This is a genomic window from Bradyrhizobium sp. BR 1433 (genome assembly GCF_051547665.1).
GTDB classification, from domain to species: domain Bacteria; phylum Pseudomonadota; class Alphaproteobacteria; order Rhizobiales; family Xanthobacteraceae; genus Bradyrhizobium; species Bradyrhizobium australafricanum.
The window spans coordinates 8,270,131-8,385,473 of the sequence record NZ_JBPUGG010000001.1 but is presented as its reverse complement, the minus strand read 5'-3'; the positions used below and the strand labels follow the sequence as shown (position 1 = coordinate 8,385,473).

The window sequence follows — 115,343 nt, the reverse complement described above, 5'->3', positions numbered from 1 at the left end:
CTCAGCGGCCGCCGGAAGGTATCCCTTAGGATCGGGGCGGCGCTCACGGATTAGCGGCAGCAGAACGTTGTCGATCTCCTTTTTCAAAGCGACAATCCAGTGTTCTGTTTTATCGAAGCTGTCTTCACGGACGTTCGCATCGAGATGGTCGCGGAATTCGGTTGGCAGAAAGGATACTCCCAGCCTCAAAAGCACCACATCAAACTCGCGGTGGAGGTTCGAACTGAAGTGGAGCAAGCGCTCGTAATCGTCGCGGGAGGACTGTGCTTCTCTGCGAGAGAATATTTTATGACCTCGAGCTCATTCTCCAGGAGCATTTGCGGCGGCCTTTCCTGGAACACTCGATTCTCCACCCGGTCGAGAGCAAGGGCTGTCTCGAACTTCCGTATTGCGCGGACGCGCAACTTGCGCCATTGGCAAAGAAGGATCGTTTCCACGCAATCAATTTCGGATGGCCCCTCCGGACTCCACTCCTGCCAGATCTCGCGGCGAAGCCTCTCGAATGCGTCGGGATCCTCCCACGGTAACAGCTCGACGGAAGAGTAAGCCCCGTGCTTGAGCGCATTTGACTTGCGCAAGCGCCTCGCCGGCACGCTCCTCTTATTGTTCCTTTCGGGCAACATGCTCAGTATCCTCGGTCGACATAAGAACATCGGGTGCCCACTGCAATTCAATTTTCGGAAGCGAAGGAACGCAGGACGAGAATGGAGCGCGAAGAGACCCAAATCCGTAAGACACTCGAGATTCGATGCGCCAGTGGCAAGGACGGACCTATCCACAGCAATTTGCAATTCGCAGATGCCGTCGCGGCATACTTAATCCCAAACTCGCCTGCAACCACAGGACCTAACCGAAAATCGGTTTCGATCAACTGCGAGATGTCGGAAGCTATTGCCCAGGGCTGTACTCCCCGCTGGACACAGCCCGCCTGGAGCAAAATCCGCCGTGGCCCGTGGCCCTCCTTGCTCCAGCTGTATGCCCTAAGCGCTGTCGTCGAGCAGCATGTGGGCTTTGACTTTAAGACCACGAGCAATCCGAGCAATATTGTCGATCGAGACGTTTCGCTCGGATCGCTCAACACCACTGAGGTAGGTGCGGTTGATGCCGCACTCGTGTGCCAACGTCTCCTGACTGAGCCCCTGAGCAGCGCGAAGCCGGCGCATGTTTCTCGCCAAAACGTCCCGAAGCGGCCCTTACTACCGCTTTTAAGTTACATTCGTTTAGAACGTCCGGGCGATGACAGGCAAATTGGACGGCCATGCCACGAGGGACTTTGATGATCTTGAACTCTGTCTTCGCTGCAGTTGGCCTGATCGCTCTCGCGATGTCCTTCCCTGTTAAAGCACAGCCAAGTCCGTCCGCCGCAGTTGACCAATTGCTGCAATGGACAATCGAGGACATCGCCCGCCAGAGGGCTCTATCCAAAGAGCAGAACGAAGAGGAACAAGCGCGGCGCAAGCTCCCAGATTTCTCGCAGTTTGGTGTTCCGGTGGAGGCACCAACTAGTGGTAACAATCGCGCCTCTCACGGACTCCACTGCACAACGATTGATTTAGGTGGCGGCGATAGCGCCACGGATTGCTTCTAAGAATACAAGCGCATCGTGGCTCCAACGAATGACCAGCTCGTTGGTTGCCGATCTTGCGGCACGAAGAATAGGGTGCCCGCTTATTCTGTTAAGCGGCTACCTTGGTGCGGGAACTGCGGTGCGGCACTTCCAGAGCCGCACCTGACGACGATCGCTCGACGCCTGTACAGATTCCGGTATCCGATGATTGTCGTCGCTGGCGCCGCGCTAGTTCTGATCTGGCAACCGACGATGCTGCCGGTCAAGCTCTCAAGCGTGATGAGCGCCACAACTGCGGCGCCCTCACCGAGCTCCAAGGACGCTTGCGCCGGTCATGCGCAACCCTATGAGGGGCTTTACGCGCGGTATGCCGCCTACCCGGACGTCGCCCCTTTGATCCTTAAGACAGCAAGCGGATCCAACTACTTTGTGAAGATCAATGATGTGACGAGCGGCAGACCGATCCTCGCGCTTTATCTCCACGGTGGATCGACATTCGAAACGAAGGTACCCCGCGGAAAATTCACGTTGAGATACGCCACTGGTCGAACGTGGTGCAGTGAGAACGAATTGTTCGGCTCATCGACCGAAGCTCGGAAGGCTGACCGCGTTTTTCAGTTCGACGATGAACATGAATATACAATCGAGCTCATCGCACAAAGAAACGGAAATCTTCCGACCAAGCGGATTAGCCGAGAGGCTTTCAATACCGACCGCTGAACGTCCTTTCCTCGAGCGAAATCCGATGCTGTTGACCGAGCATGCTGAAACAATGGTTCAGCTAATCTGTTCGGTCGGCGACAACTGACACAATAGCACGCGCTGGCTTCAACGGAGGTGCGCTGCATTCCGAGCGCTGTCGCTATCGACATTTGTTAGTTGTGCCATGGCACTTTCCTGTGACGTGAGTGTTGATTCGTCAGTACATCCGTTCATTATGGATGGCGATGCGGGCGCACGTGCCTCGCGTGCTCCGAGCATGCTTGGAGTGCTGTCTTGAGCACCAGGAGCCGGGCGTCCGCCGCGTCGATTGCGATGCCGACCTCGGCCGCTTGCGTGCTTCGAGATTATCCATCACGACGATATCGCCGGTCTGATTGGCCGACGCGCTCGCCCGCCAAGCTTAGAAGGGCCACGCTCAGGCGGTATCGAGACGCACCACCATTGGACCAGTCGCGCCTTTGCACCGGACGCCTTGCATGGCCTGTGGCTCGTTTTCCTTCCCGGGTTAGCAACGAGGGCCCTAGCCTCTTTGCATCGGATCCGCCCGGGCCGAGACAGTAGCTTTCCGAAATAAACATCAGGAAGCTAACTATTTCGGCAGGGTTGACAGGACACCCCTGCTCCGCGCCGACAGCCACGTACCCCAAAGTCTAGACTTCCCGCTCCTCGGGCTTTGGCTTTCGAAGGCGCACGCCTGGTCCTCCGCCGTTCTCGTCGATGAACTCCACGCCAGCTGCTCGCATCGAATTCAAGATTTTGGTCGCAGTCTCCTCACGGCCGCCGAGCGGTCCATCCTGCGCTTCCAAACGTTTGATCGTCGGAATCGAAATTCCCGCGGCTATCGCCAATTGCTCTTGAGACCAATTGAGGAGGGCCCGCGCAGCTTTTATCTGCCGAATTGATACTTTTAGTATTGACATTGGAGCAACCATTGATACTTTTAGCATCATAAAGAGTTGAATCTATTAAGGAAAGTCGCAATGTCGAGAGTGTTTGCCAAGTCGGACGCTACAACTGGCCGCCGCAATTTCATTGGTGGATCTGACGCACGCGTTATCATGGGCGATGATGAAGCCGGTCTGCTTCGTCTCTGGCGCGAGAAGCGGGGCGAAGCCGAGCCGGCGGATTTGTCAGCCAACTTGATCGTACAACTCGGCACCGCAACCGAGCAGCTTAACCGACACTGGTACGAGAAGAATACCGGTTACGTCGTAACTGACGTTCAGCGGCGGGCATTTCATCCGGTCAAGCACTGGATGGCGGCAACTCTCGACGGCATGGTGAAGGACACCGGCGCGGTATTCGAAGCGAAGTTCATGCTCCCATGGTCGTTCTCGGAAGAGAGCGCGGCGGAAAAGCACATGGCGCAATTGCAGCACAACATGTGGGTCACGGCGTCACGAACTTCGGCACTATCGATCATAACCGGCGGCGGAAAATGGGTCGAGATGACCATTCCCGCCGATCCCCTGTACCAACACTTGCTGCTAACGGCAGAAAAGAAATTCTGGCGCTGCGTCGAGAACGGCGAAGCCCCTCGGCTATTCGGCATTGAGCCGCCCCGACCTCGGATTGAAGCGGTCCGAACGGTCGACATGAGCACCTCCAATGCTTGGGCGGAGTTTGCCAGCATCTTCATCGGACGCGCTCAGCCTATCTTGAGCACGATGCCGCAAAGTCCGAGCTGAAGAAGTTGATCCCAGAAGATGCCAAGGAGGCGAGCGGTCATGGACTAAGGGCCACACGCTCAAAATCTGGTTCAATCAGCTTTCATGTTATGGACTGAGGGGACAACCGTGCAACAGTCTAGCGAAACCATCGGCGCAATTGCCAGTGCATTGGCCAAGGCTCAGCTGGAGCTTTCCAATCCCGAGAAGGCACTTACTGCTCAGATCCCTGCAGTCTTTCCGCGAGAAGAGGCTCGTAGCTTCCGGTACGCCTCGTTGGCAAGCGGATTGGACTTGGTGCGTAAGTGCTTAGGGAGCCATGAGATTGCGACGGTGCAAACGACAGGTATCGACCAAGCGACGGGCCTGGTTCGTTTGACGACGCTCCTCGCGCATTCCTCCGGAGAATGGATGTCTTCGGAGTGGCCGGTGTGTGCTGTCAGTGAAATCAATGCTCCACACCGGATGGGAACCGCCCTCACATATGCCCGGCGATACGCTCTCTTCGCCCTTGTCGGCATCGCGGGCGAGGACGACTTGGATGCGCCGGATGCCACAGCGCCCCCTCCGCCCCTCGAGTTTCGAGCCGGCAATCGGCCCGACGTCAAAGGAAACAAAAGCGCTACGCAGCGGCCTCCGATACTCAGCTTGGATCAATCGGTCCAGCTAATGGAGCAGATGCTGGCGGAACTCGGTTGCTTAACGAGTGAGAACGACCTCCTCGCCTGGGCTCAAGCCGGACTACCCAGAAAGAACACCCTCCTAGTGGCAGATGCACGCACCCTTCGAGTCTGCCTACCTTGAGAAGTTGGCAGCCCTATCGAAGGCGCTTCCTGACATAAGCGATAGCTTGAAGCCGGCTGCTTCCGTCCAGGACACCCCAAGCGATGCGCCGGCTGAGCTTGCATTTCCCAAAGAACCCGTGCGCAAGCGCAGTAAAGCCCACTTGCTGTTTGTCCGCGACCAGTCTTGTCTCGTTTGCCGGCAGAGCCCGTGCGATGCCCACCATTTGAAGTTCGCTCAACCCAAGGCTCTCGGCCGCAAGGTCAGCGACGAGTACACCGTGCCATTGTGCCGCGCCCATCACCACGAGCTGCATCGGCAGGGTAATGAAAGGGCCTGGTGGGCGAACCTGAAGATCGAGCCATTGCAAGTGGCGCAAGACTTGTGGGCGACAAGTTCGATCCACAGTCCGCTCACCGCCGCCGTCGTCAGCGCGGCCCCTCCCTCACGCCTGAGGTCGGACGCTACAACACGATGAACGGGCCATTCCAAACCCGCAAGATCTGACCCCAACAACGTTGCCGGTCGAGTTTTGAGGTGTTGGCGCCGTTCCCTGCTGCTTCCCAGTGAATGTCTTGACCAGTCACGCGCTACGGCGGGTGATCTCCGAAGCCTGGTCCGTGGGCGCCGCCTGCGTCGTCGGGCGCCGTGTGGCCGATGCCGGCTCCTGCCGGAGTTTCTCCACCCAGCGCCGCAATACCGAGTCGCGCAAACCGAGTTCCTTGCCGACCGCCGTGATCGACCAGCCGCTTGATACCACCAGCTCAGCGGCCTGCCGCTTGTACTCCTCAGTAAACGACCGACGTTGACGCTCTTGCATCCGACACCTCCGGGCTCTTAGAGCTTACTACAGGTGTCCACTCATTCGGAGGAGGTTCAGTCACCTAAGGGGCATGGATCGAGACCTCGTCTGAGAGACTTAGACGACCCTGCCCGCCGGTGGGATGCAAGCCGGGTTTTTACGGGGCTCCGAGCATTTAATGCTACGGGCGGGCATTCAGATTGGGGCTTGTCAGGAAGACGATTGGCCGGTTTATTGAAGGAATTGCAGTTAGTTGATTTTTTTGTCCAGAGCACCGTTTGATGAAAGCAATTGCCGGTTACGTTTCGCTGAAGGATCGCGAAGAGCTGAACAATCTTAAATACCATCGCCAACAATTGTTGGATTACGTTCGAGTATATAGCGTCCCTGGTTTTCAAATCATCGGTCGTGAGCGAGACCGTCGGCGAAGAGATTGAACTCATCGAAACAAGCATTGGCGCGGTTCGATGCGGAGACCGAACCTTGTCATCAGCGAGGAGCTCGAGGCCATAGGGACATTGAGACTGATTCGAGCGTTCTCGAAAGTCAAAGGTCTCGAGTTTATCGCGGAGCTTGTCGAAGCTGCATTGCTAGCCGCCGCGCTAGTATCGCAAGCCTCCCTTTTGGGAAGTCATTAAGGGATCAATCGATGTTTCGTGACATGTCCTGGCTCTCCGGTCGGCGAGCCGGGTTGTACGGAAGTGGCATCGCAATTGCATTGGTCGTCATCTTTGCAAGACATATTCTGATCTACTACCGCGGCGGCGGTTACGACGAGGGCGGCAACCTATTCGGCGCCGATTTCACGACGTTCTGGGCGGCTTCGCTTCAGATCCTCTCCGGCCACACCGCTGAGGTCTACGTGCCTGAGCTACATCAGGCTATCGAACAACAGTATTTGCGAAACGGATACGAGGCCTTCTTCTATCCGCCGACAATGCTGATCTTGTGCATTCCTCTTGCAATTGTACCGTATTTCGCTTCTTACCTTGCATTTCTGGGCGCTACGTCGGCGCTTTTCGTCGCAAGTATCTGGCGCATCCTGCGGTCACCATGGACCCTGATTGCGATCCTCGCTTATCCGCCGGTCTATTTTAACATCGTGGCTGGTCAGAACGCCTTTCTGACGACGGCAATTCTCGGATGCGGTCTCGGCCTCATGAACCGGCGACCCGGCTTGGCGGGCGCAGTTCTTGGGCTGATGGTGATCAAGCCACATCTGGCGCTAGCCGTGCCGATCGCGCTTATCGCGACAGCCCGCTGGCGGACCTTGGCGTGGGGCGGGATCTCGTCGGTTTTGCTCGTCGTTCTGTCGTACCTCCTGTTTGGGTTAGATACGTGGCTCAATTTCCTCGACGTCTCACGCTCGGCGCGCCAGACGCTCGAGAACGGTGATGTCGGGTTCTGGCGGCTGCAGAGCATCTTCGCAACTATGCGATTGCTCGGAGCCGACGTCAGCACAGCCTTCCTCACCCATGGCCTTGCTTCACTTGGTGTGATCGGCGCGCTTGTCTGGAGGTTGCGCCAGAAGACTAGCGCCGCGGCCGAACGTTCGATCATCGCGCTTGCGTGCCTTCTGATCACTCCGTTCTCGCTGTTTTACGACATGCTCATCATGGCGCTCCCATTGGCCTGGATGTTGCGCGAGTGGCAGAAGACCGGCTTTCCAGCCTGGTCGAAAGCGGTGATTAGCTTGACGTTCCTTGCTCCGATGGTCTTCTATCTGCCGGTCATCTATGGATTCTCCATCGGAACGTCACTGCCCTATGGTGCGCCTATCGCGGCTCTGTTCGGATGGTTTCTGGTCAGAGAGACGATAATGGCTCCAGACCACGCGAGTGCGCCCCCCAGCTGTATCAAGGCACAACTCTAATTGGCGCCGATCCTCGCGCCACCGGCCAGCCAGCTCGCCAATTGTGCGGCGATCGGCGAAGCGACCGGTTCAGTTCGCGCCGGCGACGATGAGGACGAGGTTGTTCAGTACGGGCGTGGAGCAGAAGGCCACCACAAGGGCCACGTTGTAGACGTTCTTGCTGCGCCAAAGCAGCCACGTCACGAGAAGCGTCAAACCGAGCTTGGGAATGAGCCACCAGACGCCGAGCCAGGTCTGCGCCAAACTCATGAATGGATTCAGTTCGCCCATCCCGAGATCCAGGATCACATTCGTTGTCACGAGGTCGGCGCACCCCAGCAGCAAGCAGAACAGTAACAAGAGTGCCTTAGCACAGTTCCTCTTGTTGAGGCCCTCGATGCTGAAAATGCCCGGCTTGGTCATGTCAAAGGATCCTGAGCGACGGCAGTGTTAAACGGATCAAAACGATGCAATGAGGAGGGTCTACGAGAAGAATCTTTATATTCCCTCAAGCCTTGAGACGTTCACCCGAGGCCGGCACTAAAATGGTGCCTCTCCGGATTTGCTCCGAACGACCGGCTTGATCACCGATCGCAGCGGGCGAACCACATCCTGCTGCGGACTTCCTGGGCTGGCAGCCACTTCGATGATTGTCCCTGGCGTCGTTGACGTGGCGGGGTTGACATGGCGGGCGAGCGGCGCCGCTTTAGAATCTTGACCGCGTCTCACCGCGGTATGCCACAAGCACGGATCGGCCAACGCGCCGGCATAGACAGACCGTTGTCTGACGCGAGGCGCCCGCCTTGAACAAATCAAGAACATTGCACAGTGTCTGCGACCCTCAAGTTGACCTTCATGCCGGCTCCTCTCGGCGAAGCCGCCTCAAACACGTATGGTTAAAATGAGCTCTCTCTCCATAAGGTCCACAAGGAGAGGGTGCTCGTCGAACGGCCTACTTCAAAGGACCTTGGCGTCCCAAAGCAGGGCCAATTCCCGCAAAAGTCGCAGTTGCGCTCACTGAACGTTTAAGGAAAAATAGCCTTCAATATCTATTGGAAATGATTTTCTCGAACATTGCCAGTTCCTCTATTTGAATTTTCATTTTCTGCTGGCGAAGTCAGATTGCCCCGCCAGAGACTCAGATTGAATCGGCAAGTCGTTCATCATGTCGAGTGAGATCGCAAATGTCGCGTTTCTCGCGGCGGTGTTTGTAGGCGTCATCTACGGCAGTCGCATCTTGGAAAAAAGGTGGCCCATTGCGGACGTCCCCTACTCCGAATTCCGTGATGATTGGCTCGCCGTTATTGTGAGCATCGGACTGGCGAAACTGCTCGCTCCGATCGCAGCAATGATTGCGGGTAAGATAGCTAGCTTTACCGGGATTGGCTGGGTTCGGTTACCAACCGAAGGCTACTGGTGGTACGCCTCTCTTGGATTCGTTGTAGTCGCGATGGATCTCTACAAATACACATTCCATCGCCTCCAGCATGCGATCCCGTTCCTTTGGTCGATGCATTCGTTCCATCACAGCGCAAACGCCATTACCTTCATTACCGGTGCCCGACACTTTTGGCTCGAGCGCGTGCTGTCGGACGCCTTCTTCCAATTCTGGCGATCCTGCTTCAGGTCCCTCCAGATATGGCAATCGTCTCGGCATTCATCTTTTTTCTTCCTGACGCTTGTGCTCACCTGAACGTGCGGGTCCCGCTCGGTCGGCTTGTAACCTGGATCAACAACCCGCAATGGCATCGCATCCATCACTCGAACCTAATGGAGCATCGGGACAAGAACTTTGCCTCCTTCTTGCCGCTCTGGGACATTCTGTTTGGCACGGCACATGTGCCGAAACCAGACGAGTATCCTGCAACGGGACTAGTGCCAGCTGAGCGAGTGGACATCGTCAATAGCGTGATCTGGCCAATCCGACATCTCCGGCATCGAGAGTCCAAGAATGAATTGGGTTAAAGTTCTTCTGGTGCCCTTCTGCGTGTTCCAGGGCACGAGAGCCTTGTCTCCGCAAGGAGATCTCGGACGAGTTGAACCCCTTCACGCGGCCGGCCTAGACATGGTTGAGCATATGGTGGCCTATCTCCAAGCTCAATTTGACGTTTTTCGTGACGTAGCAATTTTTCAAACGGGCTGATTTCAATGAATTATTCGGAATGCGTTGAGCAGAAAGCACCAAGTTTGGTACGAGCTCATGGCCAAGAATTTGCCGAAGCGGTGCACTTTTGGCTGATCATCGGAGCGATGACGGCGGTCGCCGCACTAGGCCTCTATCTGTCGAATACGCAGATCTCGCTCGGCTTCCCAATTAGCTTCGGCTTCCTCGGGCTTGTTGGCCTCAACCTGTTTTACACCAGGATAAGGAAGAACCCGCTCTTTGCTTCAATTGCCCTGACGTGCGCGCAGCTGGTTGCATTCACTAACGTAGCCATCGTTCTGAGCTACCTTGCTGCCGCTCGACGCCTTCCCTTGGTCGACAATGCATTGGCCGCCATGGATGACGCGGTCGGATTCGATTGGGTATCGCTATTTACATGGTCGAAGATCGAGCATCCGACAATCGGCTGGATGCTCGATCTGATCTACGACACCATGATCATTCAGGTTTTCATCCTGCTTATTGTGCTGTACTCGAGCAAAAGGCTCTTTCAAGCCCGAACATTCAGTTGGCTGTTTGCCGTAACTCTGCTCATCGTCATCCCGATATCGATGGTGCTCCCTGCGGAAGGCGCTTGGGCGCACTACGGTGTGGCACATCTGACAAGCGCCTACTACCTGCCTGACTTCTACGCCATCCGTTCCGGATCGATGCATGTCATCGATATGGCCAAGGTTACTGGCATCATCCAGTTTCCCTCGTTTCACGCCGCTCTTGCCTTGATCTTGATTCTCTCGAGCAGGGGAACGTTCCTGTTTCCCGTTTATCTTCCTCTGAACGTCCTGATGATCTTCTCGGCGCTCACTGCCGGTGGTCACTACCTGACGGATATCGCCTTTGGACTTGCGACCGTGCCAGTCGCCGTTCTCGTGCTGCGACTAACAGGTCGCACAGCCGGCCCTCGCCTTCCGATGCCATGAAATCCCTGCCAGCAGCAAGCGATCGCAGGCTGGCATTGTCATCGATGTACAATGGACGCTCTCCGGGATGGCGTTTGACGACCCGCGGCAACGGGTCGAGTCGCCTGTTAGTTAACAGAGAGTCCTGCGGACCTTTAAGTGGGATCCAGTAGCGCCCCGTTAATTCACTGCCCCTCTCAGTCAATGCCGATCGGATAGCGCCACTCCGTTCCCATATTATCGTCGGTGATCGGCCTCTTGCCTTCCGTCCGGGCGAGCAGCTGCGGACATTCTTCAATGACCTGTCGGGCATAGTCCGGCGACGTGATCGCATCAAGCAGCACACGATCCTCAAAGCTTTCGGGTCTAAATTGTCGCTCTCCGTCGATAGCGTAGGGCTCAAGTGCACGGCGCCAACGCCCGAAGTTCCAATCAATCGGCGCATCCGATACAATCATATGGTTGGTGAATTGTGCGCCATAGGAAAAGGCCAGACAAGCTGTCCGCTGGACCCGATCGGAGTCGGTGCTGTTGTAAAACAGGATACCACCGGAATTGAGATGGCGCTTCGCAAGCTCAAGAAATTCCGTTGACAGCAGATTGGTCACGTTGGCGCGAAAATGCCACGTCGTGTTGGAGACGATCGCGTCAAAGCGCTGATCCGGATGATGGGTCAACCAGCGCCGCCCGTCGTCGGTAACGATCTTGACTTTGGCATTTTTCAACACCGAAGCCACCTCTCGCTGCCGTTCGATGAGTCTTAAATAACCAGAATTGATCTCTACGATCGTGAGCGAGCGCACCGCGGGATTGTTCGCTATGACCTGCGCCCACGAGCCCGACGCGAGGCCGATCATCAGGACATCGCGCGGCGCGTCACGAAACAGGCTGAGCGCGTAGGGACGGATAATGCCGTTCGGGTCTCCGGCGAGGCGAGTGTTGAAGCGGCCGTCATACATGCCATTTCCAAATACGGTGCCATCCTTGTCGACGGTGATAATACCGCTGCGATTTTCGACGACGTCGGTGAAATCGTAGGAGGTTTGGCCCTTGCCAAGCAGGTTTTCGAATACGCGATGCGACATTGCCGGGATGGCGACGCACGCCAGCGCCAGCACGGCGACAGCCCTCAGCAAGCGTTGTCGGTGCTCGCCGCGCGGGCCCTTCGATCGTGCCAGAAGAATGAGGGCACAGAGCGTGCCCGCGAAAACCAGAGCGACGGCCAATTGCACGGAGGTCAAATAATCCGTCAAGACGAAACCGGTGAGGATCGCGCCCGTCGCGGACCCTAGAATGTTAGCAAAGTACAAGAGCGACATCCCCATCCCCGCCTCCTCATCGGCCGGGATTCCGACTTGAGCGAGATAGGGCAGTAGCGCCCCCACCGGCGGGCGATGAAATAGACCAGAAGCAAGGCTATCCCGATCGCGCCGCGACCAAACAACGCCGACTGTGCCAAGACTGGCAGAAACATCAGCCCGATTAGATTGCCGATGATGATTTCGTCGATGGCCTTGCGTATGACACCGGGAGGCGAGCTTCCTTCGCAACTTTCGCCGGCCTTGCGTGATCCACCGGCGATCCCGAAGAGAAAGCACGCAAGCGTCAGCGCAAAGGCGGTTGCACTCGATCCCGACGCGTAGGAGACGATCCGGAATAGGTAGATCTCATAAGATAGAGATATAAAGCCGCCCAGTGCAGCGATGAGAATGATCGCAGTCGGGATGGTGACGGCTTCAGACGCAGGTCTGATAGCAGCAGCGTCTCTCGATGGTGCCTGACTGCCGCGGAACAGATGAACGACGACGGCGCACAGTGCAACAGCGACATTGAGCGCGACGGCCACCAGCACCGCGCGATGCGCGCCGAGGAACGGAAACAGCAAGAAGCTGCACAACACGCAGGCCGCCCCCGCTCCCAGGGTATTGACGTAGTAAAGCAGGCCAACGGTGCGGCCTACCTCTCCCGAGGAGCGAACGAGATGCGCTACCAGGATTGGCAGCGTAGCGCCCATCAACAAGGTCGGAATGAGCACCAACAGCAGATTGACCGCGGCGACCGCCGGCAAAGACCAATCGACGACAAGTGCTCCGACCCGTTCGAATGCGCCAAGCGAGACGATTCCAAACATCGCCGTGACGCTCTCGATGATCGCCAGCAGTGGCAGCAAGCTTATGCTCCGGCGCTTCGAAATCCATCCGCCGGCAAGGCTCCCGAGCCCAAGGCCGAGCATGAAGGCGGAGATCACGATGGTCACCGACTCGGAATTCACGCCAAAAATACGGAACAGTGCCCTCTGCCAGGTCAACTGATAGATCAGCGCCGGAAAGCCGGAAAAGAAGAACAGAATGCAGAGGGTCTTTGTCCTTGCTGACAGGCCCGCCCGCGCGGCAGCCGGGGAAAGTCCAGGGCCGTCATGAAGCGCGTCCCCCTAAGAACTTCGCCGTCGAGCTCGTGTCCCGGCGGACGCCCTACGCCTTGGACCCCTGAAATCCCCAGCACACGAAGCACCAGCAATCATCGTGCCGTGCATTCGTGCGTTTGTGAACCCATTCACGACCCCGTAGTACCACGGCCCGGCAAGACGATCATCCCCGTTAACTAGTGGATGCCGGCTCCGTTGCCCGACCAAGAACTGCGGTGGTAGATTGCACTATTTAGGACTTGGAACCGATTTTTGTGAGCAATTTGACAGCCACCAATTCATGGCCCGTTCGCACGTCGATCGCGATACCGACATTTGCAGCTACCTTGTTCGTCAGCGCCAGCCTGATGTTCTTCGTCGAACCGATGGTAGCCAAAATGGTGTTGCCAAAGCTGGGCGGCGCGGCATCCGTCTGGACCACATGCCTTGTTTTCTTTCAAGCCACGCTGCTTCTCGGCTACGCTTACGCCCATCTGTTGACGAGGCTTTCGCGCTCCGCCCAGATCATTGTTCACATTTGCGTTCTACTGCCGCTCGCGGCCACCGTATTGCCCTTGTCGCTCGGCGCCGACGCCCCGTCGGCAGAGCAATCCCCCGTCCTGTGGCTCTTACTACGTCTCACCTTGACCTGCGGAATCCCGGTGTTCGTGATTTCGACGACCGCGCCGCTCCTCCAGCACTGGTTTGCGGATGGAAGTCATAAGCAAGCGCGCGATCCCTATTTCCTCTATGCTTTGAGCAACGCTGGCAGCCTACTGGCGCTGCTGGCATACCCCTTGTTGATCGAGCCTGAGCTCACGCTCGATCGGCAGTCTTGGCTCTGGTCGGGTGGGTTTGCCGCACTGGCTTTCGGCCTCGTCGCGTGCGCGGCGATCATGCTGTCGCAGAGGCGCACTGCGGACGCGCCGAAGCCAATCGCTGAAGCAGCCGCAACGGCGGGCACGCGGGATCGCCTGAGGTGGACGGCGCTCGCTTTCATTCCCTCATCCCTGCTTCTCGGCGTCACCCAGTACATCACGACCGACGTGGTGTCGGCGCCGCTGCTGTGGGTGATTCCGCTGACGCTCTACCTTCTGACATTCATTCTGGCCTTCGCGCGCCGGCCGCCATTGCCACATGCAGCGATGCTGCGCGCGCTTCCGATCATGTTGATCCTGGTCGCAATGACCAGTGGCACCAGCGGCAATTTGCTCCCGCTTCCGATTGCGCTGGCCTTCCACCTCGGATGCTTTTTCGTCGTTGGCACCGTCTGCCATGGTGAGCTTGCGAAACGACGGCCGCCCGCCGCTCAACTGACCGAGTTCTATTTCTTTCTCTCGCTAGGCGGCGTCCTGGGCGGCGTCTTCAACGCTCTGATCGCACCACTGATCTTCAATGGTGTATGGGAATATCCGCTGGTGTTGGTTGCGGCCTGCCTGATGCGGCCTCGGATGGTCTCCGAAGCGCGGCGCGGCCTGCCAATGGACCTCGCGCTGCCATTGCTGCTGTCGGCAACCCTGATGATCGGCCAGCACGCCCTCACGTCGCTCGGTTCCGGGCCAGCGGCGGTTACCTTGCTCTACGCGCTATATGTCCTGCCGGCATTGGCACTCGTGAATTTCTCAAAACGACGCCTGCGTTTCGCGCTGGCGGTCGCAGTTCTGCTGTTTATGCCGGTCATGCCACAGAGCACTGGGCAGCAGATCGTCGCCAAGCGGAGCTTCTTCGGCGTCTACCGGGTCGAGCAGCTTTCTGATGCGGGCACGCCGACTCTCGTCCTCATGAGTGGCACCACGATGCACGGCGCAAAGAGCATGCAGCCGAACGAATCCACGCTGCCGATGACTTATTACAGCCCGGAAGGCCCGTTCGGGCGCTTCATCCGCGCACTGCCTCAGGGCGCGACACGCCGCCTTGCGGTGATCGGGTTGGGTAGCGGCGCCCTCGCCTGCTACGCCAAAGCCGGACAGAGCTGGACCTTTTACGAGATCGATCCCATCGTCGAGCGGCTGGCAAGAGAGCATTTCGAGTTCCTGGAAAAGTGCGCTCCAGGCTCGCAGGTCGTTCTGGGCGACGCACGCATGACCATCGCCAATGCGCCTGACGGTAGCTATGACGTGCTTATCGTCGACGCGTTCAGCTCGGATAGCATCCCGATGCATCTGCTAACCCGCGAAGCCCTGACGCTTTACCAGCGAAAGCTGACGCCGGGCGGCCGCCTCCTGTTCCACATCAGCAGCAGAAAACTCGATCTTGCGCTGGTTGTCGGAGCTCTGGCAGCAGATGCGGGCCTGCCAGCGCGAACCCTCTTTGACCTTCCACCGCCAGGGACATCCACGTTCCGGCGCTCTGCAACGCAAGTGGCCGTCATCGCCAAGCGCGAGGCTGACCTTGACTTCCTGTCAAAGGAAGATGGTTGGGAAGCGCTGCCGACTGCACCCTCCCAATATCTATGGACTGATCAGCGAGCAGATCTGTTGCGGGTGATCAGATTTTGATGTTTCGAAGCGCGCGATCAATGATCGATTCCAAGGTTGAGCGGGACGCTCGTTCAGAGCCGCTTGATGCGCTCCGCGGCTTGGCCATTTCGATGGTCATCGCCTACCACTACTTCGGGTTCAAGTTCGGGATATTCGGCGTCAATCTGTTCTTCGTCCTGAGCGGTTTCCTGATCGGCGGCATTCTCCTGGATGGCCGCGAACGGCCCGGCTATTTTCCATCGTTCTATGGACGGCGCGCGTTTCGCATACTGCCGTTGTATTGGCTCCTGCTGATGATCGCGCCGCCTGATCACTGGGGCTATTATCTGCTCTTCATCCAGCAAGCGGCGTGGCTGCAGTTCGGCTTTCCGGTGCATGAGCCGATCTTCGTCACCTGGTCGCTTGCCCTCGAAGAGCAGTTCTACCTGATCCTTCCGATTTTGATTTTCTGGCTGCCGCGACCATGGTTGATCCGTGTGCTGTGGGGCGGCGTCCTGCTAGCCCCCGCCTGGCGCTGGCTCTTTGATGCTTATCTGCCTCACCCGTCGTGGCTGTGCCTGCTGCCAGGTCGCCTGGATGAGCTGTTCGGCGGCGTGTTGATTGCGTGTCTGACGCGCGGCTATTGCCGCTCCCGTACCACATGGGCAATCCTGGCCTTGATTGCACCGGTTTGCGACGTTGTTCATTTCGCGCTGGTTGGCTCCATCGCCGCTCTCTCGGTCGTGGGATTTACCTGCTGCGTTGCGGTCTGGTCGGCCGCCATCACGGAACGACCGGTGATGCTTCGTCCGCTGATCTGGATGGGGCGCCGCTGCTATGCGCTCTATCTATTCCATATGCTCGTGTACGCAGCGGTCCTTAAACTTGATGCTCCGTTCTCCGCATTCATCGCCCTTTTGGCAACGTGCGCCCTTGCGGAGACGAGCTGGCGCGTGATCGAGGCCCCGCTCATCGGCTATGCAAAAAGACGATTCGCAAGAATGGACTCTGGGCCAAATCGGATCATCGGCGCGGCTGTGATGCCGGACCGCTGAATTGACGGCCCGCTCCGGCTCGCCGTTGCTGGTCGCACGCAGCCCGTTGCAGTCGGCACTCGCCCGGCGCTCCGGGCTGCCCGGGTTGGGAAGCGTCATGAAAACCAGGCGACGGTCGCGGGGCGATCAGCCTAGGGCTGATTGTTCGGCGGCCTTTCGATGAACTTCCGACTGCCGTTGAGAAGCTCGAGGTTGTTGGCGATGACCGGATTGCCCGGATCGAGCGAATACGCCTTCTCAAACTTCCGCCGCGCGCCACCCAGATTGCCGCGCAGCATGAGGGAATAGCCCTGGTCGTTGAGGATCTGGACGGTCTCGCCGCCAAGCCGGATCGCCTGCGCATAGGCCTGATCGGCAAGATCGAACCTGCGTATCCGATCATAGCTCGCCGCAAGCCCGACCCAGGCTGTGACATCCTTCGGCGACTTCTCGACGGCATCCTTGAAGTAACGCTGCGCTATTCCGTAATTGCCGCGATTGTATTGCTCCAAGCCCATCCGCACCGGCTCGTCGGAGGGATAGTATTTGACGTCGGTCGGCTCCTGCACCGGGTCTCCGCCCGGAGGATCCACGGGCGCGACGATCGCGGCCTCCCGCGTCGTGTAGTCGCAGGCCCCAAGGCCGCTCGCCAAGCAGCAACAGATCAACGCTGGCGCAAGACGATGCAATCCTCGCCCCGTTCCCCAAGTCCAGCGCATCTCTTGCACCATTCGAAACATCATCGCGAAACTACCTACGAAAAACGGACGGCACGACCGAAACACTGAGGTCAGCGCCAGGAACTAACGTCGCATTCCCCTTCCGAGCCCCTGCCCGACGCGGGATTGATCGACAAGTCGACATCCCAACGGCGAATGCCCAAGAGGCCGAGCCCTTCAGCTCATTACCTGTTGCCCCCCACACCGACGGCGACCGATCCCCCGGTCCCTGCTCCCAATCCGGTCGTGTTGACATTCTGAATTGTGGTGACGGGCGGCGCCTGGCCCATCATCTTGGTCGGATCGCCCATGTCGGGAAGCTGATCGACCGGCTGCTTCGTGGTGCCGTAGCGTTTCACGGCCTCGCTCGTACGCCGCGCGTCATACGCGATCCTGCGATCGCCGACATAGGCCGGCCATGGATGGATCGTGTGGGTGGCGGCGTTGACTTCCTTGGCGTTGCCGGCGCTCATCGTGATGGTGTCGGAGCGCTGGACGTAGCGGTCCATCTCGTCATGCCCGTATACGCCGTAGCAGCCGCCGAGCAGGACGGGGGCGAGCAGAGCGAGGTATCTGATGGTCATTTCTCGCCTCCTCTAATTCAGGGTTTTCACGACTGGCTGGTTCGCACCAACGGCAGCCGGTGGTGGAACAGGTACGACCGCATTGGGCGCGATGATGTGGCCATAGGGACCCTTCACCTCGCCGCCGGAGTTGACGTAGTCGTCGTAGCGCTTGCGAACTTCCATCTGGCCGTTGAGGAAGAAGTCGACGTCGTTGGCCGGCAGGCGCGAGTCGAGCGGCGATGCCAGTTGCTGGCCGGGTGCCGCCGGCGCGACCAGGCGCGGCGTCACGATGATGACCAGGTCGGTTTCCTGCTGCTGGTAGGACTTGCTGCTGAACAAGGCCCCAAGCACCGGCACCGAGCCGATCCAGGGCAATTGCGAAACGTCCTGCTGGTTGCGGGTCTGCAGCAGGCCGGCGATGGCAAAGCTCTGGCCGTCACGCAACTCGACCGTGGTGCGCGCGTCGCGGCGGGTCAATGACGGAACAGTGGTGCCCTGGATCGTCACCGCATTGGAGAAGTCGAGTTCGCTGACCGAGGGCTCGACACGGAGGTTGATCAAGCCGCGCGAGAGCACGGTTGGAACGAAGGCGAGCTCGACGCCGAACTTCTTGTAGTCGATCGACACGGTCGGAAAGCCGGATGTCGACTGGCTCGGGACCGGCACCGGGAATTCGCCGCCGGCCAGGAAGCGCGCGGCGTCACCGGAGAGCGTGGTCAGATTCGGCTCCGCCAGCCGGCGCGCGAGACCTTTGGTTTCCAGCGCGGTAATCAGCAGGTCCACCGAACTGCCATTGCTGGTCCTGAGAATGCTGGTCAGCAGGCTTCCGAACGGCGCCGGAGACACGCCGCCGGCCGAGCCGACAAGCGTGCCGATCGTTCCAAGCACAGGAAGGCTCCCTGTGGGAGCGGCACCGACCGCATCGCCGCCGGCACCCAAGGGGCCATTGGCAGTATTGATACCGCCGATGGGAGTTCGGCCAGCGGCTACGACGCTGCCCCGCCCCGAAATGCCAATATTGGTACCATTGGCGTTGGCCACCCCAAGGTTCACGCCGAGGTCGCGTCCCGCCGACCGGTTGACCTCGAGGAAACGCACCTCGAGCATTACCTGCTGCGGCGCAGCAACGCTCATCGCATTGACGACGATGCCGCCCTGGGGAACGCTGCCCTGGGCAATCGTCATCGCTCGCTCGGCGGCGACCGCATCGGCGGCCATTCCGCTCAGCACCACCTGGCCTTCGGATGCAGACACGCGAATGCCCCGGGTACCGGTGCCGTTCTGGATGTTCTGCTGCAGATTGCCGATATCGACCGTCACCTCGACATCGAGAATGCCGATCTGCTTCATCGAGTTGTCGAACAGGATGACGTTGGTGGTGCCGGTCTTCTTGCCCTGGACGTAGATCAGGTGGTCGCTCAGCGACTTCACGTCGGCGATATCGGGCGAGCCTGCCACGATCGACGCAAACGCCGTATCGACCCTGAAGGTGCGTGACTTGTTGATGGTCACCCTGACACGCTGGACGTCGCTCATCTCGCTGACGAAGACGCCGCCGGACGACGAAGCGCGCCGCTCCGCGGCCGCCGCAAGATCGGTGGAATGAAACAGGGCGATAGCAGCGCCAAACACCATCGCGCTCAAGGCGACCAGCCCAAGTCCCGCATCACCCGAAACGCGACTTCCCATCATGCCAATCCCCTTCGCCGCTTCTCCGCGACGATCCCCCGTAAACCTACGGCCTCGGCGTCCCGATCACTCCAGTTCGTCCACCACGCCGTAGAGCTTACAGTCTGTCCGACTACAAATCGTTACTCACGAAATTCGCATTCCCCGGCGCGCTGAGCTGTCGCATCCCCACTCGCCAGACCGCTAATGGCGGCTCCAGATAATCCCCCGCCGCGCGCCCTGATTGCAAGGAAAGAGCCCTGCCGGGCCGTGCCGCCCCCTGAGAAAACTCCCGGATGTTGCCAGCGCGCACCACTTCCGTAGCCCGCCTAGGCTATTCCTTGTCCCCCGACGGCGAGGCTGTCCGGGCAGCTGCCCGCCCCGGACAAACCAGCTCGAATCAGCCCAGCGAATCGGACTTTTCAGAACGGAATTTTGGTGGTCACGCTGGGCGCGTTGAGCGTGGTGCCCCAGATCGGCATCAGCATCTTGAAGCTGGGTGAAGATGCCGTCACGACAATCGGACTGGTTGCCGTCGCCGGGGCGTTCAGTGTCGGTGTGTAACCATTAGCATACAGGAACGGGGCCACGGCCTGTTTCGCCGCATCCGTCGGCAGCGGATCACCACCGCAACTGGATGGAGTATTCTTGCTGATAACGGCGGTGCTATAACAACCAATCATGATCGTCCGGGCGCCCGCATTCGCGAGCGAACGCAACGATTGCAGGGTGATCGCATAGCGCGCCAGATCGAAGATTGCGAAGATCGCGAGACACAGCGGCACGAAGACGAGACAAAACTCCAACGCTGCCACACCGCGCTGATCGAGCCGCCTCATCACTGCACCAACTGCACGTATTGCGGCGGACTCTTGACCTGCACTTGGGTCGGGCAACCAGAGCTGTCGAGAGTAGCATTGCCGTTGAACGCGACCGACGCGGCGATCAACTGGCCGCAGCTTGTTCCATTGCCCATGCTGATCGTCGGATTACCCTGAAATGTCACGGCCGCGTTTGGTGCGTAAATGGTTCCTGTCAGGTTGATGTTGCTATTTCCGCCAAATTGCACGGCCGCCGCCGAAGCGTCGTACATGGACATGTACTGGAATAGGCTGGCAGAAGACTGAAGGGCCGCAGGAAGCGACGAAGCACTCGGCGCAGCCGACGGCCCTGCAATGGTAATCACCGCATTCCCCTGGTTGTTGATTGTCGCCCCTGGCAGGAGAATGAAGATAGCCGTACCCGAGATCGTGGGAGTACCTGTGATTTTCAGAGTACCCGAGATGAAGTAAACGCAGACGGATGCGGACGCCGGGCAGCCCGTGTTCCCGCCGGGGACAGATTCTCGGCCGTGTTGCCTGTGATGTGGAGATTATTGTTCGTGCATGGGGCGGCGGCCGTGTAAGCGACGAGCATGCTTGCGTTGCAAACCCCATTTGTTTGAAGACCGCATGTTGCGGGGAGGGTCGGATTCGCTCCACACAACGTGGTGAGGGCGGCATCAAGGGCGGTGTAGGGGTTTTGAACCGGCTGCTGATAAAGGAAAGCCTTATTGCAGAACGTTGTGCTCCCCGTGCAACCGCCCGCAGCAGACAATGGACCGGTGAGGGTCATGCCGCCGCCAGTGAAGTCCAATGCGTTGTTGGCCACGCTGTCCGAAAACATGCCGCAATTCTGCGCATTGATGTTGGGGCTCCCCTGGAAGCTCAGAGAGCCCGACAAGGCCAGGACGCATGGTGGATTTGGCGCCACCAGATTGATCTTGGCAACGGCGACCGCACGGATCGGGATGGTGGAAAGCCCGAGCACCTTCGCCAGATAGGCCGGCTGCGTCTGGGTAATCGTGGCTTGCACGAAACAGTTGGCACCGCCAGTGCAATTGACGCCATTCCAGGCCGTGAGCTGGGCGATCGTGACGCTCTGCGAGATTCCGCTCGGAAGGCTCGTCGAGCATCTGGAGCCAACATAGGAGGTATCGCCCGAATTGCAGAACGTGTTCTGCGCAGCAGACTGCTTGCCACGAGAGTCGACCGTACCCGTCGTGGTGCAGGTGGATCCGCAGGCGGCTTGCAAGCCGCCGGAATAGGCAGCCGCATCGGCCGCATTCTGCGCGCGCTGCCGGGTGACATACCAAGACCCCGCCTCGCCCCCAAGCGCGAGCGCGCCGATCAAAGGAATCATCGCGATCACGGTTGCGAATGCAGCCGATCCTCGACGGCAACGGAGCACGTTACTCATGGGACACTCCTATTGAAACCGTTCGGTATAAGGCAACGTGAATGTACAGGAATTGGTATTGCCACTGGTGCACAACACCGACCTCAGCACCATCGGCGCCAGCGTGATGTTCGTGCTGTAGGAATAGAATTTTGGCGACCCGGTGTTGCCGGCGGCGCACAGCGTCACGGTGTCGCCACACATCACCTGGACGACTGAAATGGGGTAACGGGAATCGGCCTTGTTGCGCGCGGTTGTCGACCAGCTCGAGGTGCTCGTCACATCCGTCGGTGGTGAGTACTGGATGGACTGCCCGAACGCGCGCAGCGCCTCCCAGGCGGATGCATACTGGTAGTATGCAATCCCGAGATCAGCGAGCGGCACAAGAACAACCAGGATCAGGAAAAGGTAGACGCTCGGCATCTCGAACGCGACGGCGCCGCGCTGATCCGCGATCAGCGAGCGCTTGAGGCTCATACGTTTTTCCCTGCAAGGCATGGTCACTCACCAAACGTATGGAATCGATCTCCAGCGCGATGCTTCGTAGCTGGAATATTCAGGAAGAGTGCGCCGAAGCACGTCCTCCTCGTAGAGGATCCGGCTAACCTGGATGCCGATGTGCAGGAACAGCCAGGCCACGGTCATCCAGCTCAGGTGCTGCAGCACGACTCCAAGGAACACGATCTCTTCCGATAGGTAGAGAGGGTGCTTGATCCACCGGTAAGGACCGGACTGCACCACCGAGCGTGCCTGCGGCACCAAACTGAACGAACGCCCCAGATGCCGGACGGTGGCGAGGATCATGATCATGCCGATCAGCACGCAAACCGTGGACGCCAGGTTCAGCAATGCCCCATCGGTCCTGTCGAAGAACGTGATGGTCCATGGCCAATAGGTGCCGGCGAATGCCGCGATCCGCGGCAGCAGGCCTTCCGCCTGCGCCTTGGCCGGTCCCCGGGTGAGGATCAGCAGCGCCAGCATCAGGTAGAACACCGCCACGCAGAGGCTCGACACCAGCGACGTCCAGGGCTCGCCGGTCATCGTTCCGAGCTTGAGCGTTACGACGAGTCCCAGAAGAAGAAACCATGCGCTGCCCAGGAACCGGGTTACCCGATCGTAAGCCAGGCTTGCCGGCAATGTCATTGTACTTGCACTCATGGCTTAGTGACCGAGGTTGGAGAACGTACGTGTGAGGTGGAGGAACGGGCTTCCGCCCAAAATGACGAACATCGCGGGGAGTAGGAACAGCACCATCGGAACGGTGAGCTTGGCGCCCAATTTGTGCGCCCTCTCCTCCAGCTTGGTGATGCGCTCCCGACGCAGATCGACGGCGATGCTGCGCAGGGCCTGGCTCAGCGGCGTGCCGTATTGCAGGCTTTGGCTGACCATGGTGCCGAAGCGACGCAGACCTTCCGAGGTCGAAGCAAGCTTCTCGAACGCGTCAGCGCGGCTCGGCAGGACCCGGAGATCATCAAGCAGAGCGTGCAACACATGAGCGATTGATGGATTAGTCTCCCGCATCTCGTCCGCCACGCGTTCCAGCGCGCTTTCCAAACCCATGCCCGCTTCGCTGCAGACGACAAGCAGGTCGATCATATCGGGCGTGCCCACTCGAATCGCCGAATCGAAGCGCCGCTTGAGGATCATTAAAATCACGCGTGGGCCCACAATTCCGAACGCCAGGCCGAGGAACGTGAAGATCATCACGTCACTGAACGGCCTTCCCAGAATTTGCGCGACAGAGAACCCTACGATCGGAAGCGCAAAACTGCTGACCGTCTTGAAGCCGATCCAGATAGGCAGCGTCCGATAATGATTGAATCCTGCCGATTGCAGGACCACCCGCAATTGGCCCAGATTTTCCTGACCGTAAAAGCGCCTGTAGCGCATGCCGACCGATGAAAGCCAGCTGATCAGGTCCTTCGGCGAGGCCGATCGGTCGGGGATGCCCAGCACCGCATTCGACACCCGCGTGTCCAAGGCGCGGAGATGGACCTCACGGATGATCAACAGGAAGGTCGCAGCCGCGACTGCGACGGCGAGAACCGCCAAAGCGACACCGGCCGTCATAGCGAGGTTTCCCTTCTGACCATCCAGCGGATCACGAAATGCCCCATCAGGACCGAACACGCCGCGTATGCGAGCAGCACGTTTCCTTCCGGATCGAACAACAGCAGATCGATCGACTGCGGATTGATCCAGTAGAGCAGCCCGCCGATAATCACCGGGGCAAACGTCAGCGCACGCGAGGAAAAAATGACCTCTCCCGCCAGCGCTTTCGCGCGGGCCGCCAGAGCAACCCGCTGACTCACCGTCTCGCCCAGTGTCTGCAGCGTTTCCGCCAGACTGCCTCCGGTCTTCAATTGCACTGCTAGCGTGACAGCAAACATCGCGTATTCCGGTACTTGCGTTCGCCGATAGACGTCTTCCACGGCTTCCTCGGGCGACCTGCCCAGATTCAATTCGCTACAGACGATTGCAAACTGCCCGGATGTCGGTTGCGGCATTTCGCGGGCGATGGTGCGGAACGCTTCGTTAACGGGCAGCCCCGATCGGACGGTACTCGTCACCAACTGGATCGCGTCGGGAAGTTGCTGGAAGAGTTGATTTGCAAGGCGCCGTTGTTGCCAACCAAACAGACCACGCACGACCAGGATGGCGACGACCCCAGCCGCAATACCCGCCTTCAGGCCAGAGAACTTGAGCAGCTCGTTGAGATAGAGGACTCCCATCGCTGCGAATGCGGCCGCAAGCAGCACATAGACCGGGCGCACAGGGTACACCATCTCAGCGCGGTAATTGGCAAGGCGATCCAGCATATTCCAACGTGAGGCCTTGGCCGCGCGACGGATAGACACCAAGGTTGCCGCTTCAGCTCTCGGCAGAGCAATCTCGAGCTGGCGGTCCATACGCCGCTCTCGCGAATCGAGCCACAGCGTATTTGCCGTGGCGCACAGCAGAAGCACAGAACGATGACCAAGGGTATCGACATCAGATCTGCCTCATCGCCTCGGCCCAGGCTCGATCAAGCCCATAATAGACAAGGCGGCTCTTGAATTTCGGGATCGCGTTGGTGGACCTGTAAGTGCCCGATATCCGCCCGTGAACGTCCTCGTCCTTGTACTCGAAGAGTGCAATGTCATTGGTGGTGATCACTTCGCCCTCCAGGCCGATCACCTCGCTGACCTGGACGATGCGCCGTTGCCCGTCTCGCATGCGCTCGACCTGCACGATGAGGTCCAGGGCGGCGACGATCTGAGCGCGGATTGCACGCGACGGCAGATTGACTTGTCCCATCTGCACCATGTTTTCCACGCGGGTCAAAGCATCGCGCGCACTGTTCGCGTGCACGGTGGAGATTGATCCATCATGGCCGGTGTTCATCGCCTGCAGCATGTCGAATGCCTCGGCGCCGCGCACTTCGCCCACGACGATGCGGTCTGGCCGCATACGCAGCGCGTTCCACAAGAGGTCGCGCTGTGTCACCTGCCCCGTACCTTCAAGGCTAGGCGGGCGTGTCTCCAGGCTAATCACATGCGGCTGCTGAAGCTGGAGCTCCGCAGCGTCCTCGATCGTGACGATGCGCTCGCTGTGGTCGATGAACTGACTCAAGGCGTTCAGTAGCGTCGTCTTGCCCGAACCGGTGCCGCCAGAGACCAGAACGTTGAGCCTGCAGCGTGAGGCGATCTCAAGCAACTGCCCAAGCGCCGCGTTCATCGTTCCGTTTTCGATCATCGCGGCGATGTTGTAACGCCGGCTCGGGAACTTTCGGATAGAGATGCAGGGGCTATGAAGTGCCAGCGGCGGCAGGATGATGTTGACGCGGCTGCCATCAGGCAGACGGCAGTCTACCATCGGGCTGGATTCGTCGACGCGGCGGCCGACCTGCGAGGCGATTTTCTGCGCGACTGCGGCGATGTGGTCATTGTCGCGAAATCGAACCGCGACCCGCTCGAGCTTGCCGGCCCGCTCGACGTAGACGTTGCTCGGTCCGTTGATCATGATGTCGTTAATCGTCTCGTCGAGCAGAAGCGGACGAAGCGGTCCGTAGCCGGTCATGTCGTCGGCGATTTCCTCTGCGAGGAACAGCTGCTCGCGGCCCGACAGCTCCAACCGCTCCTGGTTGGCGATACCGTGGATGATTTCCTCGATCTGCCGCCGCAAGACGTCGCGGGAGACGGTGGTGGCAATCGCGGGCTCGATCTGCTCGATCACCCGTTCGCGCAGCGACGCCGGCATCACCGGATGGTGCGAAGGCTCTTCATGCTTCGGCGCCGGCGCAAACAGGCTGGGTGCCGGTGACGCCGCGCTCGGCTCCGCCGGCGGCAAGGACGGCGGGACCGGATGCACACTTGGCTCCGGTGGCGGCGCGACCAGCACCGCTCCAGGCATCCGCACCGGCATTTCGTCTGCTCGCCTGCCGAACTTTTTCATAGCCCGAGCCACCTCTTCCACCCAGACCTTTTCATGGAGCCGACGCCTGTGATCTCTCGTACGATCGGGGCGAGGTGACGCCGCAGCCTGGATACGTGTTTCAGCGCCGGAACGCCGAGATTGACCGCCTGGGTCATTCCCTTGCCGAGATCGGGGATGATCATGTCCGGCTCGGCGCCCAGCGCCTTGACGATCGTCGCCCTGGGAAGACCGCCGGCGCGGTCGGCCCGATTGAGCAACGTAAACACGCGATCCTTGCCCGCGATGTTGGTGACGGCGTTGCGAAGCGCGTGGGCATTGCGCAGACCGGTCACCTCGGCTTCCAGCAGCACCAATACATGACGCGACATCTGTATGACCGGATAGATCGATGCCGGGAACGGCACCGGCACGTCGACAACAACGTAGTTGAACCGCTGGCGGAGCAGGCCCAGCACGTGCCGCACGCCCGCTTCGGTGATATCGAGCTTGGCATCGAGCTCCTCATCGCCGGAAATCAAGCAGACTCGATCATTCACCTCGATCGCCGCACGCTCGAGAAACAGCGTGTCGGCCCGCATCGGGTTTTCAAGGGCGATGCGGAGGCCGGGTCCAGGACGAACACCCAGCATCACCGCGGTCTCGCCGCCCTGCAGGTGCAGGTCGAGCAGTGCGACCTTGGCCTTGGTGGTTTCGGCCAGCTGCAGTGCGAGATTGATCGCGACGCTCGTGGCTCCAGCACCGCCCTGCGCCCCACAGATCGAGACCACGTGTCCGCCGCGATCGTTCTGGGCGGGCGCGACGTCGCCGACTAGCTTCGGACGCAGCTGGTCGAGCACGATGTCCCTGGTGATCGGCGTTGGAAGGTATTCGGTAAGGCCGATCTCCATTAGCTCGCGGTAGAAGGTGATCTCCCGGTTGTCGCCGATCAGGGCAACCTTCACATCGGGCGGACAGACACTGGCCAGACGTTCCAGTTCAGTAAAGGGATCATCCATCCCGCTGATGTCGGTCACCAGCGCGTACAGATCGGTGTCGGTCTCGAGCATTCGTGTCGCATGGCGGATGGTGCCACGCCGGATCACCAGATTGCTGCCGTCGAGACCCTTGCGAAGAGCCGCAGCGCTCAACTCGTCGTTCACGAAGCAGACGATACGGTTGCGCGCAACAAGGGACGTCGTCTCTTCGGGTAAGTCCACCACTGCCATGTTCACACTCATCAACGTTTCTCCGGCGTCTTGCCAACGTCACTTGCCGCCGCTGTCGTCTGGCGGTCAAAGTCGGATGGCCCATCGCAACCAGCACGGTCATCATCTGCATCCTGTTTCCTCACCGAATACTGCTTGACCCCGCTACCGGAATAGATCGCCACTGTCGTGCTCTGGCCGGCGACAGCACTCTGGCGCGCCAGCTCGGGCGACACATCGCAGCTGGATGTCGCACCCGTGTCGGCCTTGTCCCACTGCTCGGCCGCAGCTCGGACGACGAGCGAGAGCGTTCCAAGCTGCTTTGCAACGGCAACCTTCTTGACCTGCTCCGGCTTGAGCTCCAACGAAACGGTTTGCGCCGTCTTGCCTACGACAGCATTGCTGACGGGGCGCCCACCTTGTGCAATCTCCTGATCGATCGCGATGACGCGCACATTGGACAGAACGGTTTCGCTGACTGCTCGCCGCACCGGATCCGCCTTCTCGAACACCTGGGTCAACACTACGTCGACATTGTCGCCCGGCCTGATCAGACCCGAGACGCCAGTCTCCTCGTCGACCTTGATGCTGATCGCGCGGCTGTCAGGCGCCAGAACGCTGGCGAGGAAGCCACGATCCTTCGGACGCAGGATGTCCTCCAGAGTAATGGCGCTGCCAGCGTCGACGAACCTGCGAACCAGAGAACCGGGAAGTCCGGCTTTGGAATCAGGCGTTTCGAGGATCGCCCCTCCGGGGACACGGTTCGGCGCCGCCTGGCGCACGGCGAAATCTTCGTCCCGCGCCAACGTCCCCTTCGACAGCGGACGCGTCGCAACGAAGTAGCCGACGGTCGCCGGCGCGGCCGCCGGCTTTTCCGCGACCACCTCCGCGACAACCGGATCTTTCGGCTGGTTGACGTTGTAGGCAATGATCCCGAGTGCCGTAGCCGCAAGCAACAGCACCATGATGATCGAGACGCGCAAAGCGGACGACATGTCAAAATCCTTTGCTTAAAATAGCCCAGATACCGCCGCATGCGATGGCGACCCCGTAGGGTAGCGGTGCATGCCTCAAATGACGCCAGCGCTCGACCGCATAGACCCTTCGCGCAAGCGACGATCTGGCGGGCGCCAGCCGCGGGTATGGCAGGCGGCGCATCATCAAATGCACTGCGGCCAGAGCGCCACCGGCCAATGCAGTTACGGTCAACAATTCAATCACGCCGGCCAGCGGGAGGCCGAGCGCCAGGGCAACCAGCAATTTGACGTCGCCGCCGCCAATCATTCCGCGCTGGTAGATCACGAACAGCACCAGAAACAGGATTGCAGCAACGATCAGCGACTGGCCAATCTGCATTGGGCCGGCCAGTTGACCAACGATCCCAAGGAACGCCAGCGCCAGACAGATTTCGTTTCGGATCAATCGTGTCGCGATATCGATCGTTGCGACGTAGAACAACAATGCGATTGCCAGACACGAGGTCGTGGTCGCAATCCAATTCATAAAATATAGCCTCGAGAGTGGTGGGGGCATAAACTGGTGCCCCCCTCCCGTGGCGCGGTCTTCGCCGGTTAAGCAGAGACCGCGTTAGTGACCGAGGTAGTGATGGTGGTAATCGCACTGGTCAGCGCAGCACCAATACCACTCGCAGTGCTTGTACCGAACGCGGCAGCGACTGCAGCCACGATGCAAGCGGCCACGATCACGTACTCGAACGACACGACGCCGTCCTTGTCCGCGCGCAGACGCAGCAACGCTTCACTGGCCCTGATATAACAACGCAACATGGAGAGAACCTCCTCTACCTTGCCGACATCGCAATCCGGTTGAAGACTGTTGGCAGAAGACTCTGCCAACGCCGTCAACGTTCGGATTAGGCCGAGACCGCGTTGGTGACGGAGGTGGTGATCGTGGTGATCGCGGAGTTCAGCGCCTTGCCGATACCGGACCCGGTGCCGGTTCCGAATGCCGCAGCGACGGCGGCGACGACGCAAGCGGCGACGATCACGTACTCGAACGACACAACGCCGTCCTTGTCCGAGGCGAGACGCTTGAAGGCTTCGGTGGTCTGGATGTAAAGCTTCAACATACGGAAAATATCCCTTTTACGATGAATTTACGCAATAGGTTGGCGGGCAAAATCCAGTGCCAACTAATTTTTCTTATAATCTGTCGCGAGAAAGCTGTCGATTGGTAATCGTTTATTAACCCTACCGGCGTAGCGGCTGGCACCCTCTTTAGGCTGGATGCTCCGAAGAAACGCACGAAAACCCCTTAAATTATAGGGTTTTTGCATTTCGCGACATTTCAGTTTGGCTGCTCCGTGCGAATACGGTGATAGCGCCCAAGCGACACTGACGAAGCTGTCGCGAGACCGAGGTCGAGGGCGACAGCGTCATAATTCGGCTCCACAAGGTACCCGTCGATCGCCATTTGCAGGATCACCCGTCTCAGTAACAGGTCCCGGAGTCCCTCCCGAGCCGGCCGCAGCTCTCTGGGTTGGATTGTCGCCATTGCGCAACTGCCAGCGGCGGCTTGCCTGCGTCCGCCGGCGGGGCCGGTAGCCTGCCGCGCTCTTCGTCTAGGAGCTGCGAATGAACCTTCTGGATCTGAACGTTCCGCTCGAGCAGGGAAATTGCCTTTGCTTGAACCTGCTCTGCCAACGCTTTGCGCAGGGCGTTCTCCCGATCGAGCAGCTCTGGAAACGGCAATAGCGGCCGTACGAGCTCGGTCGCCTTGATCACGCCTGACGCCTTTCCCCGCGTCTGCGCGACGGCGCCGGTTGGCGTCTAACAAACGCACGCTCCCGCTTGTAGGCACATCGCATCCGTGCGAGGCCGGGCTTGCTCGCCTAAGCGGCGCCGGATGATCTTCCCTCCGCGGGCCTAATCTGGATCGCTCCGAATCCTCCCAATACAATAGCACGACAGGCTAGAGGTGGCGCCTGTGTTCACGCAGCGTCGTTTCAAATACGAAATGAGTGCCTGATCTGCCTCAGCATGGCCAGCGTCGCGTCGGTGTACCGACCATACGTGAGATACTGATCTACTTGCGATGCTCCAAGCACCACGAGTGCGGCTATCGCGAAGCCCTTGATCATAGTGGGCCTCTCCTACGAAAGAGACCGCCAACCTGGCTGTCCAGAGTTTCAGTTGTGTTGAAACTTTGCTGCCGCTGCTTGCGACCTATCTGCAATAAGTGAATGCTGGCCGAAAACGGTAACCAGAGCCTTAAGCGAGCGCGGAGTCGGTCTAAGTTCCAGGAAAAAGCTCTACGGGCACGACCGGTATGCCAGCTAAGGGCGAGCTCGCCGGACATTGCTCTCCCGCTTTTTTTGGTTGCGTGGCGAAAACGGACCCAGCGCTCTCCGCTGCGTTCGGTCTCATAGGCTGCTATGGCAATCGATGGTTCGCGTTCCGAAGTAGAGCAGCCTTAACCAAGGTTGGGCCGAAGGCGTAAGCAGAACCTGCTCTTCACTTACCTGTCTCACCGGATCTGGCTGGCCAGCTTGCGCCAGTGGTAGCCACGCTTTTCGACGTCCTCCCGGATTTCTTCGCTCACCGATCGCACGGTGCGCTTCCTTTTGCGCCAATTTCCGCCCAAGTTCGAAGGAATGGGAAGTCCGCGTCGGATAACCAGCAGATCGTTCTTCCCACTCAAGTATACATCGTACATGAGAGCGCCCTGTTGCGGGGAGCAACATAAACCTATGCAGGGCATCGTTGGTGGCACGGGTGCCACAGCAATTTCAAAACTAATGTGTCGGGGCCAGTTAACTAGAACTTCGAGGGATGCGTCCAAGGCTCACTTCTGCCGGAACGCGTGATTGAACGACATCACCAGCGGCCCCACGATGTAGTCAAACGCCGTTCGCTGAACCGTCGGGATCATGACCGTTGCCGGCATACCCGGGTAAAGGCGAACGTTGGGCATGGTCGCCAGCTCGCCCTGGTCGATCCGAACGAAGGCCGTGTAATAGGGATTGTTGGTCTTGGGATCCGTCAAGCGGTCCGCCGAGACCTGAATGACGTCACCATGAATGATCGGAACGATCCGCTGTTTGTAAGCGGTCAGGTGAACTTCCGCGCGCGTGTTTGGATGCACGTCGCTGATATCCTCGACCGCCACCTGCGCTTCGATTGTGAGCGGATCCTCGTCGGGCACGATGTCCAGGATCTTGTCGCCGCGTTGGATCACGCCTCCTACCGAAAACACGCTAGCCCAACCACGCGTCCGGTATAGGGAGCACGAATTTCCATCCGGCCGAGCACGGCTTTGGCGTTCGTCGCCTTCGGGATGACCTCCAGGAGCTTGGCTTGCGTATCGCGCAAATCCTTCGTGACGTCTGTCATCCGATCGTTGTCGAACTGGGCGATCTGCTGCTCCTGCTCGGCGATCGCCTGGCGAGCTTTGGCGATGTTGGCGTTCGCATCGGCGATCTGGCCTTCGAGACCGTACGCCGTCCGCTCCAGCTGCAGGATGCGGGGACGCGCGATCAACCCGCGTTCGACCAGCGGGGCGATGTCCCTGGCTTCCTTGCGCACTGAGTCGATCTGGTTGGTGAACGATTTCACCTGCGCTTCCCCGCCAACGATCTGGGACCCCAGCTGGTTGATCTTTTCACGGACGACGCTTCTTTGTCCTTCGAGCGACGCCCGGCGGCTGTCAAACTGACTGAGCTGCCCGTTCCAGACGCTTTTGAAATAGGAATCGTCAGAGCGTGCCATCAGATCCGGCGGCATGACCAGCGCGGATCCATGGTCGAGCTCGGTCAGAAGCCGGACTTCCGTTGCGCGCAGCACGGCATATTGCTGGGTCAGCACCTCGAATTCGGCGCGAGCCTGGGTCTCGTCCAGAACGATCAGCAGATCGCCTGCGAGGACCCTGTCGCCTTCCCTGACATGCAATTCCTTGACGATGCCGCCATCAAGGTGCTGGAGGCTCTTGCGGTTGCCGTCGATCTTCACGACCGCGTTGGCAACTACCGCACCGTTGAGCGGCGCAGTCACGGCCCAAGTACCGATCCCGCCGAAAAAGACGGCGATGATCAGCCAACCCGCTATTGCGACCTTACGAATGGAGTCGTTTGGTGATCCATCCTCGTTGGCGCGTTTTGTTCCGCGTGGGGCAGCGGCGGGACGCATCGACAGCTCTGTGACATCAAGCAATGTCATGATTTCTCCTAACCGGTCGCTTCCCGAACTGCAGGAACCGGCACAGGCCGCGTGAGGCGCGCCAGGATTTCGCTCCGCGGTCCGAACATCTCGGCCACGCCTTCGCGCAACACCAATATCTTGTCGACCACGCCGATCGTGGCCGGCCGATGCGAAATGATCACCACCGTGGTCCCGCGCTTCTTCAGCTGCGTGATGCAGTCGGCGAGCGCCGCATCGCCCTCGGCATCAAGGTTCGAGCTCGGCTCATCGAGCACGACCAGGCTTGGATTGCCGTAGACCGCGCGTGCGAGGCCGATGCGCTGGCGGTAGCCTCCGGACAGGATCGCGCCGCCTTCCCCGACCTGGGTATCGTAGCCATCGACGAGCCGCAGGATCATCTCGTGCACGTCGGCCATTCGCGCCGCCAGAATGATGTCCTTGTCGTCACCGTCCTTGAACCGACAAATGTTGGCTGCCACCGTATCGGCAAACAGCTCGATATCCTGGGGCAGATAGCCAAGATGCTCGCCGAGCGACGACCTGATCCAGCTCGAAACGTCGGATCCGTCGAGGCGAACGGCCCCTGCGGATGGCGCCTGAACGCCGACAATATGACGCGCGAGCGTGGATTTGCCGGCGCCAGAGGGGCCAATGATCCCCAGGACTTCACCCGGTTCGATCTGGAAGGTGACCCCGCGCAGAATGGGCTTCGACGTTCCAGGCGCAGCAAAGGACAGCGCTTCGACGGAAATACGGCCTTCGGGCCGCGGCAGCGTCAGTCCTGTTTCGCGCGGCGGGTTGGCCGCCAACAGCTCGCGCACCCGCAGGAATGCGCCGCGGGCCGAAACGAGACCACGCCAGGATCCAACGATCTGTTCGATCGGCTGCAACGCGCGGCCAAGCAGGATGCTGGCGGCAACATGGCACCAGCGGTGGTGAGCCGCTCGATCACCAGATAGGCGCCGAGACCGAGAATCAAGGATTGCATCGACAGCCGCAGGAAGCGGATCAGGCTCTGCATCGTGGCCGCGCGATCGCTTGCGGCGACTTGGCGCTCAAGCATTCGGTCGCGGTCCCGGCCCCATCGCTTCAGGAGGCCGGCGGTCATCCCCATTGCGCGCACCACTTCCGTATTGCGCAGACTCATCTCGGTGAAACTGTAATTTCGATTTGCCGCCTCGCTGGATTCGGAAAGCGGAGGCTTTACGATCCATTCGTTGAGAAGGGCCATCAGGACCAGGATGATCGTGCACCCAAGCGCAAAAGCGCCCAGCAACGGGTGCAGAGCGAAAATCACCGCGATGTATATCGGCGACCACGGCAGATCGAAGATAGCGTGAATTCCGGATCCGGTGATAAACTGGCGGAACGTATCAAAATCACGCAAGAGCTGGCTGCGCGCGCCGCCGATTTTTGCCGAATGGTCGATGATTGCGGTCATCACCCGCGGCGCGATCTTGCGATCGAGGCGAATGCTGGTGCGCGTCAGTACGCGTGCGCGTACCGCATCGAGCCCCGCGAGCGCCATGAACGCCAGCAATAGCGCCAGCGTCAGCATCAACAGCGTGACCTCGCTGGCGCTCGAGATCACGCGGTCATACACCTGCAGCATGTACAGCGGACCGGCCAGGTAGAGCAGGTTAATAGCCAGGCTGAATATGGCTGCAGTGACAAAATAACCTTGGCAGGCTTGCAGCGCCTGCCGCATTTCGTCCGCTCTTTTCCGAAGGGTACTCACGCGGAACCTGGCCGGAGCCATCCCTTAAAAATGATGACTGACAGCCAATAGGCGGCAGTCAAAAGGTCCAAGTAAATCAATTATCCAATCTATCCTGCTTAGCATGGCCGGCGGCTGCGCCAAAGCCGCTGCCGACCCAAAAACGGCAGGAGGGTAAACTTCCGGGGTTCGCTTCTCCCCCATCATTTTCCTCCCCCGTGAAGTTCACGCCCCTCAGGCGATGTGGTGCGGATCATAGGTGATCACCGTACCGTTCGTTGTGTCGGCCTTCTCGGCAAAGCCGGCCGGATCGTATTGACCGAGCAGGACGATGTTCGCCGTGTGAGCGCCGTCTGACACCGTCAGGGTGCCGCCGGTCCCCGCCTGGTTTTCCGCGAAGCTCACCGCGGTGTTGGCGCCGAAGCTGATGCCCTTGAGATTGATGTCGTCATTGCCATCGAGGCCGCTCACCGTTCCGGAGAAGTGGAAGGCGTCATCCAGGATCAGGTGGCCAGCGGCAGTCACATCGAAGGTAACGCCTGCCGCCGAGGCTGCCCCGAACTCGATGGTGCCGGCCCCACTGATCAGAGCGCCGCCGCTGCCGGTAACCTCGCCCTCAGCTGTGACGTTACCGCCATTGGCCCAGATCAGGCCGCTGTTGGCCACCGCACTGGCGAGCACCAGCCCACCCGTACCGGTTGCCTCTAGCGTGCCGGCGTTGGCAATCACGTTGGCGCCCGTGTCGATCACCAGGGCGTGGGTCCCGGTGGCATTGATGGTGCCTTCGTTGCTCAGGGTCAGGCTCCCCTGCCCGATCTGCCCGGCACCGGAGATCACGTTGTCGACGTTGTCGAGCGTGACGTTCGAGGCCGTGCCGGCGATGATGTTGTGGTCATCGTCAGACAGGGTCACATGGCCGCCGCCGTTGAGCGTGAGCCCGGTCTGGATCAGCTGCAGCAGCGTGTCGTCGCCGGAAGCCTGCAGGTCGATCTCGCCAGTGTTGTGGATGGCGCCCGACAGCGGCAGCATCGCCCCATCGCCGATGGTCATCAGGCCTGGATTTTCGACGGTCGGCGTGACGTCGAATTCGAAGTTTGCTGCGGTCAGGTCCGCCGCATGCACGTGGTCGAGCGTGATGGTCTGGCCGTCAGCCAGCGTGATCACAGCATTGCCATTTCCGTCGTCCGCCGTGTGGGCCTGAACTTCCGCGAAACTCTGCCAGCCGTAGCTGATCAGGTCGATGACGTCGGATGACACCTCGAAGCTGTGGACGACGTCGTTGCCGATCGGCCGCGAGAACACGAACGTGTCGTGACCGGCAGATCCGGTCAGCGCGTCGTCGCCTGACCATGCGAAGATCGGGGTACCGGGGCAAACGCCTCGATGTTGTCCGCGATCATCGAAAGGCCAGTACCGCCGGCAGAATCGAACCAGGTTTGCGATATGTGCAACGAGATCGCGCCGGTATAACTATCAAGCGTGTTGATAGAGAGTCCGGTGACATCGCCTGTCTGGATCGACCAGGTCCCGTCACCGTTATCGGTGCCCTCGCTTAGCGTCCAGCCCAAGGGAATGCCACTAATGCTGACGTTAACCGTACCAACATGATCCACCGGGTTTGTCAGGCCGAGGCTGATGGGTTGGCCGGCAATGCCTGCGGGAGCGAGATGTGCCTGACTGATATTGGTCAGGGTGACACCAACGAGATCCACCAGGATGTCGGCGTTGACGTTCGGAGTGGCCCCGACCTGCTCGAAGACGTAGCTATGGGCAGTTCCGCCGATATTTGCCACGAACGCAACCGCCGCGCCGGTGCCTGTGGCTATGTCGTTATTGTGGAGATACTGGACAACGGCGGCGACGTTAGAGGTGGACGATAAGGTTAGGGCCGACGCGAAGGTATTAGCATCGTCGAATGTAATTATCCCATTCGTAATTGAGTGGGATTTCACGGTCGCCCCCCCGATCGTCAGTGTGGAGTTGTTGGTCGTGGCCGAGCTACCCGTCGTTGTGACTGGCAAATCGAGGATATCGTTAGTTCCTGTCGTGGCGAAGTCCGTGATCACATCATAGCCGGAAATCGTGCCGGCATCTCCGGAACCCCCAACAATGCCGAGAGATTGTCCGCTATTGATGACGAATGTGTCGGCACCGCCTCCGCCGGTCATCGTATCAGCGCCGGCACCACCGGTAATGCTATCGGCACCGGAGCCGCCGGTGATCGTGTCGTCGCCTGAGCCGGTCTTGAGAATGTCGTTACTATCTCCACCAACGACAATAAAAGCTCCCGAAGTAACCGCGCTAGCATCCAAATTAAGTTTGCCATTGCCCACGATTCCAGACGCGTCAATAGTCAGCGTTCCATTGTTCTGGAACGAGGACAGGAAAGTTACGTTGTCGGTATGATTTCCGCTGTTGGTGTCGACGATTTTGAAGACTTCAAAGTTTGTGAGAAAGATGTTTCCATCACCAAATGTGAATGGTCCGGGGGAGCCACCAGTCACGATCAGCGTGTCTGTGCCGGTCCCGCCAGTTATGTGATCTGTTCCATTTAAGGTGGTGTTTGTTCCGTTTAGCGTGTTCGTGCCGCTAGCGTAGAAGATGACGTCGGTCGGACTAGCCGTCAGCGTACCTGGGTTGGGGCTGTCCTCATTGATAGTAACGGTATCGCTATCGCTCAGTCCTCCCTGATCCGTCGTTGTGATCGTCAAAGTATCAGCGCCGACGAAAGTATCAGCTGGATTGTAGAGAAGACCGTTCAAGGCGTTATTGATGTTGGTCACCGAGCCGGAGAAGGTCATAGTGGTGTCGGTCGTACCGTCACCGGTGGTGAACGAGAGGCCGGTGGTACCTGATAGCGTCAGCGTGCCGTGCGCAACCGACAACGTCACCGTCTCGGTGCCAGCGCCCACGTCAACGTCGGAGATTGAGACGAGTTTGGCGCCGTTGAATGTCACGTTAGTGTTTTGCACGACCTCCTGCACACCGGGCACCGTATTCACGGGAGCGTCGTTCGCGCCGTTAATTGTGACTGTCAGCACCGCCGTGTCGGTCAGGTTGCCATCGGTGACGGTGTAGTTGAAGGTATCGGTCGTCGTCTGGCCGACGTTGAGCGCCTGCACCGTGCTGTCGTTCTGGTTCACCACATAGGTGTAGCTGCCATCGACATTCATCGTCAGCGTGCCGTGCGCTCCCAATAGATCGGCACCCAGCGTGCCGGCCGTGCCGACTTCCTCGACGCCGCCGACGCGGATCGCACTGACCGTCAAGCTGCCGCCATGGACGTCGCTATCGTTGGTCAGCACATTGCCGCTGCCGTTGATGCCGCCAGAGCCGTTGCTTGTACCCCCCTTCTCGGTTGCCGCTGTGGCGCTGGCACTGGTATCGTCCACACCCGTCGGCGCCACGTCGGTGACGGCAATGCTGAAGGTCTGGGTGGTGAACGCGCCGCTGGCGTCGGCCGCCTTGACGGTGATGTTGTGGCTGGTCGCGGTCTCGAAGTCGAGCAGCGAGGCATTGGCCACGGTCACGACGCCGGTCGAGGCATCGATCGCGAAGCGGCCGCCGGCGTCGTCGCTCAGCGAGAACGTGACGGTGCCGCCGTTGACGTCGCTCGAGGTCGCGGTGATCCCGACCAGGTCGCCGTTGGCGGCGCCTTCCGAAACCGTGTTGGTGGCATTGTCGCCGTCGACCGGCTGGGTCGGCGCCACGTCGGTGACGGCAATGCTGAAGGTCTGGGTGGTGAACGCGCCGCTGGCGTCGGCCGCCTTGACGGTGATGTTGTGGCTGGTCGCGGTCTCGAAGTCGAGCAGCGAGGCATTGGCCACGGTCACGACGCCGGTCGAGGCATCGATCGCGAAGCGGCCGCCGGCGTCGTCGCTCAGCGAGAACGTGACGGTGCCGCCGTTGACGTCGCTCGAGGTCGCGGTGATCCCGACCAGGTCGCCGTTGGCGGCGCCTTCCGAAACCGTGTTGGTGGCATTGTTGCCGTCGACCGGCTGGGTCGGCGCCACGTCGGTGACGGCAATGCTGAAGGTCTGGGTGGTGAACGCGCCGCTGGCGTCGGCCGCCTTGACGGTGATGTTGTGGCTGGTCGCGGTCTCGAAGTCGAGCAGCGAGGCATTGGCCACGGTCACGACGCCGGTCGAGGCATCGATCGCGAAGCGGCCGCCGGCGTCGTCGCTCAGCGAGAACGTGACGGTGCCGCCGTTGACGTCGCTCGAGGTCGCGGTGATCCCGACCAGGTCGCCGTTGGCGGCGCCTTCCGAAACCGTGTTGGTGGCATTGTTGCCGTCGACCGGCTGGGTCGGCGCCACGTCGGTGACGGCAATGCTGAAGGTCTGGGTGGTGAACGCGCCGCTGGCGTCGGCCGCCTTGACGGTGATGTTGTGGCTGGTCGCGGTCTCGAAGTCGAGCAGCGAGGCATTGGCCACGGTCACGACGCCGGTCGAGGCATCGATCGCGAAGCGGCCGCCGGCGTCGTCGCTCAGCGAGAACGTGACGGTGCCGCCGTTGACGTCGCTCGAGGTCGCGGTGATCCCGACCAGGTCGCCGTTGGCGGCGCCTTCCGAAACCGTGTTGGTGGCATCGTTGCCGTCGACCGGCTGGGTCGGCGCCACGTCGGTGACGGCAATGCTGAAGGTCTGGGTGGTGAACGCGCCGCTGGCGTCGGCCGCCTTGACGGTGATGTTGTGGCTGGTCGCGGTCTCGAAGTCGAGCAGCGAGGCATTGGCCACGGTCACGACGCCGGTCGAGGCATCGATCGCGAAGCGGCCGCCGGCGTCGTCGCTCAGCGAGAACGTGACGGTGCCGCCGTTGACGTCGCTCGAGGTCGCGGTGATCCCGACCAGGTCGCCGTTGGCGGCGCCTTCCGAAACCGTGTTGGTGGCATTGTTGCCGTCGACCGGCTGGGTCGGCGCCACGTCGGTGACGGCAATGCTGAAGGTCTGGGTGGTGAACGCGCCGCTGGCGTCGGCCGCCTTGACGGTGATGTTGTGGCTGGTCGCGGTCTCGAAGTCGAGCAGCGAGGCATTGGCCACGGTCACGACGCCGGTCGAGGCATCGATCGCGAAGCGGCCGCCGGCGTCGTCGCTCAGCGAGAACGTGACGGTGCCGCCGTTGACGTCGCTCGAGGTCGCGGTGATCCCGACCAGGTCGCCGTTGGCGGCGCCTTCCGAAACCGTGTTGGTGGCATCGTTGCCGTCGACCGGCTGGGTCGGCGCCACGTCGGTGACGGCAATGCTGAAGGTCTGGGTGGTGAACGCGCCGCTGGCGTCGGCCGCCTTGACGGTGATGTTGTGGCTGGTCGCGGTCTCGAAGTCGAGCAGCGAGGCATTGGCCACGGTCACGACGCCGGTCGAGGCATCGATCGCGAAGCGGCCGCCGGCGTCGTCGCTCAGCGAGAACGTGACGGTGCCGCCGTTGACGTCGCTCGAGGTCGCGGTGATCCCGACCAGGTCGCCGTTGGCGGCGCCTTCCGAAACCGTGTTGGTGGCATTGTTGCCGTCGACCGGCTGGGTCGGCGCCACGTCGGTGACGGCAATGCTGAAGGTCTGGGTGGTGAACGCGCCGCTGGCGTCGGCCGCCTTGACGGTGATGTTGTGGCTGGTCGCGGTCTCGAAGTCGAGCAGCGAGGCATTGGCCACGGTCACGACGCCGGTCGAGGCATCGATCGCGAAGCGGCCGCCGGCGTCGTCGCTCAGCGAGAACGTGACGGTGCCGCCGTTGACGTCGCTCGAGGTCGCGGTGATCCCGACCAGGTCGCCGTTGGCGGCGCCTTCCGAAACCGTGTTGGTGGCATTGTTGCCGTCGACCGGCTGGGTCGGCGCCACGTCGGTGACGGCAATGCTGAAGGTCTGGGTGGTGAACGCGCCGCTGGCGTCGGCCGCCTTGACGGTGATGTTGTGGCTGGTCGCGGTCTCGAAGTCGAGCAGCGAGGCATTGGCCACGGTCACGACGCCGGTCGAGGCATCGATCGCGAAGCGGCCGCCGGCGTCGTCGCTCAGCGAGAACGTGACGGTGCCGCCGTTGACGTCGCTCGAGGTCGCGGTGATCCCGACCAGGTCGCCGTTGGCGGCGCCTTCCGAAACCGTGTTGGTGGCATTGTTGCCGTCGACCGGCTGGGTCGGCGCCACGTCGGTGACGGCAATGCTGAAGGTCTGGGTGGTGAACGCGCCGCTGGCGTCGGCCGCCTTGACGGTGATGTTGTGGCTGGTCGCGGTCTCGAAGTCGAGCAGCGAGGCATTGGCCACGGTCACGACGCCGGTCGAGGCATCGATCGCGAAGCGGCCGCCGGCGTCGTCGCTCAGCGAGAACGTGACGGTGCCGCCGTTGACGTCGCTCGAGGTCGCGGTGATCCCGACCAGGTCGCCGTTGGCGGCGCCTTCCGAAACCGTGTTGGTGGCATCGTTGCCGTCGACCGGCTGGGTCGGCGCCACGTCGGTGACGGCAATGCTGAAGGTCTGGGTGGTGAACGCGCCGCTGGCGTCGGCCGCCTTGACGGTGATGTTGTGGCTGGTCGCGGTCTCGAAGTCGAGCAGCGAGGCATTGGCCACGGTCACGACGCCGGTCGAGGCATCGATCGCGAAGCGGCCGCCGGCGTCGTCGCTCAGCGAGAACGTGACGGTGCCGCCGTTGACGTCGCTCGAGGTCGCGGTGATCCCGACCAGGTCGCCGTTGGCGGCGCCTTCCGAAACCGTGTTGGTGGCATTGTTGCCGTCGACCGGCTGGGTCGGCGCCACGTCGGTGACGGCAATGCTGAAGGTCTGGGTGGTGAACGCGCCGCTGGCGTCGGCCGCCTTGACGGTGATGTTGTGGCTGGTCGCGGTCTCGAAGTCGAGCAGCGAGGCATTGGCCACGGTCACGACGCCGGTCGAGGCATCGATCGCGAAGCGGCCGCCGGCGTCGTCGCTCAGCGAGAACGTGACGGTGCCGCCGTTGACGTCGCTCGAGGTCGCGGTGATCCCGACCAGGTCGCCGTTGGCGGCGCCTTCCGAAACCGTGTTGGTGGCATCGTTGCCGTCGACCGGCTGGGTCGGCGCCACGTCGGTGACGGCAATGCTGAAGGTCTGGGTGGTGAACGCGCCGCTGGCGTCGGCCGCCTTGACGGTGATGTTGTGGCTGGTCGCGGTCTCGAAGTCGAGCAGCGAGGCATTGGCCACGGTCACGACGCCGGTCGAGGCATCGATCGCGAAGCGGCCGCCGGCGTCGTCGCTCAGCGAGAACGTGACGGTGCCGCCGTTGACGTCGCTCGAGGTCGCGGTGATCCCGACCAGGTCGCCGTTGGCGGCGCCTTCCGAAACCGTGTTGGTGGCATTGTTGCCGTCGACCGGCTGGGTCGGCGCCACGTCGGTGACGGCAATGCTGAAGGTCTGGGTGGTGAACGCGCCGCTGGCGTCGGCCGCCTTGACGGTGATGTTGTGGCTGGTCGCGGTCTCGAAGTCGAGCAGCGAGGCATTGGCCACGGTCACGACGCCGGTCGAGGCATCGATCGCGAAGCGGCCGCCGGCGTCGTCGCTCAGCGAGAACGTGACGGTGCCGCCGTTGACGTCGCTCGAGGTCGCGGTGATCCCGACCAGGTCGCCGTTGGCGGCGCCTTCCGAAACCGTGTTGGTGGCATTGTTGCCGTCGACCGGCTGGGTCGGCGCCACGTCGGTGACGGCAATGCTGAAGGTCTGGGTGGTGAACGCGCCGCTGGCGTCGGCCGCCTTGACGGTGATGTTGTGGCTGGTCGCGGTCTCGAAGTCGAGCAGCGAGGCATTGGCCACGGTCACGACGCCGGTCGAGGCATCGATCGCGAAGCGGCCGCCGGCGTCGTCGCTCAGCGAGAACGTGACGGTGCCGCCGTTGACGTCGCTCGAGGTCGCGGTGATCCCGACCAGGTCGCCGTTGGCGGCGCCTTCCGAAACCGTGTTGGTGGCATTGTTGCCGTCGACCGGCTGGGTCGGCGCCACGTCGGTGACGGCAATGCTGAAGGTCTGGGTGGTGAACGCGCCGCTGGCGTCGGCCGCCTTGACGGTGATGTTGTGGCTGGTCGCGGTCTCGAAGTCGAGCAGCGAGGCATTGGCCACGGTCACGACGCCGGTCGAGGCATCGATCGCGAAGCGGCCGCCGGCGTCGTCGCTCAGCGAGAACGTGACGGTGCCGCCGTTGACGTCGCTCGAGGTCGCGGTGATCCCGACCAGGTCGCCGTTGGCGGCGCCTTCCGAAACCGTGTTGGTGGCATTGTTGCCGTCGACCGGCTGGGTCGGCGCCACGTCGGTGACGGCAATGCTGAAGGTCTGGGTGGTGAACGCGCCGCTGGCGTCGGCCGCCTTGACGGTGATGTTGTGGCTGGTCGCGGTCTCGAAGTCGAGCAGCGAGGCATTGGCCACGGTCACGACGCCGGTCGAGGCATCGATCGCGAAGCGGCCGCCGGCGTCGTCGCTCAGCGAGAACGTGACGGTGCCGCCGTTGACGTCGCTCGAGGTCGCGGTGATCCCGACCAGGTCGCCGTTGGCGGCGCCTTCCGAAACCGTGTTGGTGGCATTGTTGCCGTCGACCGGCTGGGTCGGCGCCACGTCGGTGACGGCAATGCTGAAGGTCTGGGTGGTGAACGCGCCGCTGGCGTCGGCCGCCTTGACGGTGATGTTGTGGCTGGTCGCGGTCTCGAAGTCGAGCAGCGAGGCATTGGCCACGGTCACGACGCCGGTCGAGGCATCGATCGCGAAGCGGCCGCCGGCGTCGTCGCTCAGCGAGAACGTGACGGTGCCGCCGTTGACGTCGCTCGAGGTCGCGGTGATCCCGACCAGGTCGCCGTTGGCGGCGCCTTCCGAAACCGTGTTGGTGGCATTGTTGCCGTCGACCGGCTGGGTCGGCGCCACGTCGGTGACGGCAATGCTGAAGGTCTGGGTGGTGAACGCGCCGCTGGCGTCGGCCGCCTTGACGGTGATGTTGTGGCTGGTCGCGGTCTCGAAGTCGAGCAGCGAGGCATTGGCCACGGTCACGACGCCGGTCGAGGCATCGATCGCGAAGCGGCCGCCGGCGTCGTCGCTCAGCGAGAACGTGACGGTGCCGCCGTTGACGTCGCTCGAGGTCGCGGTGATCCCGACCAGGTCGCCGTTGGCGGCGCCTTCCGAAACCGTGTTGGTGGCATTGTTGCCGTCGACCGGCTGGGTCGGCGCCACGTCGGTGACGGCAATGCTGAAGGTCTGGGTGGTGAACGCGCCGCTGGCGTCGGCCGCCTTGACGGTGATGTTGTGGCTGGTCGCGGTCTCGAAGTCGAGCAGCGAGGCATTGGCCACGGTCACGACGCCGGTCGAGGCATCGATCGCGAAGCGGCCGCCGGCGTCGTCGCTCAGCGAGAACGTGACGGTGCCGCCGTTGACGTCGCTCGAGGTCGCGGTGATCCCGACCAGGTCGCCGTTGGCGGCGCCTTCCGAAACCGTGTTGGTGGCATTGTTGCCGTCGACCGGCTGGGTCGGCGCCACGTCGGTGACGGCAATGCTGAAGGTCTGGGTGGTGAACGCGCCGCTGGCGTCGGCCGCCTTGACGGTGATGTTGTGGCTGGTCGCGGTCTCGAAGTCGAGCAGCGAGGCATTGGCCACGGTCACGACGCCGGTCGAGGCATCGATCGCGAAGCGGCCGCCGGCGTCGTCGCTCAGCGAGAACGTGACGGTGCCGCCGTTGACGTCGCTCGAGGTCGCGGTGATCCCGACCAGGTCGCCGTTGGCGGCGCCTTCCGAAACCGTGTTGGTGGCATTGTTGCCGTCGACCGGCTGGGTCGGCGCCACGTCGGTGACGGCAATGCTGAAGGTCTGGGTGGTGAACGCGCCGCTGGCGTCGGCCGCCTTGACGGTGATGTTGTGGCTGGTCGCGGTCTCGAAGTCGAGCAGCGAGGCATTGGCCACGGTCACGACGCCGGTCGAGGCATCGATCGCGAAGCGGCCGCCGGCGTCGTCGCTCAGCGAGAACGTGACGGTGCCGCCGTTGACGTCGCTCGAGGTCGCGGTGATCCCGACCAGGTCGCCGTTGGCGGCGCCTTCCGAAACCGTGTTGGTGGCATTGTTGCCGTCGACCGGCTGGGTCGGCGCCACGTCGGTGACGGCAATGCTGAAGGTCTGGGTGGTGAACGCGCCGCTGGCGTCGGCCGCCTTGACGGTGATGTTGTGGCTGGTCGCGGTCTCGAAGTCGAGCAGCGAGGCATTGGCCACGGTCACGACGCCGGTCGAGGCATCGATCGCGAAGCGGCCGCCGGCGTCGTCGCTCAGCGAGAACGTGACGGTGCCGCCGTTGACGTCGCTCGAGGTCGCGGTGATCCCGACCAGGTCGCCGTTGGCGGCGCCTTCCGAAACCGTGTTGGTGGCATTGTTGCCGTCGACCGGCTGGGTCGGCGCCACGTCGGTGACGGCAATGCTGAAGGTCTGGGTGGTGAACGCGCCGCTGGCGTCGGCCGCCTTGACGGTGATGTTGTGGCTGGTCGCGGTCTCGAAGTCGAGCAGCGAGGCATTGGCCACGGTCACGACGCCGGTCGAGGCATCGATCGCGAAGCGGCCGCCGGCGTCGTCGCTCAGCGAGTAGGTCACCGTTGGGCTATCTACGTCCGTAGCGTGAACCGTGATGCCGACGGTGGTGCCGGCCGCGGCTCCCTCCGCAACCGTGTTGGTGGCATTGTTGCCGTCGGATGGCATCGATGGCGCGTCATTGGCACCATTGATGGTGACGGTGATCTGTTGTGCCGTGCCGTCGATGGTGCGGACCGTAAACGTATCGGTCAGATGACCGCCAACATTCAATCCTTGGACCGCGGCATTGCTGTTGTCGAGCGTGTAGGTCCAGGTGCCACCTGCGGTCATCTGGAAGGTGCCGTAGTGGTTATCCGTGGCCGAGCCGGCCGCCGCCACCTGGAACGCATTTGGTGTGTTGTCGACGTCGGTGTCGGTCAGCGTGCCGGTTGCGTTCGGTGTCCCCGGCGTTCCGTTGGCAACCCCGCCGGCCTCCACCACGGTGCCGCTCGTCGTCCCGCTGATGATGGCGGCGTCGTTGGCCCCCGCGAACTGTACGGTCGCCGTGGCCCAGCTCAGAGTACCGTTGCCGAGCCGGATAGCGTAGATGAAGGAATTGGTCAGAGACTGTCCAGTCTGCAGTGCATCAAGTTGCGCTTTGAAGGATGCACTCAACGTGCTTGCGTCGTAACCCACTTTTCCATCGGACGTGATCCAGATCTTGGCGCCATTGAGACTGGTATCTGCGCTGGTGGACTCGACTCGTGTGGTATCCTGAGTCAGCAGGTCAGCCGCAACATAGCCGTTCATGCCCCCGACATTGTTGATGCCGTTGTCGATCGAGAACAGTGTCTTGGCATTGCCGCCAAGGTCATTAGCCATCACGTCCAAATACACGATGGTTGGGATGGTACTGGTTGGGCTGTTTTCCGTTAGCCCGGTTTGCGCGCTCGTAAAGGTGTCGTCTTTGGCCTGTGGCGTATTGCTGAAGGAAGTGGTGCTGCCGCCGCCAGTGGTCTGAGTCGCCATTTGTTCGTCCTCGAAACTGATAGATCAAAATACTATTTGGAACCGGTCCGGATGCGAGTGAACGCAGTGGCTGGCTGGCAATGGATTAAATCGCATGCCGCGATTGCGGCCTCGAATTCTGAAATGATGTCTTGATGAGGTGATCGTGAAACGGGGCTTTCGTCGGACGCGGTCAGCAACCGATCATTGGCAAGGGTCGCCGACGACTCGACGCGAAGATCAGACGGCGGAGGACTAACCGGCATATCCCGGAGGCGGGATTCCATTTCGGACCAGTCGAGCGCCGGTTCGGACTTCGGGGTAAACAAAAAGCAACTCAATACACACTCCTAAAAAACTCTGCCGACGCAGAGCAGGTGTGATTGCAGTCGAAAATCAATTCATCAAACTTCCAAACGCTCGTCTAAAAACCTGCGAGCGTTTTCGACCGACAAGCAATGGCCACGCCATTTATGTTATTTGCTCGTCCACCGTGCTGTGAAAGACCTCGAACGCACTACCCTGCCCGCTTCGGTGCGGCTCTGAACTCCGCACATATTAAAATCTTTGGCTTCAAACTGGCTCGTCGTGGGAAGGCCTGCAATCTGTGTCCGCAAAAAATGCGAGCAAGCATCCCAAAACTTAATTTGAATGCAATTTGCCGCAAATTTGCGCGGCCGTCTAGCGGCGCACGAAATCCCCGCCCTTAACATTAATGTCGATCCGACAAAGGGTTCCTTTATGGCACACGTCGCATCCGTGACTTTACGGGGAAAACCGCGATAAGCGGTGATCGCACGCGCGCCCGACCGTGCGCTTCCAAGCGCTTCAAAGGCGCCGCACGCCTCAGTAACAAGTCCCTGAATCCCCTCCGAGCCGGCCGCAACTCTCCCCATTGGATTGCCGCCACTGCGCGACGGCCAGCGGCGGCTTGCTCCCGTCCGCGGGCGCGGCCGATAGCCTGCTGCGCTCCTCTTCGAGGAGCTGCGAATGCAGCTTCTGAATCTGGATGTTGCGCTCGAGCAGCGACATCGTTCTTGTCTGAACCTGCTCGGCCAGCGCCTTGCGCAGCGCATTCTCGCGGTCGAGCAATTCGGGAAACGGCAGCAGCGGACGTACGAGGTCGGTCGCCTTGATCACGCACGACGCCCGCGCCACGGCTTGCGCGATCTGATCCGGAAACGCGCTCCGGCATTCCGCGAGCGCGCCGCTCAGGTTGACCGTTGCCGCCGTCGGTGTCGGTACCGGTGTCGCCTCCGGTATCGTTGTCGCCGCTGGTGCCGGCTCTGTGGGCGCTGTTGCCGTCTCCGTTGTTGGCTCCGCTACCGGTCCCGCCTCCTTTTCGATGACCTGGCGAGGGGCGCCGCAACAGGACAGCAGGATGCAGAGCGCGACAACCACCAGGCATCGCGCGCGCTTCGGCCAAGCCTGTCCATACCGATGCACCATCGGGTGTCCGGCGGGCGCAACAGCTGTGCCGCCATGCGTCGCGTTCCGAGAACGAAATGTCCGTGCAATCAGGGACGCAGAACCGCGCTCTCCACCGTGGCAAGCAATTCGTATTGGCAAAAATGACGTCTTCAAAAATGGCCCAGCGCGAAATGGCACCGGCCCCAGCTGATTGATTTTAGATACAATTTAGCTGTTCACGCAATAGCGACCTTGCGCATCGGCGGCCCGCAGGTCGATCGCGCCGCTGCGCTGCACTATTGGCGCAGCATCGGCGCGTGCGCCCGATGAGAACCGTGTCGACGGTTGGCGAAAATTTCCGCTTCTTCCCGGCCGAGCCCTTGCTCTAGGATTAGCCATTTCAGCTAGGGTGCTCACCCACGATGCGCCCGTGGAATTTCAGAACCACAGCATACAGTGACTGATCCGGGCGTCATGGGGATTTGAGATGGCCGATCGCATTGCACTTTTCATTGATGGTGCGAACCTCCACACCACTGTCAAGAACCTCGGCTTCGAAATCGACTTCCGGCGACTGCTCTCGGAGTTCGGCAAGCATGGACAGATCGTCCGCGCCTACTTCTACACGGTCGTGAGAGACGACGACGAGTTCAGCAGCCTTCGGCCGCTGGTGGATTGGCTCGATTACAACGGATATGCGGTCAGGAGAAAGTTAGCCAAAACGCACGATGACGGCGAAGGGCGGCGGCGAATGAAGCGCAGCATCGGCATCGAGCTCGCGGTCGACGCATTGGAAATCGCGCACCGCATCGACCACGCGTACCTGTTCTCTGGCGACGGTGATTTGCGCGCCGTTGTCGAAGCCGTCAGGCGGGCTGGTGTCCGCGTGACGGTCGTTTCCAGCATCCGAACAAAGCCTCCCATGATCGCCGATGAACTTCGCAGGCAAGCTGACGTCTTCCTCGAACTCGAAAGCCTCAGGGCATCGATCGAACGTCCAGCGCACCCGATCGCGCCCGAGTGAAATCGCGGGCGCCTCTTCCGGCGAGGAAGCAAAGCAGCTCTGCTTGTCCGTAAATCACCGAGTTGCGCGAGTCGGGCGCTGACATCACTATCCCCCAAACAACGAAACAGAGGGTAACGCCCATGTGGAGGTCGGTCGGCTGCCTGTTGCTGCTCTTGGCGGCGACGAGCGCTGCGATCGCCGAACCTTCCCGGTTCACCTGCGACGCGCCGCGGGGCAAACGGGTGGAGCTCGGCCCGTCAGGCAAAGGCGGTGACGCCCAGTGGATCGATGACGATCTCGATACGGTCCGGCCCGCCGTCGTGATCGATGGCGACACCCTCACGGTCACCTGGGGGACATCAGTCGCGGCAGAAGGCAAGGGAGGAGCCAAGCTCACGACCTACGTCTTTGCGGCCGCCCGCCGTACCGCCGCGTCGATCTTTGCGACCCGCACGGACGACACCACGGCCGAGATCTTCCGGTTCTATTTTGGCGACAAGTCGCTCTACAAACTAACGAGCCGACTGGGAGGCCCCTCCGCGGACACCAAGGCCGCGCCCTTCGTTGCAACCTACCTGGCGACTTGTCGTCAGCAGTAGCCGGCTGCCGCCAACCTTAAGATGGGCTTAACTGATCTTTCATGTTCCGGTCCCCGGTGTTGCGGCTCGGCACCAGTCCGCGCGATCACAGAACAGCCTATAAATCACTAAATCTTAATAAAAATGTTTAGATTTGCGCCCACTGGACCTCGGATGGTTCGGCCCCCACTTAGGGAGCCTGTGTGGCTGAAATGTCATAGGTCGCGGAACTGTCCTTTGTTACCCTTCGGAGGATTCTACATAATATTTTTGTGAGTAGGGGCTGAGATTATGAAGTCGGCATACACGGTCATAGCGTGCCTATGTCTGGCGGCAACGCCAGCATGTGCCGAGGTTTTTTCTATTAATGATGCACTACGCCAGGCCATGCAGACCAACCCGGGTATCGGCGAGGCGTCGGCGAACCGGCGGGCGACGGAAAGCGAGCTGCGGCAAACCCAAAGCACACTGCTGCCGCAGGTGCGCATTGACGCCAGCTACGGCCCGGAAAAATTCGATCAATCGCCGGGCTTCATCACCCCGAACATTCAGGCGGCGCCGACCGTGGGGTCAGGCCCATGGCGCAATGGCAGCCAGGAATCAGTCGTGGTGCGCCAGCTGCTGTGGGACGGCTTTTCGTCGATCTATGACGTCTGGCGCCAGACCGCGCGCGTCAATGCCGCCGCCTCCCGCGTCAAGGAGAGAACCGAGCTGCTGGCCCTCGACGCCGCCGAAGGCTACATCGACGTCGTCCGCTACATGCGGCTGGTCAGCCTTGCCCAGCAAAACGTCGCGAAATCACGAGAAGATATTTTCGAACGTGAACTCCCGCTTCTCGGGCGGCCGGGCCGGCGAAGGCGATCTGGAGCAAGCCCGCGAGCGCGTCGAGGCCGCCCGAGCGGCACTTGCCGAATTCCAGCGCAGCCTGGATGACGCCAGGGCGAAGTACCGCAAGACGGTTGGCCTCGAGCCGATCAACGTTCGCTTCCCCGCCCCTCTCGCGGGATTGCCGCACAGCCGCGACGAAGCGTTGGCGACCACGCTCCGGTTCAACTCGACGATCGCGGCGGCACAGTCCGACGCCGACGCCGCCAAGCATGCGTTCAAGGCCACGGACGGCACATTCGGCCCGAAATTCTATCTCGAGGGACGGGCAACCCATTACGACAACTCCTACCCCTACGTGGCGGCCCCGGGAACTCCCTCCATCACGCATGAGGACTACAGCGGCAAGGTGGTCATGTCGTGGGACATCTTCCGCGGCGGCCAGGATGCCTGGAACAGGTCGGAGAAGGCCGAGCGCTATACCGAAGCCACCATGCGCCACGCCCGCCTGCAGCGCGACGCGTATGAGTCGATCGACAAGGCGTGGAATGCCCGTACGATTACGGCCACCCGCATCGCCGCGTTGACGCGTCAGCTGGAAGCGGATCGCAAGACCATCGCGGCGTTCCAGAAAGAATACGAACTCGGCCAGCGTTCGCTGATCGATCTCCTGAACGCGCAGAACCAGTTCTTCAACGCATCGGTCTCGCTCACCTCAGCCCGCGGCGTCGTGGTCTTCGCCGACTACCAACTGCTGGCCGCTATGGGGACCCTGATCGAGTACCTGAAGGCTCCGCCGCCGGTCGACGCTGCGCCGACGGACATGCTTTCGATCGGCCTGCCCCGCTACTCGTTCCCGACTCTGCGCGTGAACCTCCCGCAAACCGGGTCAGAGCCGCTGCACGTCGCCGTTCCGGCGCCTGTCGCCCGTCCTGCCAAGACCTATGCGGCAACCCAGCCGAAGGACGTTGGCTTTGCGGACCGTTTCACCGGCGCGACGACGACCGCAGCGGTGCCCGGTTCAACGGAATGGATGCAGCAGCAAAAGACCGCTGCGGACGGCCCGAACGTCATTTACGCGGACCCTTCAGCCACGGCGAACGCGAGCTCCTATGCGTCGACCAAGCCCCACTGGCTGCTGTCGGCCTTCCCGAGTTCCGCTCGGTAGCGACCTCCAACAAGCTCTGGACAGGACTGCCGGAAGGGCCCCAAGTCGGGGCCCTTTCAATTCCTTATTAATCGTTAAGATAAGTTTCGCTGAATTTGTTCGCTGTTTGTTGTAGTCTGCCCGAAATCTAATGCGATTGCTGCATTTCCATTTTGCTTGTCGAGGTTTCAGTTGTTGTTTCGCACCCCCAGCGCGGCGGCCGACGCCGTCCGCCCCTCGCCGGATAACTCGACCTCAAAGCCTGCCGCGACAAACAGGCCACGTGCGCTGGGCGACGATCCCCTCACCGCATCGTTGACTTATCTCGCCGCCCATCACGGCCGCGCGGTGAGCCGCGAAGCTCTGCTCGGCGGACTTCCGATCACGGACGGACGCTTGTCCGTTTCGCTCTACGACCGCGCCGCCAGACGCGCGGGTCTGGAGACCGAGGCCGTCAAGCGCGACATTTCAGACATTCCCGCGCTGGTCCTGCCGGCCGTCCTCGTCATGAAGAACGGCTCCGCGCTGATCCTTCTGGGTGTGGACCCGGCGAACAAGTCGATCAAGGTCGTTGATCCGGCGACGCCGAACAGCCCGCGCGTCGCCGACATCACCTCGCTCGCCACGGACTATACCGGCTATGCGTTCCTGGTGAGAAGCGCGCCGCAGGCCGATGCGCGCGCCGTCGCCGCAGGCGACATCCCCAGAGCCACTGGTTCTGGTCGGTGGTGAAGACGCATTGGCGCAGCTACGGGCACATCGCGGTCGCGGCCTTTCTGACCAACATCCTCGCGCTCGCGACGCCGCTGTTCACGATGAGCGTCTATGACCGCGTCATCCCCAACGGAGCAATCCCCTCCCTGATCGCGCTCTCGATCGGCATGGGGCTTGGCATCGTGTTCGATTTCATCTTCCGCATGGTCCGCAGCCGCATGATCGACGTGACCGGCAAGACGATCGACGTCGTGCTGGCCGCAAACATCTTCGAGCACGTGATGTCGGTGAAGATGGCGCAGCGGCCGACTTCGGTTGGTATCCTGGCCAATCAGCTCCGCGACTTCGACTCGGTGCGCGAGTTCTTCACCTCCGGAAGCGTGGTTTCGGCAACCGATCTGCTGTTCGCCATCCTCTTCGTCGGGGTGCTGTTCCTCATCGCCGGACCGCTGGCCTGGATCCCGCTGATCATGCTGCCGCTGGTCATGCTGATCGGCTTCCTGCTGCAGCGTCCGCTCGATCGCGCCATCAAGCGGCTGCAAGCCGAATCCGCCGCCCGGCACGGCGTGCTGGTCGAATCCCTGTCCGGCCTCGAAACCGTCCGCGCGACCGGCGCCGAGGCCCGCATGCAGACCTTGTGGGAACGCTCGGTTGCCGCGACCGCCCGATCCGGCGAGGACGTTCACTTCTGGTCGTCGATGTCGCTGACGAGCGCGAGCACGGCCCAGCAGATCACGAGTCTGCTCCTCGTCATCGTCGGCATTTTCCTGATCCTCGACGGCAAGCTGAGCGTCGGCGCGCTGGTCGCCGCAAACATGCTCGCCGGCCGCGTTCTGGCGCCGATCGCCGGGATCGCCTCGGTGATCACCAAGGGAACGCAGACGATCACGGCCCTCAAGGCGATCGATCGCATCATGTCGATCGAACGGGAACGCTCGCCGACCCGGTCCTATGTCGCAAGACGAATCGAAGACGGCAAGGTCGCCTTCGAGAACGTGTCGTTCGCTTACCCCAACGCGCCGGGTAACGCGCTCGAAAAGGTCAGCTTCAAGATCGAGGGCGGAGAAAGGGTCGGCATCATCGGCAGGGTGGGCTCTGGCAAGACCACGGTCGGCAGGTTGCTGCTCGGATTTTACGAGCCGAAGGAAGGCCGCATCCTGGTCGATGGCGTCGACTCGCGCCAATACGATCCCTCGGACCTGCGCGCCGGCATCGGCTTTGCGATGCAGGATACCGATCTGTTCTTCGGCAAGCTGCGCGACAACATCGCCCTTGGCAAACCGGAAGCGACCGACGAGGAAGTCCTGCTTGCCGCGCGGCTTTCGGGCGTCGAAAGCTTCATCGCCGGTCACCCGATGGGCTATGACATGCCCATCTCGGAAGGCGGCCGCAGCCTGTCGGGCGGCCAGAAGCAGGCCATCGGACTCGCGCGCGTTCTGATCCGCAAGCCTCGCGTGCTCTTTCTCGACGAGCCGACGGCGCACTTCGATATTCGCAGCGAACAGGAGTTCCTTGAGCGGCTCAAGGGCCTCAATGATGATCGCATGACCATCATCATTTCGACCCATCGCCTGTCATTGCTGAACATGGTCGATCGCTTGCTGCTGTTCGACAATGGCCGCCTGGTTGCCGACGGCCCGCGCGACAAGGTGCTCGCTTTGCTCCAGGGCCGGCCGGCGTCCGCGGCCCCGTCGCCGGAGAATACGATTCAGCCGAAATCCGCATAACGAGCAAATACATTATGGCGTCTTCCGATTTCACATTTGCAAATGATATCCGGTCCGCGGCGCTGCTGCGCACGCCGCGCACCTCCCGCATGCTGTTGTGGACGTCGTGCGCGCTGCTTGCGACGTTCTTGATCTGGGCTCATTTTGCCGTGCTGGACGAGGTCAAGCGCGGCAGCGGCCGCGTCGTGCCGTCGCGGCAGATGCAGGTGGTTCAATCGCTCGAAGGCGGGATCGTCGGCGACATCCTGATCCGGGAAGGCGACATCGTGCAGCAGGGGCAGTCCCTGATGCGGATCGATGATACGAAATTCGCTTCCGAGTTCGGCGAAATCCGCGAGCGCCGCGCGGCGATGGCGGCGCGGGTGGCCCGCCTCGACGCCGAGGCGCGCGGCCGAGCCGAGATCACCTTCCCGGACGATCTCGACAAGATGGTTCCCGCCGCCGTCGCGACCGAGACCAGCGTGTTCAAGATGCGGGGTCAGAAGGTCGCGCAGGACATCGACGTCCTCAACCAGCAGGTCACTCGCCTCACCGGCTCCCTCAAGCTCCTCGAGCGCGAGCAGACCCTGACGCGCAGGCTGTATGAGCAGAAGGTCGTGCCCGAGATCGAGATGCTGCGACTTGATCGGCAGGCAACCGAGATGAAGGGACAGCTGGCCGAAGCGCAGTCGAAGATCGCGAACATCACTGCGTCGTTCCGCTCACAGGCCGACGAGGACCTGGCCAAATCGCGTGCCGACCTCGCCGTGCTCGACGAGAATATCAAGTCCGCCCAGGACCGGGTGCGCCGCACGGATCTGAAGGCACCGGTCCACGGCATCGTCAACAAACTGAACATCAGCACCATCGGTGCTGTCGTACAGCCTGGCGCCAACCTGATGGACATCGTGCCGCTGGACAACACGCTGCTGGTGGAGGGCCGGATTCGTCCGCAGGACATCGCGTTTATCCGGCCCGACCAGGACGCGGTGGTGAAGATCAGCGCCTATGATTCCTCGGTTTACGGATCGCTGAAGGGCAAGGTCGAACGCATCAGCGCCGACACCATCGTCGACGACAAGGCGGAAAAGACCGAACGCCAGGAGACCTTCTACCGGGTCATGGTGCGTACCGATAAGAACCATCTCGGCACCGAGCAGCATCCGCTGCCGATCATTCCGGGCATGGTGACCACGGTCGAGGTCCTGACCGGCGAGAAATCCGTGCTGGACTACATCGTGAAGCCCGCCCGCCTGCTGCGTGACGAGGCCCTGCGCGAACGCTGATCGGGACCACGGATTCCGTGGTTAACCGATCGTAACCTCGGTTCGTTCAATTTCGAACGAACCGGCAAACCCCGGATTGACCGCCTTTTCGACATTCGAGGCGGCGCCCCCCTCCACTTAACTCCGCTTAAGCGGCCAAGGCGCCAGTTTGCGTCCCGATAACAGCGGGGACGCAGATCGACGCACAGACGTTGACGGTCCCCGACATTGGGGACGTCATATGAAGTCGCTGAAGTTTGCTTCGTCGGCGGTCATGGCCGCGGCTGCACTGACAATAGGTCTTTGCGCCACGCCTCCCGCGTTTGCCGCGGACGAGCTCTCTCTCGGAAAATCCGCCGGCGAGCTCGCGCCCGCTGCGGACGCCGCGTCGAACCGCCCGCCTGCCACCTTCTTCACCATCGCCGACGTCCTGGCCAAGCTCGACCGGCAGCACGGCCGGGGTCCGAACGCCATTCGCACCGCCTCGCTCACGCCGCCAAATATCGCGACCGACGCGGTGCCCGCGGCAAAGCCGCTTCCGCCTGTCGGCGCCGAGCCGTTTGGCCTGTTCACCTTCCGCGCACCGGAAAACGGCCTGTGGCGCAAATGGCGCGGCCTCGAATCCGATCTCGCAAAGGAGCAGAGCGTTCTCGAGCAATGCCGCGAGAACGCGACCGGCTGCCCGTCGCAGGCCGCGCAATTCCTTCGTCTGATCGGCGCGGTCAAGTCCAAGGCCGGACGCGACCGGCTGGATGAGGCCAACCGCGCCGTCAACCAGGCGATCCGCTATGTCAGCGACTTCGCCCAGCACGGCGAGGCCGATCGCTGGACTGCGCCGCTCGCCACCTTCGCGACCGGCAAGGGCGACTGCGAGGACTATGCGATCGCAAAATACATCGCGCTCAGCGAAGCCGGCTTCCCGCGCGAGGATCTGCGCCTGGTGCTGGGCCGCGATCGCGCCATCCGCCAGGATCATGCCGTGCTGGCGGCGCGCCTGGACGGCCATTGGCTGATCCTGGACAGCCGACGCTCCGAACTGATTGATGACGGCGAGCTCGGCAACTTCACACCGATGTTCGCGATCAACGACCGCGGCGTGCAGCTGTTTGCGGCCCCCTATGCCAAGCGCCTCCCGCTCGGCGACGAACTCGACGCGGCGCCGGCGGCCGCCAATGCCGCGGAGACGGAATGGACGGGGGTGGAGTCGCTTGATGCAGCGAGCCCCCTCACCGGCTTCCTGCCCGTGCTGATGTGATTGCCAGCGAGTAGGCGACAATTCAATCAATAAAAATCCGCGGAGAGGTCTCCGCGGATTTTCGATTTTGCTGCAAGCCTAGCCTAGAAAATATGAACGTTCGTGGCCGCCGGCAAGCCGGTGCTCACATGTGCGAGGTCCACCTTGTCGGAGCCGGTGCCATTTGCCGAGTACCAGAGCTCATGAGTCGTATTGTTGAAGAAGAACTTGTTCGTGCTTGCGCTTTCGTTCCAGGCGCTCGCGTTGTTCTCGGTCCCGCCGGTGACTGCCGATGACGTGAATTGACCAGCCGTAAGGGCGTTTGAAACGCCCGTCGGCAGGCTCAGACCGGCCACGTCGAGAAGGAGTGTATCACCGCTGTTGAAATCACTGATGATTTCGTGGGCGCTAAGATTGAGAACAAACTTGTCGTCCCCACCATTGCCAGTGAGCGTCTCGTTGGTTGGTCCGGCGACAATGACATCATTGCCGGCCGTGCCCAGCAGGGTCGCGGTGCCATTGATGTTGATACTGATGGTGCTCGACGCAGTGTCGCCGTCACCGTCAATCGTCGACACGTTGAAGCTCAGATCCTCGGAGACGTTCGTGGTCGACGAAACTCCGACGCCAACCAGGTCGACCTTGCCGCTGCCTGTCACGTCCGTGAACTGGACAGTGTAGAGCTGCAAGCCGGCCGGCGCTGTGGGCGTCGACCATTCGGTGGCGACCGTGGTGTGGGTGGAAGGATCGAAATCACCGGATACCGATGTGATGGAGGCGGCGTGCACTCCGTCCCAATAGGAGACGACGTAGTGAATGTCGTCGCCGGCTTTGTAACCGCTGAACGTGTAGTTCGCTACCGATTCGTGTGCTGGAGGATGGAACCCCGCGTTGCCGCCGGGGCTGGCGCTTGCGCCGTCCGTGAAGTCAAACAGCAGCTTTTCGTTGGGATCGAAGTTATTGTTGCCGACGCCCCAACCGTTGGTCGATCCGTTCACGCTGCCTTGAGCACCGCCGGAGGCCGTGCCCGAAATAACCGCCAGCTGATCGGTGCTCGAGGAAAGAATCTGCTCTTGCGAGGGTCCCGAGCCGAAGGCGGATGAACTGCCGACATTCTGGATCGTTGTCTCCGTGAATGGCTGAAGCAATGTGAACAGGTAGTGACCGGTTGTGTCATCCAGAGTCAGCGTGAAGATATTATTCGCTGCCGATGGGGCCGCACCGATATAGGCCGTCAAATTCTGTCCAAATGCGTCGATGGAATAGTGCACGGCCTGGCCATTGAACGTCAGGCCGGCCGGCGCCGTGTTTCCAGTCAAGGTGAAGTCATATGCGCCAAAACCATCGGCGCCGGAGAACACGGGTAGGTTACCTAGCACGGACATTCCCGCGTAATCGGCAATGATTCCATGCTCGATCGTGCCGAAACTCGGGCCGTCGTCGAGGAAGCTGATATGAGTGCTGATGTCGGCGGTGGCCGTCACATGATCGCCATCGGCGTCCGTCAACGTGACCGTCGCGCCGATCTTGCCGGCCGTCATCGTCAGCAGATCGTTCGAACTGGCGGTGCTGTTGTGGTGGAGCGAGAGATAGTCCGCCACATAGAGCTGACCGGTGATCGGATCGATGGCGATCGCGAACGCCGTTTGGCCCGTCAGGCTGGGGTTGGCGGCATCGTTGCCCACAGTACCGATGATCCGGCCGCTGGCATCCAGCGACAGCGCGATCCCTGTGCCATCCGTCAATGTCAGGCCTGACGCAGCGCTGAGGACGCTCAACGCATAGGTCGTAGACCCCGCGCCGTCAGAGCCGAAGCTGCCGCCGGCCACCGTCAGGATGCTGCTCGCGCCCGTCGAGGCAAAGCTGAGCGCGCCGTTGTCAAGCGACGCTGCCGACACATCGGTGTCGACGCCCTTGTTCGCGACCGTGCTGAACAGCGCGGCGACAGTGCTGGCGGCACCATTGAACGTGATAGCAGTAGAGCCGAGCACGTCGCTCGCGCCGCTGGTGGTCTGCACGCCGGGCGTCTCGTCCACGCCGATCGTAGCTGCGCTGACCGTCGCTGTCGGCGCCGTCGGACCGCTATCCTGGATCGTGAACACGCCGGTGCCGAGGTCGAGCGGCGTCGACACGCTGTCGCCGTCGGCATCGACGATGGTCTGCACCACCTGCAGCAGGTTGGCGCTCGAGAGCGTCAGCGTCGCCGCATCGTCCGAATTGTTCGGATCGGAGTGCCAGATGTTGTTGACCTGGGTGAAGGTCACGATCCCGGTTGCGGGATCAATGGTGATCGTGAAGTAGGTCGTCGCGCCAACCGAACCGGTGATGGTGTTGCCGGACTGGTTCAGCAGAATCTGCCGCACCTCGTCCGATACCATCGCCGTCGCCGGCAGTCTTGTCGGTCGCATCGAGCGCATAGAGGCCGGAGGCCACGTTCGAGCCCGTCAGCTTCAGCGTGTAGGTCGTCGAACCAGCACCGTCGCTGCCATAGCTACCGCCGGTGAAGTTGTCGGAGAAGTTCGCCGTCACGGAAACAAGCCCGTTCGGCGCCGTGCCGCCCGCGGTGTCGGTGCCAACAGGACGCGTCTCGTCCAGCACGAGCGTGTCGGTCGGGCCGGTCACCGTGCCGGCGGTCGGACCGCTGTCCTGGATCGTGAACACGCCGGTGCCGAGGTTCAGCGGCGTCGTCACGCTGTCGCCGTCCGCATCGGTGATGGTCTGCACCACCTGCAGCAGATTGGCAGCCGACAGCGTCAACGTCGCCGCATCGTCCGGGTTGGTCGGATCGGAGTGCCAGATATTGTTAAGCTGGGTGAAGGTCACGATGCCGGTCGAAGGATCGATCGTGATCGTGAAGTAGTTGGTGCCGCCGACCGAGCCGGTGATGGTGTTGCCGACCTGGTTCAGCAGAATCTGCGCACCCTGTCCGATACCATCGCCGTCGCCGGCGGTCTTGTCGGTCGGATCGAGCGCATAGAGGCCGGAGGCCACGTTCGCACCGGTGAGCTTCAGCGTGTACGTCGTGCTGCCAGCACCGTCGCTGCCGTAGCCGCCGCCGGTGAAGTTGTTGGAGAAATCCGCCGTCACGGTGTCGAGTCCGGTCGGCGCTGTGCCGCCCGCGGTGTCACTGCCAACAGGACGCGTCTCGTCGAGCACGAGCGTGTCGGTCGGACCGGTCACGGTACCTGCCGTCGGGCCGCTGTCCTGGATCGTGAACACGCCGGTGCCGAGGTTGAGCGGCGTCGACACGCTATCACCATCGGCGTCCGTGATGGTCTGCACGACCTGCAGCAACTCAGGGCGCGTCAGCGTCAGCGTCGCCGCATCGTCCGGGTTGTTCGGATCGGAGTGCCAGATGTTGTTGACCTGGGTGAACGTCACGATCCCGGTCGTCACATTGATCGTGATCGTGAAGTAGGTCGTGCCGTTCGCCGAGCCGGTGATGGTGTCACCGACCTGGTTGAGCACGATCTGCGTTCCCTGTCCGATGCCGTCGCCGTCACCGGCGGTCTTGTCGGTCGGATCGAGCGCATAGAGGCCGGAGGCCACGTTCAAGCCCGTGAGCTTCAGCGTGTAGGTCGTCGACCCAGCACCATCGCTGCCGTAGCTGCCGGCGGTGAAGTTGTTGGAGAAGTCCGCCGTCACGGTGTCGAGCCCGGTCGGCGCCGTGCCGCCGGCGGTATCCGTTCCTGTGGGACGCGTCTCGTCCAGCACGAGGGTGTCGGTCGGGCCAGTCACCGTGCCGGCGGTCGGGCCGCTGTCCTGGATCGTGAACACACCGGTGCCGACGTTGATCGGCGTCGCAACGCTGTCGCCATCCGCATCGGTGATGGTCTGCACCACCTGAAGCAGGTTCGCGGCCGACAGGGTCAGCGTCGCGGCATCGTCCGGATTGGTCGGATCGGAGTGCCAGATGTTGTTGACCTGGGTGAACGTCACGATCCCGGTCGTCTCATTGATCGTGATCGTGAAGTAGGTCGTGCCGTTCGCCGAACCGGTGATCGTGTCACCAACCTGGTTGAGCGCGATCTGCGCACCCTGCCCGAAATGGGTCGGGTCGGTGTCGGTCGGATCCAGCGCATAGAGACCGGAGGCCACATTCACGCCGGTCAGCTTCAGCGTGTAGGCCGTGTTGCCCGGGCCGTCGCTGCCGTAGCTGCCGGCCGAGAAGTTGTTGGAGAAGTCCGCCGTGACGGTGTCGAGCCCGGTCGGCGCCGTGCCGCCGGCAGTATCCGTTCCTGTGGGACGGGTCTCGTCCAGCACCAAGGTGTCGGTCGGGCCGGTCAACGTGCCCGCGGTCGGACCGCTGTCCTGGATCGTGAACACACCGGTGCCGACGTCGAGCGGCGTCGTCACGCTGTCGCCGTCCGCGTCGGTGATGGTCTGCACCACCTGCAGCAGATTGGCAGCCGACAGCGTCAGCGTCGCAGAATCGTCCGGATTGGTCGGATCGGAATGCCAGATGTTGTTGAGCTGGGTGAACGTCACAACCCCGGTCGTCTCATTGATCGTGATCGTGAAGTAGGTCGTGCCGTTCGCCGAACCGGTGATCGTGTCACCGACCTGGTTGAGCACGATCTGCGTACCTTGGCCGAAGTGGGTCGGGTCGGTGTCGGTCGGATCCAGCGCATAGAGGCCGGAGGCCACGTTCAGGCCGGTCAACTTCAGCGTGTAGGCCGTGTTGCCCGCACCATCGCTGCCATAGTTGCCGCCGGTGAAGTTATTGGAGAAGTCCGTCGTCACGGTGTCGAGCCCGGTCGGCGCCGAACCGCCGGCAGTGTCGCTGCCAACAGGACGGGTCTCGTCCAGCACCAATGTGTCGGTCGGGCCGGTCACTGTGCCCGCGGTCGGGCCGCTGTCCTGGATCGTGAACACGCCGGTGCCGACGTCGAGCGGCGTCGTCACGCTGTCGCCGTCCGCATCGGTGATGGTCTGCACCACCTGCAGCAGATTGGCAGCCGACAGCGTCAGCGTCGCAGAATCGTCCGGATTGGTCGGATCGGAATGCCAGATGTTGTTGAGCTGGGTGAAGGTGACGATACCGGTCGAGGGATCGATCGTGATCGTGAAGTAATTGGTTCCGCCAACCGAGCCGGTGATGGTGTTGCCGACCTGGTTCAGCAGAATCTGCGCGCCCTGCCCGATGCCATCGCCGTCGGCGGTGGTCGTGTCGGTCGCTTCGAGCGCAAAGAGGCCGGACGCCACGTTGGCGCCGGTGAGCTTCAGCGTGTAGGTCGTGTTGCCCGGACCGTCGCTGCCGTAGCTGCCGGCCGAGAAGTTGTTCGAGAAGTCTGCCGTCACGGTGTCGAGGCCGGTCGGCGCCGTGCCGCCCGCCGTATCCGTGCCGACGGGACGGGTCTCGTCCAGCACGAGGGTGTCGGTCGGACCGGTCACCGTGCCGGCGGTCGGGCCGCTGTCCTGGATTGTGAACACGCCGGAGCCGAGGTTGAGCGACGTCGTCACGCTGTCGCCGTCGGCATCGGTGATGGTCTGCACCAATTGCAGGATTTCCGGGCGCGACAGCGTCAGCGTCGCGGCGTCATCCGGGTTGGTCGGATCGGAGTGCCAGATGTTGTTGAGCTGGGTGAAGGTCACGATCCCGGTCGAGGGATCGATCGCGATCGTGAAGTAATCGGTGCCGCCGGCCGAGCCGGTGATCGTGTTGCCGACCTGGTTCAGCAGAATTTGCGCACCCTGTCCGAAATGGGTCGGGTCGGTGTCGGTCGGATCCAGCGCATACAGGCCGGACGCGACATTGGCGCCGGTGAGCTTCAGCGTGTAGGCCGAATTGCCCGGGCCATCGCTGCCATAGCTGCCGCCGGCGAAGCCGTTCGAGAAATCCGCCGTGACGCTGGCAAGGCCGGTCGGCGCCGTGCCGCCTGCGGTGTCGGTGCCGGCAGGCCGCGTCTCGTCGAGCACGAGCGTGTCTGTTGCGCCGGACAGCGCGCTCGCCGTCGGGCCGCTGTCCTGGATGGTGAACACACCGGTGCCGACATCGAGCGGCGTCGACACGTGGTCGCCATCCGCATCGGTGATGGTCTGCACCACCTGCAGCAGGTTGGCCGCCGAGAGCGTCAGCGTCGCTGCATCGTCCGGATTGGTCGGATCGGAATGCCAGATGTTGTTGAGCTGAGTGAACGTAACGATGCCGGTCGTCTCGTCGATCGTGATCGTGAAGTAGTTGGTGCCGCCGGCCGAGCCGGTGATGGTGTCACCGACCTGGTTCAGCAGAATCTGCGCACCCTGCCCGAAATGGGTCGGATCGGTGTCGGTCGGATCCAGCGCATAGAGGCCGGAGGCGACGTTGGCACCGGTCAGCTTCAGCGTGTAGGCGGTGTTGCCCGCGCCGTCGCTGCCATAATTGCCGCCGGTGAAGTTGTTGGAGAAGTCCGCCGTCACGGTATCGAGGCCCGTCGGCGCGGTGCCGCCCGCGGTGTCGGTGCCGACAGGCCGCGTCTCGTCCAGAACAAGGGTGTCGGTCGGGCCGGCCACCGTGCCCGCCGTCGGGCCGCTGTCCTGGATCGTGAACACACCGGTGCCGACATCGAGCGGCGTCGACACGCTGTCGCCGTCCGCATCGGTGATGGTCTGCACCACCTGCAGCAGGTTCGCGCTCGACAGGGTCAGCGTCGCGGCGTCATCCGGATTGGTCGGATCGGCGTGCCAGATGTTGTTGAGCTGGGTGAACGTCACGATCCCGGTCGTCTCGTCGATCGTGATCGTGAAGTAGGTGGTCCCGCCGACCGAACCGGTGATGGTGTCACCGGATTGGTTCAGCACGATCTGCGCACCTTGGCCGAAGTGGGTCGGGTCGGTGTCGCTCGGATCGAGCGCATAGAGGCCGGAGGCCACGTTCACGCCGGTCAGCTTCAACGTGTAGGCCGTGTTGCCCGCGCCATCGCTGCCGTAGCTGCCGGCCGAGAAGTTGTTCGAGAAGTCCGCCGTGACGGTGTCGAGGCCGGTCGGCGCGGCGCCGCCCGCAGTGTCGCTGCCGACAGGGCGGGTCTCGTCCAGCACCAACGTATCCGCCGCCGCGATCACCGTGCCGGCGCTCGGGCCGCTGTCCTGGATCGTGAACACGCCGGTGCCGACATCGAGCGGCGTCGTCACGCTGTCGCCGTCGGCATCGACGATGGTCTGCACCACCTGCAGCAGATTGGCGCCAGACAGCGTCAGCGTCGCGGCGTCATCCGGGTTGGTCGGATCGGAGTGCCAGATGTTGTTGAGCTGGGTGAACGTCACGATCCCGGTCGAGGGATCGATCGTGATCGTGAAGTAATTGGTGCCGCCGGCCGAGCCGGTGATCGTGTTGCCGACCTGGTTCAGCAGAATCTGCGCACCCTGCCCGATGCCGTCGCCGTCGGCGGTGGTCGTATCGGTCGCATCAAGTGCGTAGAGACCGGACGCCACATTCGCGCCGGCGAGGTTCAGCGTGTAGGTCGTGTGGCCCGGGCCGTCGCTGCCATAGCTGCCGGGCGTGAAGTTGTTGGAGAAGTCTGCCGTCACGGAATCAAGGCCGGTCGGCGTCGTGCCGCCCGCGGTGTCGCTGCCGACAGGACGCGTTTCGTCCAGCACCAGGGTATCGGTCGCGCCGGTCACCGTGCCGGCGGTCGGACCGCTGTCCTGGATCGTGAACACTCGGGTGCCGACATCGAGCGGCGTCGACACGCTGTCGCCGTCCGCGTCGGTAATGGTCTGCACCACCTGCAGCAGGCTCGGGCTCGACAGCGTCAGCGTTGCCGGATCGTCCGGATTCTTCGGATCGGAATGCCAGATGTTGTTCGACTGCGTGAACGTGACGATCCCGGTCGACGGATCAATCGTGATGGTGAAATACGTCGTCCCGCCGGCCGAGCCGGTGATGGTGTTGCCGGACTGGTTGAGGACGATCTGCGCGCCCTGTCCGATGCCGTCGCCGTCAGCAGTGGTCGTGTCGGTCGGATCCAGCGCGTAGAGACCCGAAGCCACGTTCGAGCCGGTGAGCTTCAGCGTGTAGGCGGTATGGCCGGGTCCGTCGCTGCCGTAGCTGCCGGACGTGAAGTCGTGGGAGAAGTCCGCCGTTACGCTGGCAAGCCCGCTCGGCGCAAAGCCGCCCGGCGTGTCGCTGCCAACCGGGCGCGACTCGTCCAGCACCAGCGTTTCCGCCGGGCCTTCCTTCTCGATCACCGTGCCGGCCGTCGGACCGCTGTCCTGAATTGTGAATACGCCCCCACCGACGTTGATCGGCGTTGTCACGCTGTCGCCGTCCGCGTCAGTGATGGTCTGCACCACCTGCAGCAGGCTGGCGCTGGAGAGGGTCAGCGTCGCGGCATCATCCGGGTTGGTCGGATCGGCATGCCAGATGTTGTTGACCTGGGTGAACGTCACGATCCCGGTCGTCTCGTTGATCGTGATCGTGAAGTAGGTCGTGCCGTTCGCCGAGCCGGTGATGGTATCACCGGACTGGTTCAGCACGATCTGCGCGCCCTGCCCGAAATGGGCCGGGTTGGTGTCGGTCGGATCCAGCGCATAGAGGCCCGAGGCCACGTTCGTGCCGGTGAGATGCAGCGTGTAGGCAGTGCTGCCGGCACCGTCGGCGCCGTAGCTGCCGCCAGTGAAATTGTTGGAGAAGTCCGCCGTCACGCTGGCGAGGCCGGTCGGCGTGGTGCCGCCCGCGGTGTCGCTGCCGACGGGGCGCGTTTCGTCCAGCACCAGCGTGTCGGTCGCGCCGGTCACCGTGCCCGCCACCGGACCATCGTCAACGATCGTCAGATGCGAGCCGACATCGACGCTCGCACTTGCCGACTGATTGTTGTTGTCGGTCACGGTGGCGGTCAGCGTGATCAGACCCGACGCCAGCGTGATCCCTTCATTGAAGTTGCCCGGTGTTGCCTCATGAACCGCGCGCAGATCGGTCAGCGTCACATGACCCGCGGTGTCAACCGAGACCGTGAGGACCAGATCGCCACTGATCGCCGTGCGCCCTTCCACGACGCCGGCCGCGTTGACCGTCAGCAGAACGTGCTGACCGGTCGCCGAATCGATCAGACCGGAATCTTCGTTCGGTGTCGTGACCGACAGCGCATAGGTCAGCGACTGCTGGCCGCCCGGCACCGTGACGTTGAACGACACCTGCACGGACGCGACCGTTGCCCCTGCGGGTCCGAGCCCCGAACCGGCGACACCATGGTTGGTGGCCGCGGTCAGGAAGCTCTCGTCGACAATCAGCGCCGACAGGGGGTTGCCGGAAATGGTCGGCGGCGGAGCAATGCCCAGCACGAAGCCGGTCGGCGGCACAGGGGTCACGAGGTTCGGCAACTCTTCCTGCGGCGCCAACACGTTGGTCGGCACAGGAGCTAGCGGATCAACCGCGAACGGGCGGAAATCCGCGCCGCTCGCCTGCGCGTTGCCGCTCGAGTTGCCGCCATTGTCGGCCGCCGGCAACACGGAGGCATCCGTGGTGATCGGAAACAAACTGGCGAATTCCTGGACCGAGACCTCGCGTCCCGGCGCCATCTCGATCGTGACATTCTTCTGTCCATCCGTACGGGAGTTGAAGAACGGCTCAACCGTGACGGTCGACTGGTTGTCGAACAGGATGATCAGCTTTTCGCCGATGTGGACCAGCGTGATCTTTTCATTGGCGATCGACGAAAAGTCGACCTTCACCTTCTGGTCGTATCCAAGATTGACGACCACCGCCTGATCGGTCAGCGGCTTGGTCAGCTTGTAAATTCGTACGGGAGCCGAATTGGTGGAATTGCCGGTGCCGGTTGCCTGAGCGACCTGAAACGAACCCTGCATTATCAACTCCGCAAAATGCGATTAGAGGAAAAGTTGTAGAAAAATTTAGTTTTAGGCTATTGTTAACCCTCCCCGCGGTCAAGAAATGTATTTGGTTAATCAATGCTTTCCGTCGAAGTGTGGTAAAGATCGGACAGGTCGAAGCAGAAAGAACAACGGCTTAGCCGGATTAACTTGGCCAAAGGCAGTATTTCCCCGGCCCCCGTTCGTCCTTCCCGGCGATTTGGAGCAGCAGTCGATGCGGGTGATCTTCAGGCGTGTGCCGTTGTCTTGATTTGGGGCTGTTTCGGCGCGGCGGCCGCGCAAGCCCCTGCACAACCTGTCCCGCAGGAGACCACGGTGGAGCGCCAGGTTCGGCGCCCTGGCCAACCGGGACACCCAGATTGGCCTCTATCTCAACGTGTTACCTGATTGCACGTCGGGGCCGCTGCCGACCATCCGCTTGGTCACTGCGCCGGCTGCCGGAAAGGTTGTGGTGAAGTCGGCGAAGGCGAAGGCCACCAATTACAAGGCCTGCCTGGCGCTCGAGGTGCCGGCCTATGTCGCCTTCTACAAGGCGCCGCCGGAATTTCTCGGCGACGACGCCCTGACCATAGAGGTCAAATATCAGGGCGGTCGAACCGAAATTCAGAAGATCACCGTCAAGGTGAGTGCACCAGGCGGGCAGCAAAAGATCTGATGGTGTTGCGGGCGATCTGAGGCCCGCGCGCCCGACTAATCGCCTTACAGCGGCTCGCCCTCGGCTTCGTCCTGCTGCAATGACACCTCGCTCGGTGCGGAGGCCGGCTGGCTGAGCGAAGCTCTATCCTCGTGGCAATCGCTGATTCGGCGGGCAACCACCCGGTCGGTCCGCGGCGCCTGACCAACATTGGTCTTGTTGACCTCGGTATAGGCCTCGTCGCTGAGAACCGTGATGACGGTGCTGACCGGCCCGAGATAGTCGCACCGGTTGGAGAAGACGTATTTGTTGTTGATCTTCTCCGGCCGCGACGAGTGACAATTTCCAACGGACGGAGATGAGAAGGTCGCCTTCATCGCCTGGGTCGGATCGACACAGCGCGTCATTTCGCGCTCGAGCAGCGTTTGCCGGACGTTCGAGGACGTGGCGATTTCCAGCGTCCGCACGAAGCGCCACATTCCCTTTCGGAAGGTCGGTCCGCTGAATCCTTCCTCCGCCAGAGCGCTCGGGGAGGTGAGCACGAACACGGAAAGCGCGGTCACGACGCCAAGCGCGGATGCGAAGATCTTCGACGGGGCGAAGCCCTCACGCGATGTCATTTATTGAATCCCTAACCGGCCGATTGACGCGGATCGCGTGACTTCGCTTGAAGCACGTCCAACCTCACATCATTCAGGAGCATTTCGGTGTTAAGACCCCGTAAATGCTTGGCCTTTGCTCGAAGCTCTCCCGAGCTCTTGCGCCAAACACGGTGAATGCCCGGTTGCTTGCTTCAGGCCGGGGCAGCTTCGGCGCGAAAGGAAGCGCAGCGTCTGCGTCGTCGGGGACGAATGGACGCCTCGTCCGCCGCCACTGCCGTTTGATTGCCAGCTAGTGCTGCAAAGCCGCCGCAGCGGACTTGTCAGTCTTGGCCTCGGACTTGGCCTCAATCTTGGCTGCGCTACCGTCGTCGCAGTCGCCGATCCTTGTCGCGACGACCGTGTCGGTCCGGGGATGCTCTCCGGTGCCGATCTCGTTCAGTTCGGTATAGGCCTCGTCGCTGCGCACGGTGATGACGGTGCTGACCGTCCCCATGTAATCGCAGCGGTGTCCGAAGGTGTATTGATTGCCGACCTTTTCGGGCTTGTCCGAGACGCAGCTTCCGATCGATCCCGAGGCAAAGGTCGCCTTCATGGCGTGGGTCGGGTCGACGCAGCGCGTCGTCTCCGCGTTGACCACCCGATACTTGAAGTTCTTGTTGGCGGTCCTGACCACATCGAGCGTTCGCACGAAGCGCCACAGACCTTTGCGGAAGCTCGGGCCAGAAAAGGCTTGATCGCCCTGAGCCGGCTGCGCCGCCGCTGCCCGGCCGTTCGCCGGTTGAGGAGCCTGAGTTTGCGCATGAGCTGCCAGCGTAGGCAATGAGACAATCATCAGGGTCAGTAGCGAACGTGCAATGCCACCACGGAAGTCCATTCCCACCCCCGATGTCCGTCCGAATGCGTTCGTGATGCGATCCGGTCAGCGCATTGAAGCAATCTCCGGAACACGACTGAATACATCACACCACTTGCAGGGCGAATTGTGGCCAGTAAAGGCGCATTAACGCTACTGGGCAGCTTGCAGCCGAATTCAGACTTACTGCAGCAAACTTGCAACACCTGACACGCCATTCGCGATGGCGCCGGCCGATCTCCCCCGCACCGCATTGGGCAGAGAGGTTTGACCTCAGAGGTTTTTTTTGCTCATTTAGCGCGAGATATTTTCTTCAATTACTTAGCCTATCGCTGGACGAGGGGGCACTGATGCGTATTCGGTTTGGCTACACGGTCGCAGGGATTTTGGCGTTGGGTGCAACGTTGTTCGGCAACTCCGGGCCGGCGGCGGCAGCGGACCTTGGCCTGGTCACAAAAGCACCGGTCGGCACCTGCACCGAGATCGTCTTCACCTGCGAGAACGGCCATCAATATCCGCTGTGCCCGCGCGCTGTGTCGGTCGAGGGCGAAGTGGTCACGGCCTCCCTGCTCACCGGCCGTGGCGGCATCCATGTGCGGCACGTTCCGATGGGTGTCGGCTATCGCTATGCGGGCCGCGGCGTCTGGCTGGACGGCTTCCGGGAAAACGCGCTGCTCAACTTCGGCAAGCGCCACCAGGTGGCGTGCACCATCGCGCATTCATGAGTGCGCGCTCTGCGTCGCTGCAATGGGCGTGACGCAGAGCACCTCAAGCAGCCGAACGCTCCTCACCCCTTGGTGCGGAGCACGACGCGCGACGAGCGCGAGAACATATACGCCTTCGGATTGACGTAGACCGGGCAGTAGTCCTGCCACTGGTACAGCTGCCAATTCCATTTCCAGCACCCCGATACGATCTGGGGCTCTTGCACGTAGTCCAGCCGGTACGGCGGATCGCCAAACGGATAGTAGTCGCCGCATCGCGCCGCCGTCGAAGACAGAACGACGATTGAAGCGGCCGCGGCAATGATCACGGAAAATGACTTGTTCATAACGCCCCTCGATCGAATGACGTGACCGCGCGAGAGTGCCAATCCGCTGGTCGTTATCAAGGTGGCGGCCGCCCCCCCCCCGAGACGCCAACCGGCCGTCTACACTGCGCGATCTGCGTCGGCGCGCGGCCGCCGCCATCGGCGACCAGCACCGCGCCGGTCACGAAGGACGCCTCGTCGGAGGCCAGGAACAGGCAGCACGCGGCGATCTCGGCGGGCTCGGCCATCCGTCCCAGGGCAATGCGTCGTTCGACGCCGCGAATCTCGGCATTGACAGTGGTGCCGTTCTGGTCGGCGAGCAGCTGCATTTCATGGGCGCTCATCGGCGTGCGCACCCAGCCCGGCGCCACCGCATTGGCGCGGATGCCGTCGGCGCCGTGCGCGTAGGCCAGCGAGCGCGTATAGGCGACGACGGCCGCCTTGCTGGCGGCGTAGCTTGCGCTGTCCGGGCTGGCATTGAACGCGGCAACCGAGGCGACGTTCACGATCGCGCCGCCGCGCTGCCGGAGCAGCGGCAGGGACGCGCGACAGACACGCATCGTCCCCGTGAGGTTGACGTCAAGCGTTTTGGCCCAGACCTCGTCGGAGACGCTGGCGGGCTGATCCGGCACGATCAGGCCGGCGGCGTTGACCACGATGTCGAGCCACGCGCCGCAGGCGGTGACAGCCTTTGCGATGTCGTCCGGCCGGGTGACGTCGCCATGGATCGCCTGCCCGCCGCACGCCACAGCTCCGGCCTGCAGCTCGGCGTCGCCGAGGCCGAACAGCACGACGCGCGCGCCGCTCAACGCCAGCAGCGCCGCCGTCGCCCGGCCGATCCCCGTGGCTGCGCCGGTCACCAGCGCCGTCTTTCCGTCGAGCCGCGGCATCAGGGCATGATCCGGGAAAGTGGAAACCGGTTTTCCGAGAAGATCATGCTCATCTAGGCTCCCCACTGCCGTTCGACGGCAAATCCGGTCTCCGGCAGCGTCGAGCCGCCGTCGACGACGATGGTCTGCCCGGTGACGTATTTGGCCTCTGTGGAGGCGAGATAGAGCATCGCGCAGGCGATGTCGTCGGCGCTGCCCATGTGCCCCATCGGGATAAAGCGCTCGAGCTTCGCCTTGTTCTCCGGCGCGCTCATGGTGCCGCGGCCCGGCTTTTCGATGAAGCCGGCCTCGACGCCGTTGACCGTGATGCCGTCGCGCGCGAGCTCAAAGGCGGCGCCGCGGATGAATGCGTTGACGCCGGCTTTCGCAGCCGAGTAATGCGCGCCACCGCCCATCGCGACGCGCGCGGAGACCGAGGACGTCACGAGGATGCGCCCGAACCTGACGGCACGCATGTGCGGAATTGCGGCCTGCGCGAGCCAGATGCTGGCGTTGAGGTTCAGCGCCAGCGTATCCTCGAGCTTCGCTTCATCGAGCTCCTCAAGCGAGGCCCACGGACAACCGCCCGCATTGTGCACGACGACATCGAGCCGGCCGTATTTGGCGACGACACCGTCAACGATTGCACGCAAGCTGCCGCGATCGAGCCTGTCGAACGGAACGCAATGCGCCGCCCGTCCATCGGCCACGAGTTCGCGCGCCAACGCCTCGGCCACATCAAGAGTCCGGTTGGCGATCACCACGGTCGCGCCGGCCTCCGCGAGCCGTCTCACGATGGCCGCGCCGATCCCCCGGCCTCCGCCGGTGACGATGGCGACCCGGCCGTCAAGATCGAACGGAGCCGCCTGCATCAGATCGCCCCCGCGCCGCGCAGCAAGTTCGATGAACTGCGCCAACGCCGCCGTGCGCTCGTCGACGTCGCGCGCCGACGTCGCCGGACACATCAGCAGCATGGTGTGGAACGGGGTCACCAGAATGCCCTCGTTGATGTAGAACGCATGCAGCAGGATCTCGAGATCGGGTTGCCGGCCCGCAATGACGTCGGCGCCGCTGCGTGGCGGCTGCGGCATGAACATGATCTCGGCACGGGCGCCGATCTGCGTCACGTGCCAGGGCAGACCGGCCGCCGCGATCAGCCGGCGCGCTTCCTGCGCGAGCCAGGTCGCGGTTCCAATCATCCGCTCGTAATTCGCAGAGGTCAGCACCTTCTCCAGCACCGCGCGCATGGTCGCGACCGTCAGCGCGTTGCCGGCAAGCGTGCCACCGAATCCAAGATGCGCCGACTGCCGCTCGCGCGGATTGACGTGGGGAACGAGTTTCCAGAGCCGCTCGGCGATCTCCTGGCTGAGACCAAACACCCCGGCGGGGATGCCGCCCGCGATCGCCTTGCCCGCGACGAAAATGTCGGGCTCGAGCCCATGGCTCTCCGTATAGCCGCCCGGTCCGCAGGACAGTGTGTGGGTCTCGTCGATGATGAGGACGGTGCCGGCGCGGCGGGTCAGGTCGCGCAAGGCACCGTGAAAACCGGGATCGACCGGGATCATGCCGAAATTCGTCATCAGCGGCTCAGTCAGCACGCAGGCGACGTCGCCATGCGCAAGCGCCGCCTCGAGGCCCGCCACATCGTTGAACTCGACGACCCTGCTCACCGCATCATGATCGATGCCGTTGGGATGGATCATGTTGCGCAGGCCGACCCGGCCGTCGCGGATCTCGACATGCGCCTCCTCGACGCCGCCATGATAGCAGCCGGAGAACACCAGCACCTTGCGCCGGCCGGTGATCATGCGCGAGATGCGGATCGCGGCACGGTTGGCGTCGGTCGCCGACGTCGTCAGCGTCCAGTATTTCGGGCCGAAGCGCCGCGACAGCTCGGCGCCGACCCAGATACTGTCTTCCGTCGGCAGCATCATGGTTGCGCCACGCTTGAGCTGAGCGAGCGCCGCCTCGGTCACCGCCTCGGGCGCGTGGCCGCACATGCCGCCGGTGTCGCCAAGGCAGAAATCGATGTAGTCGCGTCCGTCGATGTCCCTGATATGCGCGCCCTGCGCCTGCTCGGCATAAACCGGGAAGCCGCCGGCCCAGCGTCGCATCCAGTGCGACGGGCCGCCGTAAAGGTAGTGCCGCCTTCCCTCCTGCCAGGCCGCCGCCGATCGCGGGTGCAGCGCGCGAAAGCGCTCCTGCTCGGCATCGAGCAGTTGGTTCAGAACGCCGGCGCGTTCGGCAGTTGCAGCTGTCATAGCGCGATCCAGGCGGTCTTGAGGTCGGTATAGGCATCGAGCGCGTGCAGCGACTTGTCGCGTCCGAAGCCGGATTGCTTGAAGCCGCCGAGCGGCACCGTGATGTCGGCGCCGCCATAGGCGTTGACATGCACGACGCCGGCCTTGATGGCGCGCACCATGCGATGCGCCGTCGACAGACTTGCGGTCCACACCGCCGACGCAAGTCCATAGGGGGTCGCATTGGCGAGCGCTGTGGCATCTTCCTCGCCCTCGAACCGCGTCACTGCCAGCACCGGGCCGAACACTTCCTCGCGCCAGACCTGCATCGACGGCGTCACGTCGGTGAGGATCGCGGGCGCCATGAAGTTGCCGCCGCTCTCGACGCGGATCTGCTCGCCGCCGATCAGTCGCTTCGCGCCCTCCGCTTCCGCATCGGCAACGGCACCCAGGTTCTTGCGCAACTGCGGTTTGCTCGCGATGGCGCCGATATCCGAGGTCAGTTCGAGGGGATCGCCGACCCTTAGTTTTGTGGTGGCGTCGAGCAGCTCGGCCATGAAGCGATCATAGATCGAGGACTGCACCAGCAGCCGCGAACCGGCGACGCAGACCTGGCCGGAGTTTCGGAAGATGCCGTTCGCGGAGACCTTGGCCGCATGCTTGATGTCGGGCGCGTCGGCGAACACGACGTTGGGCGACTTGCCGCCAAGCTCGAGATGGACGCGCTTCAGGTTCGATCGCGCCGAGCATTCCAGGAGACGCCGGCCCACCGCGCCCGAGCCGGTGAAGGCGAGCACATCGACATCCATGTGCAGCGCAAGCGCCTCGCCGGCGGATGCGCCGCGGCCGGTGACGACGTTGAGCACGCCGTCGGGCAATCCCGCCTCGGTCGCGAGCTCGGCAAGCCGCAACAGCGTCAGCGACGCCAGCTCCGGCGGCTTGACCACGACCGAATTTCCGGCGGCGAGCGCCGGGCCGATCTTCCATGCTCCGATCATCAGCGGGAAATTCCAGGGCACGATCACGCCGACGACACCAAGCGGCTCGCGATGCACGAGCCCGAGCACATCGCCTGGGGTCGGCGCGATCTCGCCATAGATCTTGTCGATCGCCTCGGCGTAGTAACGGATGGTACCGGCGGCCGAGAGCGGCTCGGCCTTGTAGGCCATGCTGATCTCGGTGCCGTTGTCGCGCACGCCGAGCACCGCAATCTCAAGCGCGTGCCGCTCGACGAGATCGGCGAACCGCAGCAACACCTTCTTGCGCTGCGCCGGCGCCGCGCGCGACCAGCTGCCCTGCTCGAAGGCCTGCCGCGCGTGTCTTACCGCGGCGTCGACGTCGGCCGCATCGCCGTCAATGATGCTGGTCAATACCTGGCCGTCGATCGGCGACACCACATCAAGCCGTGCCTCGCTGATCGCCGGCGCCGGCCGGCCGCTGATGAAGAGCTGCTGGGCCGGAATGACGGCCGCGCGTAGTCGATCGATCTGGGCTTGCTGCATGCGAGATAATTGTGACGATGACAAAAGCGGCTTCCAAGCGAGACCGCTGGCACGGCGCAATCCTCGCCAAATCAAGGCTTTGGCAGCAATCAACCGATAGGTGGATGTCACGGCAAGGCGCGTCCCCATAGCGTGATCGCACGATGGCCGAGCGCTCCACCTGCGTTATGCAAACCGGTTGTCACCATCCCTTACGCCTGCCGGCGAGCCGAAGGTCATGCCTGAGATGACGCAGCCCCGCATTCTCCTGATCGGAACGGGAGACACCAAGGCCGACGAACTGCTGTTCATGAGCGAGTGCATCGCGCGCGCCGGTGGCCGAACCATCATGATGGACATCAGCGTGCTCGGGGATCCGCCGTACCAGGCGGCACATGACAAGCACGCGGTGGCGGCCGCCGCACAGACCACGATCGAGGCGATCGCATCGAGCGGCGACGAGAATTCCGCGATGTCGCTAATGGCGGTTGGCGCCGCCAATCTGGCGCGCGCGCTCGCGGAGCGCGATGCCATCGACGGGGTGATCGCGATCGGCGGCACGATGGGCACCGACCTTGCGCTCGACGTCGCGCAGGCGCTGCCGCTCGGCCTGCCGAAGCTGATCGTCTCGACCGTCGCCTTCTCGCATCTGATCCCGCCCGAGCGCGTCGCCGCCGATCTGATGATGATCCTGTGGGCCGGCGGCCTCTACGGCCTCAACGGCACCTGCACCGCCGTGCTGTCGCAGGCCTGCGGCGCGATCGTCGGCGCCGCCAGAAGCGCAATCAGGCCGCGCAAGGACCGGCCGGTCGTTGCGATCACCTCGCTCGGCAAGAGCTGCCTGCGCTATATGGTCGAGCTCAAGCCGCAGCTCGAACGGCGCGGCTACGAGGTCGTCGTCTTCCACACCACCGGCATGGGCGGCCGCGCGATGGAATCGATCGCCGCGCAAGGCGGCTTTGCCGCGGTGCTGGACCTCAGCCTGCAGGAGGTTGCCAACCAGCTCACCGGCTCGGTGGTCAATTCCGGCGCTGACAGGCTGGAGAATGCAGGCAGAGCCGGCATTCCACAGATCGTCGCGCCCGGGGCGATCGACATGGTCGATTTCCCGGCATGGCTTGGGGTTCCGAACGAGCTGTCGGATCGTCCGTTCCACGCGCATAACCGGCTGCTTGCGTCGGCAACGTCGGGATCCACCGATCGCCAACGGATCGCCCGCGCGATCGCTGAAAAACTGTCCCAGGCCAACGCTCCCGTTGCCTTCGTGCTGCCCACCGGCGGCATCCAGCAATGGGATCGCGAAGGCGAAGCGTTGCACGATCCTGACGCCCTCGCCGCCTTCGTCGGCGCCATGCGATCGGCGATCAAGGCGCCGGTCGAGCTGCACGAGATCAGGGATCACATCAACAGCGCCGCATTCAACGAAACGGTGCTCGGCATCTTCGACCGCTGGGTCGCTGCCGGCATTGTCCCGCCCGGCCGCGCGACGGCTGCCGCATGAGGAGGCCGCTTGCCCAGGCGCTGGTGCTCGACTTCGGCGGGGTGATCTCGAAGACATTGTTCGAGACCCATGACCTGACCGAGCGTACGCTCGGGCTCGCCCCGTGCACACTGAAATGGCTCGGACCGTTCTCGCCCGACAGCGATCCGCTCTGGACTTCCATGCAGCGTGGCGAAATCTCTGAGCGCGACTACTGGCTGACCCGCAGCCGCGAGGTCGGGCGCCTGGTCGGCGAGGACTGGCGCGACATGGAGACCTTCGTGAAACGCGCGCGCGGCGCCGATCCCGACACCGTGATCCGCCCCGAGGCAGCGCGCGCGATCACCCTCGCCGCCGATGCCGGGTTCCGGCTCGCCATCCTCTCTAACGAGCTCGACCTGTTCTACGGCACCGATTTCCGCAGCCGTCTTTCCATCCTCAAGCGCTTCGACACCATCGTCGATGCCACGCATACCGGGATCCTGAAGCCCGACCCCCGCGCCTATCAAAGCGTGCTGGACGAACTGGCGCTGGAGGCAGACAATTGCGTCTTCGTCGACGACCAGCGCCGCAACATCGCAGGTGCCGCCGCGTGCAACATGCGCACGGTGCTGTTCGATGTGCGCAATCCTGCCGCGTCCTACAGCGAGGCGCTGCGGCATTTCGGGCTGCAATTCGACTAAAGCGCTTTCGAGCGAAGCGGGTACCGGTTCGAAAACGTGTCATAACCAGAATCTGGAGCTCCGTTCCGATTCCATCGAAACGGAACCGGCTCCAGCCGGACAGAGGGCGACCATGCGCGACAGAAACTTCCTGGTTGAGAACAACGCCAAGCCGATCTGGCACCCGATGGCCCATCCCGCCGAGATGCGGGCGCAGCCGCCGCGGATCGTGATGAAGGGCGAAGGCGTTGAAGTCACCGATATCGACGGCAAGACCGTGATCGATGCGGTCGGCGGATTGTGGAATGTCAATCTCGGCTACAGCTGCGATCCGATCAAGCAGGCGATCGCGGACCAGCTCAGCGCGCTGCCGTATTATTCGGGCTTTCGCGGCACCTCGAGTGGCCCCTCGATCGAGCTCGCCTACGAGCTCACCGAATGGTTCAAGCCGGAAGGCATGGTGCGCGCCTTCTTCACCTCGGGCGGCTCGGACTCGGTCGAGACCGCGCTGCGGCTCGCGCGGCAATACTGGAAGATCAAGGGCCAGGCTGACCGCACCAAGTTCCTGGCGCTGAAGAAGGGCTACCACGGCACCCATTTCGGCGGTGCCTCCGTCAACGGCAACGCCAATTTCCGTCGCAACTATGAGCCGATGCTGCCCGGCGTGTTCCATATCCCCGCGCCGTCGACCTATCGCAATCCCTTCAACGAGATCGATCCCGCAAAACTCGCGCAGCTGTGCGCGGCGGCGATGGAGGAGGAGATCGCGTTCCAGGGCGCCGACACCATCGCCGCCTTCATCATGGAGCCGGTGCTCGGGCCGGCGGCGTGATCGTGCCGCCGGACAGCTTCATGAAGCTGGCGCGTGAGATCTGCGACCGTCACGGCATCCTGATGATCGCGGACGAGGTCGTCACCGGTTTCGGGCGCACCGGCGCGTGGTCGGGTTCGCGGCTCTGGGGCGTGAAGCCCGACATGATGACGATGGCCAAGGCGATCACCTCGGGCTATTTCCCGCTCGGCGCGACGCTGATCGGCGAGCAGGTTGCGGAAGCCTTCGAGGCCGACACGACCACGTTCGGCTCGATCGGCCATGGCTACACCTATTCCGGCCATCCGGTCGGCTGCGCCGCAGGCCTTGCCGCACTCGCCGAGACCCGCCGCCTCAAGCTGGACGAGAATGCCGCCGCACGCGGCGAGGACCTTGCGCGGGCGCTTGCCGCGCTCAAGGCGAAGCATGCGCTGGTCGGCGACGTCAGAGGCAAGGGTTTGATGGCCGCACTCGAGCTGGTCGCTGATCGCGACAGCAAGAAGCCCGCCGACAAGAAGACGATGGCGAAGGTTGCCGATGCCGCCTACGAGGCCGGCGTGATGCTGCGCGTCTCCGGCAACAACCTGATCCTGTCCCCGCCCCTGATCCTGACGTCGGCCGACGTGAGGCGGATCGCCGAAGGGATCGACGCCGGGCTCTCAGCGGCCAGTTGACAGCGCGCTGACGCAAGCCATGGCGCGCTCGAACAGGGCGCCATCAGCCTTGTCGCGGTCGAGGCAATCGGCCAGCGATATGGCCGACATCCTCTGATCGGTGCAGAAGATGCGCATGAAGTCGGCCGCCATCGCGACCTTGCGCGTCTCGGATTGGCGCTCCCAATCGTTGCTGCTCAGATAGAGCAAGGACGCGTCGTCAACGCTGCTCTCGGCCGCCGCGCCGGCAGCAACCGGCCCTGCCGCCAATAGCGCCAGCAGCGCACCGGCCACCGCCCCGATGCGATGCGCGCGCCCGCTCATTTCGTCTCCCTGGCATTCACCATCGGGGGCACGTCGAGCGCGGGATTGCGATCGAAGAAGTTGAACGGACGCAGCCGGAAGCCATGCCACAGACCCGGCATGACCGGCCAATCCTCGGCGCGCGGCACGTGGCGGAAGCCGACCGTGTACCACAGCACGAGGTCACGATCCTCGATCGGGCGCTTCGCCGCCGTCCATTTCGGCAGGCCGTCGACCTCGGGGTTTCCGTTCGGATACATGCCCGCGGCGTAGCGCTCGTCCTTGGCGTAGGCCGAGGTCCACAGCGTGTAGGCGCTGAAACCCGCGCGCAGTTGGATCGGATCGTCCTTGGCGAGCAGCGAGACGTCGGAGTGACCGGGCATCAGCTGATAGCTCGTGCGATAGCCGCGGCTGTTGGTCTTGCCCGTGCTCTCGATCCTGAACTGCGCCGCGTTCAGCGGCATGGTGATCGGACCTTCGGTCGTAACCGGCCTGGTGTCGACCTGCCAGAGGCTCTTGCGCTGGCCCTGCTCCAGCCGGCGGACATTGAAGCGATCCTCGACCAGCCGGTTCGCGGTGCCGTCGACGTCCATGTCGATCCGGAACGTCATGTAGTGATCGTGATTGACCGCGAGCAGCCGTTCCTCGACCAGCGTCCCAAAGGCGGTATCCTGCGCCGCCGTCGGGTCGCTCAGTGTCTTGCTCGCGACGCCCTTGGTCGCGTCGATGCCGTAGGCGCCGAGCCGCACATCGATATTGCCGGCACGGTCGAACACGTAGTCGACCAGATAGTCGTAATTGCCGACCACCGGCGCCATCCGCACCACCAGCTCGTTGTTCGGCCGCACCTCGGCGGTGTTGTTGATCAGCTCGCTGTGGCGCCAGATCGGATCGCCGGTCGGGCGCTCGAAGATGCAGACCGCGCCCTTGGAAACGACCGGCGCACCCTTGGTATCCGAGATCGTCAGGTCGAGAAAATGCGCGCCTTCGGGACAATCCACGCCGCGCTGCAATTCGCTGGAGAGCACGCCAAAGCCGTACTCGCCGATGTCCATATAGGCGCGGAACGACCAGGTCGGCGCCGGATCCATATAGGGCACGAACATCTCGCTCGCCGAGATCTGGTAGGCGATGTCGCGGAGCGTGCCGTGGTCGTCGTAGCGGATCAGCGACAGCACGGCGCCGACGCGCGGCTCGAGACGGACATGGAACGACCAGTTGTCCCAGTGGACCTGGCCGCCCACCACCTTCACGTTGCTGCCTTCAGGCGCGGTGATTTCGATCGGCTTCGGTGGCTTGCGATATGTTCCGGAGTCGGCATAGGCGTGCGAGGGCGTCTGCGGCGGTGGCGGCACCACGCCGAGATCAGTCACCGACAGCACCGTTTTGCTCTTGAGATCGACCTGGGCGAACAGGTTCTCGATCGGCTTGCCCAGAGATTGTTGGCGGCGCCCGTGGTGTCGACACAGGGAACGTTGAGCAGGCGGCGGCCTTTCAGGGCCGGGTCGCTCACCGGACCGACCGTCAGCGGCAGACACATGACGTTGCGGAAATCGGTGATGCCGCGCTTGGCCATCGCGGCGATCCAGCGCGGGTCCTGCTTCGGCAGATCGCCGGCGGAGATCAGCTCGTCGATGGTCAGCGCAGCCTCGTGATCCCTGAACTTCCTGCCAGCCGAGCAGGCTGCGCGCGGCGAGATCGACATGGGCCTCGTAGAGATGCGCGCCGCTCAGCAGCGTCGCGCTGGCCCGGCGCGTGAAGGGCTGTCCGGGTTTCCACGCCCGTACCTCGTCCTTGGGATCCTCCTCGACCGACATCGAGACGACCCGCGCCGAATCGTCGAGCTTGCCGGCGCCGCGCAGGATATCGGAGACCGAGCGGATTTCGTCGGTGGTGAGCCCGTCCATCGGGTGCGTTGCGGCCGCTTGCGGCCACATCCGCCGCTCGGCCTGCGCCGGCAGCGGCGCCGCCAATGTCGCGACCATCAGACCGGCCACTGCCCACACGCCATGCCGGGATATCAGAGCCATTCCGCCCTCCACTCAAAGCCAGAACTGTCAGAATACAAGCAACGGTGGCGACGTGAAGGCCCGCTTCTTCATCCGGTAACCTGTTCCGACGCCGCCGGCAGGATCGCGGCGGCGGCCGGGCGTGGCGCGGCGCGGTGTACATCGAGCAGCCGCACGCCGAAGCGATCGCGCAAGGCCGGCCAGAGGCCGCGCGGCGCCACGATCATCACCACGACGGCGATGATGCCGAGCCCGACCAGATACCAGCCGCCGGACAGGCCGAGTGGGCCGGTCATCAGCTCGCGCAGGCCGAAGAAGATGATGACGCCGAGGATAGGGCCTTCCAGGGTTCCGATACCGCCGATGATCACGATGAACATCATGTAGACGGACCAGTTGACGTCGAAGGCCGCCAGCGGCGCGATGAACAGATTGCCCATGAAGCTGAGCGCGCCGGCTAGCCCGCATCCCGCCGCCGAGAGCACGAAGGCGACGAAACGATTGTGGCGGACGTCGACGCCGACGCTCATCGCGGCAAGATCATTGTCACGCACGCTCATCAGCCCGAGCCCGAAGCTCGAGGTCATCATCCTGTACAGCGCCGCGATGGTGACGAGCGTCAGGCCGCCGGCGAGCCAGAACATCGTCGGCTCGAACCAGTCGAAATCGATCAGCTTGCTGGTCGCGAGCGGCACGCCCGACGTGCCGCCGATGGCCTGCGACTTCATCGTAAGCGCGCCGATGATCTCGGCGAACACCCACATCGCGATCGAGAAATAGGCGTCGCGCAAACGAAACAGCGGAAAGGCGATGATCGCCGCAACGGCGCCCGCCACCAGCGGCGCCACCGGCAGCACCCAGATCGGCGTGACCTCGAGCCAGCCCGAGGTCAGGAACAGCGCATAGGCGCCGAAGGCGATGAAGACCTGGTGGCCGAGCGAGACCAGCCCGGCATAGCCCGCCAGCAGGTTCCACATCTGCGCCATCGTCAGCAAGAGCAGGCACTCGGTCGCGAGCCGCAGAAAACCCTCATTCAGCACGAAGGGCGCGCCGGCAATTGCCGCCGTCAGAATGGCAACGCTGGTCATGAGAACGGTCCGTGTCGGCATCGGCATCACACCCTGCTCGACACGAGACCCGACGGGCGGATCAGCAGCATGATGAAGAACAGGAGGTGCGCATAGAGCAGCCCGGCATTCGGATCGATTTTCAGCCCGATCAATTGCGCCATGCCGAGCGCAATGCCGCCGAGCAGTGCGCCCCAGAACGAGCCGAGCCCGCCGAGCACCACGACCTCGAACGCGATCAGAAGCCGCTCGGCGCCCGAGAACGGCGTGAAGCTCGAACGCACCGCCAGCAGCACGCCGCCGATCGCGCCGAGCGCGAGCGACAGGCCCATGACATAGTTATAAACCCGGTCCGGCTTGACGCCGGACAGCCGGACGATATCGCGGCGGTCGGCGGTGGCGCGCACGATCCGGCCGAACTCGGTATGGCGCAGCACGAGCTGCAGCGCCATGAACAGCAGCGCGGCGAGCACCAGCGTCAGCAACGGCATGATGCCGATGTTGAGGCCCGCGATCTCGAGGCTGGCGCGCGACAGCTCGCCGACCTGGAGGCTGCGCACGTCGGCGCCGAACACCTCGACCATCACGTTGCGCAGAATGACAGAAACGCCGAAGGTCAGCAGCAGCGGCGATAGCGGATCGGGCGAGGTCACCACCCGGTTGACGATGGCGGCCTGGTAGAGCCATCCGACCGCAAAGGACAGCGCGATCACCGGGATCAGCATCAACAGCGGCGACACCTGCGGAAACAGGTTGGCCAGCAGCACGGCGCAGAACGCGCTCAGCACCATGAACTCGCCATGGGCGATATTGACGACGCGCATCACGCCGAACACCAGCGCGAGCCCGATGCCGAGCAGCCCATAGAGCCCGCCGAGCAGAGCCCCGTTGATCAATGTCTCAACCCAGATCATGTCGTTGCCAACCCTGGCTAGTTACCGAAATAAGCGTGCGTCAGCTGCTCCGGCTGCAACCCTTGCGCCGGGCCGGTCAGCGACACCCGCCCCTTCAACAGGCAATAGATCCGCTCCGAGGTCGCGAGCGCACGCTTGACGTCCTGCTCGACCAGCACGACCGCGGTGCCCTCGCGGCGGATGTCGGCAAAGGAGCGGTAGATCTGCTCGACCACGACCGGCGCGAGCCCGAGCGATATCTCGTCGCACAAGAGGAGCCGCGGGTTCGACATCAGCGCGCGGCCGATCGCCGCCATCTGCTGCTGGCCGCCGGAGAGCTGGCCGGGAAACATCCGCCGCCGCTCCTCGAGGATCGGGAACAGGTCGAACACCCGCCGCAAGGTCCAGCTGCCTTTGCGCCGGTTGACGCTGCCCATCAAGAGGTTCTCCTCGATCGTCAGCGAGTTCGAACAGCAGGCGGCCCTCGGGCACCATGATGAGGCCGAGCCGCGACACATCTTCGGCCGGCATCTGCGAGATATCGACGCCGTCGAACTGCACCGCGCCGCGACGCTCCTCGTTGAGACCAACCAGCGCCTTCAGGAACGTCGACTTGCCGGCGCCGTTGGCGCCGACCAGCGCCACCGCCTCGCCGTCCGCGACGGTGAAGTTCATGTCGAACACGGCCTGTAGATCGCCGTAGAAGATCTGCAGGCCGTTCACATCAAGCAACGCCATCGGCCTTCAATCCCATGTAGATCTCGCGCACCACGGCGTTGTCCATGACCTCGGCCGGCGGCCCCTCCAGCACCTTGCGGCCGAAGTCGAGCACCAGGATGCGATCCGACACCGCGCGCAGCGCGTGCGGGATATGCTCGATCCAGATCGTGGCATGGTCGGCCTTCACCGACTGGATGATGGCAACGAGGCGCTCGACCTCGGGCTCGGTCAGCCCGGCGGCGATCTCGTCGAGCAGGATCAGTTTGGGTTTCGAGGCCAGCGCCTTGGCGAATTCCAGCCGCTTGCGGTCGATCAGCGGCAATGCGCCGGCGAGCTTGTCGGCCTTGGCATCGAGCCCGGTCCGCTGCAGCACCTGCATAGTCCAGCTCAACGCCGCCTCGCCGGTGAGGCCCGCGCCGTAGGATGCCGCGACCAGCGCATTCTCATAGACCGACAGATGCGGGAACGGCTGCGGGATCTGGAACGCGCGCCCGAGCCCCATCCGCGCCCGGCGATGCGGCGGCAGGGCTGACATCTCCCTGTCGTCGAGCATGATCGAGCCGCCGTCGGCCGTGAGCAGGCCGACGATCAGGTTGAGCAGCGAACTCTTGCCGGCGCCGTTCGGGCCGATCACGCCGAGGCACTCGCCGCGCGCCAGCGCGAAGCTGACATTGTCGGCGACCACGATCTCGCCGAAGCGCTTGGACAGCCCGCTGACGCGCAGAAGCGGTGCCATCTCAGGCCAGCTTGGAGAGCAGCTGGAGATCGGCCTGCTTCGGGATGAACGGTGCCGTTCCGTTGTGCACGATCAGGAGCTCGTATTTCGACTTGCCGCCCTTGGCCTTGCGCCATTGCCCGCCCGACAGCGAGGTCACCGCGACGTTCTTGATCGGGCTGTCCTTGAACTTGACCCGGCCGACGACGGTCTCCATGTCGAGGCTGGCGATCGCATCACGCAATGAGTTCTTGTCCTTGGGATCGCTGTTCTGCAACGCCGCGAGCCCGACCTCCCACAGCGCATGAGCGTAGCCGATCGGCTGGGTCCACTGCTTGCCCGTTGTCTTCTCCCACTCCGCGGCGAGCTCGGCAGCGCTCTGCCCGGTCAGCGAGGACTTGAACGGATAGGCCGGCGTCCACCACACCTCGGTCGACATGCCGTCGCCGCGATCGCCGAGCGCATTCACCGCAGCCGGGAACAGGAACGCCGCCGCCACCGTGCAGATCTGCGGCTTGAAACCGGCCTGCGCCGCCTGATTCCACAGCGTCACCCAGTGATTGCTGAAGGTGAAGCCGGAGACGATGTCGACGCCGTTGTTCTTGAACAGCGCGATCTGGTTGGTGAAGTCGTCGGTCGCGATCTGGAATTTGCCGGCCGAGAATTCCTGATAGCCGGCCGCCGAGATGCCCGCCGGCAGGCCGAGCTTCGGATCGGAGAACGCCTGGCCCGGCGGGTTGTCGATGTAAAGCGTGCCGACCTTCTTGTTGGTGTCGAACCGACTGCCACATACCCAAGAAATTTTTGGCGACGTCGTCGGCGCCCCAGAAGAAATGGTAGCTGTACGGAAACCCCTTGTCCGGCGTCGACTTGCGCGGGAACATCCAGCCCTGCCACGGCACCATGGTCGAGATGGTGGGAATGCCGCGGGCGTCGGCGAGCTCCTGCACCGGCGGCTGGGCGTCGCCGTCCTCGATCAGGATCAGGTCGCACTTCTCACGCAGCACCAGCTCGCTCGCGATCACCGACGAGCGGTTCGGATCGGATTGATTGTCCTTGAACACCAGCTCGACCTGATAGGTCTTGCCGCCGATCTTCAGGCCGTCCTTCAGCCGTGCCTTGATGCGCTCATGGATCCAGGGATCGGGCTCGGCGAACTGCGCGCGGACGCCGGAGAGGCAGCCGACCCAGCCGATCTTGATGGTGTTGCCGCTGGCCCGCGCGACATTGACCAGCGGCACGTTCATCGCCGATGCGAGGCCGGTGGCACCGGCCGCTTTCAAGAGCGTGCGCCGATTGAGCCGGCCGGATGCCGTATTGTTCTTTGTCTCAGTCATGTCCCTCTCCCTCCACAACCAATGAAAATGCCTGACCGCGGCTCACGCAGCCGATCGCTGGATCGCCGCACGGCTCACCGCGGCGAATTTGCACAAGGTGTTTTCGATGATCTGGCGCGGGATGCCGCGCACGATGAAGACGAGCCGCGAGCGCCGGTCCGCCGACGGCCAGTCGGCAAGCGCGATCGGCGGATGGAACACGTGCTGCACGCCGTGCACCACCATGGGCGCATCGGGCTGCTCGGCGACATGCACGATCGCCTTGAAGCGCAGCAGGTCCTCGCCTCTAAGCGCCGCGACATAATCGAGCCAGCGCGCGAACGCCTCCCGCTGGATCGGCTCGTCGATGATCAGGCTGTAGGACGATACGCCGGTGTCGTGCGCGTGGTGACTGTGGTGGCTGCACGCCTCGCCGTCGCAATGGTGATCCCCGTGATGGTGCGGCGTGTTCGCCGCCTGCGCTGCCAGATCGAACCAGCGCACCACATCAGCGGAGCGCGCCGCCGGATCGAACAGCCCGGCATCGAGGACTTTTGCCGGATCGACGATCCCGTTCCGCACTTTCGTGCGCGTCGCGACCGGATTGATCGCCGCAAGCTGCGCATCGAGCCGCGCCAGTGTGTCCTCGGCGGCAAGGTCGGTCTTGGTCACGAGCAGCCGGTCGGCGACGGCGATCTGCCTGACGGCCTCGCCATGGGCCGCAAGGCTGTGCGCACCATTAACCGCATCGACGGTCGCGACCACGCCGTCGATCCGGTAGCGGCCGACGATATCGGACGCCGTCATCAGCGTGTGCAGCACGGGCACGGGATCGGCGAGCCCGGTGGTCTCGACCAGCACCCGGTGGAATGGCGGGATCGTGCCGTCAGCGCGGCGCGATGCGAGGTCGGCCAGCGTCTCGATCAGATCCTCGCGCACCGAGCAGCAGATGCAGCCATTGTCGAGCAGCGCCAGGCGGTCTTCGCTGCTCTCGACCAGCAGATGATCCAGCGCCACCTCGCCGAACTCGTTGATGATGGCGACGATGCCGCCAAGCTCGGGCTGGCGCAGCAAATGGTTCAGCACCGTGGTCTTGCCGCTGCCGAGGAAGCCGGTCAGCACCGTGACCGGAATCTGATCCACCGCTGCCATCACGCGCCCCGCTCGTAGATCTTGCGGCCCTCGAAGAAGGTCAGCTCGACCCGCGTATCGGCCAATTGATCCGGCGGGATGTCGAAGATCATCTGGTCGAGCACGATCAAATCGGCCGATTTGCCCACCTCGATCGAGCCGATCGACTGGCCGAGCCCGGCCGCGCGCGCGGCGTCGATGGTGTAGATGTCGATCACGGTTTTGAGGTCGAGCGCCTGCTCCGCCCACAGCGACTTGCCGGGAAAATCTCCGGTCGGATTCTGCCGCGTCACCATGCCCTCGATGCCCTGCCAGGGATCGGGGATCGGGATCACCGGCCAGTCCGAGCCGCCGGCCATCAGTGCGCCGGCTTCCTTCAAATCCCTGTTCGGCCAGAAGCGCTGCGCGCGCTCCTCGCCCATCGCGGCCTTGTGCGCCTCGAGGAAGATGGTCGGATACCAGATGATCGGCGACAGGTCGGCGGCGACGCCGAGCTCGGCGAAGCGCTTGACATCGTCGGGCGCGATATAGCTCGCATGCGCGATCTGATGGATCAGATGGGTCGGGCCGTTGAAGCTGCGCACGACATCGATGGCGTCGAGCGCCTGCGTCACCGCGGCGTCGCCCGCGCAATGGATCTTCGCGGCAAGGCCGAGCTTCTCGCAGCGCCCGAGCCAACGGATCAGGTCCGGCACGGTCAGCATGGTGGAGCCGCGGAAGCAGCAGCCGCGCACCGGGTCGGCCACATACGGCTCGTGGAAGGCCGCGGTCTTGGCGCCCGGCACGCCGTCGAGGAACACCTTGACATAATCGGGCTTCACATGCGCACCGCGGTAATCCTCGCGCAGCGCGAACAGCTCCTCGCCGGCCTTGCCGAACATGAAGCCCGGCTCGACCACCGGCATCGCGCACACCGCCCAGGCGGTGAGCTCGCCGCGATCGTCGAGCCCCTTCAGCGCCGCCATGATCGGCTGCATGCTGGCGGCGTCGATGAAGGCGGTGACACCATATGAGTTCAGCACCGAGATCGAGCGCGCCACCGCCGCGCGGTCCATCTCGGCCGTGTAGTGACCGGAGGCCGCGAGCGCCCGCTCGACCAGGCCGGAGGCGGCCTCGATCATGATCCCGGTCAGCGTTCCGGTCTTGAGGTCGCGGCCGATCTCGCCGTCGGTCGGATCAGCCGTGTCGGCCGCAACGCCGGCGAGCCGCAGCGCCGCCGAGCTCGCCCAGCGATTATGATAGGTGTCGTCGCGCAATACGACGGGATGGCCGAGGCAGGCCGCGTCCAGCAGCGCGCAGGACTCCGCGGTGTTCATCTCGTTCAGGAGATTATTGCCGAACTGCCCGCCGACGATCCAGGCGCCCGGCGCAGCCGCTGAGGCAGCCTTGTGCAGGGTCTCGGCGATCCTTGGAATGCTGTCGGCGTTGGAGAAGCGCAGCTCGTAGAGATCGGCCTGTCCGCCCATCATGATGTGATTGTGGATGTCGACGATCCCCGGCATCGCCATGCGGCCGCCGAGATCGATGGTCGTCGTCACCTCGCCGACGAGCGCCGCGACGTCGCGTTCCTCGCCCACCGCGATGAACCGGCCGGCCTTGACGGCTGCGCAGCTTGCCCAAGGTTGCCCGCGGTTCGACGTGTAGATCCGGCCGTTGCGGAAGACCGTGTCGGCGAATGTCCTGTTCATACGGATCAAACTTCTCGATTGGGAAAGCCTGGAGCGATCAGCCGCTCACCGTGCGGTGCACAAGGGCGAACCGCGCACGACGCCGGCATGATGGCCAAACGTTCGGCATGTCGGCATTTGGAACAATCCACCGTCCGGTGGATGCTCCGCCGCCTGCCGCGATGCGGGCGGCGCGGAGCCTAGGGCGAGGTAGCGCAGTTCCGTTGCGGCCGTTAGTCGATATAGTCTCATCGCCCCTCAAAACCCCAGCGCGAGGCCGTCCTTGCGGTGATCGGAGGCACCGAACAGAACGCCCCTCGCATGGTCGATGCGGATCGCCTGACAGCCGCCGATCGGCTCCTCGGAGAAGCGGGCATCGTGGCCGCGGGCGCGAAGGTCGTCGCGTATCCCGAGAGAAATGGTCGTCTCCAGCGACAGCGCGCCGTCGAAGGCAAAGGAGCGCGGCGCCTCGGCCGCGGCCTGGATGTTCATCTTCATGTCGAAGATGTTGGACAGCAGATTGGCGTGGCCCGCGGCCTGGTAGTGCCCGCCCATCACGCCGAATGACATCACGGTCTTGCCGTCCTTGCGCAGCAGGCCCGGAATGATCGTATGCATCGGCCGCTTGCGCGGCCCGAGCGAATTGAGATGTCCCGGTTTGGCGCGAAAACTCCAGCCGCGGTTGTGCAGCAGGATGCCCGATTTCGGGGCGTAGATGCCGCTACCGAACGGATAGAACAGCGAGTTGATCAGCGACACGGCGTTCAGATCGCGGTCGACCACCGTGACATAGACGGTGTCGCGATGCTCGATATCGTCCCAGCTCACGGGCGCGGATGCGCGGCCCATGTCGATCTTGCCACGGATTCTCCCGATATAGTCTTCGGCAAGGGATGCGGCCGGATCGACCTTGCTGGTGGCGGGATCGCAAAAGAAGGCATCGCGCGCGCGGTAGGCCGCTTTGGTAGCTTCGGCCAGCAGATGGATGCGATCGGCCTCTCCGAGCTTGCCGACATCGAAGCCGGCAAGCGTCCGCAGGATCATCAGTGCGGCCAGGCCCTGCCCGTTCGGCGGGCACTCGACCACATCGTGGTCGCGGTAGCGCGCCGAGATCGGGCGCACATAGTCGGAGACTTGGGCGGCGAAATCGTCGGTGCTGTGGGCGCCGCCCAGGGCACGCAAGATAGCCACCATCTCGTCGGCAGCCTCGCCCGTGTAGAACGCGTTGCGTCCGTGCTGCGCGATCCGGCGAAGGGTGCGGCCGAGCGCGGGTTGCGTACGGATGTCGCCGACCTCAGGCGCCTTGCCGCCGGGCAGGAACTGCACCGCCGCATTGCTGTCGATCTCGATCCGGGTCCGGAAGCGGCGCCAGTCCTCCGCGACGCGCGGCGTCACGCAAAAGCCCCGCTCGGCAGCCGCGATCGCCGGCCGGAAGATCTCCTCCAGCGACCTGCTGGCCATGATCGGCGACCAGCCGGCACCACGCATCGATTGCGCCGGGCACGGTGACGGCCTCGGGCGCGGTCGGCGGAATGTCGCGCGCGCCGCTTGCGGCAAATTTCCCGGCATCGGTTGCGGCCGGCGTGCGGCCCGAGCCATTCAACGCGATCGGCTCGCCGGCGTCAGGCGAATACAGCGCGAAGCAGTCGCCGCCGATCCCGGTCATCTGCGGCTCGACCACGCCCTGCACCGCGACCGCCGCCACCGCGGCATCGACGGCATTGCCGCCGGCCTTCAGCATCTCGACCGCGGCCAGCGTCGCCTGCGGGTGCGAGGTCGCGGCCATACCACGCTCCGCAACCGCCACCGAACGGCCGATGGCCATGAAATCGCGCATGTCGTTTCCTTCAATGTTGTGAGCGGCCGTCGCTCGCCAACATTGTCGAAAACGACACCGGTCCTCGCGGAGGACTTCTCGTTTGGCCACCGGGCAGGCAGCAATCCACCCAACGGTGGATCGGTGAATACGGACGAGGTTGTCACGCCTCTCGGACGCGGCGAATTGATCCGGCGGCAACCGGGCAAAACCTGTCAAACCTGCGCGTGAGGAATTCTTTCGGCCTATCTGAATAGTTGCGTGCTCGGCGGCAATTCTGTGGTGGGTAACTGGTTGCCAAGCCCGGAGCGCGATGGCACGCTGCCACGATCAATTTAGCTCATGTCGATTGCCAATGCCGATGTCATCTCTCAGAGAGTTTCATGGCGCCAGGCGACGTCGGTTCGGTTGCGGGGCTGGTTGGTTACGCATTGTCTCGTCTCTGGTCTCACTGTCATGCTGCGCCGTCGTTCACGACGTGCGTGCGGCGTCGCCCAATGAGGAGTTCGAGCCGACAGGTGACGGCATCCGAACCGTCGGCTCAATCCGATGCCAACGGGAGTCTCTTGCCGGATGCGGACCGAGCGTCGCCCGAGGCTCCGTCGACGACGCCAGGCGAGAAGCAAGCTGAGCAGGTATCCACGGCCAACATTGTCGACGCGCTCAAGGTCGCCCCGGACAATATTGATACAGTTCTGGTCCTGGACGAATGCTTTGTTGCCGAGGCGTGCATCGACCGGTTTCTTGGCGCGCTTTACACGCGCGCGCCGAAGACCGACTGGATCGTCGTGTACGAAAAAAGGACGTGATCATCAAACGAAAGCGCAAGCTGATCACCGTCACACGCAGCATCCCGAAGCGGGTCGAAAATGACTTCGGATGGAAGGACCCCGAAGCCGCGGATAAAGCCGGGATGCCTCTGATGGATTACGTGATCGGAGGGATGGATCGAGCCTTCAAGCAAAAGCTGTTCTATATGCTCCATGCAGCGGAGCAGGCCGGACTTGCACCGGGATCACAAGCGGTTTCCGCGATGACTACCGCCAATCGATTGCAAGCGGGCTGAAGGCCGCAAATGACAAGTCCTATCACGGCGGCAGCTCGCGTGGGGGCTATGGTCACGGGCTCGCTGCAGACGTCGTCAGCATGAATGGCGGGAGCAAGGACGAGCGTGCAACCGAGACCAAGCGATTATGGAAATGGATCGACGAGCACGAAAAGCAGTTCGGAGTCGGACGTCCCTACTTGAATGGAGACCCAGCGCATCTCGCACCGGTCGATGGTCGGGAGTATGTTGCTCATCGTACGGTATCAAGGCACACGAAGCTGGCCGGCAAGCGACATACCCGAATTGCAGCATCTTCCAGACATGGCGTGACGACGCGCGCAAAGTCAAAGGCAGCGTCGAGGGCCGCGACGACGAGACTCAGCTCGCGCCTCTAATCGGCCTACCCCTCCTGCGCTTCGTGCGCTCCGGCGCGCCCCAGCTCAGGGGGTGAGCTGGGGCTGGACGGCGGCTTCGGAGGCCGTAGCGGCCAGCCTCCGCCCATGACGTTATGCCCCTCTTCGGACTCTCATCTACCAGGAACCGCGATTGCTGCGCCGCGCTACTACTTCTGCGCTGTGGAGCCTGCTTGCCGCTGAATCTGTTACTCGGGGCTAGTCCAGAATGGCAATTGCCGCGTGCGCATGTCGATCTATCATGTCCCCAGTCGTGCGGATTGGCCGACATTTTGCCCACACCCGACCATGCACCTCGCGCGATCAGGGATCGCCGCTTCGGCCCACGGAGCGACGGTCCCGCCCAATTCCGGAAACGACAGATCAGTTCGACGGGCAACTCAGCAAATCCTGTCAATCCTTCGCGCGAAAAAAAATTTCGCTTTATCAGAAGAGCAACGCAATCACCGCATGCGCATGCGCGGTGATGACACCGAAAACCATCCTCATCGTCGTCCCGGCGCAGGCCCATAGGCGCTAAGATAGTTTGATCATAGTCTGATAGTGGCGCTTATGTCTGGGTGGCTCGCGTAGATGTCGCCGGAGAGCGTGACTGGCTCTGCTGAGTAGAGCGATTGCGGGCTGTGGAATGATCGCTTGCCGTAGCGAAGCGACGAGCTGGCGCAGCAGACGCCACGTCACTGGGTGGGTCAGGCGGCGTCGGCCAAGCGGGAGAGTTTCGAGTTCGTCGACGAGCGGCTCGAGCAATAGAATGATCAGCAGATGAGCGAGGATATGGGGTCTGGCGGACCGCTCGTCGGTTCCGGGAGGTCCCTTCAGGCCAATCAGGCTTTTCAGCCGCTTGAAGCCGAGCTCAATGCGCCATCGCAGCCGATAGAGGGCGAGGATATCTGCAGTCGTGAAGTCCTCTGGCCTGAGTGAGGTCACCAGGATCACCCAATCTGCGGCGTCAAGTGTTTGCCTGGAGAGCTGATGACCTCCCTTTTGTGCGGTCCGGCGCGCCTTGCGTCGCGCAGCCGCAGCAGCTTGCACCGGCTTCTTCGCGGCAACCAGACGCACTGCGAGCGGCGGCGCACCTGACTTGCGCTTTATCCAAATCGGCCGATCGATCAGGCCACGCGCCGAGGCGTTGCGCAGTTCGGCAGTGAGGTCAACAAGATTACCTTCGGCATCGAGCCAGCGCGCGCTCTTCCAGCCGGCCCGGATCACGAAGTCCGCATCGGCATCGACGAGATGCGCCATGCGCTCCGGTTGCAGATAGGCGCGATCGGCAAGACGGATCTCACCGGCAACCGCCGGTATCCGATCCAGCGTCTCGCCCGCTCGCTGATCGGTCAGTTCGAAGTGACCAAAGCGCTCCTGCGGAAGATCGAACGCGCTATGGATACGCCACACTGCGTTCTTGTTCCTGCCGCTCGTCCCAGCCTTGGGGACCGTCGTGGCGTCAACAATACGGATCAGACGACCGCAGCTCGCCTTCGGCGCCGCGGCGGCAAGCGCCTGCTCGACCAAGATTGCCAGCCAATCTCCGCACTGACGTAAGCGATACAACAGAGCCACGTTGGAGATATCGACAAGCCCAACCGACGTGGCCCATGCCGCCGTCAACCGCAGCCCTTTCTCACCAAGGCAATAAGCCAAGATCAGGCGCAGCAAGTTCGACCGCATTGCTGATCTCCCGCGGACGGACAAACGCCTTCGTCTTGCGCGCGCTAATGTTCAGAGCATCGGCTCCGCCAAGTTGGGCGACAACGCGCGCCCAATCTTTGTTCACAAGCGATTCGTGTGCCATTCCATCTTGGAATCACAAGCGAATCCAAGGCGCAAATCCTATTTTAGCGCCTATGGGCGCAGGCCGGGACCCATAACCACTGAAGATGATTGTTGTGCGACGCTGGGGCCACGGCCTTCCTCACCAACCCAATCCTATGGTTATGGGTCCCGGCCTTCGCCGGGACGACACGTGGAAGGAGCGATGTGCTGGCATATTCTTCGGTGTCATCGCCCGGCTCGACCGGACGATCCAGTACGCCGCGGCCTCTCGATTCAAGCACAGGCATCTCTAAAATATTGGATCACTTGCATGCGCGAGTGATGACACCGAAGATGGGAGCGCAATGACGGTGCGTTGTCTCGCGCGAGAACGATCCTCATCGTCGTCCCTGCGAAGGCAGGGACCCATAACCACCGATGTTTATTGTTTCACGACGCCGCGGTGACGAATCCCGTTCACAACATCCTCCGCGGCGTATAGGTCCCTGCTTTCGCACTAGTGCATCTACACGTTTGTCGGGCCATTTGCGAGGATTTGGAAGCGGGCCATTCCGGTGTGGAAGGTGATTGGTCCAGGTGGACGGTGGGAGGCGTAGCCGGTCCATCCGCCGAGTTTTGCGATGATCCATGCCGCCCAAGCAAGAGTGTTGGGGCGATGGTGGTTTTTCTGAAGCTCGGTGCGACCTTTCATGGTTTTGTTGATGGCCCTGAGCGTCTCGATCTCTTCTGCGGTGAAGACAAATTCAGCTGGCAATTCTTCGCCACTGTTGCGGGCCTGAACGAGTTGAATGACGATACATGCCGCTCTGGTGGCGACCGCCACGAGCTTGATCAGGCCTTCGGCGCTCTCGATCTGACTATCCTCGATGCGCAAACCCTGGCTCTTCAGCGAGCGAAAGAGTTGCTCAATGATCCAGCGCTGGCGGTACCAGGAGACGATCTGCCAGGCGTCTTTAACGGTGGCGACCGGATGAGTGGTCAGGAGCAGCCAGCGAATGGGCTCCGCACCTCTCGGCGGATGCAACTCGACCACTTCTACGAAGCTGAGTTTGATGCCCTCCGCCAAGTCGGTGACGCCGGGCCTCTGCGGCCGCTTGAGCACGACGGTTCCGAAGCGCATCGAGAGATGGGCCTGCCGGCCGCGCCGATCCATTCGCTGCGGCAGATCGATCACCGCGTTGTCGCAGAAGCGGCTCCGCTCGACCGCCTGATAAAGTGTGTCGCCATCGACCAGCGCATGGTCGTGCATGGCACGCGACAGAAGATGGACATTCTCAGCTGGCGTCAGCGCCCAGTGAGCAAAGAAATCCCCCTCGCGGTCGTTGACGACGGTGATCATGCGGGCATCTGCCAGGACGTCGCGGCCTTGCTCGGCGGCCGTCACCCAGCGCGCCGACTCCTTGTCGGCCAAGGCGCGCCGCTCATGCGGGATTTTTACCTTGCCTTTGCGCGTCCAAACGTTGCCGCCAGTAAGGCCAAGACAGACCCCGCTGTCGGCATCCACCGCCATCATCGCATGCAACAGCACGCCGCGAGCATTGCCCTTGCCGACTTTGCCCAGCCCGCGCCGCCGTCCCGCCTGGGTCTGGAACTTGACCTCGCTCGTATCCTGGATCGCCAGCACATGACGCCCGCTGACCGCAGTCCGCGTCTGCGCGCTCCAGCCCTCAATCAATTTATCGATCGTGACTTGGGGGTTGTTCACAAACCGCCAGAACGCCATATTGGCAGCCCAATCGCCCCGGGCCATCTGGCGCAAGCAGACGCTGCGCGTGCAAAGCATAGCCCGGAGAAGCGTCGCCCCCTTTTGTCGAGACGAACGTCCCCGAACTCACCCAAAGACAAATCCGGCTGCATCGCTGGCGCTCCTTCGAATCAAAGCGCCAGTGAGAGAATCATACAACATGCTGCAGAGACGCCACTTCTTGCTGCACCGAGTCAATCTGTCGCGCCCCAAAACCGTGTAGAGACGCTAGTGCTTTCACGGGGACGACGTGCTGGAAGAGCCGCGGACTCTAATCGACAGCCCGCGCCTCAATGCGGCCGCGACATCATCGCCACGACAGCGGAGCGGGTCTCGACGCCGAGCTTTTCGAAGATATGGATCAGATGCGTCTTCACCGTCGCGAGGCCGATGTTCAGGCACTCGCCGATCTCGCGGTTGGTTCGGCCGCAGCACAACAGCTCGACGACTTCCATCTCGCGCGAGGTCAGGCCAAAGCGCGCCGGCTCGTCGGCATTCGACGACAGGCGACTGGTCAGGTTGAACTCGAGATAGTCGTGGATCTTCTCCGCGATGTGCATGCTGCCGTCGGGGATCGCGCAGCCCGGCGCCCACAGCACGCTCATCCCGGCGACAATGCGGTCGTTGCGGCGGAAGAAGAACTCGATCATGTCGGCGACGCCGCATTGGCCGGCGAAGGCACGGTAGGTCGCCGCCTCCTGGGTTGCGCATTGGTCGAGCGCTGTGCTCAGCCGCGCAATCGGCCGGTTGCTCGCCGAGCGCGGATGCAACGGATCGAGCCGGTTCATGCCGGCAAGATACTGGTCGTGGAAACTCGGCGGCACGTTGCTAGAGAGCACGAAGCGGTTGAGGGTCAAATTGCCGTCGACCTCGTAGAACGCGGTCGCCGACCCCTCGAGAATGCCGCGCGCGAACTGAATGGCCTGCGTGGTTGCCGGATCCGGTCGGCCCAGAAGCGCGATCATGACCTACCTCCCGATGTTTCCCGATGGCGAACGTCTGCGCGTCGCGTAACCGTCACGCTGGGGCACGCGCGAGCCATAGTCAAGCAAATTGCGGGCCAAACGCGCGAAGCGCACATCCGGGGAAACGGTTACGCCGAAGTAACCCAACGGCCCCCTCCACCATCCGGTTGATTGCGAGCGACGCGAGCCATGCGGAACTTTCGCACATCATCCGATGTCATTGCTGGATCAAGAATGAATTCGCGTCGCATCATGGCCGCCTTCCCGTCGGCGGCCGACCAACAGGTTACGCTCGCCAACTGGCGCCAACATCCCTTCAACGAGTGGGCATTCCGCAATGTCCGCGAATTGCTGCCCACCGCGAACATCGCGCGCGCCGCGGCGCCGGCGCCGCTGTCCTTTGCGCCGCGCTATCTCGACGACGTCAGCTTCGTCGACCCGCGCGGCGAGACGGTCGGCGTCGGCGAGGCGCTGCGCGCCAGCCACACCGACGGCATCGTCGTGTCACATCGCGGACAGGTCGCGTTCGAATGGTATGCTCATGGCCTGACGCCCGATACCCCGCACCTGATCTTCTCCGTCAGCAAGTCGGTCGCCGGAACGCTCGGCGGCATCCTCGCCGATCACGGCAAGCTCGACCCCGACGCGCCGGTGACGCGCTACATCCCGGAGATGGAGGGCTCGGTCTATGGCGGCGGCTGCAGGGTGCGGCATCTGCTCGACATGAGCGTCGGCATCCGCTTCGACGAGGATTACATGGCGCGCGACGGCGACGTCATGAACTACAGGCGCTCGACCGGCTGGGAGCTGCCCGATCCGGCGATTCCGCCGAGCAATCTGCGCGACTATCTGCGCACGCTGCGGCCGAACGGCGCACCGCATGGAGAGACCTTCCACTACGTCTCGACCAACACCGATGTGCTCGGCTGGGTTTACGAGCGCGCCTGCGGTCTGTCCTACGCAAAGATCCTCTCCCACTATCTGTGGCAGCCGATGGGCGCCGAGCACGACGCCTACATCACGGTCGATTCACGCGGCGCAGGCCGCGTCGCCGGCGGCATCTGCGCGACACTGCGCGATCTCACCCGCTTCGGCGAGATGATGCGCAATCACGGCATCAGCAACGGACGACAGGTCGTCCCCGGCTGGTGGATCGACGACATCAGGCAGAACGGCAATGCCGAGGCCTGGTCGCGCGGCGACCTGACGAAAGTGTTTCCAAACGGCAAATACCGCAACAAGTGGTACACGCTCGATCGGCGCGAAACGCCGTTTGCCGCGGTCGGCATCCATGGCCAGTGGATCTACATCGATCCGGCCAATGAGACCGTGATCGCACGCGTCTCCTCCCAGCCGCTGCCGATGGATCTCGATCTCGATCACATGTGGATGCGCGGCTATCGCGCGATCGCGGCCAGGCTTGCCGGCAACAGCTGACCGATTGCGACAGGGGGACGTCATGGGACCATCGATCAACCGCCGCCGTCTGTTGCAGATCAGCGCGGGAGCAAGCCTCGGCATTGCGATGCCGCGCATCGCGCGGGCCAGTTCGAAGACGATCACGGCCGTCATGCACGCGCCGCTGCGCGCCACCGACCCGATCATGACGACGGCGTGGACCGCGCGCAACCACGGCTACATGATCTACGACACGCTGTTCTCGACCAATTCGAAATTCGAGATCAAGCCGCAGATGGTCGAGGCCTGGGAGGTCTCCGCCGACAGCCTGACCTACACCTTCCGCCTGCGGCCCGGCCTCAAATTCCATGACGGCAGCGCGGTGACGTCGGCCGACGTCATCCCCTCGCTGCAGCGCTGGGCCAAGCGCGACACGATGGGCCAGAAACTGTTCGAATTCGTTGCCGAGCTCAAGGCGGTCGACGAGCGCACCTTTCGCATGGTGCTGAAGGAGCCGTGCGGCTTCGTTCTGGCGGCGCTCGGCAAGCCGACCGCCAACGTGCCCTTCATCGTGCCGGCGCGGATCGCCGCGACGCCCGCCGACCAGGCCATATCAGATCATCTCGGCTCCGGACCGTTCCGCTTCGTGACGGCGGAATTCCAGCCCGGCGTCAAGGCCGCCTATGAGAAGAACCCGGACTACATTTCCCGCGATGAGCCGTCCGACGGCACCGGCGGCGGCAAGGTGGTCAAGATCGGCCGCTACGAATGGATCAGCGTGCCGGATTTCCAGATCGCGACCAACGCGCTGATGAACGACGAGATCGACTATTTCGAGGTGCCGCCGCACGACCATCATCCGATGCTCGCGCGCGCCTCCGATGTCGAGCTGACCGATTACAACACGCTCGGCTTCTCCGGCATGTGCCGGATGAACTGGCTGGTGCCGCCGTTTGACCGGCCGGAGATCCGTCAGGCCGTGCTGCACGCGGTGAACCAGAAGGACTGGCTCGACACCCAGATCGGCAATCCCGATTACTACAAGATCACGCCGGCGATCTTCGTCGCCGGCACGCCGTTCGAAAGCGCGGTCGGATGGTCGACCAAGGCGGACACCGCGAAGGCCAGGGAGCTGCTCAAGCAGGGCGGCTACAAGGGCGAGCAGATCACGATCCTGCACGCGACCGACGCCCCGATCATCACCGCGCTCGGCACGGTCACCGCCGAGGCGCTGCGTTCGATCGGCATGAACGTCAGCCTGCTGGCGATGGATTGGGGTTCGGTGGTGGCACGGCGCGCCAAACAGTCGATGCCGGCCGAGGGCGGCTGGTCGCTCTACCATTCGACCTGGGCCAGCGCCGACCTCGTCAATCCGATCGGCAACGCCTGCGTCAACGGCAAGGGCAAGAACGGCGGCTTCTTCGGCTGGGTCGAGGACACCGAGCTCGAGCGGCTGCGCGACAGCTTCGCCCGCACCGCGGCGCCGCCGGACCAGAAGGCGCTGGCCGACAAGATCCAGGCACGCGCCTACGATGTGGTCACCCACGTCCCGACCGGGCAGTACAATCAGCCGGCCGCGACGCGCAAGGCGCTGAAGGACATCGTCCGTGCGCCGGTGCCGCTGTTCTGGAACGTCGACAAGACCGGTTGAGGCCCTATTCGATCGGCGGCCGCCGCGTGTGCCAATCCGTCACCGACTGGAACGCGGCGCCGGCGCGGACCAGCACGTCCTCGGAAAGATGCGGGCCGACCAGTTGCATGCTGAGCGGCATCTGGTCCGAGGCCATGCCCATCGGCAGCGTGATGGTCGGGCTGCCCGAGAAATCGAACACCGCCGTGAAGCGCAGAATGCTCAGGAGGACGTTGGGGTCGGCGCCGTATTCGCTCATCTTGGTGAGCGTCGGGATCGGCACCGGCATCGTCGGGATCAGCAGCAGGTCGATATCTTCGAACATCGCGGCGAGGCTGCCGCTGAACTTCAGCCGTTCATGATGGATGGCCGCGATGTCGACGCCGCTCGTCGCCCGGCCCTGCTCGATCAGCTGCGCGAGGTCGGGTCCGTATTCCGACTTGCGCGACGGGTAGGTGTCCAGATGCGCCTCAGCCGTCTCCACCGAGCACATCGCAATCCACTGGCTGACCAACTTCTGGTAGGGCGGGACATGCACCTCGCGGATGTCGGCGCCGAGATCAGCGAGCGTGCGCTCGGCTTGCACCAGCGCGGCGACGACTTGCCGATCGATGCCCTCCTGGGTGTACCTGCGGTCAACACCGATCCTGAGGCCCCTGATGCCGTCGCCCGCTCCAGCCAGATAGTTCGGCACCGGAGCCCGCAAGGCGGTCGGGTCGTTGATATCAGCGCCCGCGATGACGCCGAGCATCGCCGCGGCATCCGCAGCGCTCCGGCACATCGGCCCGACGTGATCGAGCGAGTCGGCCAGCGGGAAGACGCCGTAGCGGCTGACCCGCCCCCAGGTCGGCTTGATCCCGGTCAACCCGCAGGTCGCCGACGGAAAGCGGATCGAGCCGCCGGTGTCGCTGCCGATCGAGCCGTAGCAGAGCCCCGCCGCGGTCGCGACGCCCGATCCGGTCGACGACGAGCCGACCCAGTAGTTCACATTCCACGGGTTGAGCGGGGCCTGGATTGCAGGATGGTGGCTGGTATAGGCCCCCTCCGTCATCTTCAGCTTGCCGAGCGTCACCGCGCCGGCGACTTCGAGCCGGTCCACGATCGTGGCATTGAAGGACGGCACGAACTTGGCGTGGATCGTGGTGCCGCCCGCGGTCGGCGCAAACGAGGTGTAGCAGAGGTCCTTCAGCCCGATCGGAACGCCATGCAGCGGGCCACGCCAGACGCCCTTGGCGATCTCCGCATCGTACTGCTTGGCCTGGGCCATCGCTCGCTCCGCAAGGACCAGCGCATAGCCGTGAAACTGTCCGTCCAGCTTCGCAATCCGGCCCAGCATTGCCTCGGTCACCTCCGACGGCTTCGCCTCCTTGCGGCGAATGAGCTCGGAGATTTCGGTGATGGATTTGTAGTGCAATGAATCCGCTGACATCTGATGTCCTGCTGTTATCGGAATATGCCTGTCCGGACCGCCGCCGCGGGCGGCGATCTCGCGACTGTGCTGACGGCGCGCCCCGCCTAGAACTGGACGCCGCGCGTCAACGCGCCGTCCACCACGAGGTTCGTCCCCGTGATGAAGCTCGCCGCCTTGCTCGCCAGGAACACGGCGGCGTTCGCCATCTCCTGCGGCGTGCCCATGCGGCCGGTCGGGTTGAGCGCCAGTGCGGTCTTGTACAGTTCGGGATTGCCGTCCTTGATCATGTTCCAGACGCCACCCTCGAAGTAGGTGTTGCCCGGCGATACCGAATTGGCCCGGATGCCCTTGGCCGCGAGCTGGTAGGCGAGGCCCTGCGTGTAATGGATGATCGCTGCCTTGAACGTGCCGTAGGGACCGCTGGCAAAATCGACCTCGCGCCCCGACACGCTCGAGATCGTGACGATTGCGGCCGCCGCACTCTTCTCCAGATACGGCATCGCCGCGTTGACGAGGCGCACCGTACCCATCATGTCGGTGGAGAATTCCTTCTCCCAGCTCTCCTCGTCCTGCCCGATCGACAGCGCACTGACATTGGCGACCACGACATCGATGCCGCCGAGCTTGGACGCCATGTCGGCGACCCAGGCCTTCAGGGCCGGCCCGTTCGAGACGTCGACGGCACTACCGAACGCCGCAACGCCCTTGGCCTTGAGCGCTGTGACCGCAGCGTCGACGTCGCCCTGGTTGCGCGCACAGATGCCGACATTGGCGCCCTCGGCGGCGAACGTGTCGGCGATCGCCCTGCCGATGCCCTTGGTGCTGCCGGTAACGAGAACCTTTGCTCCCTTGAGTCCGAGATCCATGTCCATTCCCTCCGTTATTATCAATTATGCAACGCATTGATCTTCACCGCATCGCGCGGTCGATCACAGCAACAGCTGCGCGCGAACGTTGTCCGCGTTGACCTCCTCACCGGCCAGCGATCGCGTGATCTTGCCCTTCTCCATGATGTAGCAGCGTTGCGCAATCTCCAGTATGGTGTCGAGGTTCTGCTCGACGAACACGATCGTGGTCCCGAGCTCAGCTCGGAACGATTTCAGCGCCTCGCAAATGTGCTGCACGATCGACGGCTGGATGCCCTCCGACGGCTCGTCGAGGATCATCAGCGCCGGATTGCCGATCAGCGCGCGGCCGATCGCAAGCTGCTGCTGTTCGCCGCCCGACATGGTGCCCGCGATCTGACGCCGGCGCTCCCTCAGGCGCGGAAAATACTCGTAGACGAGTTCGGGCAGCTTCTTGCCTTCGGGCCCGCCGATCAACTCGCCGACCTGCAAATTCTCCTCGACGCTCATTTGCGGAAACACGTCGCGGCCCTGCGGGATGTAGCCGAAGCCGGCGCGCGCCCGCGCATCGGCCTCGAGCTGCGTGACATCCTGATCCATAAAGCTGATGGTGCCGCGCCAGGTCTGCAGCAGACCGATCAGGCACCGCATCAGGGTCGACTTGCCGACGCCGTTGCGGCCGATCACGCCGACGATCTCGCCGCGCGAGACCGACATGCTGACGCCCTGCAGGATCGGCGTCGCGCCGTAGCCCGCCCAAAGCCCCGACACCTCCAGAATGCGATCAGTGGGCATGAGTCTTACCCAGATAGATTTCCGCGACCTTCTCGTCTTCCAAAATCGCCTCCAAGCTGCCGCGCGCGAAGATCTTGCCAAGATGCAGAACGGTGACGCGCTGGGCGACCTGACGCACGAACGCCATGTCGTGCTCGACGACCAGGACGGTCATGCCCTCGGCATTGAACGACTTGATCAGCTCGCCGGTCTTGAAAGTCTCTTCCGGCGACATGCCGGCAGTCGGCTCGTCCAGCAGCAGCAGCTGCGGCTGCAGCGCCAGCGCCATCCCGATCTCCAGCCATTGCTGCTGGCCGTGCGATAGCGCACCGGCGAGCTTGCCGCTATCGTCAGCCAGATTGAGCAACGCGAGCAGCCGCTCCTCTTCAGCACGGCATTCCGCGCCCGAAATGCGTTCCTGCAGCGCGATCTGGATGTTCTGCCGCACCGGCAGCTCCTTGAATACGCTCGGCGCCTGCATCTTGATGCTCATGCCGCGCTGCACCCGCGCGTAGGGCCGCTCGGCGGTGATATCGATCGAGTCGAAAAAGATACTGCCCGTAGTCGGCGGATAGAGCCCGACGATCAATTTGAACAGCGTGCTCTTCCCGGCCCCGTTGGGCCCTATCAGGCAGTGGACCTCGCCGGCATTGACCATCAGGTCGACATCGGAGACGGCGGTCGATCCGCCGAAACGTTTCGATACGCCTTTTACGTCGACTAACGCCATGATTCAGGTCTCATCCGATTGCAGGCGGGCGGTATCGGCCAGCGCGGGGGCTTCGTCGCGGCGCCGACGCCTGGTCCACCAATCGACGACGAGCTTGCCGATGCCGAGCACGAAGCCCTGCGGCGCCAGCATCACGGTGGCGAGCAGCAGCACGCCCATCAGCACCAGCGCCGCCTGCTGGCTGTAGACTGTGATGGTCTGAAAGCCGAACAGCAGCAGGAACGATCCGACCAAGGTCGCAGTCAGATCGTTGCGTCCGGAGAACGCCACCCACACGATCGGCATCGCCGCCGCCGGCAGGCCGATGCTGGATGGCGTGATGAACTGCCCCCACGACGTGTACAGTGCGCCGCTCAACCCTGCGAGGCCGCTGCCGATCACGAAGGTCAAAAGCTGATACTTGCGGACATCATAGCCGAGCATCTCGGCGCGCTGCGGATTTTCCCGCGTCGCCACGATCACGTTGCCGACGCTCGAGTTCACCAGCATGCGCAGCGCGATGTAGACGATGACGATCAGCGCGATCATGACGTAATAGAGCGCCGAGCCCTCGATGTCGAAGTTGCCGACGGTGAGCGGGTCCATCCCCTTCATGCCGTTGAAACCGTTCAGCCGGGCCGGACCGATATGCCATTCGGGTCCCGCGGTCTGCCCGAGGAAGAAGGCAAGCACCAGTGTCGCCGACAGCGTCACGATGCCGAAGAAAATCCCGCTGATGCCGCCCCAGATCATGAAGTAGCCGAGGATCCCGGCCGCGATCATCGCGATGACCACGGAGAGAACCAGCGCGGCGATCGTGGTCGTTCCCCGCCCATATTGATGGCGAGCACGCCATAGCCGTAGCCGGCGATGCCGAAGAAGAAGGTCTGGCCGAACGACAGCATGCCGCCGTATCCCCACATGAGGCAGAGACCGAGCGCCATGAAGATCCAGATCAGGAAGTAGGCGAAATTGCCGACATCATCGGAATCGGCGAACAGCGGATAGATCAGCGCCCCCGCCAGCACGGCGAGGAAGCAAGACCAGAAGATCTTCCCGCGTCCGAGCGTCTGCGGGCCCTCGAGCAGCTTCAACATCAGAAATTCCCGTCTAGCGCCCACGACGAACCAGCACGCTGGATAGTCCCTCGGGCAGCACACGTATGATCAGGATGACAGCAAACAGCATGCCGATCTGGCCGATGATCTGCCCGTAGCTGGCATTCAATGCCATTCGGATCATCGCCAGGAACACCGCGGCCGGCGCAGTTCCAAGCAGGACATTGGCGCCGCCGATCACCACGGTGACGAAGCTCTCGACCACAAAGGTCGCGCCCATGGTCGGGATCAGCGTCATGGTCGGCGCGTAGAGCGCGCCGCAGAGCCCCGCGAGCGCGGTGCCGATGCCGAAGCTGATGGAATAGATCCGCCCGGTGCGCGCGCCAAGCGCCTTGGCCATCGCCGCATTCTGCATCGTGGCGCGCGCGATCACGCCAAAGCGCGTCTTCATGAAGATGATGTAGAGGCCCGCCAGGACCGCTACCGCACAGGCAAACAGCACCAGCCGGTAGGTCGAAAACGTGTAGCCCCCGATCGCGAAGCTTCCTTCCGGCGTGCCAATACCCCGCACCGCGGAGCCGACGATCAGCAGCATCGACTGCGTCACGATCAGACTGAGGCCCCAGGTCGCGAGCAGCGAGTTCGAGCGGTCGCTTGTAGAAGCGCCGCACGACGAGGTACTCGACGATCATGCCGATGATCCCCGCCGTCAGCGCGGCCAGGATCTGCGCGACCGGAAGCGGGACGCCGAGATTCACGAGCCCTACGGTCACATAGGCGCCGCACATGATGAACTCGCCATGCGCCATGTTGATGACGCCCATCATGCCGAACACGATGGCCAGGCCCGCCGCCGACAGGATCAGGAACGCGAAGACATCGGCGAACTGATAGAATACCGAGAAGAGTTCAGCCGACATTCCGGTCTCCCTGATCACGGCGCCGCATCATTGCGGCGCCGGCTCGCTTCAAAGCCGCGATGCACAACACGAGCAAGATTCGTGCCCGTGCGCATCACGATTTGCTGGGAAGATGACTCGGCGTGTACTGATCCTTGTCGTTCTTCTTGGTGAGGTCGCAGCCGATCTCGCCAAGCCAGTAAGGCTGGATCGTGCCGTAGTCCTTCTCCACCGTCACCTCATGCTTGGGCCCGACCGAGATCAGGCGCATGCGGTGCGACGTATGCTGGCTCTTCGGGTCGACGCAGACCTTGCCCTCGGGAGCTTCGATGCAGGCATCACCCGTTGCGATCACCTTGCGCATGTCCTCGAGCTTGGTCGACTTGGCCTTCTCGACCAGCGCCTTGTACATGTAGAGCGCGTTATAGGCGTTGTAGCCCATGTCGTTGATGTAAAGCTCATCGGGGAATTTTGCGTGCCAGCGCTTCTTGAAGTCGTTGGCTTCGGGGGTATCGATCTCCTCGAACCAGTTCGCGGTCGCATGCATGTTGTTGAGCGCCGGCGGCTTGAACCGCTTGTGCTCGAAGCCGAGCATGATCTTGATCGAAGAGCCCATCGGCAGGTTGAGGTTGGCCGCGGCCGCCTGCTCGAAGAACGAGTCCTGGGCGGCGCCGACATTGATCGTCAGCAGCCAGTCCGGCTTGGCCTTCTGGATGTTCTGGATCGTCTGCGCGAACTGCGACACGCCGAGCGGGATGAATTCCTCGCCCACGACCTCGCCGCCGAGGTCCTTCATGATCTTGCGGTTCCACTCCGCGGAGATCTGGCCGAAATTGTAGTCGGCTGCGATGACGTAGACCTTCTTGCCGAACTTCTGGACCATCCAGGGGATCAGGGTCGAGAACTGCTGCTCCGGCACCGCGCCCATGCTGATCATGCTGGCGTCGCAGACACCGCCTTCATACTGGTTCGTATAGAAGTACGGCGTGGTGGTGCGATCGACGATCGGACGCAATGCCTCGCGCGAGGCGGAGGTGATGCCGCCGATCAGCACGTCGACCTTGTCGCGATTGAGCAGCCGTCGGCCGAACTCCTGATAGCGGGCATTGTCACCCTGGGGATCGAGATGGATCAACTCGATCTGCCGGCCGAGAATGCCGCCGCTCTTGTTGATCTCCTCGACCGCGAGCTGCGAGCCGTGCAGCTTCGGCATGCCCATGAAGGCGAGATCGCCGGAGACGTCCTCCAGCAAGCCGACCTTCAGCGGCGGCTCCGCCGCCTGGGCGGCACCTATTGCCGCGGTCCCGAGCATTGCACCAAGCAAAGCCATTCCGACTACACGCCCCGAATACATCGCGATGTCCTCTGTCGTTGAAGGATGTTTGAAGTCACGCCTTGAGGTAATTCTTCAGGATCGACGCTCCCATCGTGTATTTGGGATCGACCATGTTGCCGAGCCGCATGCGGCCGGCCTGGCTGAGCAGCATGTAGGCGTCGATCTCGTCGAAGCCGTAATCGGCGCTCATCCAGCGCACGAGCTCGCGATAGGCGATGCGCGCCGCGTCCTCGAGCGGGCGCGCGCTGCCGATCGTCATGATGAAGTCGCGCGTCTCCAGCCGCGGCCAGGCGAAGCTCCAGTTCTTGATCAGATCGATCTGCAGCGTCACCGTCGCACGCTGCTCCAGCGCGACGCCCGAGAGCTCGCCATCGCCCTGCGTGGCGTGGCAGTCGCCGACATAGAGCAGCCCGCCTTCGGCATGCACCGGCAGATAGATGATCGCGCCGGGGCGACGTCGGGCAGGTCCATGTTGCCGCCGTGATAATCGGGCTGCAGCGAGGAGATCGCCTCGATCTCGGGCGAGACGCCGATCGTGCCGATGAACGGCTCATAGGGCAGCGTGATCTTGTCGTTCCAGCGCACGCCGTTGCGGTCGACATGCAGCTTCCTGACGCGTTCCGGCAGCGGCGGATTGAGCAGCGCCGTGGATGCGGTCCCGACCAGGCCGCCAAATTCCGGAATGATGCAGGTCGTTCCGGCCGGCTGCGCGCCGCGGGTCTCGACGTCGCGGATATCGACGGCGAGGCAATCACCCTTCTTGGCGCCCTTGACCGCGATCGGCCCGCATTGCGGGTTCAGATAGGGGAAGTTCAGCTTCGCCGTAGGGCTGTCGCTTTCGCTGGTGAGCACGCCGCCGAAGGCGTCTTCGGTTTCGACAACGACGACCCCACCCGGGTCGATCGACAGGGTCGGCTTGGCATAGGGCCCATAGACGTAATGGAAGCCACCCTGCTGCTCGATCGTCAGGCTATGGGTCGTACCGGTCGCGCCCTTGGCAAGGGCGCGCTTGGCCATGATGGAACTCTTCAACCAATCTTCGGTCATGCGGTGCGGCTCCTCAATTCAGATCGCGGGATGGCGCTTGTGCCAGTCGGTGACGCGCTGGAAGGCATCGCCCGCGCGAACGAGGCTTGCTTCGTCGAAGTGGCGGCCAACGAACTGGAAGGCGATCGGCCCGCCGTTCGGCGCGAAGCCGCCGGGAAGCGTCACGGTCGGGCTGCCGGTCATATCGAACGGACAGGTGAAGCGCAGCAGCCCGGTAATCAGCGACGGATCCTCACCCAGCGCCGCCATCTTGGCCAATGTCGGCGCAGCGAACGCCTGGGCCGGAACGGCGATCAGATCGACCGTCTCGAACAACAGCCGCACCGCGCCGCGGAACGCTTCGCGCCGCAGCACGATCTTCTGGTAATTCATGCCGGATTGCGCCCGGCCGAGATCGAGCAGGCCGGCGAGCGCCGGACCATATTCGTCCTTGCGGGCCGGATAGGTCTGTTCATGCGCGACGGCCACTTCGATGCCGCACAGCGGGAACCAATCCTCGATCACAGCCTTGGGATCGGGGAATGTGATGTCCTTGATCTTCGCGCCCAGATCGGCAGCAACGCGTAACCCTTCGCTGAGCACCTTGCCGGCAGCCTCGTCGGTCCCCTCGCTGGTCCAGCGGCGATCGACCCCGATCGTCACGCCGCGCAAATCGCCGGACAGGCCGGCGAGATAGTTCGGCACAGGCAGCGGCACGGAGGTGGTGTCCTTGGGATCCTGGCCCGCGATCACGGCGAGGATGGCGCCGCAATCGGCCGCGCTGCGCGCCATCGGGCCGATGTGATCGAGTGTTGCCGCGAGTTCGAACGCGCCATAACGGCTGACGCGTCCCCAGGTCGGCTTCAGCCCGGTGATGCCGTTGGCGGCCGATGGAAAACGGATCGAGCCGCCCGTATCGGTGCCAAGCGAGCCGAAGCAAAGCCCCGCAGCGGTGGCGACGCCGGAACCGCTCGACGATGCGCCCGACCACAAATCCGCATTCCACGGATTCTTCGGCGGGTCGATCTTCGGGTGATGGTCGGCATAGGCGCCCTCGGTCTGCTGCAGCTTGCCGAGGATGACAGCGCCGGCATCCTTCAACCGCGCGACGACCGTGGCATCCTCGCTCGGCCGGAAGTCCCGGTGAATGGTCATGCCATGCGCGGCCGGAGCGCCCTTGGCCCAACACAAATCCTTGACGGCGATCGGCACGCCGTGGAGCGGTCCCTTGATCTTGCCGGACGCGATGTCCTTCTCGGCTGCGGCCGCTTCGGCCAGCGCCGCCTCGCCCATCACATAGGCGTAGCTCTTGAGCTTGCCGTCGAGCTGCTCGATCCGCCCGAGCATCGCCTTGGTCACCTCGACCGGCGAGAGCTTTTTGGCCTGGATTTGCTGCCCGATCTCAATGAGCCCGAGATAGTGAAGATCCGTCGTCGGCATCGTTTCTCATCCCCGCACTTGACATGACGCAAGCGCAGGCACTGCCCATCACCGCGCATGCGCCTCCGGCTTAGCGGCACGGACGTGTCGCCAATTTGTTTAGCGGCAAAAGCAAAAAACCACCCGCCCCTCCGAAACGAAGGTGACGAATGGCCCAAATGCCGCGGCTATGAACTATCGCATGGGTCCGAAGTCGAACGGAGCACTCTGCGCGGCGATCGGGACGTCATCGGCCAAATCGACGCACGCAAGGTTCGACAGGAAGCCCTGTAGGAGAAAATTCTAAGGAGGTGTGCAGCGCGTTGTCAACGAGGCTGGCTGCACAAATTTCGCGAGGTGCATGCGCAGCAAATCAGCATGACCTCTTGCACCGACCTCTGCGAAGATGATTTCCTTGATGCGTTGCGCCGCCGAAAGTACTCAATGACCAAGCCCTCCATTCCAGTCGGCATCATCTGCTCGCAGCACGGGCCCTATCAGGCCATGGGACGCGAGATCCTGAAGAGCGCCATGATGGCAGTCGACGAAATCAACAATCAGGACGAATTCGACTTCGCGATAGCTGCGCATGTCCGTGATCCCCGCGGAATCATTTCGGAGTACCACACGGTCTGCGACGACCTCATTCGCAACGTCGGCGTTGAGCACATCATCGGCTGCTACACCTCGGCCTCGCGCAAGCAGGTGCTGCCGATCGTCGAGCGTACCGACCGCCTGCTCTGGTATCCGGCGCGCTACGAGGGGTTCGAATGCTCCGACAATGTCATCTATGTCGGCGCCTCACCCAATCACAACGTGCTGCCGCTGGTGCGTTACGTGCTCGATAATCTGTCGCGCGAGATCTTCTGTGTCGGCTCCAACTACGTCTGGACCTGGGAAACCAATCGCGTCACCCGCGAGCTGGTGACGGCGGCCAAAGGACGCATTCTCGCCGAACGCCTGCTCGAACTTGGTGAAAGCGCGGTCACGCACATCGTGGACGAGATCGTGCGGCGCCGGCCGCCGGTCGTCTTCAACACGCTGGTCGGCAGTTCGAGCTACGACTTCATTCGCGCCTTTCATGCGGCGACCGCCGCGGCCGGCCTCGACATCCCGATGCTGAGCTGCAGCCTGTGCGAGCCCGAACTCAAGATCGCGGGTCCCGCATCGGCCGGATGCATCACCTCGTCGGCTTATTTCGAAAGCATTCGCCTGCCCGAGAACCGGGCCTTCGTGGCGCGCTGGAAGGCGCGTCACGGCGAACACAGCAGCCCATCCGTCGACGGCCAATCCGCCTATGTCGCGGTCTATCTGCTGGCCCGCGCGCTGCAGCGCGCCGGCACATCCGATATCGGCGAGGTGCGGCGTGCCGCCGCCGGCCATCGCTACAATTCGCCGCAAGGTCCGGTCTGGATCGACGGCAGCAACAACCACTGCGTCCTGACGCCGCGGCTGGCCGTCTCGAACGCCGAAGGACAGTTTGACATCTTCTGGGAAGCTGAAGCGCCGGTTAGACCGGATCCTTATCTGACGCAGCTCGACATCGCCGCCAGCCCGGCAAGGGATGGAACGTTGCCGAATGCGCCGCATTTGCGGGTTGTGAAATGAGCAAACCGTCTTCATTTTCGCTGCGGGGCCGCAAGGCGCTCGTCGCCATCAAGGATGAGCGCGATGCCTCGATCGTCAGGCGGCAGTTCGAGCGCCTCGGGATCGAGATCGTCATATGGGAGCCCGGTGCCAGTATCGACTGCCGTCCCGACGTGACGCTGATCGATGACGAGTTCCTGCCGCTCACCTCGCCGGCACAGCGGACGTCGCTTGGACGAAGCCCGGTCATCGCCCTGCTCGGCACCGAGACGCCAAGCCGTCTGAAGCTGGTGCTCGACCTCGATCCGGCGTCGTTTCTGGTGAAGCCGCTGCGATCGGCCGGCATCTATGCCGCGCTCGTCCTGGCTTTCGAGCGAAGCGCGCGCACCAGCGAGCTGAAGCAGCAGGTGCTCAAGCTGGAGCAGCGGCTGCGATCCCGCCGCGTCGTGCTTGCCGCGGTCCTTCAGGTCATGCACACTCATGCGCTGGCCGAGCCGGCTGCCTTTGCGCTGGTCCGCCGCGCCGCCATGGAGCAGCGCAAGACGATCGAGGAACTCTCGGCGGAGATCACCGCAAAGGGCACCCTGCCCCGGGCAACGGGCTAGAAGTTGGTCGTCTATTTCTTCAGTTCCGCGTAGAGCTGCATCACCCGTTGCGGCAACACCTCGATGCGCGGCACGCGGAGCGCATAGCGCTCGCCGAAAATCCGATCGAGCTGGGGAAATCTGTGCTCACCGATGCCGAAGGCAAAGATATCGGTGCCGCGCCGCCGCAGCTGCTGCGCGGCCCGGCGGGCGTCCTCGACGAGATATTGCGCATCCGGCACGTCGACGTCGGACGGCTCGCCGTCAGTCAGAACCAGCAGCACTTTCCGGAACGCGCGTCGTTCCGCGAGGTAGCCCCGGCATGGCGCAATGCCGCGCCCAGCCGGGTGGAATGGCTGCTGCCAAGACCCGCGAGACGTGAACTAACCACGGCGTCCATAGGCTCCGCAAAGCCCTTGATGCGCAGATAGCGCACGCGCTCGCGGCCGTCGGAGCTGAAGCCATGCACCGCGATCGCATCATTGGCGGCCTCGACCGCCGCCGCCATGATCGCGGCCGCCTTGCGTTCGACGTCGAGGACCGTCCGGCCGCGGCGGTCACGGTCGGCGGTCGATTGCGACAGGTCCAGCAGCAGCAGGATGGCGAGATCGCGCGGTCCGGGTGCATCGCGCTGGTAGACCCTGGGCTCGCTGATATTGCCGGTGCGCCGCTCTATCGTCAGGGCGATCGCCGCGTCAATGTCGAGCGCGTCGCCGTCGCGCTGCGCCTCGTGTCTGATCCGGCGGCCGATCGACGCGTCGCGGGTCAACTCCGTGATCCAGCGCATCGCCTCGGCGTCCGTCGAGGAATCGAAGGGCTGCGCGGAAACGGCGGCATCGGCTTCCAGAATTCGTCGTCCAGTCCGGCCGCTCGGTACGCGCCGCATCATCCCATCCGGATAGGTCGCGACCGGAAACCCGTCCAGCAGCGTGACCGCACCGGCCTTCGCGCGCAGCGTCTCGTCCGGCTTGGCGTTGTCGTCGGTCGATTGGCCGACCGCATCGTCGCGCCGCTCGATCCGGACGGAATCGACGGCAAGTTCGATCGTCTCGGCCGGACTGTCCCGCTGGTCGCCGAAATCCCACCAGCGCCAGATTGTCGTCGCGATAGGCAGGTTCGACGACGTAGCTCTTGGCGTTGAACTGCAGCCGCATCTGCCCGATGTCGTTGCCGAGCAAAACCACCGATCTCGCGGCTGATGGCGGGATCGGTCCAGCGGCCGGCGGCAGCGGCAAACAGCGTCCGCCCCTTGGTCACCCACGCATCCGGATCCTGATAATCGGGATCGATCAGCGCCCGCGCCAGCCGCATCATCAGTCCGGCTGCGGTTGCCTTGCCGGCTGGCGTCGCGCTGTGAAATGGCGGCCACAGCCGGCGCAGCCCGGGCATCTGGTGGAGCGCGAGCATCTCGACCCGGGCATCCTCGATAAGCGAGACCAGCGCGATCTGCAGCGCCTTCAGTCGCCCCACCGGAAAGCGGGTGGTGGAATGCGCCAGATGCGCGCCGGCATGCGCGACCGCCGCGAGATAGACGGCGTCCGCCGCCTCGCCTTCGAAGCCGGGAAAGGTCTGCGGAAGACCGAAGAGACCGGCGGCAAGCGAGGTCCGCCGCGGCACCGGCGCCGGTACAACGGCAAGTTTGCGGAAACGCGGCTTTCTGTTCCACAACGCGATCGTGGTTGCAGCGAGGCGCTTCTCCAGCCGCGCGAAATCATCCCCGCTCCGGCCGGCTGCGAACAGCTGCGCCGAAAGCTGATCGTCGAGCGCGAAATAGGCGCGGCGGCGCGATGCACGACCGCCACTGGCGCGCAAGCCAGCGGAAACCCACGCCGCAAACTCCTCACCGCCGGCATGCGCGAGAAACTGCCCCAGCCGGCCGATCGCGAGGCCCGCCGAGTCCGGCCCGGTGGCTGCGAGTTCGTCGAGCGCGGCGAGAACCGCGGTGAGTTCTCCTGCACCAGCAAGCCGCGGCAGCACCTTGGACAATTCGGTCAGCAAGGCATGGGCGACGCGGCTTCCGGCACTGCAGCCGATGTCCCTGACCGCACGGCCGATCGCGATCAGATCATCGGCCGATCGCTGCGCCGGCCATTGCTCCGATAGACGCAGAAAGCCCTGCACTACGGCTTGACCGAGATTGGCCTCGAACAGGGCGTGCACGGCCTCGTCCCAGACCGCCAGGTGATCGAACCAACCAGTTCGTTGCAGAGCGGCGCGCGCCGTCTGCACGGCCGCAGCTACGTCGTCATGGCCGCGCAGGAGTGCCGCAAGCCGACGTCCGGACCGGAAGCTATCGAGCGAACTGATTTGCGCGACCGCCACCTGCAAGCTTCCGCTTACCCACAGGCCGAGATCACGTCGCGCAACGTGTTCCTGGTGTCCGCATCATCGGTCAAGGGAACGACGATCGTGGTCTCGCAGGCCTTTTCGAGGCTGATGCCGCATCCGATCAAGCGCCCGGCATTGACCAGCATCCGGGTCGAGGCGCCTTCGTCGAGCCCCTGGCCTTTCAGGTTGCGGCTGTGCTGGGCGATCTTCACCAGGAGATCAGCGAGGTTCGGCTCGATGCCGGCTTCGCGCGACACCACTTCGGTCTCGGCCGGCCGATCAGGATAGCCGAAATCCAGCGCCGCGAAGCGCTGCTTGGTGGAATTCCTTGAGGTCCTTGATCGCGCTCTGGTAGCCCGGATTGTAGGAGATCACGAGCTGGAAGTCGGAATGGGCGTGGATCAATTCACCACGCTTTTCCAGCGGCAGCACACGACGATCGTCGGTCAAGGGATGGATCACGACCGTCGTGTCCTGGCGCGCCTCGACGATCTCGTCGAGGTAACAGATCGCGCCAAGACGCACCGCTGTGGTGAGCGGCCCGTCGCTCCACACCGTGCCCTCTGCGTCGAGCAGCCAGCGCCCCACCAGATCCGCCGCCGTCATGTCCTCGTGGCAGGCCACCGTAATCAGCGGGCGGCCGAGCCGCCACGCCATATATTCGATGAAGCGGGTCTTGCCGCAGCCGGTGGGCCCTTTCAGCATCACCGGCATGCGGTTGGCGTAGGCTGCACCGAACAGCTCGACCTCATCCTTGAGCGGCCGGTAATACGGCTCCTCCCGGATGCGGTACTGGTCAAGCAGCAAAGCGGGATTGGACAAGCTCACGCCTCCCATGATCGCGCAGGCAGCCGTTCGCAACCGGTCGATATCACGATGCGAGCAGCTCCTTGAGCTTGCTGTCGATGAAGTCGACATCGACCGGATTGGTCCCCGGCCCGCCGGCGAAGTGGCCCAGATCGACGGCACCGGCACGAGCTTGGCGTTCGGCATGTTCTCGACCTCGAACGCACTGTCCTCCGGCGGGAAATAGAGATCGGTCTGACCCGGCATGACATAGGCCTTGGCCTTGATCGCTCTCAGCGCGGCCTTGAAGTCGCCATTGTAGATTTCGTTGTCGCTGATGTCGCCGTGCTGCCAGGTCCACAGCATCGTCAGCAGGTTGTTGGGATCCTTCGGCAGGAAGAAGCCTTCCAGAACGCCACCAGGAAATCCTCCAGCGACGAATAGCCTAGCGTCTTGATGTCGAGCTGCTCGCGATAGAAGGCCTGCGAAAAGCCCCAGCCGGCATAGACACGCGCGGCAGCGCGCAGGCCGCGGGCCGGCTTGTCGGTGTACCAGCCTTCCTTCCACGCAGCATCCGCCGTGAGTGCCGCCTTGACGCCTTCGAGGAACACGAAGTTGTGGCGCGAGCATTTCGCCGAGCCGCAGAACGGCGCCAAGAGGTCCATCATATCGGGATAGAGTGCGCCCCAATGGAACGTCTGCAGCGCGCCCATCGACCAGCCGACGACGAGACGGATGTGCTTGATGCCGAATTTCTCGGTCACCAGCCGATGCTGGGCGCGCACATTGTCATAGGCGGTCACCTGCGGGAAACGCGGTCCATTATACGGTTCCGACGTATTGCTCGGCGACGACGACAGCCCGTTGCCGAGCATGTTCGGAATGATGATGAAGTACTTTGCCGGATCGAGCGCCCTGCCCGGTCCGATCAGCCATTCATTGTCGTAGTGCTGGCCTGAGTACCAGGTCGGATAGATGATGACGTTGTCCTTGGCCGCGTTGAGCTGGCCATAGGTCTTGTAGGCGAGCTTGCAGTCGCGAATGGTCGCGCCGCGCTGCAAGGTCAAATTGCCGAGGTCATGGATCTGATAGTCGACGCTCATTGATATACCCTTCTTGCTTGATCGAGCTGATCGCTTACGCGGGACGCGCCACCTTTTCGGTCGGAGACTCCACTCGTGCGATCGCCCCATACACGATGCCTGCGACCACCGCGGCGGAGATCGCAGTGGACAACCCCGGCATCAGGTTTTCAACCGCAAAGGCACACAGCGACCCGATGCCCCAGGCGATGAACGGCTTCGCACGCCAGTCGACGTCCGCACGCGCCTCGGCCCGCAGCAGGTACTGATCGACCAGGATGATCGCACCGATCGGCGGCACGAGGATGCCAAGCAGCGACAGCCACTGGATGAAGAACGCCCAGACATTGCCGGCAGCGACCAGGATGCCAAGCGCGCCGAGCACCACCGCCATCAGCCGCATATTGGTCCCGAGGATGCGCGACCAGCCGGTGGCCGCGTTGTACAGGCAATGCGAGCAGACCGAGCCGAGATTGGCATAGAGGAAGATGAATGCGAGGATGCTGAGCCAGGTGAGCTGCTTGCCGTTCATGTAGCCGAACATGTTGTCGACACCGAACGGGTTGGCGTTCGGCACGGCGAGCGCCGCCGTCATCACGCCGCCGACCAGCATCGCGACCAGATTGGCGAACGGAAACGCGCTGAACGTGGCAAACAGCGAGGACCGCGTGCTCGGCGCCCAGCGATTGAAGTCCGCCGTCACCGTGCCTGCGTCGATGAACAGCGCGAGCACCACGGTAAGCCCGACGCCCATCGACATGCTGGCGACGCCATTATTGCCGGCATAGCCGAAGATCGCCGCTGACGTCGTGGTCGAGACGGCATCGGCCGCGACCCAGAGGCCGAGCACGACAAACAGCGGCACCGACGCCAGCCCGATCCAGTGCAATCCCTTCACGCCGACGAAGGTGATCCCGATATAGAGCACGCCGGCGACGATGGTCATCGCCACATAGTTGAGGCCGTAGGTCGAGGAGATCAATGCGCCGGTGATGCCGGTCTGCACCGCATACCAGCCGAGCAGCAGGGTCGACAGCAGGCCCGACGCCAGCACGTAGCCCTTCTTTCCGAACACGATGCTGGCGATCAGCGCGAAGTTCATGCCGCGCCGGGTGCCGATCAGGCCGAGCGCGCCTACATAGGCGAACATGATCAAATTGCCGACGATCATCGCCACCAGTGCATTCTTGAACCCCATGCCCAGCACCAACAGCGATCCGGTCATCGCGCCGGTGATGATCATCGGAAAGCCCAGCCACACCATCGTGACCGAGAAGGCGCTGCGCCGGGCGCTCATCGGCACCGGCTCGTGCTCGAATTCATGGCCGAGAAGGTCGTCGATCTGCCCTTCAGTCTGCTGAACCAGCCCGCTATTCGATTGACCGCTCATGATGTCCCCCCTGTTTCCTCCGCGAGGAAGTGTCCGCCGTTGCATCGAACCACGCCGGCGCGAAACGTCGCGCCGGCGCCGATCGTCGATGTCACTCAACGATGTGCGACTTTCTGGTTCGGAATGCCCTCGATCGGGCATTCGTCGGTTCCGACGGTCGGACGGGTCATGGCCTCGACCATTTCCCGGGTGCCCTCGGGGTCCGTGATCCAGTTCTTGTAGAAGGTGTAGGGGCAGACCGCGTGCCCCCGATCGCCGTCGCCCGAGTTGATCAGGCCGGTATAGCCGCGGTGCATCAGCTTGAAGAGATGGTTCTGCGACTGCATGTTGCGGCGGGCGTCGCGGATCAGCGACACCGAGAGCTGCGCGTACTGGATGCCGTTCTCCTCCGTGCCGCACTCGCCGAGCGTCCTTCCGTCGAAACCGATGAGCGCGGAATGGCCGAAGTAGGAATAGACGCCGTCGAAGCCAGAGGCGTTGGCGACCGCGACGTAGCAGTTGTTGGCCCAGGCCATCGACTTCGAGATCTGGATCTGCTGCTCCTTGGCCGGATACATGTAGCCCTGGCAGCGCACGATCAGCTCGGCACCGCGCATCGCGCAGTCACGCCAGATCTCCGGATAGTTGCCGTCGTCGCAGATGATCAGGCTGATCTTCAGCCCCTTCGGCCCGTCCGAGACGTAGGTGCAATCGCCGGGATACCAGCCCTCGATCGGTACCCACGGCATGATCTTGCGGTACTTCTGGACGATCTCGCCCTTGTCGTTCATCAGGATCAGGGTGTTGTACGGCGCCTTGTTGGGATGCTCCTCGTGGCGCTCGCCGGTCAGCGAGAACACCCCCAGACCTTCGCCTTGCGGCAAGCGTCGGCGAAGATGCGGGTCTCCTCGCCCGGCACGGACGACGCCGTCTCGTACATCTCCTTGGAGTCGTACATGATGCCGTGGGTCGAGTATTCCGGGAAGATCACGAGGTCCATTCCCGGCAGGCCGAGCTTCATGCCCTCGA

84 protein-coding genes and 14 pseudogenes (2 of these 98 only partly in view) are annotated in these 115,343 nt (G+C 62.9%); 29 read left to right on the top strand and 69 right to left on the bottom strand.

What is annotated here, in order from left to right:
- Both ACSKB9_RS40135 and ACSKB9_RS40130 read right to left on the bottom strand, forming a co-directional pair.
- A protein-coding gene (locus tag ACSKB9_RS40135) for a hypothetical protein (RefSeq protein ID WP_438079790.1) crosses the window boundary here: on the bottom strand, window positions 1–237 show its 5' portion. It extends 156 nt beyond the left edge of the window; 237 of the gene's 393 nt are visible here — the first part of the coding sequence; its start codon is at window positions 235–237; its stop codon lies beyond the left edge, outside the window.
- A gap of 743 nt (window positions 238–980) precedes the next feature.
- The gene (locus ACSKB9_RS40130; protein WP_438079789.1) at window positions 981–1,163 is read right to left on the bottom strand and encodes a helix-turn-helix domain-containing protein; all 183 of its coding nucleotides are present in this window, start codon (window positions 1,161–1,163) and stop codon (window positions 981–983) included.
- 113 nt (window positions 1,164–1,276) lie between these two features.
- On the opposite strand from ACSKB9_RS40130, the gene ACSKB9_RS40125 reads away from it, so the two are divergent.
- Both ACSKB9_RS40125 and ACSKB9_RS40120 read left to right on the top strand, forming a co-directional pair.
- Window positions 1,277–1,588 carry a hypothetical protein gene (locus ACSKB9_RS40125; protein WP_438079788.1) on the top strand — a complete coding sequence of 104 codons (312 nt, stop codon included), beginning with the start codon at window positions 1,277–1,279 and terminating at the stop codon, window positions 1,586–1,588.
- Window positions 1,589–1,819: 231 nt separating this feature from the next.
- A complete protein-coding gene (locus tag ACSKB9_RS40120; RefSeq protein WP_438079787.1) occupies window positions 1,820–2,287 on the top strand; it encodes a hypothetical protein in 468 nt (155 codons plus the stop codon).
- Window positions 2,288–2,940: 653 nt separating this feature from the next.
- Here ACSKB9_RS40120 and ACSKB9_RS40115 read toward each other — a convergent pair.
- Entirely contained in the window at window positions 2,941–3,210 is a 270-nt protein-coding gene (locus ACSKB9_RS40115; protein ID WP_438079786.1) for a helix-turn-helix domain-containing protein, read from the bottom strand.
- A gap of 60 nt (window positions 3,211–3,270) precedes the next feature.
- Here ACSKB9_RS40115 and ACSKB9_RS40110 point away from each other — a divergent pair.
- From ACSKB9_RS40110 to ACSKB9_RS40100, 3 genes and pseudogenes are all read left to right on the top strand, one after another.
- A pseudogene (locus ACSKB9_RS40110) lies at window positions 3,271–4,076 on the top strand (YqaJ viral recombinase family protein).
- Window positions 4,063–4,761 carry an ERF family protein gene (locus ACSKB9_RS40105; RefSeq protein WP_438079785.1) on the top strand — a complete coding sequence of 233 codons (699 nt, stop codon included), beginning with the start codon at window positions 4,063–4,065 and terminating at the stop codon, window positions 4,759–4,761. Before ACSKB9_RS40110 ends, ACSKB9_RS40105 begins: the two are co-directional and overlap by 14 nt.
- Window positions 4,730–5,218 (top strand): DUF968 domain-containing protein, encoded by a 489-nt coding sequence (locus ACSKB9_RS40100; RefSeq protein WP_438079784.1) that lies wholly within the window; start codon window positions 4,730–4,732, stop codon window positions 5,216–5,218. The genes ACSKB9_RS40105 and ACSKB9_RS40100 overlap by 32 nt, the downstream gene beginning before the upstream one ends.
- Window positions 5,219–5,323: 105 nt before the next feature.
- Here ACSKB9_RS40100 and ACSKB9_RS40095 read toward each other — a convergent pair whose 3' ends face one another.
- Window positions 5,324–5,560: a transposase gene (locus tag ACSKB9_RS40095; RefSeq protein ID WP_438079783.1), complete on the bottom strand. Its 237-nt coding sequence runs from the start codon at window positions 5,558–5,560 to the stop codon at window positions 5,324–5,326.
- A gap of 631 nt (window positions 5,561–6,191) precedes the next feature.
- Between ACSKB9_RS40095 and ACSKB9_RS40090 the strand changes: the two genes are divergently transcribed.
- Window positions 6,192–7,415 carry a glycosyltransferase family 87 protein gene (locus ACSKB9_RS40090; RefSeq protein ID WP_438079782.1) on the top strand — a complete coding sequence of 408 codons (1,224 nt, stop codon included), beginning with the start codon at window positions 6,192–6,194 and terminating at the stop codon, window positions 7,413–7,415.
- A gap of 69 nt (window positions 7,416–7,484) precedes the next feature.
- On the opposite strand, the gene ACSKB9_RS40085 is transcribed toward ACSKB9_RS40090, so the two are convergent.
- Entirely contained in the window at window positions 7,485–7,817 is a 333-nt protein-coding gene (locus ACSKB9_RS40085; RefSeq protein ID WP_438079781.1) for a DUF5658 family protein, read from the bottom strand.
- A 742-nt stretch (window positions 7,818–8,559) separates the two neighbouring features.
- Between ACSKB9_RS40085 and ACSKB9_RS40080 the strand changes: the two genes are divergently transcribed.
- The 3 genes from ACSKB9_RS40080 to ACSKB9_RS40070 all read left to right on the top strand — a co-directional run bounded on the left by ACSKB9_RS40080 (window position 8,560) and on the right by ACSKB9_RS40070 (window position 10,478).
- Complete coding sequence (locus ACSKB9_RS40080; protein WP_438079780.1) at window positions 8,560–9,087, top strand: sterol desaturase family protein; 528 nt, start codon at window positions 8,560–8,562, stop codon at window positions 9,085–9,087.
- Window positions 9,033–9,359, top strand: coding sequence for a sterol desaturase family protein (locus ACSKB9_RS40075; RefSeq protein ID WP_438079779.1), 327 nt, complete (start codon window positions 9,033–9,035; stop codon window positions 9,357–9,359). Before ACSKB9_RS40080 ends, ACSKB9_RS40075 begins: the two co-directional genes overlap by 55 nt.
- A 183-nt stretch (window positions 9,360–9,542) precedes the next feature.
- Window positions 9,543–10,478 (top strand): phosphatase PAP2 family protein, encoded by a 936-nt coding sequence (locus ACSKB9_RS40070; protein WP_438079778.1) that lies wholly within the window; start codon window positions 9,543–9,545, stop codon window positions 10,476–10,478.
- 176 nt (window positions 10,479–10,654) lie between these two features.
- Here the strand turns inward: ACSKB9_RS40070 and ACSKB9_RS40065 are convergent, their stop codons facing one another.
- Window positions 10,655–11,782 (bottom strand): spermidine synthase, encoded by a 1,128-nt coding sequence (locus ACSKB9_RS40065; RefSeq protein ID WP_438079777.1) that lies wholly within the window; start codon window positions 11,780–11,782, stop codon window positions 10,655–10,657.
- The gene (locus ACSKB9_RS40060; protein WP_438079776.1) at window positions 11,746–12,765 is read right to left on the bottom strand and encodes a fused MFS/spermidine synthase; all 1,020 of its coding nucleotides are present in this window, start codon (window positions 12,763–12,765) and stop codon (window positions 11,746–11,748) included. The genes ACSKB9_RS40065 and ACSKB9_RS40060 overlap by 37 nt, the downstream gene beginning before the upstream one ends.
- 371 nt (window positions 12,766–13,136) lie before the next feature.
- Between ACSKB9_RS40060 and ACSKB9_RS40055 the strand changes: the two genes are divergently transcribed.
- Window positions 13,137–15,359 (top strand): spermidine synthase, encoded by a 2,223-nt coding sequence (locus ACSKB9_RS40055; protein ID WP_438079775.1) that lies wholly within the window; start codon window positions 13,137–13,139, stop codon window positions 15,357–15,359.
- Between the two features lie 20 nt (window positions 15,360–15,379).
- On the top strand, window positions 15,380–16,375 hold the full coding sequence (locus ACSKB9_RS40050) for an acyltransferase family protein (RefSeq protein WP_438079774.1): 996 nt from the start codon (window positions 15,380–15,382) through the stop codon (window positions 16,373–16,375).
- A gap of 131 nt (window positions 16,376–16,506) precedes the next feature.
- Here ACSKB9_RS40050 and ACSKB9_RS40045 read toward each other — a convergent pair whose 3' ends face one another.
- From ACSKB9_RS40045 to ACSKB9_RS39930, 24 genes and pseudogenes are all read right to left on the bottom strand, one after another.
- Window positions 16,507–17,043 carry a tetratricopeptide repeat protein gene (locus ACSKB9_RS40045; protein ID WP_438080605.1) on the bottom strand — a complete coding sequence of 179 codons (537 nt, stop codon included), beginning with the start codon at window positions 17,041–17,043 and terminating at the stop codon, window positions 16,507–16,509.
- 215 nt (window positions 17,044–17,258) lie between these two features.
- A complete protein-coding gene (locus ACSKB9_RS40040; RefSeq protein WP_438079773.1) occupies window positions 17,259–17,657 on the bottom strand; it encodes a hypothetical protein in 399 nt (132 codons plus the stop codon).
- A 12-nt stretch (window positions 17,658–17,669) separates the two neighbouring features.
- On the bottom strand, window positions 17,670–19,331 hold the full coding sequence (locus tag ACSKB9_RS40035; protein WP_438079772.1) for a type II and III secretion system protein family protein: 1,662 nt from the start codon (window positions 19,329–19,331) through the stop codon (window positions 17,670–17,672).
- Window positions 19,332–19,729: 398 nt separating this feature from the next.
- Window positions 19,730–20,146, bottom strand: coding sequence for a TadE/TadG family type IV pilus assembly protein (locus ACSKB9_RS40030; protein WP_438079771.1), 417 nt, complete (start codon window positions 20,144–20,146; stop codon window positions 19,730–19,732).
- A complete protein-coding gene (locus ACSKB9_RS40025) occupies window positions 20,146–20,493 on the bottom strand; it encodes a DUF7305 domain-containing protein (protein ID WP_438079770.1) in 348 nt (115 codons plus the stop codon). Before ACSKB9_RS40025 ends, ACSKB9_RS40030 begins: the two co-directional genes overlap by 1 nt.
- A gap of 83 nt (window positions 20,494–20,576) precedes the next feature.
- Window positions 20,577–21,545 carry a pilus assembly protein TadG-related protein gene (locus ACSKB9_RS40020; RefSeq protein ID WP_438079769.1) on the bottom strand — a complete coding sequence of 323 codons (969 nt, stop codon included), beginning with the start codon at window positions 21,543–21,545 and terminating at the stop codon, window positions 20,577–20,579.
- Between the two features lie 9 nt (window positions 21,546–21,554).
- A complete protein-coding gene (locus ACSKB9_RS40015; RefSeq protein ID WP_438079768.1) occupies window positions 21,555–22,001 on the bottom strand; it encodes a hypothetical protein in 447 nt (148 codons plus the stop codon).
- A gap of 27 nt (window positions 22,002–22,028) precedes the next feature.
- A complete protein-coding gene (locus ACSKB9_RS40010; protein ID WP_438079767.1) occupies window positions 22,029–22,667 on the bottom strand; it encodes a methyltransferase family protein in 639 nt (212 codons plus the stop codon).
- An 18-nt stretch (window positions 22,668–22,685) separates the two neighbouring features.
- Window positions 22,686–23,594 (bottom strand): type II secretion system F family protein, encoded by a 909-nt coding sequence (locus ACSKB9_RS40005; protein ID WP_438079766.1) that lies wholly within the window; start codon window positions 23,592–23,594, stop codon window positions 22,686–22,688.
- The gene (locus tag ACSKB9_RS40000) at window positions 23,591–24,433 is read right to left on the bottom strand and encodes a type II secretion system F family protein (RefSeq protein WP_438079765.1); all 843 of its coding nucleotides are present in this window, start codon (window positions 24,431–24,433) and stop codon (window positions 23,591–23,593) included. The genes ACSKB9_RS40005 and ACSKB9_RS40000 overlap by 4 nt, the downstream gene beginning before the upstream one ends.
- Window positions 24,434–24,515: 82 nt before the next feature.
- Window positions 24,516–25,958, bottom strand: coding sequence for an ATPase, T2SS/T4P/T4SS family (locus tag ACSKB9_RS39995; protein WP_438079764.1), 1,443 nt, complete (start codon window positions 25,956–25,958; stop codon window positions 24,516–24,518).
- Entirely contained in the window at window positions 25,955–27,157 is a 1,203-nt protein-coding gene (locus ACSKB9_RS39990) for an AAA family ATPase (protein WP_438079763.1), read from the bottom strand. The genes ACSKB9_RS39995 and ACSKB9_RS39990 overlap by 4 nt, the downstream gene beginning before the upstream one ends.
- On the bottom strand, window positions 27,157–28,119 hold the full coding sequence (gene cpaB, locus ACSKB9_RS39985; RefSeq protein WP_438079762.1) for a Flp pilus assembly protein CpaB: 963 nt from the start codon (window positions 28,117–28,119) through the stop codon (window positions 27,157–27,159). The genes ACSKB9_RS39990 and cpaB overlap by 1 nt, the downstream gene beginning before the upstream one ends.
- 1 nt (window position 28,120) lies before the next feature.
- The gene (locus tag ACSKB9_RS39980) at window positions 28,121–28,627 is read right to left on the bottom strand and encodes an A24 family peptidase (RefSeq protein ID WP_438079761.1); all 507 of its coding nucleotides are present in this window, start codon (window positions 28,625–28,627) and stop codon (window positions 28,121–28,123) included.
- A 68-nt stretch (window positions 28,628–28,695) separates the two neighbouring features.
- Complete coding sequence (locus tag ACSKB9_RS39975; protein ID WP_438079760.1) at window positions 28,696–28,989, bottom strand: hypothetical protein; 294 nt, start codon at window positions 28,987–28,989, stop codon at window positions 28,696–28,698.
- Window positions 28,990–28,997: 8 nt separating this feature from the next.
- Window positions 28,998–29,213: a hypothetical protein gene (locus ACSKB9_RS39970; RefSeq protein WP_438079759.1), complete on the bottom strand. Its 216-nt coding sequence runs from the start codon at window positions 29,211–29,213 to the stop codon at window positions 28,998–29,000.
- Window positions 29,214–29,574: 361 nt separating this feature from the next.
- Window positions 29,575–29,868, bottom strand: coding sequence for a hypothetical protein (locus ACSKB9_RS39965; protein ID WP_438079758.1), 294 nt, complete (start codon window positions 29,866–29,868; stop codon window positions 29,575–29,577).
- Between the two features lie 742 nt (window positions 29,869–30,610).
- On the bottom strand, window positions 30,611–30,784 hold the full coding sequence (locus ACSKB9_RS39960; RefSeq protein ID WP_438079757.1) for a hypothetical protein: 174 nt from the start codon (window positions 30,782–30,784) through the stop codon (window positions 30,611–30,613).
- A 144-nt stretch (window positions 30,785–30,928) separates the two neighbouring features.
- The gene (locus ACSKB9_RS39955) at window positions 30,929–31,321 is read right to left on the bottom strand and encodes an HlyD family efflux transporter periplasmic adaptor subunit (RefSeq protein WP_438079756.1); all 393 of its coding nucleotides are present in this window, start codon (window positions 31,319–31,321) and stop codon (window positions 30,929–30,931) included.
- Window positions 31,322–31,326: 5 nt separating this feature from the next.
- Complete coding sequence (locus tag ACSKB9_RS39950) at window positions 31,327–32,298, bottom strand: HlyD family type I secretion periplasmic adaptor subunit (RefSeq protein WP_438079755.1); 972 nt, start codon at window positions 32,296–32,298, stop codon at window positions 31,327–31,329.
- 8 nt (window positions 32,299–32,306) lie between these two features.
- Window positions 32,307–33,988 (bottom strand): annotated as a pseudogene (locus ACSKB9_RS39945) (type I secretion system permease/ATPase).
- A 243-nt stretch (window positions 33,989–34,231) separates the two neighbouring features.
- Complete coding sequence (locus ACSKB9_RS39940) at window positions 34,232–35,299, bottom strand: hypothetical protein (protein WP_438079754.1); 1,068 nt, start codon at window positions 35,297–35,299, stop codon at window positions 34,232–34,234.
- Window positions 35,300–35,325: 26 nt separating this feature from the next.
- Window positions 35,326–45,360 carry a beta strand repeat-containing protein gene (locus ACSKB9_RS39935; protein WP_438079753.1) on the bottom strand — a complete coding sequence of 3,345 codons (10,035 nt, stop codon included), beginning with the start codon at window positions 45,358–45,360 and terminating at the stop codon, window positions 35,326–35,328.
- Window positions 45,361–46,332: 972 nt separating this feature from the next.
- Complete coding sequence (locus ACSKB9_RS39930; RefSeq protein WP_438079752.1) at window positions 46,333–46,626, bottom strand: hypothetical protein; 294 nt, start codon at window positions 46,624–46,626, stop codon at window positions 46,333–46,335.
- A 757-nt stretch (window positions 46,627–47,383) separates the two neighbouring features.
- Between ACSKB9_RS39930 and ACSKB9_RS39925 the strand changes: the two genes are divergently transcribed.
- The 6 genes and pseudogenes from ACSKB9_RS39925 (at window position 47,384) to ACSKB9_RS39900 (ending at window position 55,392) form a co-directional block, all read left to right on the top strand.
- Window positions 47,384–47,920, top strand: a complete 537-nt coding sequence (locus ACSKB9_RS39925) for a LabA-like NYN domain-containing protein (protein WP_038377452.1) — start codon at window positions 47,384–47,386, stop codon at window positions 47,918–47,920.
- A gap of 122 nt (window positions 47,921–48,042) precedes the next feature.
- Entirely contained in the window at window positions 48,043–48,501 is a 459-nt protein-coding gene (locus tag ACSKB9_RS39920) for a hypothetical protein (RefSeq protein ID WP_438079751.1), read from the top strand.
- A 270-nt stretch (window positions 48,502–48,771) separates the two neighbouring features.
- Window positions 48,772–50,473: pseudogene (locus ACSKB9_RS39915) on the top strand (TolC family outer membrane protein).
- A gap of 267 nt (window positions 50,474–50,740) precedes the next feature.
- Window positions 50,741–52,893: pseudogene (locus ACSKB9_RS39910) on the top strand (type I secretion system permease/ATPase).
- Between the two features lie 14 nt (window positions 52,894–52,907).
- Window positions 52,908–54,158, top strand: a complete 1,251-nt coding sequence (locus ACSKB9_RS39905) for an HlyD family type I secretion periplasmic adaptor subunit (protein ID WP_438079750.1) — start codon at window positions 52,908–52,910, stop codon at window positions 54,156–54,158.
- 220 nt (window positions 54,159–54,378) lie between these two features.
- Window positions 54,379–55,392 carry a transglutaminase-like cysteine peptidase gene (locus tag ACSKB9_RS39900; RefSeq protein WP_438079749.1) on the top strand — a complete coding sequence of 338 codons (1,014 nt, stop codon included), beginning with the start codon at window positions 54,379–54,381 and terminating at the stop codon, window positions 55,390–55,392.
- A gap of 83 nt (window positions 55,393–55,475) precedes the next feature.
- Here ACSKB9_RS39900 and ACSKB9_RS39895 read toward each other — a convergent pair whose 3' ends face one another.
- Window positions 55,476–57,749, bottom strand: a complete 2,274-nt coding sequence (locus ACSKB9_RS39895; protein WP_438079748.1) for a DUF5801 repeats-in-toxin domain-containing protein — start codon at window positions 57,747–57,749, stop codon at window positions 55,476–55,478.
- Window positions 57,652–65,154 carry a DUF5801 repeats-in-toxin domain-containing protein gene (locus ACSKB9_RS39890; RefSeq protein ID WP_438079747.1) on the bottom strand — a complete coding sequence of 2,501 codons (7,503 nt, stop codon included), beginning with the start codon at window positions 65,152–65,154 and terminating at the stop codon, window positions 57,652–57,654. The genes ACSKB9_RS39895 and ACSKB9_RS39890 overlap by 98 nt, the downstream gene beginning before the upstream one ends.
- A gap of 475 nt (window positions 65,155–65,629) precedes the next feature.
- On the opposite strand from ACSKB9_RS39890, the gene ACSKB9_RS39885 reads away from it, so the two are divergent.
- Window positions 65,630–65,833 carry a hypothetical protein gene (locus ACSKB9_RS39885; protein WP_028331381.1) on the top strand — a complete coding sequence of 68 codons (204 nt, stop codon included), beginning with the start codon at window positions 65,630–65,632 and terminating at the stop codon, window positions 65,831–65,833.
- A 44-nt stretch (window positions 65,834–65,877) separates the two neighbouring features.
- Here the strand turns inward: ACSKB9_RS39885 and ACSKB9_RS39880 are convergent, their stop codons facing one another.
- Both ACSKB9_RS39880 and ACSKB9_RS39875 read right to left on the bottom strand, forming a co-directional pair.
- Window positions 65,878–66,432: a DUF3617 domain-containing protein gene (locus ACSKB9_RS39880; RefSeq protein WP_438079746.1), complete on the bottom strand. Its 555-nt coding sequence runs from the start codon at window positions 66,430–66,432 to the stop codon at window positions 65,878–65,880.
- Between the two features lie 271 nt (window positions 66,433–66,703).
- Window positions 66,704–67,288, bottom strand: coding sequence for a DUF3617 family protein (locus ACSKB9_RS39875; RefSeq protein ID WP_438079745.1), 585 nt, complete (start codon window positions 67,286–67,288; stop codon window positions 66,704–66,706).
- Window positions 67,289–67,617: 329 nt separating this feature from the next.
- Between ACSKB9_RS39875 and ACSKB9_RS39870 the strand changes: the two genes are divergently transcribed.
- On the top strand, window positions 67,618–67,992 hold the full coding sequence (locus ACSKB9_RS39870; RefSeq protein WP_016845748.1) for a hypothetical protein: 375 nt from the start codon (window positions 67,618–67,620) through the stop codon (window positions 67,990–67,992).
- Window positions 67,993–68,054: 62 nt separating this feature from the next.
- On the opposite strand, the gene ACSKB9_RS39865 is transcribed toward ACSKB9_RS39870, so the two are convergent.
- From ACSKB9_RS39865 to ACSKB9_RS39850, 4 genes are read right to left on the bottom strand one after another with little or no spacing between them, the layout of a single operon-like run.
- Window positions 68,055–68,318, bottom strand: a complete 264-nt coding sequence (locus ACSKB9_RS39865; RefSeq protein WP_076826182.1) for a hypothetical protein — start codon at window positions 68,316–68,318, stop codon at window positions 68,055–68,057.
- A gap of 56 nt (window positions 68,319–68,374) precedes the next feature.
- The gene (locus tag ACSKB9_RS39860) at window positions 68,375–69,187 is read right to left on the bottom strand and encodes an SDR family NAD(P)-dependent oxidoreductase (RefSeq protein ID WP_438079744.1); all 813 of its coding nucleotides are present in this window, start codon (window positions 69,185–69,187) and stop codon (window positions 68,375–68,377) included.
- Between the two features lie 53 nt (window positions 69,188–69,240).
- Window positions 69,241–71,427 carry a transaminase gene (locus ACSKB9_RS39855; RefSeq protein ID WP_438079743.1) on the bottom strand — a complete coding sequence of 729 codons (2,187 nt, stop codon included), beginning with the start codon at window positions 71,425–71,427 and terminating at the stop codon, window positions 69,241–69,243.
- Window positions 71,424–72,908 (bottom strand): aldehyde dehydrogenase, encoded by a 1,485-nt coding sequence (locus ACSKB9_RS39850; RefSeq protein WP_438079742.1) that lies wholly within the window; start codon window positions 72,906–72,908, stop codon window positions 71,424–71,426. The genes ACSKB9_RS39855 and ACSKB9_RS39850 overlap by 4 nt, the downstream gene beginning before the upstream one ends.
- Window positions 72,909–73,125: 217 nt before the next feature.
- On the opposite strand from ACSKB9_RS39850, the gene ACSKB9_RS39845 reads away from it, so the two are divergent.
- The 3 genes and pseudogenes from ACSKB9_RS39845 (at window position 73,126) to ACSKB9_RS39835 (ending at window position 76,514) form a co-directional block, all read left to right on the top strand.
- Window positions 73,126–74,388, top strand: a complete 1,263-nt coding sequence (locus ACSKB9_RS39845; RefSeq protein ID WP_438079741.1) for a Tm-1-like ATP-binding domain-containing protein — start codon at window positions 73,126–73,128, stop codon at window positions 74,386–74,388.
- Entirely contained in the window at window positions 74,385–75,050 is a 666-nt protein-coding gene (locus tag ACSKB9_RS39840) for an HAD family hydrolase (RefSeq protein ID WP_438079740.1), read from the top strand. The genes ACSKB9_RS39845 and ACSKB9_RS39840 overlap by 4 nt, the downstream gene beginning before the upstream one ends.
- Before the next feature lie 112 nt (window positions 75,051–75,162).
- A pseudogene (locus tag ACSKB9_RS39835) lies at window positions 75,163–76,514 on the top strand (aminotransferase class III-fold pyridoxal phosphate-dependent enzyme).
- Here ACSKB9_RS39835 and ACSKB9_RS39830 read toward each other — a convergent pair.
- From ACSKB9_RS39830 to ACSKB9_RS39795, 8 genes and pseudogenes are all read right to left on the bottom strand, one after another.
- Window positions 76,500–76,817 carry a hypothetical protein gene (locus ACSKB9_RS39830; protein WP_438079739.1) on the bottom strand — a complete coding sequence of 106 codons (318 nt, stop codon included), beginning with the start codon at window positions 76,815–76,817 and terminating at the stop codon, window positions 76,500–76,502. The pseudogene ACSKB9_RS39835 and the gene ACSKB9_RS39830 overlap by 15 nt on opposite strands.
- Window positions 76,814–78,826, bottom strand: coding sequence for a hypothetical protein (locus ACSKB9_RS39825; RefSeq protein ID WP_438079738.1), 2,013 nt, complete (start codon window positions 78,824–78,826; stop codon window positions 76,814–76,816). Before ACSKB9_RS39825 ends, ACSKB9_RS39830 begins: the two co-directional genes overlap by 4 nt.
- A 68-nt stretch (window positions 78,827–78,894) precedes the next feature.
- Window positions 78,895–79,893 carry a branched-chain amino acid ABC transporter permease gene (locus tag ACSKB9_RS39820; protein WP_438079737.1) on the bottom strand — a complete coding sequence of 333 codons (999 nt, stop codon included), beginning with the start codon at window positions 79,891–79,893 and terminating at the stop codon, window positions 78,895–78,897.
- Between the two features lie 26 nt (window positions 79,894–79,919).
- The gene (locus ACSKB9_RS39815; protein WP_057017060.1) at window positions 79,920–80,786 is read right to left on the bottom strand and encodes a branched-chain amino acid ABC transporter permease; all 867 of its coding nucleotides are present in this window, start codon (window positions 80,784–80,786) and stop codon (window positions 79,920–79,922) included.
- Window positions 80,787–80,803: 17 nt separating this feature from the next.
- Window positions 80,804–81,503: pseudogene (locus ACSKB9_RS39810) on the bottom strand (ABC transporter ATP-binding protein).
- On the bottom strand, window positions 81,490–82,221 hold the full coding sequence (locus ACSKB9_RS39805) for an ABC transporter ATP-binding protein (protein WP_438079736.1): 732 nt from the start codon (window positions 82,219–82,221) through the stop codon (window positions 81,490–81,492). The pseudogene ACSKB9_RS39810 and the gene ACSKB9_RS39805 overlap by 14 nt, the downstream one beginning before the upstream one ends.
- 1 nt (window position 82,222) lies before the next feature.
- Window positions 82,223–82,945 carry an ABC transporter substrate-binding protein gene (locus ACSKB9_RS39800; protein ID WP_438080604.1) on the bottom strand — a complete coding sequence of 241 codons (723 nt, stop codon included), beginning with the start codon at window positions 82,943–82,945 and terminating at the stop codon, window positions 82,223–82,225.
- A gap of 106 nt (window positions 82,946–83,051) precedes the next feature.
- Window positions 83,052–83,396: pseudogene (locus tag ACSKB9_RS39795) on the bottom strand (ABC transporter substrate-binding protein); the annotation flags it as partial.
- On the opposite strand from ACSKB9_RS39795, the gene ACSKB9_RS39790 reads away from it, so the two are divergent.
- A complete protein-coding gene (locus ACSKB9_RS39790; RefSeq protein ID WP_438080677.1) occupies window positions 83,284–83,562 on the top strand; it encodes a hypothetical protein in 279 nt (92 codons plus the stop codon). The pseudogene ACSKB9_RS39795 and the gene ACSKB9_RS39790 sit on opposite strands and share 113 nt — an antisense overlap.
- Before the next feature lie 17 nt (window positions 83,563–83,579).
- On the opposite strand, the gene ACSKB9_RS39785 is transcribed toward ACSKB9_RS39790, so the two are convergent.
- The 3 genes and pseudogenes from ACSKB9_RS39785 to ACSKB9_RS39775 all read right to left on the bottom strand — a co-directional run bounded on the left by ACSKB9_RS39785 (window position 83,580) and on the right by ACSKB9_RS39775 (window position 88,151).
- Window positions 83,580–84,668 (bottom strand): CobW family GTP-binding protein, encoded by a 1,089-nt coding sequence (locus ACSKB9_RS39785; protein ID WP_438080602.1) that lies wholly within the window; start codon window positions 84,666–84,668, stop codon window positions 83,580–83,582.
- The gene (locus ACSKB9_RS39780) at window positions 84,668–86,335 is read right to left on the bottom strand and encodes an amidohydrolase (protein ID WP_438079735.1); all 1,668 of its coding nucleotides are present in this window, start codon (window positions 86,333–86,335) and stop codon (window positions 84,668–84,670) included. Before ACSKB9_RS39780 ends, ACSKB9_RS39785 begins: the two co-directional genes overlap by 1 nt.
- Window positions 86,336–86,572: 237 nt before the next feature.
- Window positions 86,573–88,151: pseudogene (locus ACSKB9_RS39775) on the bottom strand (gamma-glutamyltransferase family protein).
- Between the two features lie 497 nt (window positions 88,152–88,648).
- Here ACSKB9_RS39775 and ACSKB9_RS39770 point away from each other — a divergent pair.
- The gene (locus ACSKB9_RS39770; RefSeq protein WP_438079734.1) at window positions 88,649–88,939 is read left to right on the top strand and encodes a hypothetical protein; all 291 of its coding nucleotides are present in this window, start codon (window positions 88,649–88,651) and stop codon (window positions 88,937–88,939) included.
- Entirely contained in the window at window positions 88,936–89,196 is a 261-nt protein-coding gene (locus ACSKB9_RS39765) for a hypothetical protein (RefSeq protein ID WP_438079733.1), read from the top strand. Before ACSKB9_RS39770 ends, ACSKB9_RS39765 begins: the two co-directional genes overlap by 4 nt.
- A 911-nt stretch (window positions 89,197–90,107) precedes the next feature.
- Here the strand turns inward: ACSKB9_RS39765 and ACSKB9_RS39760 are convergent.
- From ACSKB9_RS39760 to ACSKB9_RS39750, 3 genes are all read right to left on the bottom strand, one after another.
- On the bottom strand, window positions 90,108–91,259 hold the full coding sequence (locus ACSKB9_RS39760) for an IS4 family transposase (RefSeq protein WP_438079732.1): 1,152 nt from the start codon (window positions 91,257–91,259) through the stop codon (window positions 90,108–90,110).
- A gap of 610 nt (window positions 91,260–91,869) precedes the next feature.
- Window positions 91,870–93,087, bottom strand: coding sequence for an IS4 family transposase (locus tag ACSKB9_RS39755; RefSeq protein ID WP_438071829.1), 1,218 nt, complete (start codon window positions 93,085–93,087; stop codon window positions 91,870–91,872).
- Window positions 93,088–93,398: 311 nt separating this feature from the next.
- A complete protein-coding gene (locus ACSKB9_RS39750; protein ID WP_028345120.1) occupies window positions 93,399–94,073 on the bottom strand; it encodes a helix-turn-helix transcriptional regulator in 675 nt (224 codons plus the stop codon).
- Window positions 94,074–94,307: 234 nt separating this feature from the next.
- Here ACSKB9_RS39750 and ACSKB9_RS39745 point away from each other — a divergent pair, with 234 nt between their 5' ends.
- Together ACSKB9_RS39745 and ACSKB9_RS39740 are read left to right on the top strand one after the other, a co-directional pair.
- Window positions 94,308–95,510, top strand: coding sequence for a serine hydrolase domain-containing protein (locus ACSKB9_RS39745; protein WP_438079731.1), 1,203 nt, complete (start codon window positions 94,308–94,310; stop codon window positions 95,508–95,510).
- Between the two features lie 22 nt (window positions 95,511–95,532).
- On the top strand, window positions 95,533–97,122 hold the full coding sequence (locus ACSKB9_RS39740) for an ABC transporter substrate-binding protein (RefSeq protein ID WP_438079730.1): 1,590 nt from the start codon (window positions 95,533–95,535) through the stop codon (window positions 97,120–97,122).
- Window positions 97,123–97,126: 4 nt separating this feature from the next.
- Here the strand turns inward: ACSKB9_RS39740 and ACSKB9_RS39735 are convergent, their stop codons facing one another.
- The 9 genes and pseudogenes from ACSKB9_RS39735 to ACSKB9_RS39695 all read right to left on the bottom strand — a co-directional run bounded on the left by ACSKB9_RS39735 (window position 97,127) and on the right by ACSKB9_RS39695 (window position 106,599).
- Window positions 97,127–98,530 (bottom strand): amidase, encoded by a 1,404-nt coding sequence (locus ACSKB9_RS39735; protein ID WP_438079729.1) that lies wholly within the window; start codon window positions 98,528–98,530, stop codon window positions 97,127–97,129.
- 86 nt (window positions 98,531–98,616) lie between these two features.
- Window positions 98,617–99,378, bottom strand: coding sequence for an SDR family NAD(P)-dependent oxidoreductase (locus ACSKB9_RS39730; protein WP_438079728.1), 762 nt, complete (start codon window positions 99,376–99,378; stop codon window positions 98,617–98,619).
- A gap of 63 nt (window positions 99,379–99,441) precedes the next feature.
- Complete coding sequence (locus ACSKB9_RS39725; protein ID WP_016845725.1) at window positions 99,442–100,152, bottom strand: ABC transporter ATP-binding protein; 711 nt, start codon at window positions 100,150–100,152, stop codon at window positions 99,442–99,444.
- Window positions 100,142–100,861, bottom strand: a complete 720-nt coding sequence (locus tag ACSKB9_RS39720) for an ATP-binding cassette domain-containing protein (RefSeq protein WP_438079727.1) — start codon at window positions 100,859–100,861, stop codon at window positions 100,142–100,144. Before ACSKB9_RS39720 ends, ACSKB9_RS39725 begins: the two co-directional genes overlap by 11 nt.
- 3 nt (window positions 100,862–100,864) lie before the next feature.
- Window positions 100,865–101,937 (bottom strand): annotated as a pseudogene (locus ACSKB9_RS39715) (branched-chain amino acid ABC transporter permease).
- A gap of 13 nt (window positions 101,938–101,950) precedes the next feature.
- Window positions 101,951–102,818, bottom strand: a pseudogene (locus ACSKB9_RS39710) (ABC transporter permease subunit).
- Between the two features lie 94 nt (window positions 102,819–102,912).
- Window positions 102,913–104,127, bottom strand: coding sequence for an urea ABC transporter substrate-binding protein (locus ACSKB9_RS39705; protein WP_438079726.1), 1,215 nt, complete (start codon window positions 104,125–104,127; stop codon window positions 102,913–102,915).
- Between the two features lie 58 nt (window positions 104,128–104,185).
- Window positions 104,186–105,180 (bottom strand): annotated as a pseudogene (locus ACSKB9_RS39700) (acetamidase/formamidase family protein).
- A gap of 18 nt (window positions 105,181–105,198) precedes the next feature.
- Entirely contained in the window at window positions 105,199–106,599 is a 1,401-nt protein-coding gene (locus ACSKB9_RS39695; protein ID WP_438079725.1) for an amidase, read from the bottom strand.
- Between the two features lie 423 nt (window positions 106,600–107,022).
- On the opposite strand from ACSKB9_RS39695, the gene ACSKB9_RS39690 reads away from it, so the two are divergent.
- Together ACSKB9_RS39690 and ACSKB9_RS39685 are read left to right on the top strand one after the other, a co-directional pair.
- Window positions 107,023–108,186: a transporter substrate-binding domain-containing protein gene (locus ACSKB9_RS39690; protein WP_438079724.1), complete on the top strand. Its 1,164-nt coding sequence runs from the start codon at window positions 107,023–107,025 to the stop codon at window positions 108,184–108,186.
- Window positions 108,183–108,770 (top strand): ANTAR domain-containing response regulator, encoded by a 588-nt coding sequence (locus tag ACSKB9_RS39685; protein WP_438079723.1) that lies wholly within the window; start codon window positions 108,183–108,185, stop codon window positions 108,768–108,770. Before ACSKB9_RS39690 ends, ACSKB9_RS39685 begins: the two co-directional genes overlap by 4 nt.
- Before the next feature lie 11 nt (window positions 108,771–108,781).
- Here ACSKB9_RS39685 and ACSKB9_RS39680 read toward each other — a convergent pair whose 3' ends face one another.
- The 7 genes and pseudogenes from ACSKB9_RS39680 to ACSKB9_RS39650 form a co-directional block, all read right to left on the bottom strand.
- Window positions 108,782–109,033 carry a VWA domain-containing protein gene (locus ACSKB9_RS39680; protein WP_438079722.1) on the bottom strand — a complete coding sequence of 84 codons (252 nt, stop codon included), beginning with the start codon at window positions 109,031–109,033 and terminating at the stop codon, window positions 108,782–108,784.
- Window positions 109,018–109,638 (bottom strand): hypothetical protein, encoded by a 621-nt coding sequence (locus ACSKB9_RS39675; RefSeq protein WP_438079721.1) that lies wholly within the window; start codon window positions 109,636–109,638, stop codon window positions 109,018–109,020. Before ACSKB9_RS39675 ends, ACSKB9_RS39680 begins: the two co-directional genes overlap by 16 nt.
- On the bottom strand, window positions 109,635–111,071 hold the full coding sequence (locus ACSKB9_RS39670) for a hypothetical protein (RefSeq protein WP_438079720.1): 1,437 nt from the start codon (window positions 111,069–111,071) through the stop codon (window positions 109,635–109,637). Before ACSKB9_RS39670 ends, ACSKB9_RS39675 begins: the two co-directional genes overlap by 4 nt.
- Before the next feature lie 14 nt (window positions 111,072–111,085).
- Window positions 111,086–111,914 (bottom strand): annotated as a pseudogene (locus ACSKB9_RS39665) (CbbQ/NirQ/NorQ/GpvN family protein).
- A 34-nt stretch (window positions 111,915–111,948) separates the two neighbouring features.
- Window positions 111,949–112,966: pseudogene (locus ACSKB9_RS39660) on the bottom strand (alpha/beta fold hydrolase).
- 34 nt (window positions 112,967–113,000) lie between these two features.
- On the bottom strand, window positions 113,001–114,335 hold the full coding sequence (locus tag ACSKB9_RS39655) for a purine-cytosine permease family protein (RefSeq protein WP_438079719.1): 1,335 nt from the start codon (window positions 114,333–114,335) through the stop codon (window positions 113,001–113,003).
- Window positions 114,336–114,430: 95 nt separating this feature from the next.
- Window positions 114,431–115,343 (bottom strand): annotated as a pseudogene (locus ACSKB9_RS39650) (aliphatic amidase); it runs 124 nt beyond the window's last position.

Excerpts from the sequence above, each read along its gene's own strand:
- ACSKB9_RS39735 (WP_438079729.1), bottom strand. The coding sequence starts at position 98,530 with ATGTCAGCGGATTCATTGCACTACAAATCCATCACCGAAATCTCCGAG.
- ACSKB9_RS39695 (WP_438079725.1), bottom strand. The coding sequence starts at position 106,599 with ATGCCGACGACGGATCTTCACTATCTCGGGCTCATTGAGATCGGGCAG.
- ACSKB9_RS39730 (WP_438079728.1), bottom strand. The coding sequence starts at position 99,378 with ATGGATCTCGGACTCAAGGGAGCAAAGGTTCTCGTTACCGGCAGCACC.
- ACSKB9_RS39995 (WP_438079764.1), bottom strand. The coding sequence starts at position 25,958 with ATGAAAAAGTTCGGCAGGCGAGCAGACGAAATGCCGGTGCGGATGCCT.
- ACSKB9_RS39920 (WP_438079751.1), top strand. The coding sequence starts at position 48,043 with ATGTGGAGGTCGGTCGGCTGCCTGTTGCTGCTCTTGGCGGCGACGAGC.
- ACSKB9_RS39850 (WP_438079742.1), bottom strand. The coding sequence starts at position 72,908 with ATGCAGCAAGCCCAGATCGATCGACTACGCGCGGCCGTCATTCCGGCC.
- ACSKB9_RS39805 (WP_438079736.1), bottom strand. The coding sequence starts at position 82,221 with ATGGCACCGCTTCTGCGCGTCAGCGGGCTGTCCAAGCGCTTCGGCGAG.
- ACSKB9_RS40125 (WP_438079788.1), top strand. The coding sequence starts at position 1,277 with ATGATCTTGAACTCTGTCTTCGCTGCAGTTGGCCTGATCGCTCTCGCG.
- ACSKB9_RS39740 (WP_438079730.1), top strand. The coding sequence starts at position 95,533 with ATGGGACCATCGATCAACCGCCGCCGTCTGTTGCAGATCAGCGCGGGA.
- ACSKB9_RS39840 (WP_438079740.1), top strand. The coding sequence starts at position 74,385 with ATGAGGAGGCCGCTTGCCCAGGCGCTGGTGCTCGACTTCGGCGGGGTG.
- ACSKB9_RS40075 (WP_438079779.1), top strand. The coding sequence starts at position 9,033 with ATGGCAATCGTCTCGGCATTCATCTTTTTTCTTCCTGACGCTTGTGCT.
- ACSKB9_RS40040 (WP_438079773.1), bottom strand. The coding sequence starts at position 17,657 with ATGACCATCAGATACCTCGCTCTGCTCGCCCCCGTCCTGCTCGGCGGC.
- ACSKB9_RS39825 (WP_438079738.1), bottom strand. The coding sequence starts at position 78,826 with ATGGCTCTGATATCCCGGCATGGCGTGTGGGCAGTGGCCGGTCTGATG.
- ACSKB9_RS40120 (WP_438079787.1), top strand. The coding sequence starts at position 1,820 with ATGCTGCCGGTCAAGCTCTCAAGCGTGATGAGCGCCACAACTGCGGCG.
- ACSKB9_RS39845 (WP_438079741.1), top strand. The coding sequence starts at position 73,126 with ATGCCTGAGATGACGCAGCCCCGCATTCTCCTGATCGGAACGGGAGAC.
- ACSKB9_RS39690 (WP_438079724.1), top strand. The coding sequence starts at position 107,023 with ATGACCAAGCCCTCCATTCCAGTCGGCATCATCTGCTCGCAGCACGGG.
- ACSKB9_RS39895 (WP_438079748.1), bottom strand. The coding sequence starts at position 57,749 with ATGGTATCGGACGAGGTGCGGCAGATTCTGCTGAACCAGTCCGGCAAC.
- ACSKB9_RS40130 (WP_438079789.1), bottom strand. The coding sequence starts at position 1,163 with ATGCGCCGGCTTCGCGCTGCTCAGGGGCTCAGTCAGGAGACGTTGGCA.
- ACSKB9_RS39900 (WP_438079749.1), top strand. The coding sequence starts at position 54,379 with ATGAAGTCGCTGAAGTTTGCTTCGTCGGCGGTCATGGCCGCGGCTGCA.
- ACSKB9_RS39980 (WP_438079761.1), bottom strand. The coding sequence starts at position 28,627 with ATGAATTGGATTGCGACCACGACCTCGTGTCTGGCAATCGCATTGTTG.
- ACSKB9_RS39705 (WP_438079726.1), bottom strand. The coding sequence starts at position 104,127 with ATGGCTTTGCTTGGTGCAATGCTCGGGACCGCGGCAATAGGTGCCGCC.
- ACSKB9_RS39820 (WP_438079737.1), bottom strand. The coding sequence starts at position 79,893 with ATGACCAGCGTTGCCATTCTGACGGCGGCAATTGCCGGCGCGCCCTTC.
- ACSKB9_RS40005 (WP_438079766.1), bottom strand. The coding sequence starts at position 23,594 with ATGACGGCCGGTGTCGCTTTGGCGGTTCTCGCCGTCGCAGTCGCGGCT.
- ACSKB9_RS40020 (WP_438079769.1), bottom strand. The coding sequence starts at position 21,545 with ATGAGTAACGTGCTCCGTTGCCGTCGAGGATCGGCTGCATTCGCAACC.
- ACSKB9_RS39970 (WP_438079759.1), bottom strand. The coding sequence starts at position 29,213 with ATGTTGAAGCTTTACATCCAGACCACCGAAGCCTTCAAGCGTCTCGCC.
- ACSKB9_RS40015 (WP_438079768.1), bottom strand. The coding sequence starts at position 22,001 with ATGAGCCTCAAGCGCTCGCTGATCGCGGATCAGCGCGGCGCCGTCGCG.
- ACSKB9_RS40050 (WP_438079774.1), top strand. The coding sequence starts at position 15,380 with ATGATCGATTCCAAGGTTGAGCGGGACGCTCGTTCAGAGCCGCTTGAT.
- ACSKB9_RS40035 (WP_438079772.1), bottom strand. The coding sequence starts at position 19,331 with ATGATGGGAAGTCGCGTTTCGGGTGATGCGGGACTTGGGCTGGTCGCC.
- ACSKB9_RS39760 (WP_438079732.1), bottom strand. The coding sequence starts at position 91,259 with ATGCGGTCGAACTTGCTGCGCCTGATCTTGGCTTATTGCCTTGGTGAG.
- ACSKB9_RS39870 (WP_016845748.1), top strand. The coding sequence starts at position 67,618 with ATGCGTATTCGGTTTGGCTACACGGTCGCAGGGATTTTGGCGTTGGGT.
- ACSKB9_RS39880 (WP_438079746.1), bottom strand. The coding sequence starts at position 66,432 with ATGACATCGCGTGAGGGCTTCGCCCCGTCGAAGATCTTCGCATCCGCG.
- ACSKB9_RS39815 (WP_057017060.1), bottom strand. The coding sequence starts at position 80,786 with ATGATCTGGGTTGAGACATTGATCAACGGGGCTCTGCTCGGCGGGCTC.
- ACSKB9_RS39685 (WP_438079723.1), top strand. The coding sequence starts at position 108,183 with ATGAGCAAACCGTCTTCATTTTCGCTGCGGGGCCGCAAGGCGCTCGTC.
- ACSKB9_RS39675 (WP_438079721.1), bottom strand. The coding sequence starts at position 109,638 with ATGATGCGGCGCGTACCGAGCGGCCGGACTGGACGACGAATTCTGGAA.
- ACSKB9_RS40090 (WP_438079782.1), top strand. The coding sequence starts at position 6,192 with ATGTTTCGTGACATGTCCTGGCTCTCCGGTCGGCGAGCCGGGTTGTAC.
- ACSKB9_RS40000 (WP_438079765.1), bottom strand. The coding sequence starts at position 24,433 with ATGGACCGCCAGCTCGAGATTGCTCTGCCGAGAGCTGAAGCGGCAACC.
- ACSKB9_RS39780 (WP_438079735.1), bottom strand. The coding sequence starts at position 86,335 with ATGAACAGGACATTCGCCGACACGGTCTTCCGCAACGGCCGGATCTAC.
- ACSKB9_RS40115 (WP_438079786.1), bottom strand. The coding sequence starts at position 3,210 with ATGTCAATACTAAAAGTATCAATTCGGCAGATAAAAGCTGCGCGGGCC.
- ACSKB9_RS39855 (WP_438079743.1), bottom strand. The coding sequence starts at position 71,427 with ATGACAGCTGCAACTGCCGAACGCGCCGGCGTTCTGAACCAACTGCTC.
- cpaB (WP_438079762.1), bottom strand. The coding sequence starts at position 28,119 with ATGTCGTCCGCTTTGCGCGTCTCGATCATCATGGTGCTGTTGCTTGCG.
- ACSKB9_RS39990 (WP_438079763.1), bottom strand. The coding sequence starts at position 27,157 with ATGAGTGTGAACATGGCAGTGGTGGACTTACCCGAAGAGACGACGTCC.
- ACSKB9_RS40080 (WP_438079780.1), top strand. The coding sequence starts at position 8,560 with ATGTCGAGTGAGATCGCAAATGTCGCGTTTCTCGCGGCGGTGTTTGTA.
- ACSKB9_RS39655 (WP_438079719.1), bottom strand. The coding sequence starts at position 114,335 with ATGAGCGGTCAATCGAATAGCGGGCTGGTTCAGCAGACTGAAGGGCAG.
- ACSKB9_RS39905 (WP_438079750.1), top strand. The coding sequence starts at position 52,908 with ATGGCGTCTTCCGATTTCACATTTGCAAATGATATCCGGTCCGCGGCG.
- ACSKB9_RS39865 (WP_076826182.1), bottom strand. The coding sequence starts at position 68,318 with ATGAACAAGTCATTTTCCGTGATCATTGCCGCGGCCGCTTCAATCGTC.
- ACSKB9_RS39950 (WP_438079755.1), bottom strand. The coding sequence starts at position 32,298 with ATGACATTGCTTGATGTCACAGAGCTGTCGATGCGTCCCGCCGCTGCC.
- ACSKB9_RS40065 (WP_438079777.1), bottom strand. The coding sequence starts at position 11,782 with ATGGGGATGTCGCTCTTGTACTTTGCTAACATTCTAGGGTCCGCGACG.
- ACSKB9_RS39745 (WP_438079731.1), top strand. The coding sequence starts at position 94,308 with ATGAATTCGCGTCGCATCATGGCCGCCTTCCCGTCGGCGGCCGACCAA.
- ACSKB9_RS39785 (WP_438080602.1), bottom strand. The coding sequence starts at position 84,668 with ATGGCAGCGGTGGATCAGATTCCGGTCACGGTGCTGACCGGCTTCCTC.
- ACSKB9_RS39725 (WP_016845725.1), bottom strand. The coding sequence starts at position 100,152 with ATGCCCACTGATCGCATTCTGGAGGTGTCGGGGCTTTGGGCGGGCTAC.
- ACSKB9_RS39890 (WP_438079747.1), bottom strand. The coding sequence starts at position 65,154 with ATGCAGGGTTCGTTTCAGGTCGCTCAGGCAACCGGCACCGGCAATTCC.
- ACSKB9_RS39925 (WP_038377452.1), top strand. The coding sequence starts at position 47,384 with ATGGCCGATCGCATTGCACTTTTCATTGATGGTGCGAACCTCCACACC.
- ACSKB9_RS40010 (WP_438079767.1), bottom strand. The coding sequence starts at position 22,667 with ATGACATTGCCGGCAAGCCTGGCTTACGATCGGGTAACCCGGTTCCTG.
- ACSKB9_RS39860 (WP_438079744.1), bottom strand. The coding sequence starts at position 69,187 with ATGCCGCGGCTCGACGGAAAGACGGCGCTGGTGACCGGCGCAGCCACG.
- ACSKB9_RS39755 (WP_438071829.1), bottom strand. The coding sequence starts at position 93,087 with ATGGCGTTCTGGCGGTTTGTGAACAACCCCCAAGTCACGATCGATAAA.
- ACSKB9_RS40085 (WP_438079781.1), bottom strand. The coding sequence starts at position 7,817 with ATGACCAAGCCGGGCATTTTCAGCATCGAGGGCCTCAACAAGAGGAAC.
- ACSKB9_RS40100 (WP_438079784.1), top strand. The coding sequence starts at position 4,730 with ATGCACGCACCCTTCGAGTCTGCCTACCTTGAGAAGTTGGCAGCCCTA.
- ACSKB9_RS40095 (WP_438079783.1), bottom strand. The coding sequence starts at position 5,560 with ATGCAAGAGCGTCAACGTCGGTCGTTTACTGAGGAGTACAAGCGGCAG.
- ACSKB9_RS39830 (WP_438079739.1), bottom strand. The coding sequence starts at position 76,817 with ATGAGCGGGCGCGCGCATCGCATCGGGGCGGTGGCCGGTGCGCTGCTG.
- ACSKB9_RS40105 (WP_438079785.1), top strand. The coding sequence starts at position 4,063 with ATGTTATGGACTGAGGGGACAACCGTGCAACAGTCTAGCGAAACCATC.
- ACSKB9_RS39875 (WP_438079745.1), bottom strand. The coding sequence starts at position 67,288 with ATGGACTTCCGTGGTGGCATTGCACGTTCGCTACTGACCCTGATGATT.
- ACSKB9_RS40030 (WP_438079771.1), bottom strand. The coding sequence starts at position 20,146 with ATGAGGCGGCTCGATCAGCGCGGTGTGGCAGCGTTGGAGTTTTGTCTC.
- ACSKB9_RS40070 (WP_438079778.1), top strand. The coding sequence starts at position 9,543 with ATGAATTATTCGGAATGCGTTGAGCAGAAAGCACCAAGTTTGGTACGA.
- ACSKB9_RS39720 (WP_438079727.1), bottom strand. The coding sequence starts at position 100,861 with ATGGCGTTAGTCGACGTAAAAGGCGTATCGAAACGTTTCGGCGGATCG.
- ACSKB9_RS39750 (WP_028345120.1), bottom strand. The coding sequence starts at position 94,073 with ATGATCGCGCTTCTGGGCCGACCGGATCCGGCAACCACGCAGGCCATT.
- ACSKB9_RS39935 (WP_438079753.1), bottom strand. The coding sequence starts at position 45,360 with ATGGCTAATGACCTTGGCGGCAATGCCAAGACACTGTTCTCGATCGAC.